This is a genomic window from Sporosarcina sp. So3-204, from assembly GCF_058068165.1.
The window spans coordinates 230,687-346,029 of the sequence record NZ_CM176485.1 but is presented as its reverse complement, the minus strand read 5'-3'; the positions used below and the strand labels follow the sequence as shown (position 1 = coordinate 346,029).

The window sequence follows — 115,343 nt, the reverse complement described above, 5'->3', positions numbered from 1 at the left end:
TGCTTGAACAAGCCGAAAAACTAAAAGGCTTAATGATCCAGCAAGTCCCCGATTTGGAAGTTGAAATTGGTGAACTTAGTTCAGTTCTTGCAGTTCATGCTGGTGAAGGCACAATTGCTGTTCTGTGGTGTGATGAAGCGTAATTTAATTTAAAACGGAGTTCGTTCTGTGGGTCACTCAACTTTGCACTAGTTGATGATGACCTTAAGAGACGAACTCTTTTTATTTGAAGTAATCATTAATTTTAAAGAATATATACCGTGCATCAGGCGTACTTGCATATGAATCCTTATAATCCCACAAGCGTCGTTGCGCACTATAAGTATGTGCATTGACAAGTGGCACTGATCCATCCTTCGCAGTTACAATCGTTGTATGATCAAAACGACCGTCATTTTGAAAATCATAACTGATGACATCACCTATTTCTAACATGTCAGCTCTCGGGACTTGGACAGCAGTCATCCCTTTCGTCGATCCTGCCAAATACCACCTAAGCGAATGAGATGTTGACCAACTCAAACTCCATGTACCCCCGCCGATCCACCAACCCTTTTCTCTATTCGGGTAACCCCACATCGGCGCACCACCCGCGCGAAGACATTGTGAAATATAATTTGTACAATCATTTTCAAATTGTGGATAAGCTGGGTTATAACTATCCCACCACATATTCGCATATCTCACTGCCGCCTCTCTATCGTACATCGTAATCCGCCTCCTCCTTGTAGAATATGAAAAGGAACTCGAACAGATGCATTAATCATTTGCATAGGAAACTGCTGGCTTTACTGAAGTAATTTGACTTTTTCTTTTTACAAGAATAAAAACGTCCACTTCCGTAAACCTCACGACGTCGGGGCGGAACTTCACAACATTTCCTATAAACCTCACAACGTCGAGGCGAAACCTTACAACATTTTCAAAACTTAGCAACATTAATCCGAAATCTCACAACATCAGCGCGGAACTTCACAACATTTCCTATAAACCTCACAACGTCGAGGCGAAACCTTACAACATTTTCAAAACTTAGCAACATTAATCCGAAACCTCACAACATCAGCGCGGAACTTCGCAACAATTTCTATAAACCTAGCAACGTCGAGGCGAAACCTTACAACACCCATCCAAAACATCACAACATTTACTGAACTTATCTAAATTCTCCGGCCAACAAGAACGACCATTGGCACGCCAAAAATAGTCAGCTACACAACTCAAAAAACACTAATCCAAAGGACACTTATTATAAAAAAAATCCTAAACCACTAGTTAGACTAGTAGCTTAGGACTTTAGATAAGAAATCTTTTGCGCGTTCAGAATCCGGATTCGTAAAGAACTTTTCCGGTTCGGATTGTTCTACGATTTTCCCATCTGCCATGAAAATAATTTCATCACAAATCTCTTTCGCAAAACCCATTTCATGCGTAACGACAATCATCGTCATGCCGTCTTGCGCTAACTTACGAATTGCATCGAGTACTTCTTTCACCATTTCCGGGTCGAGCGCGGATGTTGGTTCATCAAAAAGCATAATTTGTGGATCCATTGCAAGAGATCTGGCAATCGCAACACGTTGTTGCTGACCACCTGATAATCTTCCAGGATAAGCATCAAATTTATCGCCGAGGCCAAGTGAAGTTAAAAGCGCCTTCCCTTTTTCATCTGCCGCTTCTTTACTCATATCTTTTACTTTAACAGAAGCAATTGTAACGTTTTGTAAAGCCGTCAAAAATGGATATAAATTAAAACTTTGAAAAACGAAACCGATATTTGCTCGCGCTTTATTAATATTTGTTTTTTTATCGTGAATCGAAACACCATTTACGATAATTTCTCCATTATCTATTGGCTCAAGTGCATTAATTGTTCGAATAAGAGTAGACTTTCCTGCTCCACTCGGTCCAATAACAGCTACTACACGCGACTTTGGAACTTCAAGTGAGACATCTGTCAACACTTGATGCGTTCCAAAGGATTTATTTATATTTTTAACTGAAATCATACATAGCACTCCCTTACTCTTTGCTTATCCGACCAAATAAGATCAACTTCACTGTACACGTTTTAACAATCGCTGCTCAAAATAACGGATAATTAAAGATAAGCTAAAGGTTATGAGGAAATAAAGTAAAGCAACAAAAGTCCATACTTCAATTGAACGCATTGATGTTGCAACAAGGTTTTTCGCGTTCAATGTTAAATCCGCCGCTGATATAACAGAAACTAGTGATGAATCTTTAATTAGAATAATAAGCTGCGAGGCCAGTGGCGGTAAAACCCGCGTGAACGCCTGCGGTAAAATAATATGTCGCATCGCCTGCACATAAGACATCCCCGACGAACGTGCCGCCTCCATTTGACCAGTTGCAACGCCTTGAATTCCAGATCGAACAATTTCCGCAATAAATGCACCTGAGAAAATTGCAAGACCAATAATTGCACCCCAATAAGCACCTAACCTTAAAAACTGCCCAAGGACAAAGTAAATCCATATAAGTAAAACAAGTAGCGGCACACCACGCATTACCTCTACATAAATAGCGGAAATAAATCGAATCACTTTGTTCCTCGAAATACGTCCCATCCCAAATAATATTCCAATTGGTATACTAATTAAGAGCGCTAACGCGGAAATTTCTATCGTTTTAAGAACACCGTCAATAAAGACATCCATGTTCTTTGATATAACGCCCCAATCATATTGATAACCACCCATTTGTTTTGACCTCCTCTGAGACTGAAGAAGTGGTTATTCTTCTAATACTTTATCTAACCAATCACTTGTTTCAAACCAATTATGTCTAGATTCAAGCTCTGTTGGACTACCAATATAGTTTTCTAAAAATGCATTTAACCATAGAATCGTTTCGATATCATTTTTCTTTACTGCAATTCCTAAGTTTTCAGCAGAATCGAATCCTTCAAGTTCGCGAACTTCACCTTCATTGCGCAACTTCCATACAGCAACAGCTGGTGCATCATATAGAACAGCATTCGCTTGACCAATTTGCATAGCAGTCGCACCTGACGCAAAGTCTTCAAAATCTAGTACTTCAGCGTTTTTGAAAATATCTTTAGCCATTAATGCACCAGTTGTTCCAATACCAACAGCTATTTTATTTCCTTTAACATCTAGATCTTCCCAAGTCTTTGTAGCAGTATCAGCGCTTGGTACCATCAAAGCTTGGTCAATCATGTAATAAGGATTAGAAAAACTCATTGCAAGAGCACGGTCACCTCGAATTGTCATACCAGCAATTAGTATATCGACGTCACCAGTTTGTAATGCTGGTCCTAAGCCATCAAATGCAAATTGCTTAAATTCAACTTCTACGTCTAACACCTTACCAATTTCATTTGCAATATCCACATCATAACCTACGAAATCGCCTTCTGAACTTTTCATATCAAACGGGAAATATCCCGGTGCAGTCCCAATAACTAATTTCTTTTTATCTAAAACATTTTGTAGTGTAGATTTTTCAGCAGTTGTACCGCTACCGTCTTTACTACTACATCCCGCAATTAGCAGAACCGTAATCATTAACATTACGCCAAGCAATTTCTTCATCTAATTTCTCCCCTTTTTGTCTAGTAAACTATAATTCCTTTATATCAAATTCAACTCATTGTATAATTATACACTGTTACTTTATTAAAGGCTAGCCTTTTTCCACACAAAAAAGAGTGCCCGGATTAAACCGAAACACCCTTTTTCTTATATGGAGACTAGGGGGATCGAACCCCTGACCTCTTGCATGCCATGCAAGCACTCTCCCAGCTGAGCTAAGCCCCCGAATATTTGATACAATAAGAAGTATAGCAATTATATATATAAAAGACAACGGCAGGAGGTAAGGTTCATGCAGCATGTAGAGAGAGAAATTACAGAACCTATACAACTTTGTGATAAAAAAGGATTATTAAATCCAGATGCGATTGGCTTTGCGAGACATCCAATTATTCAAAGTAATTTATCAAAAAACTTTATGCGCAAGAAAAAGTGGAATTACTGGTGTGTCTACGGAGAAGATCTTCTTTTTTCCGCAACCATTAGTCATCTTGATTATGCCGCTGTCTGCTTTGTTTACGTTCTAAATTATGAAACACAGCGATTTTTTGAAAAACAAATTACAATTCCAATTGGACGAAAAGTAAAAATGCCAGAAAATGTACTTGAAAGTATAAAGTTTACCGATGATAATTTATCTATTCAAATTGTTCATCTTCAATATGAAACACATCTAACTGTTACAATTCCGGATTTCGATAATGAAGTACTTCATGCTGATCTCCATATTTATCATCCGCCTGAAGACGAGTCACTTAACGTTGTTATACCAAAAAGTCGTGATATTTTTCAATTTACGGCGAAGCATCATTCGCTCCCTACAAACGGATTTGTGAAAATTGGAGATACGCGTTTTAACTTTAATTCTGATTATAGCTTTGCTGTTCTCGACTACGGCCGTGGTATATGGCCACGTAATGCTAGTTGGAATTGGGCAATGGCATCACAACGTCTTGGTGGTCGCCGTATCGGTCTAAATTTCGGTGGACAATGGACAGATGGAACAGGTATGACTGAAAATGCAGTTTTTATTGATGGCCGGATGACTAAAATAAGTGAAGACGTGCTATTCACTTATGATAAAGAAAATTATATGGCGCCATGGACAATTAAAACTAGATTTTCCAGCACAGTTAACTTAACCTTTAAACCCTTTTTTCAAAGAGAAGCGAAAACAAATGTTAAATTAGTAAGCTCAGAAGTCCATCAACTCGTAGGTTATTTCAACGGATTCATTCATCTTCCTAACAATTCTGCATTACAAATCCGACAAATGCTCGGCTGTTCCGAAGAACATATTGCCAAATGGTAAAGTTTTAGGTTTAACTTTATAAAATAGAGGCAAAATATGCTTTAGAGGAACATAAATAAAGGAGTGGATGGTTTGAAGAAAAATATTTTATTCACTGTTGTACTAGCAACAGTTTTCTTAATCGCAGGATGTGGGTTTAATTCCAAAAAGGCAATCGAAGAAGAAGGAAAACCTACTATTATTAATAATCAAGAAGTAGAAAATGATTCTGCTCAATTCGGGGATGGATATGGTTTCAGGGAATTTGACTTAGAAATTGAAATCGACAATAAAGATGCCATTGATATTGAATTTGATGTCAACGATGGAGCCAAAGCTAAATATGAAAATGCCATGACCGATACTCGCTTAAAAGACGAAGATGCCATGAACGAAGCGCATGATTTGTTTATGGCCGTTTTATTGGATAAGGAAATGCCTGATGATGTAGCTATAGAAAAGATTAACGAACATCTTCGTGTTGAAAAATATTCCAAATTTGAATTAGAAGTTGAGTTTAACGATGGAACGGAACGTAAAATAACAGATACTAAATAAGGGAAAAGGTTATGAGTGCACGCACTCATAACCTTTTTTTCATTCAAATCCCATCAACATATGATAATAAACACCTTGTCGCTTTACGAGTGCATCTTGGGGACCCGATTCAATGAGTTCCCCTTGCTCCATAACATAAACGCTGTCCGCTTTTCTAACCGTATTTAGTCGATGGGCAATGACAAAACTAGTTCGTCCTTCCATCAGCCGTTCGAGTGCTTCCTGTATTTCAAGTTCAGTTACGGTATCAATACTACTTGTCGCTTCATCCAACAGAAGTAAAACAGGGTCTGCCACAAGTGCTCTGGCAATCGACAGTAGCTGTTTTTGTCCTTGTGAAATTTCGCCACCGTCTGCTGTTAATATTGTATTGTAACCATCTTTCAACTTACTAATAAAGCTATGGGCATTTGCTTTTTTCGCTGCTTCAATTATTTCTTCATCGGTCGCATCAAGTTTGCCGTACCGAATATTTTCGAAGACAGTCGTTTCGAATAAAAATGGATCTTGTAGCACAAAAGCCATCTGGCTCCTAAGTATTTGGCGAGGTAAATCACTAATAGGAATCCCATCGATGTATATTTCACCTTTATCCGTTTCATAAAACCGGGCAAGTAATTGCATAATCGTTGTTTTACCCGCACCCGTTGCACCAACAAAAGCAACAGTTTCTCCAGCTTTTACATGGAATGAAAGATCCTTAATCGTATACCCATCCGTCTTAACTGCGTAACCAAACGACACACGACGAAATTCTACATCGCCTTTTAAAATTGTATCTACATGTTCTGTTGCTTCGTCTTTTTCAATAGGCTCATCCATAATGCCAAAAACTCGTTCAGCACCTGCAATTGCCGATAATACTGTATTAAACTGATTTGCTAGGTCATTTAATGGTCGCGTGAACTGACGAGCCAATTCAGAAAATATGACAATTGTTCCTATTGTGACTACGCCATCCCCTTTTAGCGCCAATAAACCACCTACACCAGCAACTACAGCAAAACTTGCGTTGTTCAACATATTCATAACCTTGGGAATAAAACCGGAATAAGTCATTGCCCAAAAACCTGTGCGTCGTAGTCGACTACTTTTTTCTTCAAACTCTTTTACCATACGCTCTTCTTGGGAATATGCTTTGACGATTCGCTGACCCGAAATCGTCTCTTCAATCATGCCGTTTAATTCACCTATAGCTTTTTGCTGCTCTTTAAAAAGTTTCCCAGTACGTCGTGTAATCCAACGTACCGCAGCGAACATGATGGGAATAATAATCATCGTTAACAGTGTTAATAATGGACTTAAATAAAGCATGACTGCAATTGTTCCAACCAACGTCAGTACACTAGAAAAGACTTGAATAAAAGAAGTATTTAATGTTTGGCTGATATTTTCTACATCATTTGTCAAGCGACTCATCAATTCTCCGTGCTGACGTTTATCAAAAAAAGTTACAGGTAGCTTCTGTAAATGCGCAAATAGATTTGTCCGTAAACGGTAAACCGTTTGCTGCGCAATGCCAATCATCCAATAGTTTTGCAAGTACATCGATACAGATAAACCGATATAAATAAAAACGAGCAAAAAGATTTTATTGCCAAGCCCATTAAATTGACCATTAATAATATGGTCATCCAAAATCTGCCCCACCATGATTGGACCAAGTAGCGCCAAACCGGAACTAATAAAAACAAGTAGTAATACCGCAATGAGAAGGCCGCGTTGTTGATCTACGATTTGCCAAATACGCTGAAAAACAGATTTCCAGTTGCTTGCCCGCTCACCTTTTTTCCGTCCCGCCCCTTTAATATCATCTTTCGTTAATATTGGTTCATAACCAAAAGGTTTACGAGTTGCCCGTAACATCGTTATCCACCACCCCTTCTGATTGTGATTGAGAAATTTTAGCGTAAAGAGGAGACTGCTTCAATAATTCATGATGTGTACCGTAACCGACAACTCTTCCCTCATCCAAAAGAAGAATTTTATCCGCCCCTTGTGCTGTCGATATTTTCTGTGTTACGACAAGCATCGTCGCATCTTCCCCGGCAAGTGCATCCCACAACGCAGTTTCGGTTTTCACATCTAGCGCACTTGTGCTATCGTCGAATATTAAAATAGAAGGCTTGCGGACAAGCGCTCGCGCAATCGAAAGACGCTGCTTTTGCCCACCAGATAAGTTGACTCCTTTTTGCCCAACTCTTGTCTCATATTTTTGCGGAAACGATACAATTGAATGATGAATTTGTGCTTTTTTCGCAGCTAATTCAAGTTCTTCTATAGACGCGCCGGTATTTCCCAAAGACAAGTTTTCTAAAATAGACCCTGTGAAAAGTATAGACTGTTGTGGAACGAGTCCAATTTTACCTCGTAATTCTTTTAACGACCACTCGTCCACTTCTTTTCCACCGACAAAAATTTCACCCTTTGTCTTTTCGAATAAACGCGGAATTAAGTTTAACAATGTGGACTTTCCAGAACCCGTCGCACCCATTATGACAAGTTTTTGACCCGGCGCAACATGAAATGATATATCTCTTAAAACAGGCTCTGACTCGTCTGTATAGTTAAATGAAACATTTTCAAAGCGTAAATCTCCTATTAACGGCTCATGATTCTTTGTTGTCGGCTTGTCCATTTCAAGGTTTTCATTTAATAAAACTTCTTCCATCCTTTCAGCCGATGCTTTTGCTCGAGAATAGGAAATAATTATAAATGAGAAGATTGAAAATGCCGCCGTCATCCTTGTCGCGTAATTAACGACTGCCACGAGTTCACCAACTTTAGCGCCACCACCTTGAACCTCAACCACACCAAACCAAAGAACAGCCATTAAACTGACGTTCATAATTAATAATAATATAGGCATAATCAATTCCATCAGACGCATCGCTTTCACAGTATCCACTTTAAGTAAATCAGCTACTTTTGAAAACCGACTCGCTTCATACGTTCCTCTTAAATAAGCTTTAACAAGCCGCACCGCTTGTAAATTCTCTTGAATTGTTCTGTTAACCCCGTCCAACCTTTTCTGAATGCGAGCAAAATAACCAACACCTAATTTCGCCATAAAAATTAAAAAGAAAAGTAAAACAGGTGCGCCAATGACTAAATAAAGTGCTAACTTGGCGTTGACGATAAAAGCCATGACAAGACTTCCTATGACAAGAAGTGGCGCCCGCAGCATGATTCTTAGTCCCATAAAAAGTACGTTTTGTACCATTGTCACATCACTCGTTAGGCGCGTAACAAGGCCAGCTGTTGGAAACTTAAGAAAAGTAGCCATAGAAAAGGCTTGGACTTGGCGAAATAATGCCTGACGAAGATCGAAGGCAAAACTTTGACCCACATGCGCAGCAAAATAGGAATTAGAAATACCAGAAACGAATGAGATGAATGCGAGTAACATCATCACACTTCCCCAAGTCCAAATAACCTCTTTGTTTCCTACCAATATTCCCTCGTCAATTATTTTAGCGACCAAAAGTGGTTGTATTAACTCCACGAATAGTTCTAGTAACATTAGAAATAAAGCAATTGCGATTGGCCATTTATAAGGCTTCGCATATGAAAATACTGTTTTCAAAAATATAACCTCCAAAAGTATTTCGTTTAACGAATTGATATCAATTGGTTTCATTATGCCACAGCAAGTGTTAGGTGTATAGCGAGTTAAATTGAATAACGGAATTTTCAATTATGTCTTTTTGTTGTATTTATTCCAATAATAGCATATAGTACATTACAACAGTAATGCACTAACTAACAGGAGGTGACGTACGTGCTCGATACAAGTAGCTCAAAACCGATTTATGTACAAATTGCAGAGTGGATTGAAACGGAAATTATAGACGGAACACTACTTTCTGATGATAAAGTACATTCCCAATATCAACTTGCAGAGCTTTTTAATATTAATCCAGCAACTGCTGGGAAGGGGCTGACACTATTGCATGATTCTGGTGTTGTTTACCAAAGACGTGGGCTCGGTACATTTGTCTCTCCAGACGGACGGGAGAAGCTACTTATTAAACGAAAGGAAGAGACGCTACGACGACTAATAATAGAACTGCTGAATGAAGCTAGACTACTCGATGTCGACGAACGTCATCTTATATCCATGATTGAATCGGAACGTAACAACAGGAAGGAGGACAACGCATGACTAGCATTGACTTTAAAAATGTCTCTAAAGCTTACCGTTCACACACTGTGCTAAACTCAATGGATTTTTCAATTAAAGAAGGCACACTCACAGGTATTATTGGCCGAAACGGGGTGGGTAAGACAACACTCATGAAAATAATCGCCGGTTTTATCGAAGAAAGTTCTGGCTCTGTGCAAGTATTTTCAGAAAAACCATTTAACAGTTTAAAAGTATCAGCGAATTCAATTTTCATCGACGACGCAATGGCGTTTCCATTAGCAATGACGCTAAAAGATATTTTAGACGAATGTAAGCGATTTTACGCAAATTGGGATTCAACACTTGCAGATGGACTTATTGAGTATTTTGATTTTCGTTTGAACGCACGGCACAGTTATTTATCCAAAGGTAAAAAAAGTACATTCAATGCAATTATTGGGCTTGCAACACATTGTCCACTCACTATTTTTGACGAGCCGACAACCGGAATGGATTCGGCGGTTCGAAAAGACTTTTACCGAGCGCTATTGAAAGATTATATCGCTCACCCTCGAACTATTTTAATATCGAGTCATCATATAGAAGAAATTGAAGACTTACTAGAAGACGTACTGCTTGTCCATAACGGAAAAGCCAATTTCTTCGGACCAATTACAGACCTCCAAGAAATGTTCATTAAATTAGTAGGTCCAGCCGAAAAACTTTCTTATTATACGGAAGATAAAAATGTTATCGAAATGAGAAAAATCACATCTTACTCAGAATGGATCGTTGAAAATTCATTTCCAGCTGAAGTAATCGTTCGAATGAAGACAGACGGTATCAATATCTCCCCCATTTCTGCAAATGATGCCTACATCGCGTTAACAGAGCGGCCGAGAGGAGGAATCGACGATGTATTTAACCGAACCGAAACTATTTGACGTTGTAAAGAAACAATTCTTATTTAAAATGAACGCAAGTGGCGCAGCTTTTACTACGCTCATCATTTTGCAAATCATAACTTCCTTATCAAGCACTATCGGCATGAGTGGTTATCGACAATTCAGTGAGTTTCCAAACATAGAGTTCATTAATACATCAAATGATGGAGCGGTTGGCCTTACAATACTTTGGGCTATTATTCTCGGTGGAATGATCACATCGAATGCTCGAAAGAACGAGTCATTTACCTTTGTCACTAATAGAATTAGTCTCCATTTGTCTAACCTATTTTTCATGGTTATTGCCTCAATCGTCGGCGGCATTACAGCAACTTTAATAGGATCGGCCATTAAACTATTCGCGTTCCTTAGATACGGAGAAGTTATTTTGAATACGCCCGGTTTACTGGCCTCTCCTGCTGACTTTATCTTAAGAGTTTTGGTCGCAATTGCTTATACTTTACTATTCTTTTTAGTCGGTTATACAATTGGATCTTTTATTGTACGTAAAACTTGGTTTGTATTCGTTGCCGTCTTTATTGGTTGGTTCATTACTTCATTTACTTTAGGTATTTGGAATGGACCACAAGCCTTTGAAGGGGTTACTAACTTCTACGGTAACGAGCAGTCTATCGCTCTTTTCTTAATTAAAATAATCGTAACAGTCATTACCTTATTTGTAGTTTCTGTTGCCACGACAAATAGATTAGAGGTGAAAAGCTAATGAGTTTTGCAATTCTGCCGTTGTTAATTTTGATAATCGTGTTTGTTATTATTTTTAGAACGATGAAGCCTAGTAAGAAGTCGTTTGCGATCCAATTAAATCGACGGATGCATTATTCGTTTGTACTTTTTTACATCGCCTTATTAGTAATAGCAGTAGTTGCAGCAGAATCAATGGAACCAAAAAAATCCGTTCATTTAGCAGCACAAACGCTTACTCAGGAATCTGAGCTAGATATAATAAATGCGATTACTACCGGTATAGAAATTAACCCATCAAGGGTGCTTGTCGAAAGAACGCATAAGATTGGCGAAGAATTAACGATTGAAAATACAAGCGAAGGCACTGAGATTTACATCAAGCGAAAAGAGGTAAATGACGGGATTATAGAAGAAACGATTTATTCACCTACTTTCTTCGTAAATAATTATGACTTCACAAATTTCATTAAAATTATCGAACCTACTTGGACGAATAGTCGTATGACTTTTGAAGATCAGCCATTTCCCGTCATTGAACACGTATCTTATACCGATGCAACGCTTCTAAATCAGTTTTCTAAAAAAGATTTCGATAACTTTATGAGCTATAGTGCATCATCTACATCGGCAATTGTCTACTTGCTTGTTCCGAAAGACCTCGTTATTGAATCTCGATATGAAGAAGTTGTGGAGTATATTGATTGATGACATTTTGATAAATAAAAATCGCTTATGTTCAATCTAATGAAAATAACGGATACTCTAATCACGTTACCCATTCAGTTTGATCCTACAAAAAAAATAATAATGTATCTTGTAACATTTAAATCAACATGTACTAGGTTTTGGACCTCATTTTAAATTAGTCATTTGCATCGCATTTAGCGGTGCTTTTGGTTTATCTTTAAAGTAAAAACAATAAACTGAATAATACATTATTTCAAGAGTTTATCAGGCATATATGCTAAGGTGAAAAGAATTGAACTAAGAAATTAGAAGGGTTTTCTTTAAGTATTTAAAAACGGAAGCATGAAACAAAGTTCCATTTAATTCATAGTATTTAAGAATCAGGTACCTTGTAATTCAGTTAGATATAATAATAGTAATGTCGTTGTTCCCCAAACGGGCCATTTTCTTGACAATTTCTGATTATTATTTAGTCTATCAATCAATTTCATAATTAGGTTTTATTGCTACTCCACCACAATATATAGTTGAGTTGAAGCGTTCTCAAACTATATATTGCGTCGTTGTAGCAGATTAAGGTCATTATGAAATTGATTCAGATGTCTTAATTAAAAGGTAGTTGGGGGGATTTGTATTGAAAAAGTTATTTCTTATTTGGATTGCCTTAAGTACATTTTCATTGGTTGGATGTAGTGAAGAGTCGGTAGGAGAAAATGATAAGGTCTTAATTTTGAAGGATGAAGTAGAGCTTGAGGTCGATACTGATGAAATAGATTTGCGAACAAAAGTCGAATATCTAGACGAACGAAATCAATATTTATTGACGACGATTAACAATTTGACAGATAGCTTGTCAGATGAAGAAATGTTGCAATTCTCTAAAGATCAGATTACTTATGAGTTAAGTATTAATGGAGAACCTATTCCTGAAAATGGACAAATAATTGTCGAAGAAGGAATGGTTGAAATTTTATTGCCTGAGAGGAAATTAGGATTTGATTTCTTACCAGAGGATTGGTTAGAAAAAGGGATTATTAGCGGGGAGGAGTATATTGATCATTTGTTAAACATTGACACTTCGAATTGGACGCTAATTGGAAATGATGGCACTGTTAATACATCAAGGGGTTATCAATCAGCAGATATAAAGTCTGGTCAGCTGGCGTCTTTTGAGATTACCGACGAACTAAGAGAACGATTAGGAATTGACACAAATTCAATACAAATTAAAGTAAAGTGAATTCAACTATATGGTGCAGTTTGTGGAACATGAATTATTTATAAACACTTAGTTGATTGGAGTGCGAAACGGCGACTCCTTGGGGATTATCGTGCATCTTGAGACCCTGGACAGAGCACAGCGAAGGAAGCGGCTCAAGCCACGCGCCCAGGAAATCGTCCGCCTGAAACGGAAATCAACGTTTGTAAAAGTGTATATTCTTTTTTATTTTAAAATCACTGTCCAGCACTCGAATGCTTAGATTGCCGGATAACGTACTGAAATTACTACCCACTAAAACAAAAGGACTGAATCGTTTTCCAGTGTTTTTTTGTTGAATAAGCTTCATCACTACTTCACATCTTCCTGACCTTTCCCCCTACTACCCGCAATTGATATCCAAGTTACACCGGCGAGCATAATAATCGCACCCCATAATTGCCACATGCCAAGCACTTGTCCAAACCATATTACAGACACGATAATTGCTGTTAATGGCTCAAAACTCGACAAGATGCTAGTTTCTATAGGCGTAATATATTTCATACTACTAAGAAATAAGACGAATGCAACTGTACCAATAACAATAACAAGAAATAACATAAAGCTAATCGGCAAATCAGAAAGATACTTCATTTCGGTTATACTTGTGATTGGGTTTAATATTAAAAGTGTACCCCCACCGATAATCATTCCCCACCCTACTGAAAGTAACACGCCCCACTCCCCCATAAGTCGAATAGGGTAAAGTGTATAAAAAGAGAATGTAAAGCCAAGCACAATTCCCCAAAGTACCGCCACTTTACTTAACGCAAATCCTGAAAGCGAACCATTCGTCAGAAGAAGAAATAAACCAATAATTGTAACAGCTATACCGAATATTTGAGTAATAGGCGGCCAACGTCTATTCGACCAGGAAAGAAACGAAATAATATAGATTGGTGCCAGAAACTGGAAAAGCGTTGCTATTACAGCACTGCTCGTTTCAATCGACGTAGCAAATGCAAATTGCACACCGAGCATACCAAACACGCCAAATAATAGAAGCTGCCTTCCCCAAACCTTTTGTTTCCAAGGTTGATATATATTCACGCCTCTAACCTTCAATACACTGAGTAAAAATGCACCTGCCAGTATAAGTCTGACTGTTAGCATAAAAGAAACAGACATATTACTATGTATTAAAATCCATTCCATCATCGGACCACTTGCGCCCCAAAGAATGGCACCTGATATAATCATTACGATGCCTTTTAATCTGTTCATATCCATCCCCCTATTCTAATTATTATTTTTTTGTAATTTATCGTCATTTTAATACTTTAATCAAACTATTTCTAAGTGCATATTTTCTGTATTAATAGTATAATACCACTGGAAGGTGATAAAAATATGAGCACACAATATGAACGCTTCATTCCAGAACTTCCTGCTATTTTAGATAGCCTTGGAGAAATTTTTATGGTGACCCACATGGACGAGTCAGGCGTCATAACTTATACGAATAAAGCTTTTTTAAATACAAGTAAATGGACACCTAAACGAGTTATCGGAAAGACATTATGGCAAATGTTTCCTGAAACTAATAAAGGTCAGGAACAAGCAAAATTAATATGGAGCAGTGTCACTAACGGTAAAAAGTGGTCCGGTGTTGCTGAAAAAGTAAATCGTCTAGGTGAACCCTATTACGTAAGAATGATGGCTATACCGATTAATAGGTTAGATCAAGGTTTAATCTCCATTATTTTCTTCGAGTTAGATGTGACAGAGGATATTGAATTACAAGAAAAACTTCAAAAGATTGCTTTTATTGATTTTGAAACCGGTTTAATGAGTCGGCATCATCTAGAAACAAGTGTTGAAGAGATGATTAAAGAAAACAATAGGTTTACGTTTGTATACATAACAATCGATCAGTTTTACACTCTAAAAAATCTGCAATCTCAGGATACTGAAAAAGAACTGGTTAAAGCATTCACAAATCGCTTGAAACGCTTCTTTCTAGACAATCAAATTGCACGTGTCGGCGTCAATGAGTTTGTCATTTTGACATCATTCGGCGATTGGTATATTCAAGGATTCATTGAATTTCTTGATCAAAATCCGATTTATATTAATAATGCGGCCCTACAGTTATCCATTAGCGGAGGAATTGTTCGCTATCCCGACAACCAAAAAACATATAACAACTTAATGAAAGCTGCCATTACTGCAACAAAAGATGTTATTGAAAACGGCGGCGGAATCATTGCTTCATTATCAGATGATTCTCATAGGGAACTTAGTCGCAAAGTAATCATTGAAGGAAAACTAGTCACAGCACTTGACGAAAATAATTTACAAGTTTTTTATCAACCTCAAATTGATATCCAGACTGAAAAAGTTGTCCTTTATGAAGCTTTGGTACGCTGGAAAGATGATGAACTTGGCTGGATTATGCCAGATGAACTTATTCCCATTGCAGAAGAAAGCGGTATGATTCATAAGATTGGTGAATTCGTTCTAAAAGAATCCGCTAAACTCGCTGCAGAATGGCAATCCAAAGGGCACTCAATCAAAATCGCTGTAAATACTTCTGTTCGTGAGTTTCATAATTTGCAATTAAAAGATAAGATTATGCAAATACTTGAAGCCGCAAATTGTTCGCCTAGTCTAATTCAACTTGAGATTACTGAAAAGTTCGCATTCCAAGCTGAAGAGGAACGATTCATTTCTCGTCAAATGCAAGAGTTGCAAAATGAGGGAATCGAATTCGCACTCGATGATTTTGGAACTGGTTATGCTTCATTCCGCTATATGCAATCCCTGCCTATCTCAAGGATTAAGATTGATAAAATATTCATTCAATCAATGATGTCACACCCAAAAACAAAGAAACTTGTTGAAGGTATGGCTAAATTCGGAGAATCTATGGGTCTCTATGTTATTGCAGAAGGTGTTGAAACGGAAGAACAACTAGAATGGCTAAAATCGATGGGCATTAACGCAGCTCAAGGCTATCATATCGGCGTTCCAGTAACAGCTGACGAGATTATCATATCTGATTAAATCAAGTTTAGGAGTGCATCTACTTTTAGTAGATGCACTCCATTTATTATCAGTATTCAATTAGGTAATCTTTTCTTACGGCTACGGATTGATCGAAAAGCTAGTTGAATAATAACCTCAGCAAAGACAAGACCCATTGCAATCGCACCAGATACCATAAACGCACCGGAAGCGAATGTTATCGCAGTCAAATAATCTTTCTCCACAATATGGCGCATTGCATTATAAGCCATCCCACCAGGTACAAGTGGGATAATTCCAGCCACACTAAATATAATCATCGGCGTCCGGAAGCGTCTGGCAAAAAGATGTGCTAGTATCGCAACAACGAAAGATCCAAGGAAAGACGCCTTCACAGGATCAATTAGTAGTTCATTAGTTGTCGAATAAATTAACCAACCCATCATACCAACAAAACCACAGTATAACAATGTTTTTCGTGGTGCATTAAAAAGAACACCAAAGCTAGTTGCAGCCAGAAAACTGAAGACCCCCTGAACTATCCACGTCAAGATGCAGACCTCTTTTCATTAAAAAGATAATACAAGTGCTACACCTGCGCCAATAGCAAATGAAGTAAGAAATGCCTCGGCTCCCTTTGATAGTCCGGACACGAAATGTCCCGCCATTAAATCGCGTACCGCATTGGTTATGAGTAGCCCTGGAACAAGAGGCATCACAGAGCCTATAATAATCGTATCTAGTTCTGTCCCAATACCAATCTTCAGAAATAAAAAGGCAGTAATACTTACAAATAACGAGCCGATAAATTCCGCAAAAAACTTTACTAACGTAAGCCGGTGAATAATCGTTACTACGATAAAACCAATTCCACCCGCAAAAAGAGCCGCGGGGATATCAGTCCACAGCCCTTTAAAAAGTATTAGAAAACTTGCACTCGCAATGGCTGCTGCAATGATTTGAAGCCATAATGGAAACATGACATTCATTTTTTCGATTTCTTGAAGTTTAGTATAAGCTTTTTCCAAGGTATATTCATTTGTCGCTAATTTTCTAGAAACATCATTAATCAAGGCCACTTTTTCAAGGTCTGTCGTTCGGTCTTTTATCCGAATAAGTTTTGTATGGTGTGGACTGCCGGGCGTGAAAATAATGCCTGTCGGTGTAACAAAGCTATGCGTAGCAGACAACTGTTGAGATGAAGCCATCCGAACCATAGTATCTTCCACACGGTATGTCTCTGCACCTGATTCCATCATTAACCGCCCAGCAAGAAGACAACAATCAATCGCCATTTCTTTATCTTCTAACTCGATTGCGCCCACGCCTTTCACTGCTTTTCCCTAAGCTTATCGAATTCAAACAGAAATAACAATAAAGATAGCTATTAATTTATCAACAATTCGTCAATTGGTGATAATGTATCAATTGTATAGCTTTTAATTTCATTCATAGCAATCGTGTAGACCACTTCATTATTGTACAAAATTCGCTGTACTTCTTTTTCCCACTCTTCATATTGCTGATTAGGTTTTTTGCCTTGTAATAAGTCCCCTTTTAACTGGATACCTTTTTCAGGCGTAATTTCATAGATTAATGCACCTGAACTTTTGAAATCAGTGTACGAGGAATCCTTACCTTCTTCATAAATCATTATAGGAAAACCATATAAATTTTTCATTTTATGTGTAAACAACGCCTTATGATCATATTGAATCTGGGAATATGTGCCCCTACCTCCGATAATCTCCGTGTCTTGTTCTTTTGGATTTTCAAAATCAGACACATCAAAAAGAGATATCTTCATACCAAGCGTTTCAATAATTGGTTCTCCACCTTCTTTATTTACCTTTGACACTGTTTCGTATCCAAAGCCTATTAGATGATTCTCATCAAGGGGATGTAAATAATTAGAAAAACCCGGTATTTTTAATTCGCCTAACACTTTCGGAGATGATGGGTTTGCAACATCTATGACAAATAATGGATCCGTCTCACGGAATGTTACCATATATGCTTTATCCCCCATAAATCTTGCTGAATAAATACGTTCACCCTTTGCAAGACCCTCCACAGAGCCCGTCATACTTAAACTTTCATCAAATATAAAAAGATGGTTTTTAGAAACATTTTTTTCATCCCACATATTTCCCTCTGTCGTAACAACTCTAAAATGTCCTTCATATTCATCCATCGAAAACTGGTTCAGTAGACTACCTTTTAATTCAGCAGAAGCAAGGAATTCAACATTTGCACCGTCCAGTGAAAACTTGAATACCTCTGTATTTGAATTTCCTGATGGCCAAAAAGATGAGCTAACTGAATCATCTATACTCACGGTAGTATCGGTGCTTGCAATTTCCGGACTATATAATGTTGCTGTTAAATAAAGATTTTCTGTAGACATATACAACTGCTCGCTACTGCCAAGATAACCTTTCGTCACGACTTTGTTGTCTGCAGGTGAAGACAATGTGATTGCCGTGATTACCGAATAGGAAGGCTCCATTGCACCTGGGAGTATCGCTATATCCTTATATTCCATGAAAGTAGAATCGTCTCCTTCAGCTGAATCATACACACGCGGCCGAAGTACGCTTCCGTCAATTTCTGCAATTCCCCAGAAGTTGGGATGAACACTCGTGATGACATATAGCATATCACCCGTTTTTCGTGCACCACTCATATACCCTTCTGCTCCAACCTCACGAATTAATGACGGGTTTTCTCTGTTTGCAATATTGTAAAGACGTACTGAAGTCATGCTATTCATTTGTATTATTCGTGCATTCGCTTCTTTATTTGACGCTTCTTCATAAGGTTCATATTTCTCCCCTAGGATAATTAAAGTGTCTCCTTCGAGAAATAACTGCGATGCATAAAAATCATCTTCCATCTTTACTTCAGACGCTTTTTTCATTTTCTTCGGGTCTCGAATGTCGGTAATTATAAGTTTACCGTTATTCGTTAAGCTATAAATGTAGGCATCGTCCATTTTCACAGTGTCCGCTTCGTCTACACCTTCAACTTGATTATTTGTCGTTGAGTGATCTGAATTTCCAGCTGAATCAGCCGAACTGTCTGATTTACTCACTTCCATCTCTTCACTGTAATTACTCGTTTCGTTCCGCAGTGCCAACGTTTGCTCAAAATATGCTTTCAATTCTTCAGCAGATGAAACCGCCTCGACTTTATCTTGAACAACAAACTTTAATTCCTTTTTTTGTAATGTTTTATTTCCTTTTACTGCAGATTTATTCACATGAAATGTATACGTTCCTGCAGTTAACCCTTTAACCAAAATAGTATGCTTATCTGCATCAAGAATCATTTCAGCTTTAACACGTTTTCCTTGTGCATTTGTTATATACAAATCACCTGACTCTATTGACTCTGCTTTTAATTCTGATGAAAAATTAGCGCGCCATCCTTGTTCCGTTAGTGCAGTAGTAGGAGCAGTGACAGTCACTTTTCCGATTGAAAATGTAACGGCCACAACGCCAATTATTAATAACATGCTAATAATGATCCACACCCATCGCTTCTCCACGTTAACGACCCCTTCCATAATTTTCTTCTTATAGAAGTAGACTGTAATTATCAGATTTCGTTTCATTTTTTTGAAATTAATTTTTAAGTAGTCCAGAAAACTACCTCTTGGAACGTTGTTTACTTCCTGATTGATGTTGCATACTTTCACCAGGACGTTGTTTACTTCTCAGGACACGTTGCGTACTTTCTCATTAACGTTGTATACTTCGGGAGATGTTGCATACTTTCGCCAGGACGTTGTTTACTTCTCGGGACACGTTGCGTACTTTCTCATTAACGTTGTATACTTCGGGCGATGTTGCATACTTTCGCCAGGACGTTGTTTACTTCTCGGAACACGTTGCGAACTTTTTCATTAACGTTGTATACTTCGGGCGATGTTGCATACTTTCGCCAGGACGTTGTTTACTTCTCGGGCCATGTTGAATACTTTCTCATTAACGTTGTATACTTCGGGCGATGTTACATACTTTCGCCAGGACGTTGTTTACTTCTCGGGCCATGTTGAATACTTTCTCATTAACGTTGTATACTTCGGGCGATGTTGCATACTTTCGCCAGGACGTTGTTTACTTCTCGGGACACGTTGCGTACTTTCCCATTAACGTTGTATACTTCGGGCGATGTTGCATACTTTCGCCAGGACGTTGTTTACTTCTCGGGACACGTTGCGTACTTTCCCATTAACGTTGTATACTTCGGGCGATGTTGCATACTTTCGCCAGGACGTTGTTTACTTCTCGGGACACGTTGCGTACTTTTTCATTAACGTTGTATACTTCGGGCGATGTTGCATACTTTCGCCAGGACGTTGTTTACTTCTCAGGACACGTTGCATACTTCTCCATTTCCGGTGTAAACTCAAAAAACCCGATGCCAGCAAATTACACTGACATCAGGTTCAATCTTTTATTACGCTTCGACGGTTGTATCCGAATGATTTTTCTTGAATACAAGTGCAAAGTAGCCAAATGTAATGACTAGGAATACCGCCATAAACCCAAGGAGAATACCGTTATTCATCCAAAGGAAAGACATGTCTCCTGTAGAAATCGATGCTTTAAACGCATGAACAGAATAAGTCATCGGTAATAATACGTTGAAAATTTGTAACGGTGCTGGAATTAATTCAAGTGGGAATGTTCCCGCACTTGTTGTTAACTGTAAAATTAGTACCAGGATCGCTACAAACCTACCTGCATCACTTAAAATTGTAACAAGCATTTGAACTAAGGCGATAAATGTATAACTTGTAATAATTGCCGTCAATATGAACATTGGCGTGTTAATTGTTTCCATACCGAGACCATACTTTACGATTCCGACTGCAATCAAAGCCTGTAATAAACCGACGATTGCAAGTACGGATACTTTACTACTAAACCAAGCTAAAGCACCAGTTGGTCGCATCGCTGGTTCAACGAGTGGAAAGACAATTGATAACAAAAGTGCTCCTACGAACAATCCGAGAGATAAAAAGTAAGGTGCAAATCCTGTTCCGTAGTTCGGTACATGATTGATACCCTCTTTTTCTATATCTACAGGAGCTGCTGCCATTTCATACGTTTTATCTGTTGCATGAACTTCATTTGCTGTACTGTTTGCTTCACCTAATTTTTCTTGTAGTGTTCCAGCACCTTCATTGAGTTCAATCGTTCCATCAACAAGTTTACCTGAACCGTCTGCAAGTTCTTTTGATTTCGATGCGAGTGTTCCTGTGCCTGCTTTCAGTGTTTGGCTACCTTCAGTTAATGTTGAAAGACCAGAAGCTAATTCAGATGAACCTTTTTGCGCATCTCCTACGCCATTTGTTAACTGTGAAAGGCCTGATGCAAGCGTGCTATTTCCCGAGGCTAACGCGGCCGATCCTTCACGAAGTTTTGCAGATGAACCATTAAGTTCATTTAAACCAGCAAGTGCTTGACCGTTTGCCGCAGCAAGTTGACCAGCAGCTCCGTTTAATTCAGCAGCCCCTGTTGATAATGCGCCTGTTCCTGTGGATAAACCTTGTAAACCTGTCGATAACTCTTGACTACCAGCTTTTAATTGTCCAAGTGCCGCGTTTAGTGCTTCTTGTTGCTCTGGCGGTAATGAAGCAAGTATCGGGCTAAGTTTCTCCGATAATCCATTAATACCAGCGTTCAAATTTGATGCACCTGTTGCTAGTTGTCCCGTCGCTCCGTTTAGTTGTTGAGACTTTTCACTTAACGTACCGACTGCAGCGTTGAATTCTTTTTCTTTTTGTCCAATTTGTCCGTAACTTTCAGCCAGTTTACTAACACCATTTGTATATTGAGTTATTCCAGTATTTAATTCCCCTGCTCCAGCTGATGCTTTTCCCGCACCTGCCAATAAATCAGATGAACCTGTCGCTAATTTGTTAAGTCCTGTATTCAAGTCTCTTGCGCCTGTAGCTGCTTTCTCTGCGCCTCTCGATAACTTATCAGTACCGTCTGCAAGCGTCACCGTGCTGCCTGCTAACGTCTCTAAGTAACCTTTTAAATCACTAGCCCCTGTGGATAATTTAGAAGCTCCATCTTTTAACTTCCCAGCACCGTCAGCAGCTTCCCCGAACCCATCACCCATTTCAGTTATAGAGTCAAAAAGTTTTTCTGCATAAGTGGCTGCTACTTTTTCATTTACCTCAGCACGGATTCTATCCATTGCCGTTTCACCAATCTGTGCGGATAAAAAGTTGAAACCTTCGTTTGGTTTATAAACAATCGTTAATTTTTCAGGATTGTCATCTAGTAGTGTAGTCGCATGTTCCGAAAAGTTCTCTGGAATCTCAATCACGACGTAATAATCTTGTTCTGCCAATCCATTTTCAGCATCTTTTTTTGATACGTTTGTGAATTTAAAAGTTTGGTCATCTATTAATGTATCCGTCAGTTCTTTCCCAAGGGTTAACTGTTCGCCCTCCATTTCCGCGCCTTCATCAAGATTGACAACGGCAACCGGCAAATCTTCCATGTTCGCATATGGATCCCAAAAAGCCCATAAGAACATACCTGCATATAATACTGGAATAAATAAAATTGCAATCATTGGTACAATCATTTTACGTGTACGAAGTAGCTGTTTCCACTCCGCCCAAGCCATTGTTTTTTTCATCAATAAATCTCCTCCTGAACCAGTTGACCATTACCCTCAACCAGTCACTTTAAATTAAAAAAAGAGTCTCAAACACAGTCAATTTCATAATTTGATTTTATCGCCACACCACTACAATATATAGTTGAGTAAAATCGCTCTCAACTATATATTGTAGTGATGTTACGGATTTATGTAATTATGAATTTGACTCAACTAAGAGACTTTTAAATATCGTCCCACTAAGTAAGTTTACAATACGATTTTCTTCTAACTCCGTATCGTGTGTCTTACTCCAATCCACAACAAGTGACATATACGCTTTAAATAAAAGATAAGCAACAAGTTCTGAGTCGCATGTTTTTAATTCGCCTCTAGCAATTGCATTTTCTATCTTTTCTTTTATAAAATTAACAAGTTTTTTTTCTATCATTTGAAGCACATCGCCTACAGCAGGTGTTCGAAGTTCCTTCTCTTCATCAATTAACTTTGCATATAATTGATGTGTTTGGCGGAATTTTAACATTTGCATCAGTCTCGCATGTGCATTCTCTTCAAAAGATGCACCTTCAGTAGACACACTATCAGCTTCAGTTTTCATTTCATCAATTAACTTTATAATGATGGCATTGAACAACTCTTCTTTATTTTTAAAGAATGTATAAATTGTCCCTTTTCCTACATTTGCAATTTTAGCAACTTGATCCATCGTTGTTGCTTTATAGCCAAATAATGAAAATGATTTTGCTGCTGCTTCTAAAATCTCTTGCCTGCGGTCCATTCTTCCACCTCGCTTTTAACTGTTTCAATAGTTGACCATAAAACAGTTTCAGTCATCTAGTCATTATATTACGCCAGGTAACTATGAAATGCAAGTATTTTATTCAGATATATTTCGTGTTATATACAACTATAATAAATTTTTCAAGCATAAAAAAAGTCCAAAAAGGATTATCCCTTAACGGACTTATTTTTTCCTTATTTAAGTGGGCTCATTTCCAGTCGCTAAACCTTCTTCAAACGGTTGTACAATAACAAATCCTTCTCCCGAAAACTCCATTTGAATGGATTCTCCACTACCCCGTCCAAGGAATGTTCGGAAACTAATGTCAGTTCTAAACTCAGGCGTTAAATTGCCTGACCAAGCAACAGTCGCATTCGGATCTGTTATAACAGATTCACCAGGACGAACGAGTAATGTTAACGGCTCATAGTGTGAAGTAATGGCTACTCTTCCCTTACCTTGCAACTTCACATTAAATAACCCACCTGACATCATACCTGCCATTTTCCTCATCAATTTAATGTCCCATTTAATACTTGGTTCAAAGGCAAGTAAATCGTTACCGTTTACTGTGATTGATTCATTATTCAACTCAAATATTGTGATTTTCTTTCCTTGATCGGCTAAATAAAGTCGACCATTTCCAGTAGCTTTCATTAATGAAGTACCTTCACCCGTAAACGCCTTTTTAAACAATTGACCTACACCATGTTCTAAAATTCTTTCACGTTCAAATTTAATTTGACCTGTGTAAGAAATCATTGAACCCGTCTTCGCCCAAACCAAGTCTTTTAAGTTCACTTCAAGAATACGTGGTGTTTCTAATTCAAAAAAGTCATTTTCACGCTCATCTTGTTGTGTTTGTCTAATAAATTCATCAATTGTATAGTTGCTCATTTAATCAATCCTTTCTCACTTATAAATCTTATTCATACTTACGTATTTAGAGAAGTTAAGTTTCAAAAGTTAATAAAAAGGCTTGGAAAAGTAAATTAATTTTTCAAATCGTTGATTTACGTTCCAAGCGGGCGGTCCGTGTGCCTCCTCGTCGCTTCGCTCCTGCGGGGTCTCAGCTGGACACGCTTTTGAGGGCACTGAAAAAGTCAGGTTTTCCTTCAATCCCGTTGATTTCCGTTCCGAGCGGACACGTCTTCAATCTCCTCGTCGCGAAAAGCGCGCTCCTGCGGGGCTTTCAGATCGTGTTGTTTCCGCTGGAGTCGCCGATTTCCACTTCAATCAACTAGATGCAGTATTATTGATTTCATCTTATATTATATTTTTCACTTCACTGTTGCAGGATCTAATGTTTTCAACAATTCGACTGCTTTATGAATCTTTTCTACCTTCTGAACAAGAGCCAATCTAACAAACCCGGCACCCTCAGAGCCAAATATACTTCCTGGCACCATGACAACACCACATTGTTCAATTACTTTAAAGACAAATGCTTTATCATCCAAATCATATGGGTATTTTGCCCAAACAAACATACCTCCACTTGATGGTGTAGGTGTCCATCCAATCTCCTCTATTCCAGCCATTAATACTTTATGTCTTTCTGAAAACTCTACGCGTAGACGATCCGTGATTTCTTCAGCATTGTCTAAAGCAACTACAGCCGCTTCTTGAATCGGACCAAAAGTTCCATAGTCCAAGTTCGATTTCAACTGTCTAATAATCGCAATCATTTCAGCATTCCCTACAATATAAGCTATACGAGCACCCGCTAAACTAAAGCTTTTTGATAATGAATTAATCTCCATGCCGACTTCCATCGCACCCGGTGTCGACAGGAAGCTAATCGGTGAATCACCTTCAAAATAATACTCTGAGTAGGCTGCATCATGAAGTACAATAACATTGTACTTCCGAGCAAAAGCAACTACTTTCTCAAAAAACGCAGCAGTAGGCATTGCGGGAACTGGATTTCCCGGTAAATTCAAAATGAGTAATTTTGCTTTTGTAGCTACATCTGCAGGTATTTCTTCCAAATCAGGTAAAAAGCCATTTTCTTCAAGAAGTGGCATATAGTAAGGAACTGCGCCAGCAAGCTTAATTCCAGCATCATAAGCCACATATGCTGGATTCGTTGTTAATACAAAATCACCTTCATCGCAAAAAGCAAACGGTAAATGGACGAGCCCTTCTTGTGAACCCATAGTTTGAATTACTTCTGTTTCAGGATTGATTTCAACATTAGAACGCCTTTTATAGTAATTTGCTACGGCTTCATTAAATTGTTTACTACCTCCAAGTGTATAGCCGTAAGAACTGGCTAAAGCACTTTTTTCGGATAAGATATCCCTTACTTTTTCGTCCGGTGGAAGGTCAGGACTTCCAAGGCTCAAATCGATAAGCTCACTACCCGTTGCTTTTTTAACTTCGGCTGCAGCTCTTAAATCCCCGAATATTGCTGGCTCAAATATAGACATTTTTTTAGATGGTTCAATTTTCAATCGTAAGCACTCCTTATGTATGGAAAAGGTATTTTCTATTTTATTTTATCACATGCATGAATCGTACAGTGATAAATCAATAGAATAAACCACGTAAAGATGCTAAGAGAATTATTGCTATCCTCTTAGCATTTATCATTTATAATCCAAAGTTATTTTTGATCACCATTATTAAGTTCACTCGTCTACCCAAGCAGGCAACATTGAACTTAACTCCTTATCCTCCCGATAACCAAGTACAAATTCAGCTTGCATAATTGTATGAATTTCACGGGTTCCTTCATAAATAACAGGCGCTTTTGAATTCCGTAAAAATCTAGCTACAGGATATTCATCTGAATAACCATAAGCACCATGAATTTGAAATGCATCATCCGCTGCTTTATTTGCAAAATCACAAGCTTGCCATTTTGCTAAGGACGTTTCTCGCGTGTTCCGTAACCCTTTGTTTTTCATTTCACCGGCACGATATACGAGAAGTCTACTCATTTGGTAGCCCGCTTCCATATTGGCAATCATTTGTTGGACAAGCTGATGTTTGCCGATTGGTTTACCAAAGGTTTCACGCTCATTGCAATACTTAACACTTTCCTCTAAACAACCCATAATGAGCCCAACAGCACCCGCAGCTACTGTGAATCTACCGTTATCAAGTGCCGACATTGCAATTTTAAAGCCTTCACCCTCTTCACCTAATAAGTTCTCAGCCGGAATACGCATATCATCGAAAAATAATTCACCTGTATTACCGGCACGTATACCGTATTTCCCTTTAATTGCTTTAGATGAAAAGCCCGGAGTTGTCCGTTCAACAATAAACGCACTAATACCGTGGTGCTTCTTTTCTTTATTCGTATACGCGAAAATTAGAAAGTTATCTGCAGAATCACATAAAGAAATCCATGTCTTCTGACCGTTCAAAATATAATCATCTCCGTCACGCACCGCGGTTGTCGTCATTGCAGCAACATCGGAACCCGCTCCCGGTTCAGTCAATCCGAACGCACCAATTTTTTCACCCTTCGCTTGCGGTACAAGGAACTTCTCCTTCTGGTTTTCATTGCCCCACTGCATAAGGGTCATCGAATTCAACCCAATATGAACCGATACCGCCGTACGAAAAGCAGTATCACCACGCTCAAGCTCTTCACATAATATAGCGAGCGAATTGTAATCCATGCCACTACCAGCATACTTTTCCGGTATACAAACACCCATGAATCCCAGATCCGCAAGTTTTTGCCAAATTGCTGGGTCAAAGCCGCCTTCAGCATCCCACTGCTGTATATTCGGCATAATCTCATCATCTACAAAATGTCGTACAGTATGCCTAAGCATCTTTTGTTCCTCTGTAAAACCGAAGTCCATCATTATTCCCTCCTTTCTCCATTAAAAAGGTTTTGGTTTACTCATGTTCCAAAATGCCTAACGTCAGAACTTCTTCAATAATAACGCCACGCTTTTTTAACTCTGAAATATACAATTCACCTGGAATAATTTTTTCTGGTGGATAAACACCACGCTTTGAAATCGCACCGTTTCCAATCAATTGGGCAATGATTGACACCGTATTTGCAGTCGCGCGTGCCATTGCTGTAATATTCACAGACTTATCCTTTTCAGTAATTAAATTATACTCGTAAGTACAAGGTTCTCCTGACTTTTCACCACTAACAATAACACGGAGCAACACAGCATCAGATTTCTTGCCAAGTTTTAGTTGTGAAGAAAGTTGTTCTCTCATGACGTCACGTACTTTTATATATTTCCCATCAATAATTACTTCATTCTCACGAGATAGTAGCCCCAAATCAACAAGTAGTTGGAACTTTTCCGCATGCCCTTTGTATCTAATTGTTTTATATTCCAATGTATTTACCGAATAAAATGATTCCGTCATTGTAGATGTGCCACCCGAAGTATGGAACGCTTCTAACTCCCCATATCCATCAAAATGAATTGATTCAACTTCTGATAAAGAAGGGACTATTTTTAATTCACCGTTGCGAATAACCCTCGAAGGATCTGTATAGTGATCGAACACACCTTCAATCGAAAAGACAACATTGTAATTCAGGGGCGGCTCGGGCTTTACTGGAATTCCACCAACAAAAAGCTTTATAGATTCAACTTTATCGAGTTTTCCCGCGCCGTATCCTGCAAGAATATTTATCATTCCAGGTGCTACACCCAGATCTGGAATAATTGTCACACCTTTTTCTGCAGCTTGCTTATTTAGACGAAGTACTGCTGTAGTAGCCCCGCCAATATGCCCTCCTAAATCAATTGAATGAACGCCCAGTTCAATTGCAATTTTCGCAACCTTTTCATTAAACGTATAAAAAAGTGCATTAACAACAACATCACCCAAGGCCATAACGTCTCCTAGTAATTCATCATTATTCGCATCGAGCCATAAAATATCGAGCTTATCAGACATTAACTCTTCGGCAAATTTTTCCGCATGTTCTACATTTAAATCTGCCAAATATACTTTCTGTACATTATTACTTTTCACGAGATCTCTAGCTGTCTCTTTACCCATTAATCCTGCGCCGAGTACAACTACTTTCATTTAACCATCTCCTTACTTACAAGTTTTCAGTTATCAATTTGCGCACGTTGCAACTTCCCACTGAAATCAATATAAATACTCTTCCATTCCGTAAAGACATCAAGCGCCGCGACACCAGAATCTCGGTGACCATTACCCGTTCCTTTTGTCCCACCAAACGGCAAATGAATTTCTGCCCCGGTTGTACCTGCATTTACATAAACAATACCTGTATCTAAATCACGTTGAGCTTGAAAAACTTTGTTTACATCACGAGAAAATATTGAACTTGAAAGTCCGTAAACTACGCTATTATTAACTTCAATCGCTTCTTCTAAACTACTGACTTCAATTAGAGACACGACTGGCCCAAAAATTTCTTCTTGCGCAAGACGACTATCCCATAAAACATCTGTAAATAATGTCGGCTCAAAGTAATGACCTTTCGCAAGATCACCATCCGTTAATACATTTCCACCTGCGAGTAGTTTTGCTCCTTCTTCTTTTCCAATTTCTACATAACTAGCAATCTTGTCGAGTGCTTTTTTATTAATAACAGGACCAATTTTCACAGATTCATCAAGACCATTACCGATCGTTAGCTGTTTCATCTGTTCCAAAAGTTTTCCCTCAATCTCTCCCTTTACATCTTTATGCACAATGACCCGACTACATGCCGTACAACGCTGTCCAGCTGTTCCAAAGGCACTCCAAAGAATCCCTTCAACGGCTAGATCAAGATCCGCGTCATCCATCACAATAACCGCATTCTTTCCACCCATTTCAAGTGAGACTTTCTTTAGATGACGTCCCCCTGTTTCAGCAACATGTCGTCCAGTTTCAGTCGACCCCGTGAATGATATGACACGTACATCCGGGTGTTCAATCATTGCTGTCCCAACATCAGCACCTGCACCGAATACAATATTTGCTACCCCTTCTGGTAATCCAACTTCGTCAAATATAAGTCCCATTTCATACGCCATCATTGGTGTTTCTGTCGCAGGTTTCCAAATAAATGTATTGCCTGCCACAATAGCCGGAAATGACTTCCACGTTGCAATTGCTATCGGGAAATTCCATGGTGTAATTAATCCCACAACCCCAATCGGTGCACGCACACTCATTGCAAACTTATCTTGCAATTCAGATGGTACCGTTTCGCCAACTAGACGACGTCCTTCTCCTGCCATATAAAAAGCCATATCAATTCCTTCTTGTACCTCACCACGTGCCTCTTCAATTACCTTTCCCATCTCAGTCGTCAATACCTGAGATAGATGTTCTTTTTTCTCAATCATTATACGTCCTATTTCATATAAAAAATCTGCACGTTTTGGTGCCGGAACGAGCGCCCATTTTTTCTGAGCATCCTTCGCAGCTTTCACGGCAAGATTAACATCCTCTTTCTTGGAAAGCCTAACTTGCGCAACTTCTTCACCATTCGCAGGATTCGTAACCGTCGTAAAATGAGCTCCCCCCGCCTCTTGCCACGATCCTCCGATGTAATTATTCAATTGCATAGTAAACATTCCCCTTCCATACGAAATATGTTCATTAATACTCTTTCGACAAACTTACTAGAACTCCTTTGCAGGTCAATTAATTTCATAATAGGGTTTTATTGCTACATCACCACAATATATAGTTGAGTTGAAGCGTTCTCAAACTATATGTTGCGTCGTTGTAGCAGATTAATGTCATTATGAAATTGATTCAGGTCTCGGAATATTCAGAATCACAAAAACCCCAGACATGAATTATATGTCTGGGGTTTTACATAAATGAAGATTAGTTAGCGGCTATTAACTTACTTTGTAATTAGATAATCTTCTACAACAAAGGTATTGATGTTTTTTATGTGACTCGCCATAGAAGCTGGAGATACATCAAACAACTTAGCAGCAGCAGTTTTTGTCATTGGATCTTCTGTTAATAAATCTAGGTCAACAGCTGTTACGAATGCAGCAGCTGCAACTACATTTGCTTTACGAAAATTTGGCTGCGTTTTAATAAAATAAGCAGCACAAATGTTTTTAATTAACTCTTTTTCTTCTTGATCCGTATTTCTTTCTTCTAGGACACTATTGAGTAGCTCTATTGTTTCACTTTGAATAGGTGTTAAATCCTGTTCACTTGGTTCAATTATAGTTTCTTCAACTTGCCCAGTAACTATTGGTCTTCCAAGTAAAATAGCATAAACCTCTAGCATATGTTCTTCTAAAAGATTAGTTTTAGATGCTGCTTTATTTAATTCAGAAAACGACTGAATAGCTAATTCTAAAGCGCCATCTTCATCTTTAACACACATAAGAGATGAAACGATTTTAACACTTTGTTTCTTAATTTGATCTTGAGGTAATACAATCCCCAAAACAAGTACGCCGCAACTTAATGCCATCTTCTCATTTTGTTTCAGATAATACGTTTCCGATCCAATTAATTCTTTAATTTCTAAATAACCATTTTCTTCAGCAACCACTTTACCAAGTAGTATAAGCGGTTTCTTCCAAGTCTCTACTACTTCTTTTACATTACTTCTTAATGTCTCATTTAAGATATCTGATAGATAATTTTCCCACAAATCTCTTCTTGAAATTAGAATATAATATGCACTGACTGCCTCTTCAATACTTTTCATATCCCACAGATTTCCTACTTCTTCTTTCCAAGAATTCGTATATGTTTCGAACTCGTCAAACTTTACTTGTTTCGAGATTACCTCAAATGAATTATAAAGAATTTGATTTAAATCTTGGTCTACCTGCTTGTCCAAAAATACTTCGTTTTTTCCAGCACAACATTTCTTATATTTTTTCCCGCTCCCACATGGGCATGGGTCATTTCGTCCTACCATTTATAATCACAACCTTTTCTTTCGTTGAAGTATAGGCTTAGAAAACCTAACGCATATGTTTATCATAACAGAAAACAAAAAGCTCTGTACAAGTCATCATGACTTACACAAAGCAATCCATTTAATTTTCCGTTTTCGATACTTCTGTATTGAAGTTGTTGCTTTTTGGTGGTTTTGCCCGTTTTATAAACAATGATAAAAGTAATGCTACTACTGCAACAATCGTCGAAATATGGAACGCATAGGTAATTCCTTCTAACAATGCATCTCGCTGAATTCCCAATTCAAAAATCTTTAGATCAGAAGCAGATGTCGGAATCTTACCAGAAGCCTTTGCTTCAGCAAGCATACTTATACCAAAAGAATCACTTCTCTTCGTCATAATTGTTAAGAGTAAAGCTGAACCTATCGCGCCTGATACTTGTTGTAAAGTGTTATTCATCGCCGTGCCATGTGGGTTTGAAATCATGGGTAGTTGATTTAATCCATTAGTCATAACAGGCATCATCACAAGTGCCATTCCTACCATACGAGCAGTATACACTAGCATGATGTGGAAATAACTAATCTCCAAATCAAACTGGCTCATGTAATATGTCGTGACAATTGTAATTGTCAAACCAATAATCGCCATAGCACGCGCGCCGTATTTGTCAAATAATATCCCAGTTATTGGAGACATAATCCCCATAAGAAGTGCACCTGGAAGCATTAGAAGTCCCGAATCAAGTGGCGAAATACCTCGAATTGTCTGCACATATAAAGGCGTTAAAATCATTGCTGAGAACATCGCAATTGATAACACTATTGATATGGCTGAAGATAAGGCAAACATTGGGTGTTTGTAAATTCTAAAATCAAGTAAAGGCTCGTCAATTCGTAGTTGACGGAGAATAAACGAAACGAGTGAAATCGCACCAATTATTATTGTTCCGTAGACAATTGGTGAGTCCCATCCTTTGTCTCCCGCCGAACTAAATCCATATAGTAGTCCTCCAAAGCCAATTGTCGATAGCAATAGGGAAAACACATCTAATTTCACATCTCGATTTTCTGTGATATTACGTAATTTGAAAATAGCATAAACCAATGTCAATAAAGCGATTGGTAAAACAATTTCAAATAATGTACGCCATGTATAATGTTCAATAACCCAACCTGACAACGTAGGCCCAATCGCAGGTGCACTAAACATAACTAAACCGAACATCCCCATCGCTGCACCGCGACGCTCAATGGGAAATGCAGTTAACATAATATTCATCAAAAGCGGCATCATCATTGCAGAACCCGAAGCTTGAATCATTCTTGCGATGACTAGCAAACTAAATGATGGTGCAATAATCGCTATAAATGTTCCGAGTGAAAATAATGTCATTGCAGTAATAAATAACTTTCTGTTCGTAAATTTTTGAATAAAAAAGGCGCTCGCCGGAATTAGTATACCATTTATAAGCATATATCCAGTCGTCAGCCATTGGACTTGAGAAGGCTTAATTGAAAACTCATCCATAATAGCCGGCAGCGCAATGTTTAGCAATGTATTATTCAAAAACGCAATAAATGCGCCAACAAACATAATTGCTATCATGCCATAAGGCGGTTTTTCGTGCATTTTTTTTATGTCCATCTTGTTTCCTCCACTCACTATCTATTATACCTTGGCATAAATATATCCATATCTTCCCCAAGTTTGCTTGAAAAATCCCATAAAGATCCGTGACGTCCGTCAACAGTTTTAATTAGATTTAATTAACACATAAAAGATTGTTTTTTTATCACTTTTTATATACTATACCGATAGTACAATAAATGCAATAAAATTAAACTACTCCTTCGTTATTCATTGATAATACAACGTTTTACAGCTATTATATAAATAGACTTAAAGTATAAGGATGATGATGATGAACAATCGCAAACAACAAGTATTGCAAATCGCGAAGCGTCTTTTTGTGGAAAAAGGTTTTGCTGCCACATCTGTTCAAGATATTTTAGACGAAGCTAAGTTATCTAAAGGTACGTTTTATAATTACTTTTCTACAAAGAACGAATGCCTCATGGCTATATTAGAACAAGGTCGCAATGCTACAATGATTAGAAGGCAAGAATTAATTATAGGACAAGATTTATCCAATAAAAGTATTCTTGCTTCTCAAATCTCAACTAGATTAGAGATAAATCGCGAGCATAATTTGATACCTATATTTGAAGCTGTCTTTTTTTCAATAGACCCAGATTTAAAGAAATTCGTTAAAAATCATCATTTAGGAGAACTTTCTTGGCTTACCAACAGATTCATCGATATTTACGGTGAAGATGCCGCGCCTTATGCTCCTGACTGCGCCGTCTTAACGCTGGGTATGATGCAACATATGATTCATGTTTGGATGGCCAGGACTAATGAGGAGATTCATCCAATAAAACTTGTTACTTATGTATTACGGCGAATTGATTCAATCATGTTTGATATGATAAAAAGTAAAGATAAAATTCTAGCAAGTGATGTTTTTTCAGATTTTGAAACACAACTAGACAGGGATACTCATACAAAAAGTCTACTCTCTAGATTATCTACATTCCAAACTGAATTAAACGAAGACCAATTAGAACTTAAACAATATACTCAGTTTCTAATAGATGAAATTAATTCCACCTCCCCAAGAATTAAACTAATTGAGGCTGTTGTTCGCTCATTTAGGGAGTCTTTAATTAACTCAACTCATGATCGGGAAGCACAAGATTTAGCCGCATGTGTGTGGATTTACTTAGAAACACTTGAAAAATAAGCAAAACCACGCCAATAACGGGCGTGGTTTCTTTAAAAACAATAGTATTTCTTTGCATACATACTTAAAAAGTATAATCTTTCTCCATAAAAGTCAAACCCAAATAGCTAATCCTTATCTTTAAATGAGCGTTCGATAATTGTCGAAACATGTGTTTCAGACTCAGAAATTAGTTCTTCTATAAATCGACCTGTGCTTCCCCATAAATCAAGATTTTTATGAATTAAATTAAAAATCAACTTTTCACAGTTATTTTTTTCTTCTTCTAAATTTGTAAGTCTGTTTAAACAATGAGTTTCAATCTTCCTTAAAACTTCAATTCTTACTTCATAAAGATCCGAGAAAAAAGATGAAAAATCTTCATTCTCAATCAAATCAATTGTAGCACGGACTTTTTGAATTTCTTTATCGTACATTTCCACTTGATCTTCAATAATGAATTGCAAATTCAAATGATTTTCAACTTTTACCAAGTTTTTGCGCATCGTTTTATGTGACTTACAATATTTAATCGCATTTTGCACTTCATGCTGCTTTGAATGCTTCCTAGGATGACAATCAAAAATTAAGTTCAGGTCATCTTTGATAAGGCCGGTGTATGCATTATAATAAATATTATTAAAGCGAGTAAGAACTTTTTTCATTTCTTTTCTCACCTTAGGATCATTTTTTTCTTCAGGATAATAAATATCCAACTGATTATATAAGTTGTTTATTCGCTTTACTTTTTTTCTAATATTAAGAAGATCGGAAAAGTTATTCAAATAAGCCCTCTCCTTTAACTAAACTTTATATTAGTTGATTTTATACACTTCACGCTAAAATATCAATGATTAATTATTCATTTAAGATTAAGAAAATATGCTACAATTGTAGAAAGAAAACGAGCGTTTATATAATATTGGAGGAGTATAATATGAAGGTTATTCAAACAGCAACAATATTCATTTCCAAATACCTTCCAATATGGATAGTACTCCTATCTTTATTGGCATACTTCTTCCCAAACGCATTCACTTCTATTCAAGGGCTAACAGGCGTTGGATTAGGGATGATATTTTTATTAATGGGCTTATCTTTATCCACAAAGAGTTTAGCCTCCATAATTAGAAAGCCCAAACACGCCCTATTAGGCATATTATTAAAATGGACAATCATGGTAGGCGTCAGTATTGCAATTGCGGCGCTTCTTTTCCCAAATGATCCCGAAATTGCAACAGGTGTTATTTTAGCTGGAACTGTTCCAAGTGGTACTTCTGCAAATATTTATACATTTATAGCAGGTGGTGAAGTTGCGCTCAGCATAACGATGGCGACTTTAGATACAGTTATATCACCAATTCTTACGCCGGCACTTGTTCAGGTGTTCGCTGGAAAGTTTATTCCGATAGCGTTTTGGCCAATCTTTTTAAATATTATTTATATCGTCTTTATTCCCTTATTCGCGGGATTACTTTTACAATGGCGTTGGTCTAAGAAAGCGGCTATCGTTAAACCCTATACTGCAGTTCTTTCACAGCTTGCATTATTCGTTGTCGTGTTATCCGTTATTTCTAATGCACAAAGTTCTTTGGAAGAAAATCTTTCGGTCCTCCCATTAATCTTTTTCGCTGTTTTTCTACAAGTTTCAATTCCAATGTTTTTAGGCTATGTCATATCAAAAGCTTTGAAAGTACCTGAGGAAAATGCGCGCGCAATACTATTCCACACTGGAATTTGTAACACTGCGCTTGCTGCAACACTAGCTATGGAGCATGTAAGTTCCCTTGCTGCGGTTCCAGCTGTTGCTAATATGGTCGTTAATTTAACAATAGGAGCAATTGTAGCAAATTTATTTGCAAGCAAATACAAGATTCCCTTACCTAACACTGAACAGAACTTTTAACAGACAGCATCCCCCAACTTTTCTACTGTGGGGGTTCCTATTAAATTAAGTCGAAACTGGGTAACTACCATTCCAAACTATATCCAAATAATGCTGTTTATCCGTGTCACCTTCCGTACTAATCATTAATATATGAGAATCATTCGTTAGGTCGAGCGCATCACATATTTCGTTTTTTCTATTCGCCAATAAATAATAAAACAATCCCATTGGTACAGCCCCGGATTCACCAGAAATAATTCTTGCATCATCTCCAAGTGGATTACCTAAGACCCTCATACCTGTTGCAGCAATGGAATCGTCACATGAAAATGTACCACATGCATATCGACGCAATATGCTGTAGGCTTGCCTATTTGGTTCGCCGCATGCCAATCCAGCCATAATCGTATTTAAATCGCCTGAAACAGATTCCATAGTTCCCTCTTCACTCATAAACGATTTATAATAGCAATCAGCAATGTTCGGTTCAACGATTATTATTTTAGGTGGATTTTCTTTGTAGCGCTTCACAAAATACGCCGCAATTCCTGCTGCAAAGGAACCTACGCCTGCTTGAAGAAATATATGCGTTGGGGCTTCACCATCTAAATTGTTAATTTCATCAACAATTTCTTGTCCCATAGATGCATAACCTTGCATAATCCACTCTGGTATCTCCTCGTAACCTTCCCAGCCTGTATCCTGCACCATAACCCAACCGTTTTCTTCGGCTAACTTTGCACTCATTCGTACTGTCTCATCGTAATTCACTTCTGTAACAGCAGCATATGCCCCTTCGTTTTGAATCGCTACAACTCGTTCTTTCGAGGAGCCTTTAGGCAAATAAATTCTAGACTTTTGTCCAAGTTCCCGCGCTGCCCAGGCAACACCGCGCCCATGATTGCCATCTGTCGCTGATATGAACGTAATTTCCCCTAGTTTCTCCTTAACTTCAGCTGTTTGCAATTCAGTAAACGATAGATCTGCTATATCCCTATCAAGTTGATTGGCAATGTATTTCCCCATCGCATATATTCCACCCAATACTTTAAAAGCATTAAGGCCAAATCGATAAGATTCATCTTTCACCTGTATACTAGCAACACTTAGATGCTTAGCTAAGTTCGTTAATGATCTTAATGGGGTTTTCGTGTAAAGAGGATGCGTTTGCTGAAACCTTAAAATTTTCTCCACTTCTTCTTTAGAAAATAAAGACAGTTCACCCTCTAGGTATTCCTTTGAACAATAATTGTTTTCCGCCCATTTAACTTTATTCATTTTTAATTATCCTCCTACTTTTTAAATAAAAAAATATGCTCTTTTGCTCTTTCGAAACGCATTCTACCGTATAGACCTATATCATCGCCTTTGGCATCTTTAAACAAAGCCCATACGCTCCACAAATAGTCTTGAAAAATCTTATGTAAAAGTACTCTTTCATACTCTATTTTGGTAATGGGGCGCTGAAAATAATATGCAAGAAAACTCTTTTCTTCTTTAGTAGTTAATCCTGATTCTAATGAGTATGCAGCTAAATCCCACAGCGGATCGAACATTCCACTATACTCCCAGTCAATCAAGTAAAGCATGTCCTCGCTATCCTCAATAAAGTTCTTATAAGTTGTATCTATATGGCAAGGACACTCTTTTACATTCAATGTCTCGTAGTACTTTTTTAACAATAAAACCTTTTCTTTCACTCTCTGAAACCCTTCATAAAATTGAGCATTTTCTCCCAAAGCCAACGCTTCGTATTTTTCCATGAGATTAAAAAGTTCAAACTGATTTTTCATAGCAAGATTCGTATCATGAAGCTTTCTTAATAAGCCTGATACTTTCTTCATCATTTCTCCACTTTTTGCAGTCTCAGGGACTATTAACTTTGCGCCTTTTATTTTCTCAGTTATCTTAAAACCACTTCCCGCATCAAAATACACTAATTTGGGGTTTATTCCAAGATTAGAACTAAACTCAAGATTCTCTTTCTCTTCCACTCTGTTTATAAAGTCCTCAGTACCTCTACCTGGAAATCGAACTATATAATTCTTTCCTTTTATAGAAGTTAAGTAATTAAGATTTGTCATGCCATTCATTTTTTCTTTAATTTGAATATCAGATTCATTTATTTGAAGCGCTTTCATTATTAGTAAAGTTAAGTCTTTCATCCAAAGAGCACCCCTTCGTTTATAATCATCACGCTTGCAATTAATTAAGGAATGAAGGATTAAAATTTCGACTTCTTAATTTTTTTCAAGACATAGTAATTTGATATGTTATTATTATACCATTCCCTCTAAAACAATACATTTAATATCGGCTCTAACAATTACACCTCGACTTAATTGCATCCAGATCTTTTCGATTTTGCTCGCAAGGCTCCCATCAATATAATTTAAAATAGCTGACATGATCGTATTTAATATGCAATCACGTTTTTTTAATTGGAATAAAACTAAACAGTTCACCAACACGCAGCGTCCAACTTTAAATTTATTTAACTATAAAGCAAGCCATTTAAAATTTTTAAATAAAAAACTACTTAACAACCAATTACTGGGTTGTTAAGTAGGGTGCATTACTTCTGAAGTTGTTTATTTTCATATGCTGTAATTTGGTCTTCGTACTGAAAAGTTAATTCAATCTCGTCCCAGCCATTTAACAACATTTGTTTATAATAAGGGTCAACTTCAAATGAATACGTCTGACCATCTTGTCCAGTTACGGTTTGTTCATCTAAGTTCACATCAACTGAATATGGTGACTCTTGCCCTTTTGCTAGTAATTCTTCTACTTCACTGACAGATAATGCGATAGTTAGAATTCCATTTTTCATACAATTACTACGGAAAATATCTGCAAAACTAGGTGCAATAACTACATTAAAACCATAATCTAAAATCGCCCAAGGCGCATGCTCTCTCGAAGAACCACAACCAAAGTTTTCATGAGCTACTAAGACCTTTGAATCTTTAAAACGCTCATCATTTAAAACAAAGTCTTTTATTTCGTTATCATTTTCATCAAAGCGCCAGTGGTAAAATAAATACTGCCCAAAGCCAGTTCTTTCAATACGCTTTAAAAACTCTTTTGAAATTATTTGATCCGTATCTACGTTTACCCTATCGAGCGGAGTTATTACACTCGTTACTTTATTAATCGGCTCCAATACCTCAACCTCCCCTTCGTTTCATTCTACATCAGACATGAGCAATTTCGATCTCTCGTACATCTACCATATGGCCTGCTATCGCAGCTGCTGCCGCCATCGCCGGGCTCATTAAGTGCGTACGTGAACCTGCACCTTGTCGTCCTTCAAAGTTTCGGTTGGATGTTGAAGCACATCGTTCGCCCGAGGGTACAACATCATCATTCATTGCTAAACACATACTACAACCTGACTCTCTCCACTCAAAACCAGCATCGAGGAAAATCTTATCCAGACCTTCATCTTCAGCTTGGGCTTTAACTGTTTTAGAACCAGGAACAATAATTGCTGTAACAGATTCATGAACCTTCTTACCTTCTACTATACTCGCCGCTTCACGTAAATCGCTTAGGCGTGCATTTGTACATGAGCCAATAAATACATTTTGAATTTCAATAGATGTAAGTGGAGCACCTTCTTCTAACCCCATGTACACAAGAGCCTTTTTAAGTGCGTCTCTATCAGACTCTGTCTTTTGATCAGCAATAAAAGGTACATGATTTGTAATACCTGACCCCATCGATGGGTTCGTACCCCAAGTTACAAAAGGTTCGATTTCATCAGCATCTATTTCAAGGTTAGTATCATAAACTGCATCTACGTCTGATGCAAGTGCTAACCAAGATGCCGCTGCTTTTTCAAATTCTTCGCCAGCCGGAACATATCTACGACCTTTCAAGTAGGAAATCGTCGTATCATCCGGACTGATTAGACCTGCCTTTGCACCAGCTTCAATCGACATATTACAAACAGTCATGCGCTCTTCCATAGACAAGTTACGAATTGCTTCTCCCGTATATTCAACAATATGGCCATTACCCATATCGATGCCAAATTTCGAGATAATCGCCAAAATAATGTCCTTCGCCGTAACACCAGTACCAAGTTTACCAGTTACACGAATCTCCATTGTTTTCGGTCTTGCTTGCCATAGCGTTTGAGTAGATAATACATGTTCAACTTCACTTGTTCCAATTCCGAATGCAATCGCACCAAAAGCACCGTGTGTTGACGTATGACTATCGCCACAAACAATTGTTTTTCCAGGTTGTGTTATACCAAGTTCAGGTCCTATAATATGCACAATTCCTTGATCTGGATGGTCCATATTCGCTAATGGAACGCCGAATTCATCACAGTTTGTTTGTAATGTAGTAATTTGTTTTTTAGCAATTGGATCAGAAATTACCGGCAAATTACGCGTCGGTACATTATGATCCATAGTAGCAAAGCATAAGTCAGGGCGTCGTACTTTCCGGCCCGCTAGCCGAAGTCCTTCAAACGCTTGTGGTGAAGTTACTTCATGTATTAGATGAAGATCAATATAAAGTAAATCTGGTATACCTTGTTCTTCATAAACTATATGTTGGGCCCAAATCTTTTCAATAATCGTCTTTGCCAATGAAGTCTCCCCCTTTCTTAGTTATAAGTAGACATAATGCTATTTGAGACAAATTGAAGATCTAGTTCATCTACAACCTTACTTGCCCACTCATCTGTAGAAAGTGCACGTTGTCCCCGTCCAGCTAAATCCGCCGTAAAGAATCCTTCTTCAAAGACAGCTTCTACTGCTTCTTCAATTGCTGCTGCTTCAATCTCCATATTAAATGAATACCTGAACATCATAGCAACTGAAAGAATTGTAGCTGCCGGGTTGGCTTTTCCTTGACCTGCAATATCTGGTGCTGATCCGTGAACTGGTTCGTAGATACCAAAGTCCTTAGAATTAATACTCGCAGAAGGAAGCATACCTAATGATCCCGTAATAACCGATGTTTCATCACTCAATATATCTCCAAATAAATTCTCTGTTAAAATAATATCGAACGCGGAAGGATTCGTTACGATTTGCATCGCGGCATTATCCACTAACATATGATTAACTTCAACATCAGGGTAGTACGATTTCTTCTCCTCAACAATTTCACGCCATAATTTACTTGTCGCCAGCACATTTTCCTTGTCGACAGATGTAATTCTACCTTTTCGTAGCCTTGCTAATTCAAAGCCTTTATCTACAATTCGTTCAATTTCTTCTCTTGAATAAACTAGCGTATCTACAGCACCTTCATTCGTACGACGGCTCGGTTCCCCGAAGTATAAGCCTCCCGTTAATTCACGAACGACTAATAGATCTACGTCTCTAACAATTTCTTCTTTAAGAGGAGAAGCTTGGAGTAATGATGGGACAGCTTTTACAGGACGAAGGTTAGCAAACAAATCAAAATGCTTTCGAATTGCTAACAATCCTTTTTCTGGCCGTAATTCTGGTGGATTTTCATTCCACTTAGGCCCTCCTACTGCACCAAGAAGAACAGCATCGCTCTTTTCACAAAGCTCGATTGTTTCACGAGGTAATGGTGAGTTGTAATTATCAATTGCTGTACCGCCAATAGAGCCGTACTCAATTTCGAACGTATGATTAAAACGTCTAGCAATAACTTGTAACACCTTTACTGCCGCTTCTGTTACTTCTGGTCCAATCCCATCACCTGGTAGAACTGCTATTTTCTTTTTCATTTAAGCTCTCCTCCTTATATTTTTTATTCCATTCACTTTTAAATTTACATTGCTAAGTAATATTGTTGATTTCCACTAATGGAAGATACCTTTCGCTTCAATCAACAATACTTTTCAATACTTCAAATTGTCTTTTCTTTTTCTAAACCTCTAGCTGTAACAAGTTGTCTATTTATAGCATTTAAATAAGCTTTTGCTGATGCTTCAAGAACATCTTGTGCAACGTCACGACCTGTAATAATCTCATCATTATATTTAAGGTGAATGACCGCTTCACCTAGCGCATCTCTGCCTTTACCGATTGAAGTAACTCGATAATCAAGAATTTCAATTTTACTTTGGACTAGCTCTTCAAGCGTGTTAAAGATTGCTTCTACTGGACCTGAACCGGTAGCAGTATTACTTGCTTCTTTACCACTTGGTAAAATAACAGCAACCATCGCTTTCGGGCTTCTTCCAGATTCGTATTGAACTTGAACATCTGTTAATTCATAAATCGGCATATCTTTGTAGTCTATTTGCTGATCTGTGAATAATACAAATAAATCTTGTTCAGTAATTTCTTTTTTACGGTCTGCCAAGCGTTTAAACTCAACGAAAGCATCATTTAGCTCCTCATCAGTTAACTCGAAGCCCATTGTAATAGAACGATCTTTGAAAGCATGTCTACCTGAGTGTTTGCCGAGCGCAAGAGGTATATCACTCTCACCAATTAATGCTGGTGTAATAATTTCGTATGTTTCTCTATTTTTCAACATGCCGTCTTGGTGAATTCCTGACTCATGTGCAAAAGCATTTTTACCAACAATTGCTTTATTCGGTTGTATTACAACACCCGTTAATTGACTTACTAACTGGCTTGTACGTTTGATTTCTTTTAAATTAATGTCCGTCGTGAAATTATAGACATCTTTACGAATATGCAAAGCAACTGCAATTTCCTCAAGCGCCACATTTCCTGCACGCTCACCAAGTCCATTAATTGTACCTTCAATTTGATCTGCACCATTTTCAATCGCTGCAATTGTGTTAGCTGTCGCCATCCCTAAATCATCATGACAATGAGCTGATAATTTAACTTTATCAATACCCATAACATTGTCCTTCAAATATTTAAAGAGCGCTCCGTATTCTGCAGGCGTTGCGTAACCAACTGTATCTGGAATATTGATTGTTGTAGCCCCTGCTTGAATAACTTTTCCAACAATTTTAACAAGGAAATCCCAGTCTGAACGAAACGCATCTTCTGCAGACCATTGAACGAGTGGAAACTTTTTACGTGCATGTTTCACTGCCTCAACAGCAATTTCAACAACCTGATCAGGCGTTTTATTTAATTTATATTCCATATGAATAGGAGAAGTTGCTAGAAAAACATGAAGATGAGGCTGTTCAGCACCTTTTAGCGCTTCCCAAGAAGTGTCAATATCACTTTTCATTGCTCTCGCTAAACCTGTAACTGTCGAATTTTTCACTTTATTCGCAATACGCTGAACCGCTTCAAAATCACCAGGGGAAGAAGCAGGAAATCCTGCTTCAATAATTGTTACCCCAAGCTTTTCTAGTTGACGTGCAATTTCAAACTTTTCTGCTGTATTTAAATTAATCCCAGCGGCTTGTTCACCATCGCGTAGTGTTGTGTCGAAAACATCAATTTTTCGCACTCTTCACCACTTCTTTCTCTCCAATCTTCTTGCCTGCATTTACAAAAGGCATCATTTCGCGAAGTTTTTGTCCAACTTCTTCGATTTGGTGTTTTTCTTCTTTTTCAGTGATAGCGTTAAAGTTTGGACGGTTATCTTCGTTCTCTTTGATCCATCCGCGTGCGAATTCTCCTGATTGGATTTCAGAAAGAAGTTCTTTCATTCTATCTTTTGTTCCAGCATCAACAATACGATCTCCAGCTACATAATCGCCCCATTGTGCAGTGTCAGAGATTGAGTAACGCATTCCTGAAAGTCCACCCTCATACATAAGGTCAACGATTAGTTTTAGTTCATGTAATGTTTCAAAGTAAGCAAGTTCTGGCTGATATCCTGCTTCAACAAGCGTTTCAAATCCTGCTTTTACAAGTGCAGTTGTTCCACCACAAAGTACTGCTTGCTCGCCGAATAAATCAGTTTCAGTTTCTTCTTTAAATGTTGTTTCAAGAACGCCTGCACGTGCACTTCCGATACCTTTAGCATAAGCAAGAGCAACATCTTTAGCTTGACCAGATACGTCTTGGTATACAGCGAATAGAGCTGGTACGCCTGCGCCTGCTTCGAATGTTCTACGAACTAGATGTCCCGGTCCCTTTGGTGCAACTAAGAATACGTCAACATCTGCAGGTGGTTTGATTTCGTCAAAGTGAACGTTAAATCCGTGTGCAAATACAAGTGATTTTCCAGCTGTAAGTGCATCTTTTATTTCTTCATTATAAACTTGTTTTTGTCTTTCATCTGGTAACAAGATCATGATTAAATCAGCTTGTTCAGATGCTTCTTTCACTGTTGCAACTTCTAGGCCATCTTCTTTTGCTTGATCAAATGATTTACCTGGTCTAACACCAACGATTACATCAAAACCTGAATCTTTCAAGTTACGAGCGTGTGCGTGTCCTTGTGAACCGTATCCAATAATTGCTACTTTCTTCCCTTGTAGTAAACCTTCGTTGATATCGTCGTTATAATACATTTTAGCCATTTTTAATTTCCTCCTAGTGTGTTTTCATCTTTTTTATTTTAATATGGAAAGCTGTGGTGATTGTACTTTTTGCGTTTCTCTTACAAATGCTGTTGCACCTGTACGAGTTAATTCTTTTATACCATATGGTTTTAGTAAATCAATAAACGCCTCAATTTTGTCAGGATTTCCTGTCACTTGATAAGTAATTACATTTTTACTCATATCAATTACTGTCGCGCGGAAAGGTTCAATAATACTATTTATTTCCGCACGCATATGAGGTGGTGAGATTACTTTAATGAGTGCAAGCTCCCTCATGACGATTGCTTTATCAGTAATATCATCTACTTTAATGACATCAATCTGCTTTTGTAGTTGTTTTGCAAGTTGTTCTATTTTACTTTTGTCTTCTACATGTACGATGAACGTCATTTTCGACATGCCTGCTTGTTCCGTATGACCAACAGTTATACTTTCAATATTAAATTGCCGCTTCATGAGCAGTCCTGTTACACGGTTCAAAACACCGCTTTGGTTAATGACCGTTACAGTTATAACTCTTTTCATTTGCTGCTCACCCCAATCATTTCATGTAATCCTTTGCCTGGTGCAATCATTGGATACACATTTTCAAATTGTTTCACTCGGCAATCAATAAGTACTGGCTCATCTGAAAGCAAGGCTTCTTTAAAAATACGTTCAGCCTCTTCAAGCGTTTCAATCTTATATCCCTTTAAATCATATGCCTCTGCAAGTTTCACAAAGTCTGGTTGTACCGGTATGAGTGATTGAGAGTATCGTTCTTCAAAAAATGCTTCTTGCCATTGGCGTACCATGCCTAAGCCTCTATTGTTTAAAATAATGACTTTGACAGGAATTCTTAATTCTTGTAACAGTGACAATTCTTGTGCAGTCATTTGGAAGCCCGCATCGCCCACAATTGCAATAACTCTTTTGTCAGGCTTAGCAAGCTGTGCACCAATTGCCGCCGGGAAACCAAAACCCATTGTTCCTAACCCACCAGAAGTAACCCAGTGATCCGGATTATTCAGTTTATAGTACTGAGCCGCCCACATTTGGTGTTGACCAACATCAGTCGTCACAATTGCATTACCTTCAGTTATGCGATGGATTATCTCAATAGCTTGTTGAGGTAAAATCCAGTCTTCATCTTCGTTATACCATAATGGGAAATCTGTAGATGCAGCTTTCAAATAGGCATGCCACTCGTCGGTGTTCTGTGATTCGAAATCGTTCTTCAAAAGCTCTTTCAACGCTTCTTTCGCGTCTGCAACAATTGGAATTTCAGTAAGAACGTTTTTCCCAATCTCAGCTGGATCAATATCGATGTGTATAACCTTTGCATTCGTTGCAAATAAATCTAAGTTACCTGTAAGTCTATCGTCAAATCTTGCTCCGATATTAACAAGTACATCACATTCACTTAATGCCATATTCGATGCATAAGTTCCGTGCATTCCTGCCATTCCTAAAAATAACTCGTGTTCCCCGTGAATGCTTCCTAAGCCAAGAAGTGTATTTGTTACAGGGATATTATGTTTTTCAACAAACTCTTTTAATTCATCCATTGCCTGTGCATGAAGAATACCTGCCCCAGCAAGAATAAGTGGCTTTTTCGCTAATGAAATTGCCTGTATTGCTTTTTGTATTTGTAAAAAATTTGGCTTTGTAGTTGGTTGATAACCTGGCAAATTAACTTCTTCAGGCGCTGCATTTTCTGGCGTCGGTATAAATAATTCTACAGCTATATTTTTAGGAATATCTACAAGCACCGGACCTCTTCGTCCAGTAGAAGCGATATGGAAAGCTTCTTTTATAATTCTTTGTAAATCATTGATGTCAGTTACCTGATAGTTATGCTTTGTTATTGGTTGAGTAATACCCATAATATCAGCTTCTTGGAATGCGTCTGTTCCAATAACTGATGTCGCAACTTGCCCAGTAAATACGACTAAAGGCAATGAGTCCATCATCGCATCCGTTATACCTGTTACTAAGTTTGTTGCGCCAGGACCTGAAGTTGCGATGACAACGCCTGGTTTTCCAGAGACGCGAGCATATCCTTCTGCCGCATGGATGGCACCTTGTTCATGACGCGCCAGTATATGCTGAATTGGGTTTTTATATAGCGCATCATAAATGGGTAAGACAGCTCCACCAGGGTATCCGAAAATTATCTCAACCCCTTGATCCTTCAAAGCTTGAATGAGTACTGCAGACCCATCATTCAGTAGTTTAGGCTCTTCAACTTCAGTCGACATTGCAGCTGGCTGTAATTTTACTTGCCCTCCAGTATTCATCAACAAACTCCTCCTTAATTTTTTATGGACATACAAAAAGCCTTTTCATCCCACGCAAAGAAATAATGTTCTTCACATAGGGATGAAAAAGCTTTTCATGGTACCACCCTTGTTCGTAGCAATAATGCTACCTCTTGAATAGATCTAGTCTATTCTTTCGTAACGAGCATAATTTACTATGCCCGGGACTACCTAATCAGTTACCTTTTCAGTAATCCTCTCCGAGGGGATGTCGCAAATAGTTGTATTGCCGGCTTCCACCATGCACGGCTCTCTAAGAATACAAAGTTCTATTTACTTTAACCTCATCAATGATTTTTTTATATAATTTTTTTCACACGGTTTAATTAAGTTAACTATACTATAACACGAATAGCTTTTCCACTAATCTAATAATATTGATGTCGTGAAATAAATCACTAACTCATAATGGATTGTTGCAATCTTACCGCGGATATCTCTATTCGTCAACAGATTCTTTTTAATTGCGTGTTAATTGTTCTATTCGACTAATACTGTATGCGCTTTCAATGTTGCTATATCAATGTTATAATTTTCTTTCACATTTTACACAAATTTTCAATAAGGAGAATATACAGTCTTTTGTGTAGATTCGATACATAAATTAGATTAGTTTTGATATATTAAAGCACACAGAACATATTCAAGATTATTAAACTGGCTATTTATTGTAAGACAACAAAGTTCACCATTGAAAAAAGCATATTCTCCAAACATCGAAGAATATGCTTATTTTCAAACTACTCGACCACCTGGTTCTCGCCCCTCAAGAACATCCGTAATAGCCTGCATGTTTAGGTTCATCATTGCAAATCTAGTTTTTATACTTGCACTCCCTATATGCGGCAACACAGTTACATTGGATAATGTTAGAAGTGGATGATTTAGTGGCACAGGTTCCTGTTCGAAGACGTCAAGACCAGCACCCCATATTGTGCCGTCTTTCAGTGCTTGATAAAGCGCTTGTTCATCAATAATTCCACCCCGTGCAACATTGAGCAGGATTGCTGTTTTTTTCATTTTCGATAATTCTTTTTCCCCGATCATATTTTTCGTTTCCGGCGTAAGTGGCGCGAATATTAAAACAAAATCAGATTCTCTTAGTAATGTACTTAAATCCGCATATTCAAATCCGTGCTTTTCTTCCGTTTCTATCTTTCTTGTGCGATTATGATATATCACGCGCATATCAAAGCCTTTTGCACGACGCGCAGCAGCTTCCCCAATTCGCCCCATTCCAATAACGCCAAGTGTTGCACCGAAAACATCCATACCAGTAAGTTGCATCGCAGACCAGGCTTTCCATTTGCCAGCACGTAGATCTTGTTCCGCCTCAGTCACTCGGCGTGCAGATGCTAGTAGTAAAGCGAACGCCAAATCTGCTGTTGTTTCAGTTAGCACATCTGGTGTGTTCGTTACAATTACCCCATGCTCTTTTGCAGCTTCAACATCAATATTATTAAAACCAACAGCTAAATTAGACACGACTTTAAGTTTTGGCGATGCTTCTATTAATTCACGCGTTATTTTATCTGATATCGTTGTCCAAAGTGCGTCCGCATTCTTTGCTTCTTCAAAAAGCACATCACTTGGCACTTCTACTTCTTCCTCGTGCCACATCCGCACATTAAATTTCTTACGAAGTGGTGCAACCGCTTCATCTGGAAACTTTCTCGTTATATAAATATTAGGTTTCACCTTAAAAACCTCCTGTCATCTGATGAGTTGAGTATATCATATTTTTCAGAATTCAATCATTACTCTTTCTATTTTCTTTAGATTACTGATTCGTCGAACTCTTATTTTACTTAATGCACTTCATAGGTATTTACATAATTCTGACACTGTACTATACTTTGGGTACTATTATAGATCAGTCAATTTCATAATAGGATTTTATCGCCACACCACTACAATATATAGTTGAGTTAAAACGTTCTCAACTATATATTGTAGTGACGTAACGGATTTATGTAATTATGAAATTGACTCAGATAGAAAGAGTGTTTATGTTGATGACTAGAGAAGTTCCGGCAAGGCAAAAAAGCATTGTTTTTATTGGTTTTATGGGCGTTGGAAAAACAACAATCGGTGAGCTTGTTGCAAAGAAATTGTACCGAAGTTTTATAGATATAGACCAAGAGATTGAAAATGAATTCGGAATGTCTACATCGGAGATTTTCGAAAAACATGGTGAAGCTGCTTTCCGTGAATCCGAAAGAAAGATTATCAAATTAATTTGCGGCCAAAAACTAAAAATAATTTCTGTTGGCGGCGGTGCTTTTATGCAGCAAGAAGTTCGGGATGTCTGTCTCGCGAATTGTATTGTCATTCATTTACAACTTTCTTGGGATGAATGGAAAGAACGATTGAATTTATTAATGGATAACCGTCCTAATTTACAAAGTAGAAACGTCGAAGAAATCGAAAAGCTATTCCATGAACGTCAGGATACATATTCGCTTAATAACTCTGAGCTATCAGTAGATGACCGTACTCCAGAGGAAATCGCGGATTCAATTGTCGATTCAATTAAGCTAGGTTGGGAATTATACGATCCAAATTAAAATAAAAAACTGTACTGGAATGAATCATTCATTGGGCTAACCTGAATTAGTGAGACAATATAAAACACCTTCGGCGTGGTACACTTGTAAAAAGTACTTACATCGGAGGTGTTTTTGCATGGGCAAAAACGTATATTCAAGTGAAGTTAAATGGGCTGTTGTAAAAGATAAATTAAGTGGTGAATTGACAAACAAGGAAATTATGGAGAAGCACGGAATCAAAAATGTTTCACAGATTAAGACTTGGATGACATGGTACCGTAGGAATGAAATTTATCGATTTGATCAACCAATTGGTAAACAGTATGCATACGGTCATGGTCCAGTGTTAGCGAGTGAAGACGATAAACGAGAACGTCAATTATCTCACTTGAAAATGGAGAACGAAATACTAAAAAAGTACATGGAGATCGAAAGAGGGTTGAAAAAGAAATAGTTCTACAAACTGTTGAAAAACTTAAAAAGAAGTATACGATTACAGCTATATTGACAGCATTAGAAGTACCAAGGGCAAACTATTATAGATGGCGTATTCAAGGAGTCAATCAGCCACTTTCGGTAGAAGAGGAATCCATTATAGAGCTGTGTAAAATTACTAAGTATCGGAATGGCCACAGAAAAATAAAGGCTTTGCTAAAGAAAAAATATAAAATAGAATTAAATCGGAATACAGTTCAGGACATCATGCAAAAGCATCACTTGCAGTGTCGAATCAAGCCGAAACGGAAGTGGAAATCCCAAGGAGAAAGCATTGTGATTGCTCCTAATATTCTTAAACGTAACTTTACGGCTAGTGAACCAAACAAGAAATGGGTAACGGATATTACATATATTCAGTATGGCAATACTACAAAATACCTTTCGACCATTATGGATTTATTTAATAATGAAATTGTGGCTTACAAATTATACAATCACCAGGAGACACCACTTGTAATTGACACGCTAAAGGAGGCACTGGCTGTACGAAATCACCCGGAGGGTGTAATTGTGCATTCAGATCAAGGAAGTGTTTACACATCGTATGCGTATCAAGCTTGTATTAAAGATAACGACCTCGTCAGTAGTATGTCACGTAGAGGAAACTGTTGGGACAATGCGGTGATTGAATCATTTCATTCGAACTTGAAGTCTGAGGAATTTCAATATGTTAAATTTAATTCATTACATAATCAGGACGTAATTGAGCGAGTAATTACCTATTTAAATTATTATAACGAAGAGCGTATCCAAGAAAAATTAGGCTACCTTACACCAAAAGAATATGGTGTAGAAGCAGCCTAATGAAGGTGTTTTATGTGTGTCTCATATCGCTATGGCAGTCTACATTCCGGTACAGTTTTTTATTCATTACCAATCTCCAAGAACTTCTTGTGTCGATTCAATCAATACTTTTAATTTATCAATCGGAATTTGTCCTGGAGCTGAACTTTGAACGCCCATTCCAAAGGTAACGATTGAGCCGTAAGTCCACCCAATAATTCTACTTAAGCCACCCAACCTACCCATAGACATCGTAATAAGTGGTATGTTCAAAACATTATCAGCTGCGCTAGTAACTTCCAGTAATCTCAATACATCATCCTTATGCTTTGGCATAACTGCAGCTTTTGCAATATCCGCCCCGAAAAACTCAGCTTGTAAGAGCTTTTTCATTATTACATTGTTTTTTGGTGTACTATCAAAGTTATGATAAGATAATATTAGTTTTTTTCCATTCTCTGAAGATACTTTTCGCAAAGTCTTAATATGCGTTGGTTCATTAGATACTTCAAAATCTATAAAATCAACAGTAGTATTTTTACAAATTTGACTAAGTAATTCAACTTTCCCGTCCTCATCTAAAGGGATTTTCTCTCCCCCTTCATTTACCGAACGAATAGTAAACAATACAGGAAGACCACTCTTTAGACAGATTTCTTGTGCAGTAGACAAAACAACGTTCACATTTTCGATATCCTTAAAAAAATCTGCTCTCCATTCAATTAAATCAGGCTCTTCAAGTAAAACAATTTGTAGTTCTTTAATTATTTCTTTCTTGTTTACACCTACTAAAGGGGTACAAATATAAGGTGCTTTTTTCCCCTTAATAATTCCTTCTTTCAAGGTTTTCCAACTCCCCATAAAATACATGTCTCTTATTAAGCTATATTCCCACCTAGCATTATAAATTGCAAGATGAAAATACTTCAAAAGGCAATAAGTACTTTTTATTTCAAAATATCTTTAAATGGAACTTTAGACAAAAAAAGTGCCTAAACTCAAATCAAACATTGAGTTAAGCACTAAAGTAGATTACTATTTCAAATCTACTATTTGTGGATACACTACCCGCCAATATAGCTCATACCTATCTTCTTTCTATTTTTCGCGGTTTGTTCGGTTCGCTCATCAGAATAGCGATCGGCACGTTTTTCCCAAACACGACTAATTGCGTCGAGTAATTCTTCGTCCGTCAATTCTTCACGGATTAATTCTCGTAAATCAAATCCTTCAGATGCAAATAAACAAGTATACAACTTTCCATCCGAAGACAATCTAGCACGTGTGCAAGTAGAACAAAATGATTCAGAAACTGAAGTAATAAAGCCAACTTCTGCACCGTTATCTTTATAGCGATAGCGCTTTGCTACCTCGCCGTAATAATGCTGTTCAGTAGGCTCGATATCAAAAACCGCTTTCAACATCTCGTGTATTTCCTTTTTCGAAACAACCTTTTTAAAACTCCAGCCATTGTCATTACCAACATCCATAAATTCAATATAGCGCAGCATAATGCCGCGGTCTTTGAAATAAGTAGCCATTGGAATGATTTCGCTTTCATTTACACCTTTTTGCACGACCATATTTACTTTTATTTCAAAGCCAATTTTTTGTGCATGTTCAATGTTTGATAGGATAAGATTTGGTTTTATACCACGGCCGTTTATTTCTCCAAAGATTTCAGGGTCAATAGCATCAAGACTCATATTTAACCTACGAAGACCCGCATCATAAAGTGGCTGAGCATATTGTCGCAATAAGACACCATTCGTTGTTAAACCAATATCTTCAATACCCTCAATACGAAACAGTTTATCCACAAGCTTAGGAAGATCCCTTCGCATAAGTGGTTCACCACCTGTTAAACGTAGCTTCTTGACGCCTATTGCAGCGAATACTTTAGCCAAACGTTCAATTTCTTCAAATGATAACAACTCATTTTTTGGTAAAAAGACATAATCATCACCGAAAACTTCCTTAGGCATACAGTAGGTGCATCTAAAATTACATCGATCAGTTACTGAAATACGAAGATCCCGAATTGGTCGTCCAAGTTTATCCATGATTGCTTCCAACTTCTCATCTCCTCTCCATATCGGTAGGCGTATTTACATTCATAAACACTTGTTGTTCATCATTTGTAAATACACTTCCATCAACCCATGCCACATTGAGTGCATCCAATACATCCATGACTTTAAGTTGCTTAGCATGTAGTGCTTTTTTCAACACTGGTTTAGTTGTCTCATCCCAAATAGATACAAGTGGATGATGTCGTCCAGAAGAAATTATTGCCGTGACATCAACGTCTTGTAATGTTTCTAACAGTCCGACTACATCTGTATCAATATAAGGCATGTCGCATGATAAAACGATATACCGATCTGCTTGAATATAAGTCATTCCAGACAATATTCCGGCTAATGGACCCAATCCTGCAAACTCAGGTATATCCGTAATTACTTCTAATTTATTAGGGAAACGATTTACTAGCTCCGATAATGTTACTATAACAACCTTATCACAATGTAGTTTCAATGCATCAACTGCACGCTCATAGAAGTATTGCTTCTCAAAATGTGCAAATGCTTTCGGCGAACCAAAACGTCTAGATAAACCGCCAGCAAGTACAATTCCTACAGTTTTCATCCACCACTCACTGGCGGAATAAATGCACAGTTATCACCAGATTGAATGACATCCTCTTTCAACGCATATTCTTCATTTACAGCTACATTGATTGTATCTTTTTGGAAACCAGGATACTTATTTTCAGCCCAGTCAAGTAGTTCAGCGACAGTCATTGCATCCTGTTCAATTACTTCCTCAGCCAAACCTGTTAATTCGCGTAGTCTCGCAAAATACTGTACTTTTATCAATCTAGCGCGCCTCCTTCCCTGGATACTTCTTCTGTGCACCCATCCACTCTTCGCCGTCTTCCCAAATTTCTTTTTTCCAAATTGGAACGACTTCTTTAATTTGTTCAATAGCATATTCATTCGCTTCGTAAGCCGCTTTCCTATGTGGTGAGGAAACTGCGATTAAAACAGCAATGTCAGAAACTTGCAGCTCACCAATTCTATGAACAATCGCAACCTTTACACCTGGCCATTTCTCTTCCATTTCCGCGCCAATTTCAGCCAACTTCTTTTCTGCCATTGGGATATACGCTTCATACGAGAGGTATAAAGTCCGAACCCCATGTGTCCACTCACGAACATTACCTGTGAAAATTGTGACTGCGCCAGCGCCTGCATGAAGAACGTAATCCGAATACTTTTGAATCTCTATCGGTGTCTCAACAATTTCAAAGGGTTTCATGCTCACTATTCCTCCCCGCCCAATTCATAAACCATTTATCAATTAGTTCAACATCTAATCGCGATGGAATCTGTACGGCACTTAACTCTATATGCCCGCCCCCTATAATAAGTCCAATGTTATTCAAATGTTTTAAACCGTCCCAATCATCTTCCTCGCGTAGTAGGATGACTTTTTCTCCTCTTTCTTCCTTATACCCTTCTATGAGTAGAATAGCAGGGTGATTAATTGTCGCAATTTCTTTCATTCGAATAAAACCTGGTTCTTCATTCATATATAATTGTACGGTTTCACCGCCGGCTACGACTGACACATCTGCACCGCTATTATAAAACTGCATGGCATCAGTATTTGAATCCGGCATGTCCAGTTGACTTTTATGTCCGTGATGTTTTAAAACTGCTACCGAAATCCCTTTTTCTTTCAATAAACGAACCCATCTCGTTATGAGAGTCGTCTTCCCACTATTTTTAAATCCAACAATATGCAGCGTCTTTATAGTACCCAATCATGAACACCTTGCTCGACACCTAATAAAAGGATATCGACTTCCAATCCACTCGTATACCCTCTTGTACCACTTGGTAAAACGATGATGCAATTACCACGCGCAATCGAAGATACTGCACTTGATTTATTAAATCCAGCGGGTACTACTACTGGTCCTTGCTCCGTCATTTCCCATATTGCTCTAATGAAACGAGTAAACGGATTAGCCTTTAAAATGTCTTCGCCAAGTACTGCTTTCATTCGAGGTAAATAGGTGTTTTCTGTACCCATCATTTTTAGTATAGCCGGACGTGCAAACAGTTCGAATCCTGTAAAACAAGCTGACGGGTTACCTGATAGACCAAATAAAAACTTTTCACGTAAGACTGCAACTGTTGTAACACTTCCAGGGCGCATAGCTACTTTATTAAATAAAACCTTCGCTCCTAATCGCTCATAAATAGTTGGTAGATAATCATAATCTCCTACAGAAACCCCGCCAGTCGTAATGAGGACATCCGTTTCTTCTATCGCTTTTTCAACAATCGCTGTACAAGCATCTAAATCATCAATTTGCATACCGTAGGATAGATAAGTAATTCCCATACGGTCAAGTTGTGCATTTATCATCGGGCCGTTAGAGTTTCGTATTTTACCAGGTGTTAGTTCCTCATCTACAGAAAGCAACTCTGTTCCTGTCGATAAAATTCCTACAACTGGACGTTTTGCTACTTTCACTTTTGCATAACCAAAGGTCGCTAAAAGTGCAATTGTTCCAGGGTGAATAATTGCACCCTTTTCAATAAGTTGCTCTCCTTTTTTTGCGTCCTCACCTTGTTCTGAAATATTTTCACCCTTTTTAAAGGGCTTACGCAAAGTGAAACTTCCCGGTTCTTCTACAGCTTGTTCGAACATAACCACGGCGTCTGCGTTTGATGGGATAATTGCGCCTGTCATAATACGATAAGCCTCGCCTTTTTCGATTCCACGTTCGCCTAAATGCCCGGCTCCAATTTCACCAATTACATTAAACTTTACTCTACTTTCACCAGATGCACCTTCTGAATCGTGTGCACGAATTGCAAATCCGTCATAGGGTGATCTATCGAAAGGTGGTACATCATGTTTGGCAATTATAGGTTCTGCTAAGATACGACCATATACTTGTTCGAGTGGAAGTAATTCTGTACCAAGTAAATGTGTATGTTCCATTACTAAATCTATCGCTTGAGCAACCTGAATAGGTTTTCTAATCTCTACCATACTAAATCCCCCATTATCTATAATCTGTTATACTAATCTTAAATTGTATCGAAAGGATGCGTCTTATGTCTAAATTAACACATTTTAATGAACAAGGTCGCGCGAAAATGGTTGATGTGTCAGATAAAGAAGAAACGGTTAGAATCGCTATCGCCAAATCATCCATATTATTAAATAAAGATATTCATGCCCAAATTTCAGAGGGAACGAATAAAAAAGGTGATGTATTTGCTGTCGCACAAGTTGCGGCAATTATGGCTGCTAAAAATACGTCTACTATCATTCCGATGTGTCACCCAATCCCACTAACCGGAGTAAATATTCAATTTGAGTGGGTCATAGATGAGGTTAACCCACATTACGAAGTTATCATTCAAGCTGAGGTTAAAACCAAAGGGGTAACAGGGGTTGAGATGGAAGCACTCACTGCTGCTTCCGCTGCTGCGCTGACGATCTACGATATGTGCAAAGCCTTGGGTAAAGAAATGATTATCGGACCTACAATGTTACTTAAAAAAACTGGTGGGAAAAATGGAGACTATGAACGTACAAACGCTTAATGGTTTGTACGTTTCTTTTTATTAATCTTCTAGATGCTTCGTAATTTCATAGACAATATGATGAAGTTCTGGAATGACTAATTTATCCATTGCCAGCTCTACTGCCTTCACCGAACCAGGAAGCATAAAGACAACTTTTTCTTCTACAATGCCTGCACTCGCTCGACTTAACATCGATTTGGAACCAACATCATCATAACTAATCATCCGAAATAATTCCCCAAAACCTTCAATTTTCTTTGTGAAATAAGGCGCCAACGTTTCCGCTGTAACATCTCTAAACCCTAGCCCTGTCCCACCCGTTGTAATAATTCCTTGAACATTTGGATTCCTCAACCATTCAGCAATAACCGACTCAATTTCTAGCTTATCATCTCGGCAAATCCGCGATTCAAAAACTTTATGACCCGCACTCACAAGTTTTTCACGAATTGTCCCCCCGCCTTTGTCATTTAAACTATTTCTTGTATCACTTGTTGTTAACACACAAAAAACCAATTGCTTTTCCCCATCGTAATCATGCGCTTTCGACAAACTTCCCACTCCCATCTTAACCGAATAATTGGTGGTATAATTTCCTACCTACTTGAATATTTTTTAAGCCATGTATTAATAACCGACCATTCGCAAAAATAATACACCGATGCCCTTCAACATTCATTTCAATAAAGTAAGGTGTTCTTCTATATGAATTTCCAAGATGCTTCGCTACCTCTTCTACCTCAATCAATGTTAACGTCCGATCTTTTTCAGGAATAACTTGTACTGTGTCGCGCCCGCAAAGAACGGCATAATTAGTTCCACTTTCAGGTGACAACGAAGGATATACTGGTTTTTCACCACAAGTCTCACAAGTCTTATTTTTCATTCGGCCAATACCAGCTTCAACATTTGTATTGTTCCAACAATCATACGTAAGCATTTTTTGGCGCATCACTTCTTTATTTCCAGATAACCATTTAAGGACTTCCGCGCTTTGATGTGCTGCCGTAATTTGTACTGCAGGAGCGATAATGCCTGCCGTATCACATGTCTCATTTATAGTTGGGAGGACGGGCAATAAACAGCGGAAACAAGGCGACTTTCCTGGTATAAAAGGGAAAACTGTACTTAAACTACCAACACAAGCACCGTAAATCCAAGGAATGCCAGTCTTCCATGCTATATCATTCATCATTAAGCGCGTTTCAAAATTATCGGTCGCATCTACTATGAGATCGACATCTTTTACAAGCGTTTCAATAAGGGGACCGTCAATATGATTAAGTACAGTTTCAATCTCTACATCGCTTCGTATTAATGTTAGCTGACGCTTTGCTGCTATTACTTTTGGTGTGCCGTCAAAAGCATCTTGTTCAGTAAATAATTGCTGTCTTTGTAAATTTGAAGGTTCAACATAATCACGATCCGCTATAATAAGACGCCCAACTCCTGCCCTTACAAGCGTTTCTGAGACCGCTGTTCCTAGCGCACCACAACCTATGATTAGCACCTTAGATTGTTTGATTAATTGCTGACCATCCACACCAATCGGTTTGAACAATTTCTGTCTTGAATACCGGTTATCCATCAGTTTTCCTCCTTTCTTTTAGCGACTAGTCAGAAATACTTTTTCAATTCTTTAAAAATCCAAGAACTTTTTTCTAAGTGCGTAGTTAACAAGTTCTGGTCTTCCTTTCAGTCCAAGCTTTTCCATAATTTTTGATTTATGCGCTTCTACTGTCTTTACGGATATGTAAAGTCTTTCAGCTATTTCTTTATTCCCATAACCTTTCGCCGCAAGCGGTAAAACTTCAAGTTCCCGCTTTGTTAATAGTTTAAATGGATCAATTTCAAATCCCATATCATCTATATTTTGAATAAGTTCTGTAGCAAGTGATGTTTCCAGTGTTGGGTAGATATAAACGTGTCCCTTGTACACTGTGCGTATCGCTTTTAAAAGTTCTTCATCTGGCGCATTTTTAAGAACATAACCCGAAGCACCACTTTTCAACGCATGGAATACATATTCTTCTTCATCATACATTGTTAAAATAAGGATCTTTGTATTCGGAAAATCAGCATGAATCTTTCCCGTTGCAATCAGACCACTTTCTCCGGGAGGCATGCTTAAGTCCATAAGAAGTACATCCGGACGATGTTTCCCAACTAAATCATAGGCTTCAAGACCATCTGCAGCAGTTGCTACAACTTCCATATCAGATTGAAAATTTAAGATAAGCATAAAACCGCTACGAACGACGGCATGATCATCCGCTATTATGATTTTCATCCCTATCTTTCCTCCTTATCTATTTGAGATACGAGCGGAATTTCCAATTTCACAACCGTACCTTTACCGATACTAGATTGAATAACAAAATTACCTTCAACTAATTCGGCCCTTTCTCTCATACCGTAAAGCCCAAGACCCGTCCCCCCCGGAACTTTAAATTCAATATCAAATCCTTTACCTTCATCCCGAACAATTAGTTTTAGAACGCCTGCATCTTCAAAAAGTCTAACGTAAACGGTATCAGTTTCAGCATACTTTAACGCATTAAATACCGCTTCCTGACAAACTCTATACACAACAGTTTCAATTTCACCTTCATATCTTTTAGCCTTTAATTCTGCCGTGAAATGTACAACTAATCCATAATTCTTTTTCACCCATTTGAAGTGCGTCCTAAAAGCAGCTTCAAGCCCTAGATCATCCAGTGTGGCGGGTCTTAATTCTACAGAAAGATGTCGTATATCATCCAACACCCTCATTAGTCCACCTTCTGTTTGTTCTACTTTGCTTAATACATCATCTTTAATACCCATGTATTTTAGGACGCGTAAATCAACAAGCGAACTTAGTATTTCTTGCGCCACGCTATCATGTAATTCCCTAGAAATGCGCTTGCGTTCATCCTCTTGTGCTTTTATCACACTTTTGATCATGGTTCTCTGATTTAGCGTTTCCATCGTTTTAAACTGTTTTGTTAAGTTTCTAAGCATCAAAACGCGGATACCGTGTTCTCGGTCAATCGTTTGATAACTTGCAGTGTAAGGAATAATTCCCCGTCCTTTTGTATCTAAGTACACTTGAAACGAACTAAAATCGTCATGCGGATTTTTTAAAAAACATGATACACATGTTTTAGGCTCCTGATCATTTGTATACCCATCACAAGATAGGCATAGCGCATCAGACATACCAGCAACCATTTGATCAACTACTGTAATCTCAAGGATAAGCTTGGCGGCATTATTCATCGAAATAACCTTTCTGCTTCTATCAAAAAAGAAGATGGCCTCAGCTGTATTGTCGTACATTTTCATTAACAAGTTTTCCATTTGTAAATTCTCGGTGGCCTTCAATGCTTTTCCATCTCCTTATGATAAAACGGCCCAAATCTCGGACCAACTTCTTCTATGAATTTCGCGAATTTCTCAGCTGTTAATTTTCTGTCGTCACGGTATGCTATCAAAAGGACACCTTGAACACGATTATGTTTGTAAAGCGGAATTGCGCCAAAGCTGGTTAAACCTTCCGCTTGAACAATTGGGTAATTAAATAGATTTGTACTTTCTAAAAAAGACCCTATTTCGGTAACGAGCATTGGTTTACCTGATTTAAAAACATTGCTAGCTACACCCTTCCCCGTTTGTAAAATAATGCGCTTGTAACGGTTGCTTCTATTTCCAACTGTATATTCCCATTTAAATTCGTATCTATAGTTTGCGTTTTGTACAAGTGCTAATGCAATAAAATCAAAATTAAATTGGTCTTTAATTTGTTTTATTCTTGATAGTTGAATAGTTGATGGTTGCTCATACTACTTCTCCCTATAAAAAAGGCAATTCACCTTTTCCTTTTTCATTTAGATAATGTTTTTACACAATATATAAATTGTCCATACATACTTCAATGGTACACTTCATGCGTGAACAAGTCTTGTAAATGGCCCATTGGAAAGACTATTTATCCAAGAAGTTAAGCACTAAGTAATAATTTTCTACTATGACTAAATATATTTTAATTACGTTAGTTATATTTTAGGATATCTGGATAAACTTCATTATATGAATCAATTTCATAATGCGTACTTTTAAAAAATCATATAGAAACAGAATTAAAAATGATTTCTTAAAAAAACGAATGAAGTAGCTGATTATGCTGTTTCAGATAATTGAAGTTGAAGGAGTCGATCAACAGCAAGTTTACTAGCGTTGTACGCGATTTGAACTAAATCAAAATGAACCTTGGCTTTTTCACCAGTACAATGATAAATCTGATCTAATAGAAAATATCCTTTGAGGTATGCATTTACACGTTCAACGGAACTTCGTTCCTTATAAATTTCATCCCATTTTACTGAGCCACGTGCTGGCGCAGTGTAACGTCTCAGGTCATCAGTGATTTTCTTTTTATAAACCTTCTGACATAAAGTATCAGTAGCGAGTGGACAATTCTTACATTCCAATGGACGTGTGTATTTCAGTGTTTGATACTTACTGTCGAAGCTATCATAACGATACGAATGTTCTCGAACACATGTCGGTGTGAAATATTTATCAAAGCCTATAGGCTCAGGTTCATTCTTCTTATTATAAGCAATGATAGATTGCGATCCGTTACGATAAATTTGTTCGTAAATTGGGTTGTAATCGTAACCTGCATCCATTGTTACGTAGTTTATTTTTAATAAAGGTAGACGTTCTTTAGTACCTTTTAATAATGAGATTGCAGCTTTTCCATCATTAAGACTGCCTGAAGAAAATAGAGATTGAAGAATATATTGACTTTTCGTCCCAACCGCTAGATGACATTTAAATCCATACCAAAAGATGTTCTTCCCTTCACTGTTTTTCTTTATTCCCCATTTGGGTTCAATAGGCACAGAGGAACGAAGTTCCAATAGGGATGCATCAAGTTGATTTTCAATTTTCTTTTCATAGAGCGGAAGGTTCGCTTCCTTTTCAGCTTTTTCAACTAGCCATTGTTCATGTTCTTCTTTCTTTTTTCGGCCACGCTTTTTGGGTTCTTTTTTAACTTTATCCGATTTAAATGGAGCACGATCACGCGCTTCAACATGTGTTGCATCAATAGCTATCGTTTCATCTGATACGAAACCTTCTGTTATCGCTTGGAGAAGAAGACGTTCTTGAACGATTTCTAAAGTATCAGATTCGCTAATGGATGCAATCATACGGGAATAGGAAGCTTCCGATGGAATCTCATCAGATACTAAGAATCCACAATCAACCTTAAACCGTAAATCTGTAGTGAGACGCTTTACAAGGTCCTTAATAAATGGAATGCGTTCGGTGATTCGAATAACCAACGAATAGATCATAGCAGAATAATTAAGTGATTGTTTAGGTCCAAAACGAGACTTTTTCATCATCACGTCAAGGATGGGATGTATGTCAATAACCGACAAAATCGAATTAAATCGATGGGTAGGTTCCAAGTCGAATAAAACTTGCATGTCAAACAGGCTTTCTTGTCGTATAATAGGCATAGAGCATTTCTCCAGTCTGTTAATGTGTGTGTGGTAACTCTCATTATACAGGATTTGGGGAGGTGCTCTATTTTTTTGTGATTTAACACCTAGAGCCCCAAGGGCTCAGAAATATGAAATTGATTCATATAATGACGATTAATTTTCCCTGTTCAGCAAGAAATAAAAGGGATTGTTTTATCGTCTCAACTTTTTTTTGCAAAAAGTTCATCAGATCTGAATACACCCTCTTTTCTGATAATATCTTCAAATTAGGATATTTGCAAGGAGCTCAATTTACTAAAAATGCGTTGAAATAAAAAAATACATTATAAAATAATTTTCTATCAACTTATCTAAACCAAACCAAAATAATTACCTTGCAAGCTGGCGTCCTTATATGAAAGCCTTACTGCTCCCCACCAAAATTGGCGTAATTAAGATACTGGGTTTGTAACTTGCTTGAAAAAAAAGCTTATTCAATTTTACTGCTTGCTCATTCAAAATCCGGAAATATTTATTCTTGAAGAAGCTGAAAGTTCAAGATTTTTTATCAAAAAATAAAATGACTGACTTAAAAGAAATGTCGAGACTCAAATAATGTCAGACGGTGACATATTTCCAGGGAAATAACTCTACATATTTCAACAATAAAGGAGTTAATTCGTTCAAAATCGAACGAATTAACTCCTGTTTATTTTTCACCACTCTTAAAATATAAAAAACGTACGTTTTTCAGTGGCCTCATTATAATTAATTGTCTTTTATATTATCTATGGTTACGACAATTTAAATCGTTCTACAACATCTTGCAGTTCGCCTGCTATTTTATTCATTTGATTAGTAGACTCCGCGACTTTTTCTAGTTCAGCTTGTTGTGTTGCTGATGATGCACTTACTTGTTCAGCAGATGCCGCTGTTTCTTCAGAGACTGCGGAGACACTTTGAATCGCTAACATTGCTTGATCCTTTTGCTCCATCATCTCCGATAACTCTGAAGAAAGTTCGGCTATCGATTTTGAAATCTGTTCGGTCAGTTCTGCATTTCTAATAAATGATTCTTCCGTACCTGAAACAGATTCATTTTGACCTTTCATTAATTCCACATTCATATTAATGACAGATACCGTTTCCTTGGATTCGACTAATATTTCTTGAACCGTTTTCTGAATGACTTGTGTCTCTTTGCTTGATTGTTCAGCAAGCTTTCTGACCTCTTCGGCAACAACCGCAAATCCTTTTCCGTGTTCCCCAGCCCTTGCTGCTTCAATACTTGCATTTAATGCAAGTAAATTTGTCTGAGCTGTAATTTCATGAATTGAAGTAATAACGTGATTGATTGACGAAATCTTTCCTGTCAATACATCGATTTGCTGTTGAACGCGTTCATTCATTTCATTTGCCGAGGCATTATGTTCTCGCAATTTATTAATTTCTTTCATACCGGTTTCCGTAGAACTTATTGTACGTGTCGATAAAACATTCATACTTTCAGATAGAGCAGTTAGTTGATCCATTTTGTCCGCCAATACAATGATTCGCTGACTCGTTTCCTCTGTATCCTCAGATTGTTTAGATGCGCCATGTGCGATTTCATCAGTTGCTAATGAAACCTCCTGGCTTGCTGCAACGACCTCTTCAAACACTTGATGTACGTGATTGGAAGATTCGTTTAATCTAGTCGATGAATCCATAACTGTATGAATAACGTCATTCGTTTTTTTAAGCATGTCATTGTAAGCAAAGGCAACGGCCCCAATTTCATCATTGCGAATATACTTCTCATCTACATACATAGTCAGATCTCCCGCAGCTGCTGTCTCAATAGAACCCTTTAACTGGACAAGTGGTTTCATCTGTCTAAAGATGAATACTCCGGTTGCAATTGCCATCAGCACAATAATGACAATACCTGAAATGATCGTAAGTATTAAGATTTTACTAAAAGTCTCTAGTATGACAGACCTAGGCGTTACAGTCTGCACTGTCCATACATCAGCAATTCCTTCTAATATTACGGGAGCAAACGAATTAAAAGAACTTTCACCCAGACTTTTCGAATCTACATACAAGGTAGACGATATACCAGTATCAAGATCCTTCTTCACTGTAGCCCAGTCAATAACATCCTTCATATTCGAACCGTTCATCTCTTCTTTTAAACTATTTGCGGTAAGATTACCTTCATTTGTAATAATAGTTGCATATCCGCCGTCTGGCTTAATTTCATTTACCATTACATTAAGAAAATCAATAGATAAATCAGTCGTTAGGAGCCCAAAAAAATTGCCCGATCCATCTAATAATGGAACTGAAATAGTCGTCATCATAATAGAATTTCCGCCGGCATTATAAAGATAAGGCTCAGTCAATACAGCGCGCTTATCATTTTTCGGTTTTTGATACCAATCACTCTCATCTATTTCCGTAAGTTCTTCTAGCTTTACTTTGCCATCCTCTTTATAAAGATACGGAATAAATCTACTTTGATTGTCAATTAAATTATTTGTAACAGATTCGCTTGATACAAAGGAACCTTTTTCAATTAAAGCAGCCATCCCTGTTGCGTCGTCATTGTTCTCTAAGTTTTTTTCGATAATATTTGTTAGTGCTTCTGTTGTCAATTCCCCTCGTACCTTCATTGTTTCAACAATATGCTTTGTCGTAATTAGCATGTCATTTGTTTTTTCAAATCTTGCACTTAAAATAGAAGCATTTTTCGCCGTATTTTCAACAGAAAACTCTTCCGCATCTTTAATACTTTGCTTATGCAAAATCGTACTTGTTACTGAAGTATAAATTAAAAATAGCACTAAAAAAAGGCCGATTATTAGGCCCGATAACTTCCAAGCAACACTCTTTGTCTTTTTCATTTAATAGACTCCCCACTATCACATTTTTATCCTATAAGACTACTATCGGTTCAAAACTATAAATAATAACTAGTTTTTCATAATTACTTATTATGTAATTAATTTAATGCATTAAAAACGGACACGCTATTGCAACGTGTCCGTTTTTAATTACTATTCTTTATAAATCATCGAATCCATTCAAGTCGCTTGTCTTCACGTATTGTCGTGAAGATTGTTCGAAGAAGTCGGTTTTAGTGTCGTCGAAACTATCGACATAAGCGCGAATCCATTTCATTGGATTTTCTGTGTATTCTGGATAGATTTCACTTAATCCAAGCATTCTAAGCATTTTATTAGCACGATATTTAATATAGCCGTGCATTTCTTCTAATTCAATGCCCTCGATATCAGCAAGTACGTAGTTACTCCACGCCTCTTCTTGTTCAACAGAGTGACGGAATTGATCATAAATCCATTCTGTGAAAGCTTCTGTGTTGTATTCAGGATTCTCTGCTAATGCGGCGCGGAAAATATCGCTCATTGCTTTACCATGTTGTAATTCATCGCGATTAATATAGGATACCATTGTCGAAGTACCAACCATTTTTTGATTGCGCGCTAGATTATAGAAAAACGCAAATCCACTATAGAAAAATAAGCCTTCAAGGAGCGTCGTGTAAACCATTGACTTAAGCGCAGTCTCGATTGTCGGCTGCTCAGCAAATTCATTATAAACATCAACAATACGTTCATTTCTACGCATAAGCACTTCATCTGTTCGTCCCATCTCAAACGACGCAATTTGCTTATCCAATGTCGTAACCGACGATAGTACGTATGCATAACTGTGATTATGCTCACTTTCTTGGTCAGCGATTGTCGCCATAATAGACTTCACAGACGGGTCTGTTGTGTAATCAGAAATTTTTGCAGCGATGTCAGTTTGTGGACCATCTAGTGTCGCGAGTAACCCTATAATTTTCAAGAAAGCGTCTTGTTCGCGATCTGTTAATCTAGGAAACTGCTTAACATCTTGTGTCATGTCTACTTCATTCGCCGTCCAGAAAAGGGAACGAATTTGCTGACGTAATTTATAAAAATGAGGATGTGCAAGGTCATTCCAATTAAGAATCCCGCTTGCTTTGCCTCCGAAAATAGCCGTTGATTTATTTGGATTAACTGGATCTAGTACTTTAACTTTTGTAAGTATTGCCAATGTGTAACTACCCCTTTCGCCCAATTGTTCACTTCAATTTCTTGTTCTCCCCGCGGGCTTTGTTCAATTAGAAGTGGTGGAAGATCTGAACGATAGAACCGCGCGAGCTTAACTGCGGCCAAACAAAACAAATCATCCCCACCAAATTGCGTATCACCCGTTCCGAAAACATAAACGTTTGGCGGCTTATAACCTATCTCCGCCACGAAATCTTTCACTTCATCAGGCGTTGAACCTTTTTCCCATGTAAAAGAACCGAGTAGCATGGCCCCATAATCACGAGGATCTGGAATAGCCATGCCGCCGCCGATTCGATAAGTTGTATATGGTACGTTCATCTTAGTTAATGTTTCTTCTATTATCTCCGCGACTTCCTGTGTATTCCCGCTCCACGACGCATAGACGATTAAGAATGACACCATTCACACTCTTCAATGTCTGTCGCTGTTGACCGTGTATAATAAGTCGTTTTCATGCCTGATTTCCAAGCTTGTACATGTAGATTAAGCAATACTGAAGCGCGGATTGAATTTGGCACATAAATATTAAATGAAATCCCTTGGTCAATATGACGCTGTCTAGCTGCGTTTTGTTTGATTGACCAACGTTGGTCTACAATATATGCAGAGCGACGATAAATATCATACGTATTATGATCTAAATCAGGTGCCACAACCGGTAATTTAAAGTCTTTCTTTTCTTCGTGGAAGAAAGGCTTAAAGATTGGGTCAATTGATGCTGTTGACCCTGCAATAACTGACGTCGAACTATTCGGTGCTACAGCCATCAAATAACCGTTTCTCATACCGTTTGTCGCAACGTCATTACGAAGTTCGTTCCACTCGTTTGAGTCATATCCTTTTAAGTCAAAGTAATCACCTGACTGCCAGTCCGATCCTTCAAACAATGGATATGAACCTTTTTCTTTGGCAAGTTCCATCGATGCTGAAATCGTTAAGTAAGCAATCTTTTCATACAATTTATCTGCAAAATCAACCGCTTCATCTGATTCCCACTGAATATTTTTCAGCGCAAGCAGGTGATGCCAACCGAATGTGCCAAGACCAATTCCGCGGTAACGTGAATTGGTACGTTGTGCTTGAACAACTGGAATCTTATTCAAATCAATAACATTATCCAACATACGTACTTGAACTTTAATCAATCTTTCCAGTACTTCAGCAGGAACAGCTTTTCCTAAATTAATTGAAGATAGATTACAAACAACAAAATCACCTGGTTTTGAACGTGTCACAACAACATCATCTTCAAGTGTCACTGATTCGAACTCAGTCGCACTCATATTTTGTGTGATTTCTGTACAAAGATTACTTGAGTAAATCATACCTTCATGCTTATTAGCATTCGCACGGTTCACTTCATCGCGGTAAAACATAAACGGAACACCCGTCTCAAGCTGACTACGCATAATACGTTTCATCAGGTCGATTGCCGGAACTGTTTCACGACTTAACTCAGGGTTATTGACACACTCTGCGTATTTTTCACGGAATGAACCTTCTCCACGCTTTTCATCGTAAGCATCTTCTAGTGAATAGCCCATCAATTGACGCACTTCATGCGGATCGAACATATGCCAATCTCCACGTGCTTCTACTGCTTCCATATATAAGTCAGGTAAACAAACGCCAGTGAATATATCATGTGCACGCATACGCTCATCACCGTTATTTAATTTCAAGTCTAAGAATGTAAAGATATCTTTATGGAAAACGTCTAGATATACAGCAATCGCGCCTTGGCGTTGTCCAAGCTGATCTACACTTACTGCTGTATTATTTAACTGCTTAATCCAAGGAAGGACACCACTTGATGCACCTTTAAATCCACGGATAGCTGATCCACGGCTACGTACTTTACCCATATAAACGCCAATACCGCCACCGTATTTCGACAAGTTCGCGATATCTGTGTTGCTGTCGTAAATCCCCTGAAGTGAATCATCTACTGTATCAATAAAACAACTAGACAATTGACCATGAGGCTTACCCGCATTCGACAAAGTTGGTGTTGCTACTGTCATATATAAATTACTCATTGCCCAGTAAGATTCGCCGATTTTATCAAGACGATTTTCTGTTTCATCTTGCATAAGCGTCATCGCAATAACAAGCCAGCGTTCTTGTGGAAGTTCAACAGCCTTTTTATTGAAATCAACAGCTACATAACGATCCATAAATGTTTTAAGGCCAATGTATGTGAATAACTTATCACGCTCAGGCACGATAAACTTACCGATTTCCTGTAGCTCTTCGACTGAATACTTTCCTGTTAGAACTGGTGTGTAAAGACCTTTTTCTACAAGGCTTTTCACATGTTCAGCAAAGTTTTCGTATAGTTTTTCATCACGTTGTTTTTTTTCATGGAAATATACTTCATGAAGATGAATTCTAGCTGCGACGAATGTCCAAAACGTCTCATCTTCAGCAACATAGCTGATTGTTTCAAGAACCATTGCTTTTGCCCACTCCGCTATCGATGCATCAGCATGTCTCGAATGCCATTTTTCGCTCGCTTTCAGCAAAGGAGCTACTTTATCTGCTCCAAATTCAATTTGTAAGTCGTTTAGTAGTTTTTCAATGTTTGTTGGTTTAATTTGTGTTGTCATTATTTTTCGTCTCCTTTTGTTTTGCATAAATAAAAGCGATATGTCCGCTACTTCGGCAGAGCAATCGCTCATTAAGTTTATTTGGTGAAAGCAGATTCAGTTAGTTTACATGCTAATATTAGCGTAAACAGAACACCGCATGCTTTTACCTCTTAACCTCCGAAGAAATTATGTATTGTCGATAACAGTCGTTATGCTTTATCCGTCACACCACTTGTCCATTTAAAACTATTTTCTCGGAGTCTGTGATTAAATCTATATGATTTTTCCTTCTTTTACAAACATTTAGCTTTTATCATTCTACCGCCCAACACTATATGTTGTGTTGTTTTACTTCTATATACCCTAACATGTTGTGTTCTAATCGTAAATAGGCAAAAAGTTATCTTAATTATGAACTAACAACTTGTCCACATATCCACAGCCAAATTCTCCACAACTCCGTGGGCGTCCTAGATGTTTTTATGGTAAAAGTTATCAAAGTTATAAACAATCCTTTTAGTGAAATATAAAAAAAAATTTATCATTTTTTGTAAAAATTGAAGATATAATAACGAATAGAATTATAATTAAGAAAAGGTTCATTATGTATTTGATTTATTACAGTGAAGGTTATAAGGCGTATAAAACATAAAGTTAAAACCCACTCGCATCCTGCTGGACGCGAGTGGGTTATTTTATTACGGATAGCATATTTATAACGCAGCTTTCACCGTTTTTCGGTAGTATCCGACCGTTAAGAATGCGAAAACTAAATAAATCAACGCATAAACACCCATCGCTATCGAAGCCGGCACAGTGACATCCGACATGAAGAGGAACGACGCCGCTTTTATGGCAAATATTGAATGGAGTAGACCAATTAAGAGTGGTAACCCAAAGACAAATAGTTGCTTCCGCATAATTCCGCGCATTATGTCTTGCACTGTAAAGCCTAACTGACGAAGCGTCGTATAACTTTTCTTTTCCTGTTCCGCTTCTGTCATTTGTTTAAAATACAAGATACTACCTGTTGAAATCAAAAATACAAGTCCCAGGAATCCACTAATGAAAATTAATAATCCAGTCGTTTGCATTAAATCCTCATACATTGTCTGGTAATCACTTCGTTCCTCACTCGGGTGTCCCTGACCGTACTCATCCTTCATAAAAATAGCTGAAGCTTTTACACGTTGCTCTTTGTCAGACATTTGAAATGCATCGACAACTAAAGGCCAGGCACCTCTGTCATCATTAACGATTTGCTCTTTTATTTCAGCTAACGTTTCTTCATTAACAACCATTTGCCTATAGCCAACATCGTAATTCATAACACTACCATTTTCCATAGAAGTCACTTTTAGCGGTACTTCACGTCCATTTTCCATTATCGTGAAAGTAGCTGGTAATTCATTATGGTTTAATTCCAAATATAAATTGGAATCGTAAAAGACAGCGTTACCTTTTTTCGGTATTATTAAGTCCTGACCTGCTGCAAGTAGTTGTTCGGCAGAGAAAAGCGTTACGGATGGACGACTTCTACTCAAATCAGTCCAATAAGGTATAGAAACATCTAAGGTTCCCCCCGTCTGGATAACATCAATTGTTTTGTGGTTAAACTTAATGCCTTCCTGTTGAAGTTCTTGTGAAAATTCTTCAACTAGCTGTTCGCCATTCGTGAAAATAATGTCAAAGGGCTTTGAAGCTCTCGCAGTTTTTTCCGTCGAATAATACAATGAGTACGCACCTGCGACCATCGCAAGCGTCATTGCAGACAACACCGTAATAATCGTAAGCGAATTGGCATTGCCTTTTAACCGGTGCATTAGCGTTGCGAGCGATAAACTATTACTTAAACCAAGATGTCCTTGTTTCCGCTGTCTAATTTGATAGAACCACCAACTAATTGTGACTCGAAATAACAGATAGGTGCCAAGTATTGTTGTAAAAAGAACGACAAGCATATTTATAAGCAAATAGGCATTCAACATGCGTCCTGACAACCAATAGCCAAAGATGATGAGGCCAATGCTAAGTAACGCTAATACTGCCGACATCAACGTTTTAGGCTTTTTCGGATGTTCACCTGCTTGATCAGCATTGAACAGGCTGAGTAATGTATTGCGCCGAACAACGAACAACATTTGAAGTGATGTCAGCATAATAAGTGCGATAAAAACGATGGCAGTTTGAATGACCGCAACACCCGAAAAGGTCAACGCAACAAAACCTTCGTAACCGACCAATTTCATCAGTAGCAATAAAAACACCCTAGAAACGAGTACGCCTAAGCCTATTCCAATGACGAGTGCACCAATGCCTAACAGGATATTTTCGATAACTAAAAGACGTCCTACCGTTCGCTTAGTCAAACCAATCAACTGATACACTCCAATTTCACGACTTCTCCGTTTCAAGAAAATCGCGTTCGCATACACGATAAAAATGCCTGCAATGACTATCAAAAGAATGCCCGCAGCCATAAACGCTGATCCCATACGCCCCCCAGACCGTGCGATAACTGCCGGATCATGTTGCAAGGTTGCGAACACAAAATAAAGGACAACACTGAAGATCAGTGCAAAAAAGTACAAATAGTAATGCTTAATATTTTTCCGCATGCTTCGAATGACAAGGTCAAATAGTGTCAACGCTATCACCCCCGAGAACGCCTTGAACTTTCAGGATTTCCTGGAAGAAGGCTTGCCTCGTTTTATCCCCGCGATATAATTCTGAATAAACATTTCCGTCTTTCAAGAAAACAACACGACTACAATAACTCGATGCAAGTGGATCGTGCGTTACCATCATAATTGTGACACCACGTTTTTTATTTACATCTTCAAGCGTACCAAGTAACGAAGAAGCCGATTTCGAATCAAGTGCGCCGGTTGGTTCGTCTGCAAAGACCATTGAAGGCATATTAATAAGGGCACGCGCTGCAGATGTCCGTTGTTTTTGTCCGCCTGAAATCTCATGTGGATACTTATGTGCGAGGTCTTTAATTCCAAGAATATCGGCAATCGAATTGAACGCTGCTTCTGCTTCTTTTTTGTGCGTTTTACCAAGCGACACGGGAAGTAAAATATTTTCTTTCACTGTCAATGTATCGAGCAAATTATAATCTTGGAAAATGAAGCCAAGTTTATCTCGTCTAAATGCGGATAGTTCTTTGTCTTTCATCCTCGAAATATCTGAATCTCCAATAAGAATCGAACCTTCAGTTGTATGATCAATTGTAGCCAATACGTTAAGTAGGGTTGTCTTCCCTGCACCTGATGCGCCCATAATCCCAACGAATTCACCTTCAAAGACGCGCAGATCGATTCCTTTTAACACTTGCTGGGCGTTCCCACGTGTTCCAAATGATTTACGGATGTTTTGTGCGTGTAGCACTGTTCTAGTCGATGTATTTATTTCATTCATAAGAAATTGCCTCCTTGTTTCTAACTTATCTCCATCATACTGCGTTGCGGATACGCGGTCGTTTGATTGTCGTGACAAAGAGGCTATGAACATGACATTATTGTCACTTAAAGGGAAAACCTGAGTGTTTTGTGTAGGTCCTAGGTCACGATTTGCCGATATATGATGGCGAAGCGTCGATATCCCATGTAAATGCGTCGATATAATCAACACTGTTATTTTAGCGGACTTTCAAATTCATTTTCTTTTGAAAACGTCATATTTATTGCCGTTCCGTGCGCGATTTTGGATTTCACGCCTAATGTGACGCCTATTTTACTTGCGACCGTCTCTGCCAGATACAAACCAAGTCCTGTCGCAGCATTATGAAGTCTCCCAGTACCACCTGTGAATCCTTTGTCGAAAATACGGGGCAAATCATGGGCAGGAATCCCAGGTCCTGAATCCGTAATGACGAGTTCCGTGTAACTTGAAGCATTTTCATTTATTGATATAGCAATTGCGCTATTAGCTGGACTATATTTCACCGCATTTGTTAAAAGTTGTCGAATGATAAACCGACACCATTTACTATCCGTAACGACTTCTAAGTCCTTTCCTTCAAATTCGACAGCGACATTCTTTTCTATGCACCAAGAAGTAAGTTCTCGTACTTCCGCTGTAACAAGTTGTTGCAGACTTACCTTAACCAGCACATAATCGGCTTCCAAAGTAGGGAGGCGCGCAATGGATAGCTGCTGATCTATGAGTAAATGAATCCGAAGCCAATCTGATTCGATTTTCCTCATAACCGTTTCATTACGATGCGCGTCAATGACTAATTTCATTGCGGTTAACGGTGCTTTCACTTCATGAACCCACGACGCAATATAATCACTGTTAGTCGAAGTTGCTTCTTTCGCATCAGATAATTCACTAGCAAAAGATGCTTCTATATGATGCAGAGACTCATTGACGATTTGATCACGGATAAAAGTCGCTTCTGGTAACGCTTCATGCCAATCAGCCATATGTTCATCAAAGAGTGTAGATAACTTTTTCGTGTAATTCATTTCCACGTGGTAACGCCATACAAGAAATACCGATAAAAACAATAGCAACAAAACATTAAAATACAAAACAGCAACAAACTCCACCGCAATTCCATGATCAAGCCACAAAATAAGATCCGCTAGTCCGAGCATTCCTAAGAAAAAGAATATCCAACTTTTCATATCTTTCAAATAAACCACGAACATTCAAACACCCCCATCATAAAGTGATTGCTGTGTAACCAAGCCCTTTTTTCGTGACAATCGCTTCCTCTAACCCAATTTCAGCAAGCTTATGACGCAAACGGGTTACATTGACAGTCAACGTATTGTCGTTTACAAAACGCTCGTCATCCCATAACTTCCTAATTAAATCATCGCGAGAAACAATTTGATTATTTGATTCGACAAGCACTGCCAAAATAAAAAACTCATTTTTAGTCAAGTCAACTTCAGTGCCTTCTAAACGAATAACTCCGCGTTTCATATCTATCATGGCACCGTTCCACTCCAGTACATCTTGCGCTTCCTCCCCGTATGCATACGTCCGCCGTAAAAGTGCCTGGACTTTCGCCAGCAGCACATCCATATGAAACGGTTTTTGAATATAATCATCCGCCCCCATATTCATTGCCATCACCATATCCATTGGATGATCCCTAGAGGACAGGAAAATAATTGGTACCTTTGATATGGCACGAATTTCTCTACACCAATGAAAGCCGTCATACGCTGGTAGTTGAATATCCAAAATAACGAGATGAGGTTGTTCATTTATAAAGTCTTTCATAATATCTTGAAAATCATTCGGCCCCTTCACATTAAAAGCCCACTGAGTTAATTGCTCTGATAATAAATCAAATATTGCTATATCGTCTTCCACGATGAAAATATTCATATCCATTAATATGCACTTCCTTTACTTCTATCATAATGATAATTTCATGTCGATGGAATAACTAGATGCTTTTATCGAAGTTAATTACTAATAAACTGAAAAACATTTGAATTTATACCATGATAAAAGAGCACCCAAAATCAGGTGCTCTCCGTTTATTTCCAAATAATCTAAGCTAATATGCCATACTTCTTCTTAAAACGCTCTAATATTTTAATCCAACTTGCACCAAAAACAATAATGAAAAAGACGTTTGATAGAGCATGTGCTAGGTCAAAATAAATACTCGCAACGTAAATACCTGCAAAAAATTCCCAAGTGAGGTTCTCTAAATTGCCTACTATAATCCACATATTCATAAACCAACCAAATACATAACCCCAAACAAAACCGAATAAAACTTTTCCCCATAACTTAGACATCCACCACGTATTGCGAAATAGTCCTGCACTCATCCCCATCATACCCCAGGCATACATTTGCCAAGGCGTCCAAGGACCTTGCCCTAGAAAAAAGTTAGAGACTATCGCTGCCACTGCTCCAACAATAAATCCAGACTCGGCACCAAATACAAGACCAGCCATTATAATGACGAATGATGTCGGTTGAACACTAGGCAAGCCCGCAAACGGCACACGACTTATTGCCGCAATCGCTGCTAACATTGCTAAAATCACTATTTCTCGTCCCGCAATATTTCTGATTTCAAAACGCGCAAAAAACGGAAGCATAATACAACCGATCATGACAAAACTCAAAAGTAGATATGCATTGTATTTAAAAAACACAATTGAAACGACTAACATAATGAGCATTGTAATAGAAATAGCTGTTAAATAAATTCGGGGACGCGCCATTTCCCAAGCACCTCCTCTAAGGTCAACGCTTCGCCTATTCGACTTAAACGTGTTGCACGATTAATTGCTGTCGTATAGAAGTAATTGCCCTTAAACAGTTCTTCAGGTGTCCCATCCACCGTTATTTCTCCGTCAAACATCATCGCACATCTTTCAGCATTTTGGGCTGCAAATTCAATATCATGCGTCACCATTACAATTGTCAAACCGGTCTTATGAAGCTTCGACAAAACATCAGAAAAACGTAATTTCGAGACCGGATCCAAGCCCTTCGTCGGTTCATCGATGAACAAGATTTCTGGGTTGCCAATTAACATACAAGCAAGTGCAGCTCTTTGAATTTCACCACCAGAGCAATCATACGGATGGCGCTCCTTTAAATGAGAGATATTAAATAAATTGAGTAAATCATCCACTTTAGTAGATTCACTATCTAGACCATGTCGCTTTGCTGCCTCTAACATTTCTTTTTCAATCGTATCGTACATAAAATACGTTTTCGGATTTTGCGGCAAATAGGCAATTCTTTCAAACAACTCTTTCCCTTTTAACTTACTTGTATCCTTCCCTTTATAGCGAGCATATCCACGTTGCGGTTTAATATTACCAATACAAGCTTTGAGTGCCGTTGTTTTTCCAGACCCATTACCGCCGACTAATGCAAAAAACTCTCCTTCATGCACATTTAAAGAAAAGCTTTTTAATATCATTTCGCCTTTCTTTTCATATTGAAAATACACATCTTTAACAATTAACAAATCAAGTCCTAATTTTGTTGTCTCACTTAACTTATTGCTATGTATTTCTATTAATTCTTCTGGAATTTTTGCAAGCCACTCTTTACATTCTTTCACTGTTAACGGAATGTCTGTTATTTGCTTTGATGTTTCCCTCTTCATATATAATTTTGCAATTGACGGCACATAAGGAATAAACCGTTCGTCTTGCTTGTCATATAGTTGATGAATAATTTGTTGACTCGTTCCACTGTATATCGTTTCCCCACTTTGCATCATAACTACGCGGTCCGCAATACCAAATAACTCTTCCAAACGATGCTCCACTAGAATAATGGTTATGCCCATTTCTTTATTTAATCTTTCAAGCATAATAATTAAATCTTTTGCAGCAATTGGATCGAGTTGTGATGTTGGTTCATCTAGAAGTAATACTTTAGGTTTTAATAAAAGTACTGATAGCAAGTTCAGCATTTGTTTTTGCCCACCGGATAATTCAGATGGTTTTAAACGTAGCAATCCTTCCATCCCAAAAAAGTGAACCATTTCAGCCACTCTTTTTCGCATTTCAAAATTTGAGTAACCTAAGTTCTCTAAGCCAAAAACAATTTCCTGCATCACTTCATCCATAACAACTTGGTTATCAGGATCTTGAGAAACAAGTCCGATTTCTTCTATTAAAGTTCGCTCATCATAAGCATCTAAAAGTTGCCCGTTATAACGTATTTCTCCTATCAGTTCACCCACTGGTGCAAGTTCTTTTTTTAGCAACCTCAATAATGTTGTTTTTCCGCAACCACTCGCCCCACAAAGGACAATAAACTCACCTTCCGCCACGCTAAGATTAATATTCTTAACAACTTCTTCTTGCGCATCAGGGAATTTAAAAGAAAGATTACTTAAATTAAATATTTCCATTTATATTTTTCTCTCCCTTCTATAAATAGTGGAAAGGATATTATAATTCCAGCACTTAAGAGGACAATCCAATCGATTAAATAAAGCTTAAAGGTACCAAGTTCAGGATAAATAATGATTTTCCCATATCCTAAAAAACCACCTACTAGACAAATTGTGAATAGAAAAGCCATTATAGCAAGCCAAACTTTATCGCGTTTGTCCCATCTGTATGGAATATAGGGACTTCTTTTACCTATGCCATATCCCCTTGCTTTCATTGAATCCGCTGTCTCTATCGCCTCTTCTAGTGACCAAGTCAAAAGAATTTGCACCATAACCATACCGTTTTTTGCTCGATCTCTAATTGTCCCTGATGTCATGACCATCCCACGAATGCGTTGTACATCACTAATTTCATCGAATCTTCGCTTTAAAAGTGGCACAAATCGAATTGCTAACATAGTTAAAAATGCAGTTCTCGGTAAAAATCTAGAGAACACGAATAAAAACTTATTACCATTTAGAATTAAATTAAATGAAATGAACATGAGAAGTATAGCAACTAATGACATCGACATAACAACACCATACATAGTCGCTTCAAGCGTAACTTGCTTACCTCTAAAATAAAACAAAATATTTGTTCCTCTTGAGTTTATAAAAGGATTTATCACTATCATAAATGCACTCATTATGATTAGCATTGGAATCCATTTTTTCAAAGCTTTTCCTTTGTCATGTGTGATATTGACGCTTATTAACAATAAAATAATCATTAGTAAAAATACTGGGTGATTAAAGTACATCGCTAAAAACCCAACAAATATATAATAAAAGAAAATAACGAACGGATGGTAACCGCGAAAGCCGTTCTCCATATGTTGTACACCGCTTTCCCATTGGAACAAGTTTTTCTGAATAGGTTAAATGCAAAACCGACCCAGTGAAATTTACACTTAGGTCAGGTTTTCTGTACTTACTTTATCTGCGAAAAGGCTTAAGACTAGCATTTAGATCTACGCCTAAGTTTGTTGTATATAGCCATTCAACACGGTCTCCTGCCATTAAAGGGACAACACCTGCACCACGATCAGGGAATATCCCATTAACCCTGTACATCCATCCACTACCTTGTCCGCGGTCGAATTCATACACATTCCCTATTCCTTCAATATAAGCGGTGGCACCACGACCACCACGATAATCCATTTGGACTTTATGTTTTTTGGTAATATCGATTAAACTTTCTAATACAGTAACACCTTCCTCAATCTCCATTTCAGTTGGAGGCAAAGGAATTTCGTTGGATGCTGATGATATGACTATTGAATAAACAATCTTATTTACTTCTGGCTCCGGCGTTTTTTCTTCTTCAACAGGCTTTTCAGTCGGAGGTTTTACTGGTTGACTTGGCGTTGGTTTCGGTGCCGGTGTTGGTGCTGGGTTTGGCGTTGGCTTCGCTACCGGTGTTGATGCAACTGGTTTTTTACTATTATTAACTACCGGCTCCGTTTTTTTATTGCCATCATTAGATGAAGCCTCAGGTTTTTTCGCAGGATTTTCTGCTTTATTGACTTCTACCGGTGTTTTTTCTTTCGGTTTCGTTTCATTTTCTTTGGACGGTGGATTCGTATCTTTTGGTAAAGCTATAACTTCTTTTTCTTTCTCTACAGGTGATTTATCTGCAAATTCCCCTTTATCCTCTTGCTCTTCTGGCTCTAAAGTCAATAAACCCTGTTCTTCTGTCGTATTATCTATAGGTAATTGATCTGGCTTTTCTAACCCTGTAGGTTTTTGCAATGAAGTGCCGCAAGCACTCAACACAAAAATAAGCAACATAGAAAGTAGAAAAGACGAAATTAATTTCATCTGGCGCATTTATTACAACTCCTTTATTATTTTTCCAGCTCGTTCATAAAGTTTACAAGCATCTTCGCAGCATGCGCACGAGTTGTATCGTTACCAGGCTTATACAATCCATTCGATCCCGTCGCGATTTTTAGTTCATATAGCATCGTTATCGCGTTTACTGTTTCCTCATCATAGTTACCGAAATCACTGTAAGGAGCTTTAGCTGAAATAACGTACTTCTTATTTGTTTTTTGCTCATAAGCCCGTTGCAACATGAGGGCCATTTGCGCCCGCGTCACTTTATTTGATGGTTTAAAATTTCCATCTAATTTCTTCACTAATCCATATTTGTATGCTGCAGCAATTTCTGCTTGTGTTTCTTTTCCATAGCCCCCAATGTCTGTAAAAGGTGCTGGGTCAGTCGTTTTCAGATCCAATCCTCGAACAATAACCGCTACCGCCTGAACACGCGTTAACTTATTGTCGGGTTTAAAAGTCCCGTCTTTATAACCATTTACAATGTTTAATTGTGCTGCTTGTAGAATAAAGTTTTTCCCCCAATGCCCTTCAACATCTGTGAAATCAATAGGATTTGGTGTTGGTGTTGGTTCTGACGGTTCTTTTTGCTTACTGAAGTCGTATAGTGAACCGTTTCCTTTCATATACAACTCGAACGCAACGAGCGCCTGCAATGCTTGCTCTGTCGCTATTGCGTTTGAAGAACTATCCGCTGCTGTATGCTTAAAACCACCAGTTTTATCTTTAAAACTTAATAGGTGATCAATCAAGTTCGTACCATTTTTTGTGAATGCTAGACTCCGTGGATCAATTTTATTCGCAGTCAATCCAATAATTACTTGAGAAGTCGCTTCACTCGAAATTCCGCCAACAAATTCCTCACTAAATCCCCCCGTTGAACCTTGTTCTTTCGACAAAAACTGTATGGATTTATCAATTGCCGCCTTTACTAAAGGTTTGTCGCGATAAGGCGCTAATGAGCTGAGCGCCATCGCCGTAATATCAAAACTAGCAGCATCTGTTGTAGAAGTTGTTAGACTCCAGGAACCATCCTCTTTTTGATAGTTTAATAATTCTGAAATAAGTTTTTCACGTGTCCATTTTGCATTATTCGGTACACTATATTTCTTTGTATCAAGTGCAATAAGAGCAAAAATAATACCGTTATTCCCTTGGAATGTTAGACTGTCAACGCCTGGACTCCATGGCTCTGCATTATAAATTTTCTCGATTAAATTAAAGCCCTTGCCATCTACATTCGTAGGATCCTTACCTATAGCAACCGCAGCCATCGTTAGACGTTCTACATCTGTAACCTTCATTCTTCCTTTTCCAGATTTACTAATAACCTGATCTTGTAGATTTTGCATAAACTTAGCATTATAATCTTGTGGTATTTCTTTATTTGCTCTGAAAAGCCCTATAGCTTCCCAATCGCTATTTACACCTTGTTGTAATATATAGTCGCTTGCTCCTTTAATGGCTTGATTAACGGCAGTAGTGTATTGCTGATCCGTCGTTAAATCCATATTTTGAGTTGTAATGTTTTCTGAAGCTTGGACTGATAAGACAGGCAACAAAAATAACATGGAAGAAAGTAATAAAATAGACAGTTTCATTGTTTGTTTTTTTATATAATTCATTTGTAAACGCTCCTTTTTTATGATTCTATTATTTAATAAGATTGTCCAATAATAGACAGAATGCCTTGCGTTTATATAAAAAAACGCAAGGCTGAATCTTTTTTATTTTACTTGTCCTAAAGAGTTTATAACCATCTTCGCTACATGTGCGCGTGTTGTATAGTTATTTGGTAAATACTTGCCATTTGATCCAGTCGCAATATTTAATTCATGCAACATTGAAATAGCATTAATTGTTTCATCATCATATCTACCGAAATCAGAATAAGGCGCTCTTTTAGCAGCAATATATTTCTTACCAGTTTTGTACTCATGTGCACGGTGTAGCATCAATGCCATTTGAGCACGCGTTACTTGATTCGACGGATTAAATTTACCATCTTGTTTCTTAATCAAACCGTGCTTATACGCTGCTGAAATCTCTGCTTGTGTATCTTCAGCATAACTGCCAATATCTGAAAACGGTGCTGCTTCATCCGTTTTTATATCTAGTGCACGTACGAGTACAGAAACAGCTTGGGCACGTGTTAAATACTTATCTGGTCTAAACGTACCGTCTGTATATCCTTTGAAAATTTCCAATTGAACTGCTTGTTGGATATAATCTTTTGCCCAGTGCTTTGAAATGTCAGTGAATTCTAATGGCTTAACAGGTTTTTCAATTGCTGTTGGTTTATATAGTAGGAACTCTGTAAAGTGATTTGTTTTAATAATCAAATCCTCACCAAGTTGGTACGCATAAACATCTTCTGTACTGTTTCCAGTCTTAGAACGTTTAATTAAAGAGAACTTTCCATCTACATCAATTATGCCAGCATCTAAAGACCCTTTGCCTTTGAATGTCAACGTAACATGTCGGTCGAATTTAACAGACTTCGCACCGCCAACTTTAATACGTAAATCAACATTCTTAATTTCCTCGCCATTAGCTTTTAATAGTTCGTTAATCTTTTCTAGATCTTTTTCGTTGGTACTCACAGCTGTCGGTAATTGAAGCTTACCGTCCCAGTCAGACGTTACATTTGTGCCTTCTGCAATTTCTAATAAAGTATCTTTACGAAGCGCAGTTACTTTAGGGAACTTTTTAGCCTTATCTTCAAATTCTAAAATTATTGGAGAAGTCAAATCATTTTGGAATTTTTCATCTAGAATAAATGGTTTATCGGGTGTAACAGTTACTTCTGATTTTCCAGGTGTTTCTGGTGTCGGAGTTAATCCACCACCTCCTCCACTATCTGGAATATATCCGCCAAGATCTTTACCTAAATCTTTTGTGTACTGCCAGCGAAGTATATCTCCATCTTTCAAGACATAAGTGCCTGCACTATATTCAGGGAATAGTCCATTGACGGAATACATCCAACCGCTTTGTTGTCCCTCATCAAACTCAGCTAACCCTCCGATTGATTCAACATAGACCGCTGGGCCACTTCCGGAAGCTATTATTGTGATGTTTTTTTCTTCCGCAATTCTTTTTAATAGCGTATAAGCAGTATCACCAGCATTTAATGTAACAATAGTCTGCGAGATAATATCACTTGAATCCACGGTTCTTTTCTCAACGGAAAATTTAACAGTCTTTGTGGATGGTTGAGTTATCCCACCATCCCCACCACCTGGTGGAGTCACTACTTTTTTCTCTGTTTCAATGACTAGAAATTCAGTGAAATGTTTTGTTTTTATAATTAGGTCTTGGCCTTGTGTATAAGCATATACATCTTCAATCGTATTACTAGGATCCCTTTTAGGAATTAAGTTAAATACGCCATCACTTCCAATGAAGCCAGACTCTAAATTACCTAATCCTTTAAATTGAAGCGTTACATAGTCATCAAATACAATCCTTGTATCTCCACCGACTTTGATATGTGCTGCAATACTTTTAAGATTTTTTCCTGTAAGCACATTTTCTATCTTACTTTTATCATCAGGTGATGTTGTTTGTTTTGTTGGTGCCTGTAACTCACTGTTCCACTCCGAAGACGTGACGGATGTCCCTCCTGGAATTTCCAGTTTTGCACCCGCACGTTCTGCTGTGATGCTTGGAAGTTTAGAGTTTGTGAAGGTTAGGATGACTGGCGTTGTTACAACATCATTCGCTTCTACTTCTAACTCGAACGGTTTGTCTTTTTCAACTTCAACTTTTTTAGGTTTTTCTGGACCCGGGTCTGTTTCTCCCATATTCCCATTTGCTATTTGTTGCCAGACGGATTTGCCTGATTTAAGTTCTGTTAAAGCAATTAAAGATTGCTCTGTAGCCATTAGATTGACAGATGGCTTTGGTGTTGGACCTAAATTGTAGGTAAATGCTCCGTTATCTAATTGATAAGGTTCTAGTGCATCTAATGGTGTAAGCTTTCCTTTCGTCCAAGTTTCTGAAAGTGGATTTTCACCAATTGCAACAAGACCAGAAATAACAGTTGCTATACTATTGGCATTTTCCTTACCCCAAGATTCCCAACCGGCAGTATCAAGTTGGCTCCTAAGAAGTACTGTTTTAGCCCGCTCAATTGCTTCATTTACAGCACTCTCACTTTGATAATTAGCTAATGTGAGAAGTACCATTCCAGTCATATCAGCATCAGGATTTTCTGTAGTATCTAATGATAGTGCAAAACCACCACTTTTCTTTTCTTGTAAAAGTAGGTGTTCTAAGGCACTCTCCTTTGTCTGTTCATTCCAATTACCGACATTATATCCTAGTTTTCCACCAGCATCTAATGCTAACATTGCCCATGCATGCTTGTTAATGGCACCAAACGAATTATCTGATTTTTTTTGTTGCGCTGCTAATTCAGCAAATAAGTTCCGATTCGTTTCCCAAGCATTTGATGGATCTTTACCTAATGCGAGCAAACCGTATATATAACGGATATGGTCAGTATCACTTTCATTTGCTTTTAGACCTGGATCTTTATCAGACCAAGAAGGCATTTCTAATGAATTACTTTTTAAATTGTTACCTGATGCATTTAAAGCTACTATTTCTGTCCAACTAAGTTCGGGGATACCCCATTTGAAGTTTTTTTGGTCAAATCGTCCACTTTTATAAAAATTGGCTGTATTCGAAAGTAGTTCGTCAACTTTTATTTCCCAATCTGGCTTCTCTACTGGAACTATTATTTCATCATCATTTTCTTTATTATTTAAGTACTCTTTCAATCGAACAAATGTTGATTTCTTCTCCAATGAATCCATTAAAGCAATGAAAACCTGTTCTGTCGACATCAGATTTGACGAATTTTGTGTTGTTTTCCATCGAAAAGAACCATCCGCAAGCTGATAATTATCGACTAAATGTCCAACTATATTAACTTTTTGTCCATCTTTATCATATGTCCACTTCTCAGAAAATAAATCTTCCCCAACAGATGCTAAGCCTGAAATAATTGTACCCATCGTATTTGAATCATCAATAAATCCATTTTCTTGAAAGCTCGTGTGATATACTGCAACCGCTTTTTTAATTGCTGTTTCTACTTCGGGTTTATTGGAATGTGGCGCTAATGCCATTAACATCCAGCCCGTTGCATCTAAAGGGCCAAAACTACCCGTTTCTTTACTCTGCATTTCTAAAAGGGCATCAATATGTTTAATTTGATCATATTCTGCATCTACTAAATCTAATGCGATAAACGCCCAGGACTGCCCCCAAATTGTAGTGCTAAATGAGCCGTCATCTTTTTGCCTTTCTAATAAATCTTTTACTATATTGCGACTACCCAAATTAGTTGGATCCATACCCAATATCGATGCACCAATAATAGTTCCTGCATCTTCATTTGACATAGTTACCGGCTTAGTACGTTCCTTATTCCAATAGGATGATTCATGAGTTGGTTCTTTTCCCGATACCCATGGGTACGATGCTATATCAATCCCAGAACTCCACAATGGTGTTAATGACCAATAACCACTATGTGACGAAGAAACTCGTTCACTAACTTTCGCTTTATCTTGCTTATAATAATGAACTGCTTTTTCAATTGATTGTTTTGTTTTTTCAATCAGTAATTCGGCTTCGTTTATTTCAACAACAATCTCTTTTGTTGTACGAACTGTAAGTGGGTAACTATCTTGTATGTACTTCGATACTTCCAATTCAAAAGTCCCGATTTGTATTTTTTCTTTTGGAATAGTAACTTTTCCATCAGCATTTGTTTTATATTCACTACCGTTAAACTTTACAAGAACATCTTTCAATTCAGTTGTTTTTGTACCTAAAGATGTACCACTCCAATCTAGAAAATGGCGATATTGTCCTGTTAACTGAATTTCAAGTGGTGTATTCTCTATCGCATCCGTTAATAATGTAATAGTCGGAGTAAATGTAATTTCCTCAAGTGTATTACCATACTCAAACGGATATAGGTCACCTTCTCCGCCATAATACCAAACAATTTCTGTAATACCATCTAATGGCGCATCTCCAGCCCATTCCTCTGAATACACTTCTAAATTAGTTGAAAAGTTCCAGCCATCCCAACCACTGTAAGTACCTGTTTCAAAACCTGCAATCGACCCAATATATCCAGCAGCAGCTTTATAAACAACACTATGTTTTTTAAAAACAGCTAAGGTAGCATCATAAACATTGTCTGCTTCTACTACTTCGTCCCTAAAGTCATATAATGGACCTGTTGGGCCTTCAACACGAATAGAAACTGTATTATTTTCAGTGCTTGTTTCTGAATCAGCTGCGAACGCTTGAACCGGAAGCATCGACACCAACATTAACATTACTAATAGTACAGAAAGCAGCTGTTTCACTTTAATCGTCATTGTATTCATTTCAACATTCTCCTTTTATAAATAGATTAGTTTTTTCCTTCCGACTGTTCCTTTCCCAAAATAAAAAACCCCCACCTCAAAAAATTCTGAGATAAGGGCATATGTATGTTCCACTACAAGTTTAATAGACTGTAAGATACACGATGCTGCCCTTATCCTAGAAGGCGTTACGCATTCATATCTTGGCAAGTCTCCTGACTTATGGGTTTACATCGTTCCTTCTACCTTCCCAGTTTTTCAACCAGTGGTTACTACAGAAGTCACTTCCCAATTACAGTGGCCGGACCGTTCAGGATTCTCACCTGATTCCTTATTAATCTTTACCCAAAGGCAAAGAACCAAAATATATATTATGAAGTTGTTATAATCCTAATTTCTATTATAGAGTTGTCTGAAGATAATCACAACGGTAAAAGGGAGTGTCAATATTTATGTGTAAATGACAATCCAACCTTTTCATAGTTACTGTCACTTTTATTTTTTTACAACTTCTAAACCATACGATTTTCTCTTGATGAACAGGATATACTTTCTTGGAAATCACCTTTTATTCTGAAATAAACTATCTATTATTCTTTTGTTTCAAACATATTAGCCAGCTCAGCGCGCGCTTGATCGAAACCGATATGGCATCGTGTGAGGAAGCGTTGGTTGTAATCTTCGAACTGGGAAACGAGGAAACGTTCAAGTGATTCTTCGTTGGGAAACTGTTCTTTTCGCTTTGTATATTTCTTAATTTGCTTGTTAAATGACTCGATTAAATTCGTTGAGTATATGCTGCGCCAAATGGGTTTCGGAAAGCTGTAGAAGGTAAGTAAATGGTCATTTGCAGCGAGTGATTTCGTCACCTTGGGGTACGATTTTTTCCATTTTGAACAGAACTTGTCTAATGCAACTTGACCGGCTTCTTTATTATCAGCCCGATAAACCATTTTGAAATCCTCACAAATTTCAGCTCGATCTTCAACCCGCACTTTATGTGAAATCGTACGTGCTACATGCACTAAACATGTTTGGAATTCAGCTTTAGGAAATGCAGTCGCAATTGTGTCCACCATGCCTGTTAAGCCGTCTGAAAGAAAGAGCAGAACTTCTTCTACGCCACGCTCCTTTATTTCTAGTAGGAGCTCTTTCCAATTGAAAGCTGATTCTGTCGGCGCGATTGTGTAGGCAATCACTTCTTTTGAGCCGTCTTCACGAATGCCCACAGCTATATAAACAGCTTCTTTAGAAACAGTTTCACGTCGAACAGAAATATAAGTTGCATCTAAATAAACACAGGCATAGCGCGCACTTAGCTTCCTTCTATTAAAGGCTTCTACTTGTTCACCTACTACTTGTGTCATATTCGATATTGTTTGACGTGTGTAATGATGACCGTACATTTTCTCAATTAAATCTGCGATTTCTGACATAGTCACGCCTTTTTGAAACATGTGAATGACAAAAGATTCAAGTGTATCGTTTGAGCGTTTATAAGGCGCGACTGTCTGTTGTTTGAACTCGCCGTTACGATCACGAGGAATCTTGACCTGAAGGTCACCATATTCAGTATGGAGCGTTCGGTCATATGATCCATTGCGGGAATTTCCTGAATTGAAGCCGATACGGTCATATTTTTCATAATCTAAAAATGCCGTCAGCTCAGTTGTGAGTAAAGTATTTATCGCTGTTTCTAGATGTGAACGAAAAACCTCGGTAATATCTTGTTTTTGTACTAGTGCTTGAACAATATCTGTTGTAAACTGAGTCATAGGGAAGGCCTCTTTTCTAGGATTGGTTGTGGTGACTTAATTCTACCAAGAAAAGGTCTTCCTTTTTGCATTTATTCATTTACACAAGATATTTTACACTCTCCGGTAAAAACGATTTATATACAAATGTTAGCAAATTAGTATAACTATCATATATATACTATAGTACCTTTAAACTACATGCCTTTCTACAAAGACTGCTGCTTTATGTTATGCTTGATAAGTAAAGCACTTTTTAAAATAACTACAGGAGGTCCTTATGCTAAAGTTTGAAAACGTATCTAAAGTATATGAAGGTGGATTTAAAGCAGTAGATTCCGTAAGTTTTGAAATCGAAGAAGGTGAACTACTTGTCCTAATAGGTCCTAGTGGTTCTGGTAAATCAACAACGATGAAAATGGTGAACCGCGTTATTCCACACACAACCGGAACAATTTCTATTAATGGTAAAGATATCAAAAGCTACAACGCCGCTGAACTCCGCAGAAATATCGGCTATGTCATCCAACAAATTGGTCTCTTCCCACACTATACCATCGAAAAAAACATCTCCATTGTCCCCCAACTTAAAGGTTGGAAAGAACAAGATATTAAATCTCGCGTAAAAGAATTGCTTGAATTGGTCGGACTAGACCCTGGGATTTATGCCACACGTTATCCTAAAGAATTATCAGGTGGACAACAGCAGCGCGTCGGAATCGCAAGAGCATTAGCGGCTAATCCAGACGTAATTTTAATGGATGAACCATTCAGCGCACTCGATCCAATCACACGAGATCAGTTGCAAGGTGAACTCATCGCGCTTCACAAAAAACTAAAAAAGACGATTGTATTCGTTACACATGATATGGATGAAGCGTTAAAAATGGGTGATCGTATTGCAATTATGAAAGATGGCCATCTCCTTCAAATAGATACCCCTGAAAAATTACTACATGAACCTGCTCACGGCTTTGTAGAAGAGTTTATTGGAAAGCATCGTATTATTCAAAACCCTGGACTTATGCCAGTAACTGAAATCATGTCAGAATCTATTGTTACTTCTCTGCCGCAACGGTCTCCGGAAACAGCAATTTCGCTTATCCGCCAACGAAAAATAACAAATCTTGTTATCGCAGATGAAGACAAAAAACTACTTGGAATGGTATCAGCTTATGACCTCATAAAAAAACTAGATAAGATTAAAACAGTTGCTGAGATTATGCATCCAGCTGAACCTTTCTTACTTGATTCAGCTACGGCAAAAGATGCAATTATAATGATGGATGATTCAGATTTCGGCATGATTCCAATTGTCGATAAAAAGCATAGAATCATCGGACTCGTAACACGAGGTTCATTGCTCTCCGCTATGTCTAGTCAATGGACGGAAACGGAGGAAGATCTAAATGAATGATTTAAATATATGGCAACAACTTATTGAACAATCACAATTACGGTGGAGGGAAGTTCTCGAAGCCACTTCAATTCATATTCAACTAGTATTTTTCTCTATGATTATCGCTACTGTTTTAGCAGTAGCACTCGGAATTCTCGTAACCCGTGTACCCAAGCTCAGAACAATTATACTTGGTGGAACAGGTGTCTTACAGACGATACCAAGTTTAGCACTCCTCGGTTTTATGATTCCTATTTTTGGTATTGGTGTAAAAACAGCAATTGCTGCACTATTTCTTTATTCGTTGCTCCCAATTATGCGAAACACCTATACAGGTATTAAAGACGTAGATGCTGCAACAATTGAAGCTGCTCGAGGTATGGGTATGACGAGTATGCAAATTTTATTTAAAGTCGAACTTCCCCTGGCAATTCCAGTTATCATGGCCGGTATTCGTACAGCCGCTGTTATAAACGTCGGTAACGCCACACTCGCAGCATTTATTGGTGCCGGTGGACTTGGTGATTTCATCTTCCTTGGTATCACTCGAGGCATTGATGGATTAATTTTACTAGGTGCAATCCCTGCTACTATTCTTGCGATAATTCTTGAAACATTCTTTAGTGCAGTTGAGCGCTGGACGACTCCGAAAGGGTTGCGATAAGTATGAGGATGAAGAAAAGAATTACTTTATTCTTGCTGACAATTATGGTTGTCGGCACATTATCAGGCTGTATATTTATTGAGAAAGATTCATTGAGACTTGGTTCTCGGAACAATACTGAGAGTATTATTTTGTCACATATAATGGGTCAATTAATTGAAAACAAAACGGATATTGAAGTACTTTATAAAGAAAACCTCGGTGGTTCCTCTGTTGTCTGGAACGCAATGACGAATGGTCATATTGACGTAATTCCTGACTATACTGGAACAATTGTCGTAACTTATTATCATGAAGAGCCAGGTACAGCTGAAGAAACGTTGGAAATGACAAGACGACTTGTTGCGGGTGACGACATTGTCGCTTTTAACACGTTTGGCTTTAATAATACGTATACACTTGCACTTGATGAATCTAAAGCAGAAGAATTAGGTGTTGTCACATTTAGTGATTTCGCTGCCCACTCAAAAGATTTTACTTTAGGTGCGGTTTTTGAATTTATTGATCGACCTGATGGACTACCTGGTTTTGAAAAAGAGTATAATCTTGCTTTTAAAGACGTTAAGGGAATGGATCACGGGATGATGTATCGTTCAATAAATGCGGGTGAAGTTGATGTCATAAACTCTTACACGACAGATGGTCAACTTCAAGTGTACGATTTACGTGTGTTGGAAGACGATAAATCATTCTTCCCACCTTATCATGCACTTCCACTCGTTAGAAAAGAAACACTTGAAGAATATCCTGAGCTCGAGGATGTGCTTTATCAGTTAGATGGCATGATTAATGAGGAAACGATGCAAATTATGAATGGTAAAGTCGATAATGACGGCATGATGGTTGAGGTTGTCGCGAAAGAGTTTTTAGAGGAATCAGGGTTAATTGAAAAAGAGCTTTAAATCTATTGGGGTGATGTGAATTATACATCACCCTTTTTTTGTTATTCAGTTAATGAAAGATGTTGATTTTCGCTAAAAATAGGGTTTCGGTACTTTCGAAATCCCGCTTTGACGGACGTTTTCCTGTGGGTGTTTGGTGAGACTCCTTAGTAATCAATCAAATACTTGGAGTTGGCGCCTCATCCCCCATTAATGAAGGATATATTTGCTGTTCCAAATACAGTTTCGTTTCCGGCCAATCATCCGAAATAATGCTATACATAATCGTGTGACGAAGTTTACCATTTGGTCGAATTGTATGATTTCGCAATATGCCTTCTTTTACAGCGCCTAAGCGTTCAATTGCTTTTTGAGAGCGATAGTTTTCATGTCCTGTTCTTATTTCAGCACGCTGAAATTTCATCTCTTCAAAGCAATACTTCAGCAATAAATACTTGCTTTCTGTATTTATTCCAGTTCCCCGATATTCTTTTTCTAACCAAGTCGAGCCAATTTCCAATCTTTTATGTGAAAGCTCAATCATAAAAAAACGAGTTGAACCAATTACTTTATTTGTTGAACGATGTACAATGACAAATGGATATGCACTTCCAGCCATTTTCAATGCCAAAGCTTCTTGTACGTACTTTTCTGCATCTTCCAAGGTTTCAATCCGGTCTTTTAAATGTTCCCAGATTCCTTCCTCCCCTGCAACTTCAAACAATGAAACGTAATCACTCTCTACCATAGCTCGAAGAACTATCTTTTCTCCAACTAATTCAAAGTTATCCATCTGTAAACTTCTCCTCTCCTTTTCTATACTGGACATTCAACTTTTAGTAATGTATTCCCTCTTTTTATCGTATAATAAACATAGTCTTTTCATACTTTTTTCTGTTGACTCCTTAGAATACTCTAATACTAAAAGAAATAATATAGGTCTAATATCTTCTTATTATTATAGGAATTTAATAATCTTTTTATCTAAAATTAATGCATTTCATAAGCCCCAAAAGGATTATTATACATAAGTATTTACCAAAATAAAAGACACAAAATTTGAGTAGATATATTGTAATATCTACATCGAATTAGTGTGTCTTCCTGATTAAACTATTAACATTTTTCTGGTTCATACCATGCCAATAAACGCTCTGCATCGGATTCATCCATATACCTAACTTGGGCATTAAACTTACCCATTCCTGATTTAACACGTGCAGATACTGTCGCGACATCTTTTTTTCGATGAAAATAATTTTGCTTGATTTCAATTGACTGAATTCTGTTTTTCATTAAATAAGCCGTATTTAAACTAAATCTTCTAAACTGCATCGTAAGTTGATTACCAAACATCCCATAAGCCGCGGAATGATGTCGCCATAAGCCAATGAGAACGATAACAGGAATAATGAGTATTGAAAATAAACCATATGGATTGAAAAAGTATGATAGTGAACCAATAATAGGAAGCATCCAAATAAAGTGAATGCGATAATAATAAAGTTTGCCACGTTTAGGGAGTTTGTTAGTCGGCAACTCAAGAATTAATTCAGGGAAAATTTCCTTCAAAGGACCATTAATCGTTGACTTTTTAATCAAAGGGAATAAATTAATTGTCCCACCTTCTCCTTGACCACCACCCGCATTATCAATCACAACAGTCGCATAGCCAAATAGTTGTCTGAAAGGATTTTCTACAATACGTACACATTGCACACGATTTAACGGCACAGTCGCCCTCTTCTTTTCAATAAATCCCCGCGTAATCACAATATCTTTATTATTTAAAAATACTGAAAACCCAAAGTAAGCTAAGTAGGTCATCGCAACAGAAATTCCCCAAACAACGAGAAATCCAAGAAAAACAGCAATTGCAATGATGAGACCACCATATTTGATAAATCCTGACACCTCAGCATACATCGAATCAAATGGAATGAACTCAGCAAACTGCGATGAGAATGCCACTGCCCCTGAAAGGATTAGACCTATACCACCTGATGTAGTCGCCATAATGAATAAGTCTTTAGTTGTCATCTTGAAAATCGGTTTCACGTCAGGTGTCAATAATTCCTTAGATATCTCCGAAACATCTTTCGCTTCATCAAATGTAGCATGCTTCCGCTTCTTTGCTTCCAATAATTCCGCATCGAGAAGTTTCGCAGCATCCTTTGAAATCGCAGTCAATTCCGCCTCCCCATTTAATGAAGAAGCTCCACCAGCTGTTTCCACATTTACTTTCACCAATTTAAAAGGTCGATGGAAAATCCCCTCAGTATAATCAAGGCTTTGAATACGATCAAATGGAATATACCTTTTCTTTTTGACAAATAATCCTGACTCAATACGTAGCTCTTCCTCTTCAAACCAGTATTCAAAACGTCTCCACTTGATAACACTACTAACAATTAAAAGAAAAATACCTACGCCGATTAATATGGTATTCAAGTTTTCAAAATACCATAATCCGACACCTACTTCTTTTAGGCTCCTTGTACTTGCAAAAACGCCTATAATTAATGGGAAGATCAAGATTTTTATTGTATCCACTGCATCGACAATCATCGTGATCCAGTGTAATTTATAACGTTGTTCAGACATCATCTTCCGCCACCCTTGCTAGCGAAGAAATTCTATTTCTTAACTCATCTGCTTCTTCTAGAATGAGTACGGGAATTTCATGATTCGTTGCAGCTGTAGATACAGTGATTCCCGCTAAATTATACTTCCTTAAAATCGGCCCTTGCGATGTATCTACGTGTTGAACACGTACCATAGGGATTAACGTCCGTTTAACGATGAATAATCCATGTTGTAATTCTATTTCTGATTCACGCACTTCATAGCGCCAGCGTAGCCACTTAATTTTAGGAAATAAAAAGATAAATAAGTACGCATAAAGGAGTACAACGACAGCTGAAGCTAAATAAACCCACCATGGCCAATCATATATACAAGTTAATATTCCAGCACCTATCGCTACTATTAATACTAAAACTGTTTGCATAATTCCATATAGTCTCCAGACACGTAGCCCTTTTTCTGAAATCCTGTTCTCTGGTTGCTTTCTCACAAAAATGCCCCTTTCTAAGTAAACATTAATTCAAATAGTTTTTGATAACCAAAGGGAAGAATAGATGCAAAGATTAAACCAATCATAATTGATGACGTTACTAAAACTATACATTTGCGTGATGATATTTCTTCTCTATTACGTGCAATTACATAAACTTTAATCAACGAAAAAACTGTAATAAATATAATAATAGCTGAAAAAAGACTTGCTAGAATGACTTCCATGTATGCTCTCCTCTTTCATAAGTTAGTTATCTAGTTGATGCTCACTACAACAATTCGACATTCCCACAAAATCACCTTTCACTTTAACCTCTTTCTTCAATATACATTATTCCCTATTCTAAAATGCCCTACTAATTTCTTTAGAAAATAAATATAACCCTATTTTCCCTACTCCTTAAATTTATCACGGAAGAACAATAACATATCTAACTTTATTGTTTCTTTATAATTTTATAAAAAAACACTTATCATCTCCACAAATAATGCAGAAATGATAAGTGTATTATTCGATACAAATTGAATCCATATGATACTTTATTGTTTTTATAACACGTTCACTATCGACGCGTTCAGGTTCTAGTAATGTATGCATGGCGATTCCATTCACTAGCGCATAAAGCCGTTCTGCCTCAAGCTCCATGTCGAGCTCTACTTTCAATAAACCACTTATCTTCAAATAATCAAGAATTTTACTAACTACTTCGTAAACACCATCATCAGGCACATCTAGCGAATCTTTTCGATGCTTCACATATGCGATAAATGCAAACCACACTTCCATTTCAGCAAGCGTTTCCTCATTTACCGGCACAATCTCAAGAAGGACGGCAATCACCATTTCCTTCGGTGGTAAATCTCTCTTAATAACAGTTTCAATTCGGAACGTTGCTCTTTCTTGAACAAGCGTCATCGCATAGACGAGCAAATCATCTTGGGTTTTAAAATAGTAACGGAGCGCTCCAAGGGAAAGCCCCGCTTCTTCCGCAATATTTCGTACAGTCGCCCCTTCCATCCCTTTATCCAAAATGATTCGCCACATCGCCTCTGCAATGCACTTTCGTCTTTCTTCATGTTTTACAATTTTAGGCATACGCTAAGTTTAGCAGAAAAAGACCTATTGGCAATTAAATAATACAGTTGTATTAATTTAACTATTCGTGATACGATGAAATAAGTAATACAATTGTATTAAAAAGGAGTGTGACTATGAATTTCATTGCTTGGACAATTGTTGCCTGTGAAATAGGATTTTGGGTCGTGATTGCTCTTGGACTCATTACGCGCTATTTATTTAACAAAGAAAAACTCGGTTTTTTCTTTCTTGCATTAACACCTGTTGTCGACTTAATCCTTCTTATCGTTACTGGTGCAGATCTTTATAACGGTGCGACCGCTACAGTAGCACATTCTATTGCGGCAGTGTATATCGGAATATCAATCGTATTCGGGAAAAGTATGATTCGCTGGGCTGATGAACGATTTCTTTACTATCTAAAAAGGGAAGGCCCTAAACCTGTTCGGAAAACGGGATGGGATTACGCTCGTCATTCAATGAAGGGCTCTTTACAGCATTTACTTTCCTATATCATTGGTGCTGCCCTACTCTTACTTATGATTTATTTCATCGACGATTCTTCAAGAACTGTCGAACTATCCGCAACGCTAAAATTTTGGTCAATTATTCTTGGCATAGACTTTATCATTTCCATCACTTATTTCTTCTGGCCCCGCCAGGCGAAAGCGAAATAAATGCACACAAAAAGTCGGCCTGATTGGGTCGACTTTTATTTATATACTCCACCGCCCATCCAAATAGCTCAATAAGTTGACGATAAATAGAATTTAATACTAAACCATTTATTCAATATCCTCTTTAGTCAAATAATTTTCTAAGGTTTTATTTGTTATAATATAACAGTCATTAATATGAAGGAAAAAACTATTTTTCTAATATATAACTATTATTAAAAAATAAACTTGCTTTTCAATAAAATCTAATATACTATTTAACTAATAACTTAGTAGGCTAAAAGGTGTTCATAAATCATACGAAGGGTGGTTCTAATGTCATGTTCTCTAAATTCATGAAAAAAAATAAATCTAGTTATTTATCGAATACTGTTAGTTTAATTGAAATGTTAGCAGATACACCTACAGACTCTCTCATCCTTGAAATTAACCGAAGTGGTGAAGTCATGAAAGTTAAAGGAGAAATTAAAGCAGCCCCATCATGGCACTATGAATCACTTATCGGTAAAACCTATGTGGATTTTTTACACACGGATGATTTAGAACGATTTGAAAGTCTTTTTCAATCCGTATTAAACGGAAATATTGAGATTGCTGAAAACTGCAATTTAGTTTACAAAGAAATCCTTCATATCACTTTCTCTATGTTTCCGATAATTTCCAACAAACAAATAGTAGAAGGTATTTTCTGCATACTCAAACAAGTTGTTCATAATGAAAAAACACCAATGATTTCTTTTAATAATCTACATAAATTTCCTAACAATTCACAAGAAATAATAGGCATTGTTAACCAAGATGGATTGATCATTTACGAAAGTTACTCAACTCTTCATTTACTAGGTTATGAACTAGAAGATGTTGTAAATAAAGATTTCACAAATTTTATTCACCCAGATAATAAAACTTATTTTGAAAAAGTGCTTAAAGATTTAATTCGGAAACCAGCTAGTCCAATTACCACTGAAATTTTATTTAAAGACAAATCAGGTGTATGGAATGATTATGAAGTAACCTTTACAAATTTAATCCACAACGAAGATGTCAACGGAATATTGTATACATGTCGAGATATTAGTGAACATAAAAAGTCGCAATCTAAAATATTATACTTGTCGAACCATGATGAATTTACAGGACTTCCTAACAGAAAAGCTTTTGAAGAAAGAGTAAACTTAGAAATAAAATTAGCCATTACCTTTGATAAAAAGTTTGCCGTCCTTTTTCTTAATATAGAGGGCTTTGAGTTTTTGAATCATATGATTGATCATCATCTTGGTGACAAATTCGTAAAAAAAGCGATCACGGATTTAAAAAATACGTTTAGCAGAAATATCGAATTCATCGCAAAAGTGAGTGATAATGGTTTTTTCATCTTAACGAAAAATTTAGAGGGTTCTTCCTCCATTATTAAGCTTTCCGAGAATATCATTTCTTTCTTAAACAAACCCATTTCATTCCAAGAATACAAAATTCAACTCTCTCCTAAAATAGGTATTAGTGTTTTTCCAAATATGGGAGACGAAGCAATTGAGCTCATGATGAATTCCAAATCAGCACTTTATTTATCAAGCAATGCAAGCATAGAGAATTACAGAGTCACTTCATCAACTGATTTAGATTCCATGAACCGTTTATTATCTTTAAAAAATGATTTGAAACATGCTTTAACGAGAGGTCAATTAAAAATGTATTATCAACCTATTTATCATGCAAAATCATCTTTAATTGAAAGTGTGGAAGCATTAATTCGCTGGGAGCATCCTACATATGGTTTAGTTTATCCAGATGAATTCATCTACTTAGCTGAACAGTATGAAATGATGGATTCAATTGGTGGATGGGTTTTAAATACCGTCTTTAGAGATCTCGCTCGTTGGCATAATAACGGACTTTTTGTAAGAGGTGCTCTAAATGTCTCTCCGAAGCAACTCGTCAATCCTCATTTTATAGAAAATATTCATAAAATAATTGAAGAAACAAATATTAAGCCGCATTGGGTGGACATTGAAATTACAGAGAATTATAAACTTGAAGATAAGACCAGTTTACAACAACTAAATGAGTTAAAAGAATTAGGATTTAATATCTCACTAGATGATTTTGGAACTGGTTATAATTCTTTAAAGAATTTGCAATTAATTAAACCGAATAAATTAAAATTAGATAGACTATTTACAAAGGAATTACTTTCAAGTACGAGTGCAGAAAGCATTATTAGTTCAGTTATGCAGCTAGCAAAAGATCTTTCCATGACTGTCGTTGCGGAAGGAGTTGAAACGGAGGAACAGAAAAGCTTACTTATAAGCCATAAATGCGACTATTTACAAGGCTATCTTTTCAGTCGGCCCGTTACGACAGAAAATATTGAAAAATTGCTTGAACGTCAGTGGCATCAAGAGGTAACCAATTCAGAAATCAAAAAAGAAAAAAGAGACTATTTCAGACTTGATTTTTCATTTCCACTCGAAGCTCAAATGACAATTTCAGAATTAAATGGGAAAAAAATTGAAGTAAGTAAAACGAATGTCCTTATTAAAAATATTAGTGCAGGTGGATTACTCTTTGTCTCTGACATTCTGTTGCCCACAAATGCAGATTTTGTTATCCAAATAGAAATGGACTTACTGCAAGAATCATATTTTTTTCATGGGACAATTGTCCATCGTACAACGAATGCTGGTCTTCACTCTTTCGGATTACAATTTATAATGACTGAAACAGAACGAAACAAATACATTAGTCTTTTCAATCAAATACAGCTAATGCTAAACAAGTCCGCTATTCTTCCAGACCATTCATTTGTTCTTGAAAAGACGCATACGTACTTTCATAAGCAATTGAAAGTACAACCAGTTTCAATTTCATAATTACTTACTAATAGTTAATGTCCAAAAGATTACAGTTATATTTGTAAATTCGCTCGTTTTTAAGTATTTCTGTGGTTGAGTAAAGGGGAATCTTCTTTCACTAACGTCATTTATTGTACAACCATTTTTTTGGAGAAAGAACCCCAAAAAAGACCATTTCAAAAAGTTCATCACTTTTGAAATGGTCTTTATATATTGGACTCTTTACTTCAGCGCAATGCCTTTAGCTCGACACCTTTGTCGGTCAGTGACCTTCTGATTTCCTTCACCAACTCCACCGCCTCATAATTATCGCCGTGGACACAAATGCTGTCCGCTTGCACTTGAACTTCTTCGCCTTCCATTGTGTGTACTTTACCGTGTAGAACCATATCTAGTATTTGATCGGCAACGACCCGCTTATCGTGAATTACAGAACCTTCAATACTTCGGTCCATGAGTTTGCCGTCTGCTGTATACCTGCGATCGCCAAACACTTCACTCGCCGTCTGCAGACCCACTTCTTTTCCTGCTTTAATAAGTTCTCCTCCTGCTAGTCCCATAAGGATTAGATCCGGATTAACCGCATATACACCTTCCGCAATACCGCGTGCCAAATCATAATCTAGCGCCGCCATATTGTAAAGAGCGCCGTGGGGTTTAACATGCTGCAATGTTCCGCCGGCTGCTTTTACAAAACCATTTAACGCACTTACTTGATACAACACATACGCCATAGCTTCAACAGGTGTAATGAACATCTGCCTGCGGCCAAAACCTAATAGATCCGGAAATCCGGGATGCGCACCAATGGCAACACCGTTTTCCAGCGCCATTTTCACTGTATGCTGCATAACAATCGGATCGCCCGCATGGAAACCACAGGCTATATTTACGGAAGTGACATATTTCAGAACCTCTTCATCATTTCCTACTTTAAAATTCCCAAAACTTTCTCCGATATCAGAATTTAAATCTACTTTCATCATTCAGTCTTCATCTCCTACATTTTATTTGGAAGCCATAAAATAATCTCTGGAAAGACCGTTATAACTGCCACAATCAGCAAGATGATAAAGAAAGAAGGCAGCGCATATTTAGCAATCGTTAAGATATCTTCTTCAACCATCCCATTAATCACAAACAGGTTAAATCCGACTGGTGGTGTAATCTGTGCGACTTCAATCATAAAGATCATATAAATACCGAACCATAATGGATCAAAACCTGCAGCGATAATTAAAGGCAGCGTCAGCGGCATCGTCATCACAATCATGGAGAAACCGTCCAGTAAGGCACCTAAAATAATATACATGATGGTTAAGATGATAATCAGCATATAACTCGACAATCCTAATTCTGAGATAAATAAAGTCAGCTTGGCAGGCATGTTCAAATAACCAACTACGACTGACAGATACGATGCGCCAGCAACGATGAGCATGATCATCGTACTTGTCTTCACTGTAGCGAGCAATACATCCTTAAAAATACTTATTGTTAAGGTACGTGAGAATAAGGCGAAAAACAAAGAGCCTGCTACACCTACAGAAGCGGCTTCAGTTGGGGTAGCCCACCCAGAGTAGATACTTCCTAAAACAAGTGCAATGAGAACAATTACCGGCAAGATTAAAGGTAATGTCTTGAACCGATAACCCCAAGAATACTTTTCCTCTCCCTGTGCGAGACTTGGATTGATTAAACATCTGATAATGATATAGCCACTCAATGCAGAAGCTAAGATAATTCCAGGCACTATTCCTGCGATAAATAGCTTACCGATACTGACATCTGCCACAATCCCGTATACGATCATCATCATACTAGGGGGAATCAGAAATCCAAGCGTACCAGCTCCAGCAAGTGACCCTAAACTAAGTGAACGGTCGTAGTTACGTTTAGATAACTCAGGCAATGTGATTTTACCTACTGTCGCAGTCGTAGCAGCAGAAGAGCCACTCACTGCAGCAAATAAACTACTCGCTGCAATATTCACGTGAATTAAACGACCTGGCAAGAAGCTAATCCATGGCGTTAATCCTTTGAACAGGTTCTCAGAGATTTTACTGCGGAATAAAATTTCTCCCATTAAAATAAATAGTGGCAACGCAAGCATCGTAGAACTATTGGTATTATTCCAAAGTATATTGTTCATAATGGTCATTGGGGGGCTACTGGTAAATAATGCCAAACCGCCAATTCCTACAAGCAACAGCGAAACGCCCACCCATATGGTACTTCCTAAGAATAGGACTAAGAGGCCTATTAATGTGATTGCTACAACAGCTAAACTCAAGGTTAGTCCTCCTTCATTTCGTAAGAGCGTTAGTTAACGTCCCAGTATATCGATTTCTTCTTCCTCTTCCTCGCCGTAGTCCTTCGTTTTAATCTGCAATATGCATTTTGCAATTTCAGCCATAAATTGAAGTGAAATTAACAAAGAACCTAGGGGCATAGCAAATTGAGGGATGGCAAGCATCGTTTTGGAAATTTGCATAGAACGTTTGTCTGATGCAACGGCATCCAAAAAGAAATTCGTTGTCGTGTACGTAATAATAATAAACAAAATAAGTCCGACAGTTAAAGCGTAAATTTCCAAAATAGCCCGTGATTTCCCTGTCTTCACCACTCTGTATAAAAACTCGAGTCTTATATGACCCCTGTCTTTAAGTGTGTAAGCCAGACCGAAAAAGGTAATTGCTACCATGAAATACGCCGTGTATTCTTGCGTAATATAGAGTGTACCGTTGAATACGTTCCGAATGACAATCTCACCCATTACCAAAACGACGCCAGCCATTACAAATATACCGGCAAGAATCCCAAAGAATTGAGAGGTTGCATCGATGATCCGTATAAATCTTTTCATGCTGTCTGTCCCCTTTCTGAGTTAATAGAAGTATTAAAATTTAATAGAAAGCTCTTGGCATTCTCATGAATATTTCGCCAAGAGCTCTCTATCATATAAGAAGAAGTGACTTAACGTCCTACTTCTTTATTGAATTTTTCTATAATTTCCTGTGCTTCAGGCGGTGCGCTTTCCAACCAATCCTGTCTGATGTGTTCAGTAATTTTAGCTAAGCTATCCTTGAATTCCTGGCTTGGCTCAAGCGTCGTGATGCCATTTTCGTTAACTACCGCTTCTTTTTCTTTATCCAGTTCAGCACCGATTTGCCACATTCTTTCTTGCATTTCTTTACCTGCTTGGATTACTTTTTCCTTTGTCTCTTTATCCAGCTTATTCAGCTCATCTAAGTTAACAGAGACAAAATTTGTTGCCATTGTTACGTTAGCAGGTACGTAGTAATCAAGAACTTCCCAGAACTTTGCATCTACCCCTGTTGGTGTTGAAGTCAATACAGAGTCAATTACACCAGTTGACAATGAAGAATATACTTCACTAAACGGTAGTGGGTGAGGTGTTCCACCAGCAGCTTCTACTACCAATGCGCCGTTCTTATCATATGTACGCATCTTCAAGCCTTTCATATCATCCAAAGACTTTACTTCGTTCTTTGTCCAAAAACCTGCAGCCGGCCAAGGTGCTACATAAAGTATTTTTTGATTCCACTTTTCTTCAGCTATTTGATTAAAATAAGGACGTGCGATATCATTTAGGATTTTTCCTTCTTCAAAGCTTTGTACTAAGAATGGTAGCGTAACGATTTCAAATAAAGGCTCATCGCCTGCCACACCACTTGTTAATATATCTGATACAGGAACTGCATTGTCGCGTACAGCAGATAAAAGCTCAGGTCCTTCATACCCAAGAGCTCCGCCAAGTTGTAATTCTAATTTCACTTTTCCGTCTGTTGCTTCATCAAGTTTTTCAGCAAATTCCTTCAATCCTTCACCATTATGGTTAGTATCAGGGTATACAGAGTTTGCTACCCAACTAACTGACTCAGCCGAGCCTCCTGCGTCTTTTCCTGCATCACTACTTGAGTCGTCTTTACCACAAGCCACCAATACTAAGAATAATGATAATACCAATGCTGCAAATGTCATTTGTTTTTTCATCTTTTGTTCCCCCTTATAATTTTTCGCACTACATTTTAATAAGCTCTACCTCGACCCTCCTTAAAGTTGTGTTAAAATTGCTCACCGATTAACAGCTGACAGTAGATTGAAAACGCTTTCTTGTTGTGCCAATAAGCGATGACTTTCTTCTATTTCAATGGCTGAGAAAGATATACGGTCACCGGGTTTCCCCTGTGCAATTTTGAACAAATCGACAGATACAACTACACCTATTTTTGGGTAACCGCCCGTTGTCTGTCTGTCTGCTAATAAAAGGATTGGTTGGCCGTTGCTTGGTATTTGAACAGCTCCGTTTGGAATAGGGTCGGTAATTTGTTCTTTTGTAAGATTAGTTTCCAAACGCTCGCCCAGTAAACGATATCCCATACGGTCCGAGTGAGCAGTTATTTCATAGCTACTTGATAAGAACTTCTTTTGACTGTCTGGCGTAAAAGCGTTCCATTGAGGTCCTCTGATGACCCGAAGTGTAATTTCTTTGGAGTACTTTGGAATTAACTCACTGTGCAAACTCTTTCGATAAAACTTCTTTTCTTCTTGTGAAGAATCATATGTATACAGCACATCGCCCTTTTGCAGTTTCCTTCCTTTAAAACCGCCGATTTCTGCACGCAAATAAGTAGAGCGACTGTCCATTAGAAGCGGCGCTTCGAATCCGCCGTCAATTGCTAAATATGTTCGACATCCATCCAGAATAGGTCCGAATTCCAAAACCATTCCTTTGGTCAAATTAATCTCTGTCCATAAGGGAATCGGTTTTCCGTTGGCAGAAGGAGATAAATTCGCCCCTGTTATGGCTATCTTGCAATCTTCTAGAATTGTAAACTTCGGTCCTGTCAGTGTAATTTCCAAAACAGCTGCATCTTCTTCATTGCCTGTTAATAGATTTGCCATTCGCATAGCATACTTGTCCATCGCGCCAGACACTACAATTCCATATTGCTGATAGCCCGAACGGCCAAGGTCTTGGATCGTTGTAAGCATTCCTGGTTTCAACACTTCCAGTACTGCCGTGCTTTTCATTTTATTAAGTCGCCTCCCTTTTTCTGCGGAGTGTTTTCATTCATCAATTGAGAATAACGCTCTTCTGTAATAGGTATGAAACGGATTGAATCTCCTGCAGAAATCAACACAGGACGATCTATTTGTTCGGGTCTGAAGAGTGATACAGGCGTTCTTCCTATTATTCTCCAACCGCCTGGTGTACTCAGTGGATATATTCCTGTCTGCTGCCCGGCAATGCCGACTGAACCTGCAGGGGTTTGCAATCTTGGTGTATCCAATCGAGGTGTATGTATTTTTGAATCTAATCCTCCCAAATAAGGGAATCCTGGAACAAATCCGATCATATAAACTCGAAATACTTCTGCAGTATGGATTCGGATTACTTCTTCTTCAGTTTGATTATGATAATCTGCGACGAAAGGCAGGTCGGGACCAGAATCGCCTCCGTACAAAACAGGTATGTCATGAATAATCATTTTCTCTTTAGTCTGACTGATTGCTGTTATATCTATTGAATGGATACAGTTTATTAATTTACTATATGTAATTTGCAATGGATTATAATAGACCATCAAAGATGCAAAGGCTGGAACTAACTCTTCTACTCCATAAATATCTGAATTTTTAATACATTCCGCCAAACGTATGACATATTCATTTATTTCTTCAGAAATTTCCTGTTCAAATACTACTAATACAGCACAATCCCCCGCAGGCAGACAATCAAATCTCATGATTTATTCTCCTAATCAATCTATTAAGTTTCCTTATAAGTAATACATAGAATAATAGTAATTCAGAATAATGTCAATGCTTTATAAATTATAATTTACAGAAAGGTTAGCGCTTACATTAATTGATTTGTAGATATTTTTATTAAAATAGATTAATTTAAATGAAACATGTAGTTCTTTATACAGCACCAATACGATCTAGTATAATGATGCCGCAATCCACTCTCATCAAATGCTAATCTATTGCTCTTACTCCTCTCATAGTTATAATTTACACTTAAATCTTCAAATAAAAACAGAAGGTTCAGATAGATATGGCTATTGAAATTCTCAGCAAAAATAAACAAAAATACATATTTTCTTTAAAATTAGAATGTAGTCATCTTTTATAAAATCAAATACCAATTTGGTTTTCCCTTCAATTTCAGGTGCAACACTGAGTTCAGAATAGTTTCGTGCATATGCACTCGAAAACTAAATTTTACAGAAAAATTTTGCGTGTCCCTAACATATTGAGGGTAGCAATCAATCTAGTTGTGAAAAAGTATTCAATAAACAAGTGCTGACCGCTAAATAAGCTTTTTGCGCTTTGCGATTCATCCTTTGAACGGAAGCAGGTAGATTCTTCAAATGCGTGTCCACGTCTTCGTAGGTTAGTTTAGCGTAGACATTGATTTCACTTTCAACCCAATCTTTATAAGTGTTAAAACACAAATCCAGATTTTTCTCTACTTGAAATTCATCAGGAATTATAAAACCCTCAGACATTGCCAGCTGTTCCAACCAGCTTCGAATTTCCTCGTTACTCATTGTTTTCTGCTTAGCATTTAACACTGCAACCAAATCAGTTTGCAACCATGATGGTACTCCGAGCTCTTTCATCAATGTCTCTACGTTAGCAATTAAATCAAATACTTCTATTACTTTTTCTTTCTTTTTTGAAAAAAATCTCATCGTTTTATCTCCCCCTTATTTTACTATCCACTGCTATATTAACTATGCCAAGTTGTCATACAATTGATTTTAACACATATACAACAATCAAACGAAAGATCCCATGATACCATAAAGGATGGAAAGAATTTCATGAAAGAAAAAATGGATCCCTGTGCACTAAACTATTCAGACACTACAATTGCATAAACTGAAATACGAATCCAACTAAATCAATTCTTGGTTAGAATTCTTTTGTATTTTTATTTGAAAATTGAATTGTCATAATCGTGCTGTGCACAGCACCCAAAAAAATTTTCTGTACTTTAATAAGAAAAACGGCGGCACTTTCTTCAAGTATTGCACAATTTTCTTAAACAAATTTATGCTTACTTTTCAGGCATAACGAAAGTTAAAGAAACACCAGTACTTTTTCAATATCACCCCTCATTCCCTCAAAAAAGACCAAAGTTAAAAGGACATATGTTTATTCAATTAATGCACCCTAATCCTTAACATTTTAGAACATAACCTATCCACCCCATTTTTTTATTGCCAAAGAAGAAGCGCTCCCTCCTAAAATTAAGCCACCAATTGCGGCAGTAATACTACCAATCAAAACGCCTAATTGTGTTGTTGAAAATACTGCTGTACCTGAAACTATTAGAGCAATTGACAGTCCAAGCTGATTTTTACTCATATTTGATTTCTTTGTAACCTCTATAAAGAATGTAATAAGACCATAAAGCACTGCACATACAAAAATGAATTGTAATATCATTGAATTCAATGAAACTCCCCCTATTATTTCATTTCGGGTGCCGTGCAACATTGAATTCAGAATATTGTCATGCACAGACACTTGAAAACTCGTAAGCAGTTGTATTATATTTTATACCTTTAAACACGACTGCTATCAGAATAACTATTTAACAAGCTCCATATTTATCGTCCAGTCAACGACTTGTTCAAAAGTCAAATCGGGATCATTAATAATGAGTGAATAACTTAATCCGTCTTCTTTCCAAAAAATTGCACGGAAGCTCTCCATCTTAATCATCGTTCCTTCTGTTCCACGAATTTCAACTATCTCTTCTCCCGGAAATCCTGGGGTATCATCTTCCAAATCGACAGGTGTTTTAAACATCGAAAGTGTAAATAGTGGCAATCCGTCTTTCTCATACTCTATATTCACTTCAACTCGAGCAAGTTCTCCTTTTAATTCATCCGTTTCAATCTTTGAAATTTCACGATCCTCTTTTTCCAAAAAGTAAAGAAGGGGGTGACCAACTTTTTCTGTTGCTTCTTCAATTGTTACTTCAATCGTTTCATTTAATTCATCCAAGTTTTGAATGTCAACATCTTTCGGAAGATCCACAACGAATATATCGTCAGTCATTTCCTGATTAAAGTCTATTTGTGTATAAACGACTTCAGAATAACTATCGCCAGAGCTTGAAATCATCTTTAAAACAAACCAATTTTCTTTATCTATCCACAATTCTTGATCACCTAATAACGTACCTTTTTCATTTGCTTTTGCAACAAGGTGATACGTATCACGGCCTGCTATTTTTACTTCACCTTCAATTGAAATTTTATGGGAATCTCCGACCATTTTCAGTAGTTGATTCGCTTGCTCTTTTGGTGACGGGGCCATAGTAGCTAGTAATTCACCATCTTCACTTACAAGTGCTTGGTTCAAACTTTCTTGATAAATTGTGAAGGTCATCCCGTCATTCACTGAAAGTGCTTTATCCTCTTCTTTTTCACCTGATGTTTCAACTCGCACTCTTCCATCTGCACTTCGCCACTCTTTAATCTTAATCTCTTCTTTTTCCTCTATATTGCCTCCGCCCATTTTCATCGACGACTCACCATAATACGACAGGCGTTCATCTGTTTCTTTCATCGCATTATTAATCACCTGTTCCGGAGAATATTGATTATCCTGAAATGAACAACCAAATAACCCCATTGCCGCTGCTACTATTAAAATTCTACCTATCGGTTTCTTAACTATACTCATTAATCTCACCTTCTCCTTAATATTTTTCAATCTATTCAATGCGCCCTTCGCTTTTAGGAATCCGACAAATCACGCATGTTCCGAGGTCTTCCTCTGAGAAGAATTGGACATCGCCACCATGTTTTTCAATGATTTGTCTTGTAATACTTAATCCCAAACCTGTTCCGTTTGCGTCTTTTTTACTTCTTGCTTCGTCGGCTTGGTAAAGTGGATCAAAAATTCGTTCCATTTTCTCTGTCGCAATTCCTTGTCCTTCATTTTGAACAATGACATACATATTTTCCTGAAAATTAAATACGTATGCTCGCTTAACAAAAGCAAATAGCCAATTGACTTCTTTTTCAGATTCCGTGGCCAGCCATATTTGCCCACCTAAGCTCGTATGTTGAATCGCGTTACTCATAAGATTGTCCACGATACGCATCATTTGATTCGGATTCACTTCATAAAAACCAGTCACACGAGATGAAACCTGGAGTTGTATGCCCTTTTCCTCACATAATGGTTCATAATCCGAAACTAGCATTTCGAAAAATTCATTCCCATCGACTTCGACCAATTTTATTTCATATGTTGGTGATTGAAGCAATGTATACGTTAAAAGGTCATCTAACATTTGTTTCATAAAGTTTGATTTTTCAACAATGACTTGTCGATATTCACTTTGTTCCTCATTAGATAAATTCGTGTTTAATTCCAGTGATTCAGCATAAGCCCGAATCGAAGTGAGTGGCGTTTTTAAATCATGTGAAATGGTCGCAATCATATATTCTTTCGCTTGTTGTTCTTCTTCAATTATTTTCTTCGCTTCATTTACTTTCCTTTGCATATCATAAAAATGTTTTTGTAATTCCCCGATTTCATCTTGATTCGTAGGCATTTCTTTTACCAGTTTTCCACTTGCAAAAGCTGTCATTTCATCTTTCAAGCCGATAAGTCTTCGATTCACTTTTTGATTGACAAAGAGGATAGCACCTATATAAATCAATATAAATAACACGAAGAAAATACCGATTGTTAATTTCATTTTTTCTGAAACACCACTGACCCAATCGTCACGAGCTATCTCAATTTGATAAAACCCAACAAGTTGGTTGCCATCAAAAACGGGTTGTTTATATTGTTGTGTCCGAAATCCTTGCTTTAAAGCATACAAATCTTCATATAATAATTCCCGATTGACCGTATGTTGGGTACTATATATCGGATTTGAAGCGTAAAGAATGAATCCATCTTTATTATAAAGAATAATTGAATGCTTCTTCGTGACAAGTTCATCGATTTCTGAATGATTCGTTTTCGGTTTATACAAAGCTGGTTCTTTCAAGACAGATTGAATTTTTTTCACTTCCATCGTTGTACTAAAAAACTCTTTTACTTTTTGATTCTTGTTATAATCGTTAATCCACGCAAACAACAAATACGCAATTAAAAGAGGAAGAATCATAACAATTAAATAAGAAGATAGTAACCATGTTTTTAACTTCATAACTGTTCACCAATAAAGCGGTATCCTTTTCCCCACACCGTTTGAATAAATAACGGTTCTTTTACCGGATCTGCTATCTTTCCACGTAACGACTTAATATGAACAGTGACCGTATGAAGGCCTTCCGTGTCAACTTGATTCCATACATGCTCATATAGCTCACTTTTAGAAAAGACACGCGAAGGATTTTGCGCCAATACTTTTAGCAAATCAAATTCCATTCCTGTCAATGACACTTCATTTTCATTTAAGACGATTTTATGTTGATCCCAATAAACGACTAAGCCGTTCGTATACATAATCTGGTTTTCACGAACTGCTTCACCTTTATAACGCCGCCACCTTCTAAGTTGTGACTCAACGCGCGCTTTCAGTTCGACTAGACTAAATGGTTTCGCCAAATAATCATCGGCACCTAGATGAAGCCCTTCCACTTTGTCTTCGTCTTCTTTTCGCGCGCTAATAATAATTATTGGTATATCACTTTTCCAACGAATGTTTTGGCAAAGTGTGAAACCATCCATTTCAGGTAGCATTAAGTCTACAAGTGCAAGGTCATAATAATTTTCTTGAAAGTCTTCCCATCCTTCCAAACCCGTTGTCGCCCACGTCACTTCATAACCTTCTCTGCGAAACATATCACAAACGATGCGCGCAATTTCAGGATCATCTTCTACTAGTAAAAGTCGAGATTGCATTAGTAATTCCTCCCGTATATTCAATCTAACATGGTAAATTAATTTCCAAGGTTATTTTATAGTTTCTTTATAATTAACCTTATCACAATATTCTTACATACTTCACCAAAAATAAAAAAGGCCTTCCTCGTTCGTAGTGAACAAAGGAAAGACCTTAAATGTTTTATATTTTATTCAGCAGAAATCGGTAAAAACTTCCCACTGTAATATCCTAAAGCATCGCCATCTTTATATTCAAAGTTTACTACTTTCCCTACATATAACACATGATCCCCACCATCATATGCCGCCCAAGGTTCACATTCCACATAAGCAAGTGAGTTATTCAAACGATGACAGTTTTCACCTTTTTGCCATTCAAACGGTAAATCTTCAAGCGGTCTTCCAGCGAAATGCATTGCTGTACTCTCTTGATCAGCTGTTAACACATTGACTGTGAAGTGATTATCTTTTAAGTTTTCAAAAGCCTTTATATTACGACCAACGGAAACAAGCACAAGTGGTGGATCAAGCGAAACTGACGTAAATGAATTCGCAGTAAAACCGTGCTTTTCTCCATTCGTACCACATGTTACAACAGTTACACCTGTCGCAAATTTCCCCATACAATTTCTAAACTCACGTTCATCCATCTTATTTCCTCCTTTACTGGGAAGATTTCTTTATCCCACTAATTTTATTCAATCATATCAATATATTAAGTAACTCGCTTTGAACAAGTTATGTTTAACAAGACAGCTTATTCTACAACGAGTTATAATCGAAAAGTACAATTCCATGTTATCATACCCCTTACTTGATTAGCATTAAAAACTACTATTCCACTTAAACACACTAATATTAAGGAACATTTTATCATAATTAGTCAATGACTTTCAAAATAAAATCCTTAGAATACCTACTATTATTTTTTCAAATCCTTATTCCTGTCTAATTATTTCGAATTGACGAAAATTAATTAGAATGTTAAGATAATACTATTCATATAGTTTTAATAGGTATTAAATTTATGAAGTCCAATAACACAAAAGGAAAGGTGAGATTTATTGAAAAATTTCTTATTTACTTTGTTGACTATTGTTTTGTTAGTCACTGTCGTAGCTGCTTGTGGAAATAAAAAAGTAGAATCCTCAGATGATAACAAAAAGGAATTTACAATTGGCTTTGGTCCAAGTACGTATGAAGATCAGTTTCGCTATGGTATTTTACCAATATTAGAGGAAAAAGGTTATAAAGTGAACATTAAAACCTTTACACAAAATATGCAAATCAATCCCGCACTGGGAGAAGGGTCATTAGATGCGAGCGTTTTTCAGAGTACCGCTTATATGGAAGGTATAAATACGCAACTTAATTTGAAGATGACCGATATCGCATTCGCACCGAGCGCACCGCAAGGTTTGTATTCTGTTAACCATAGTTCTCTTGATGAAGTAAAAGACGGCGCTACAGTTGCTTTTCCAAATGATCCCGTTAACCAGGAACGCGCCGCACGAATTCTTGAAGAACTCGGATGGATTGCGGTTGATAAAGACGCTGGTACAACTGATTTTAATATAACTAGTATTAAACCTGGAGACTATGACATTAATATTAAAGTACTTGATTCTCCGCAAATACTTGTCTCTCTACAAGATGTTGATTATGGTGTTGTAAATGGGAATTACATTTCCGCAGCTAATCAAAAGATTTCAGACGCACTTAAAATTGAAGACACACCAAAAGAGCACCGCGTTATCGTTTCTATTGATGAAGCATCTATAAATGCTGGTTGGGCAAAAGATTTAAAAGAAGCATATGAATCCAAAGCATTTGAAGATTATATATTAAATCAAGAGAACTACGAAGGTTTTATCCTACCAGAAATATGGAAAAGTAATTAACGGTGACTAATTAACGAAATTTATCATACATTATCTTATTCGACTAAATTCAAGATGACGAAATCCTCCCCTTATTGAGAAAGAACTTCATTAGCGGGATCGAAAGGAACGATTAATTTTGACTTCATTTATTAAAACAGTTGAACAACAAAAATTGATGAATCAAATAGGCATTTTAAAACCTATTTTCCAAACACGTGAGCCTGAATTAGATGCACTCAACTCTTTTCCTTTCAAAAATATTGAAGACCTAAAAAGTATTAACTACCATAACTTAACGCTCCCACAAGAAAATGGCGGACAGGGTTTTGGCTTGTATGAATACATTCTCGCACAAGAAGCCATTTCAGAAGGTTGTGGCTCTACGGGACTATCAATCGGTTGGCATAACGGAATTATTCTTGAATACGCAGAAAATAGACATTGGAATTCCTTCGCAGGAAAATTTCTATTAGAGGAAATTAGCAAAGGTGCGCTCATAAACTCAGCAGGTACTGAAAATAATTCGGGTAGTCCAACACGCGGAGGTCTACCCCAAACTAAAGCAGTGGCTGATGGAGACAATTTAATCATTAACGGTGAAAAAACGTATACATCAATGTCCCCATTACTAGACTATTTCCTCGTTTCTGCAACGACTGACAATAATGAAGTCGAACTTATTATGGTTCCCCGTGAATCTCCAGGACTTTCAATAGATGAGTCGTGGGATAGTCTAGCGATGAGAGGTACTGCAAGTCATACACTTGTTTTTGAAAATGTTCGTGTTCCAGCTTCCAATATCCTTAAAAAGAATAAACCTATCTCCCCTGTATCAAAAGGATGGTTACTTCATATTCCCGCCTGCTATATCGGAATTGCTGCAGCTGCAAGAACTTATGCAATTGAATTTGCTACATCTTATATTCCAGTATCACTAGGAAAACCAATCGCTGAAGTTCCTTCTATTAAACAAACGATTGGTGAAATGGAACTCGAATTATCAACTGCGAGACATCTATTATACGGAACTGTTGAACGCTATGAAGCTGCAGCTGACAAAACTACTTTTGAAGAAGCGCTAAGCGTCACAAAAATTGCTGTAACCAATGCGGCAATCTCTATCGTTGATAAAGCAATGAAAATTGTTGGTTCACGGGCATTATCAGCGACAAATCCGATGCACCGTTATTACTTAAATGTTAGGGCAGGCCTCTATAACCCACCAATGGACGATGTTGTAAAATCTAAACTCGCCAATCAGGCAATTCAAGACGTTCTTGGACGCAAATAGTTGATTATATCGATCCCCACGGCATAATTAATAGATAATTCTTCAGCTTAAACGTGATTTACGTGATAACTTTATATATCGGGCTGAATCCTTGATATATCGGACGAAAAGGTGTTTATATCGGACAGAATAGCACTTTTATCGACGCTTATTACACATATATCGACGCATTCCAAACTTATATCAGCAAAATGGGACTTTCGATGCACTTTCTAAAAGTAATAAGCTGCTAAATTTAAAATTCCGAGAAATAAAGCGCTCTATGTTCAAATTCTGAACATAGAGCGCTTTATCTTTAACCATTGACTAAATAAACTTTAAGTATAATTCTCTATTAATCAATCGTTGTCGTTGTCGTTGTCGTTGTCGCTGTCATCTTCGTCATCATCTTCGTCTAAATCTAAATCAAGAATTTTCCCAGTCACTGCATCAATTTCAACTGTTGTTTCTGACTTTTTGTCCTTAATTTCAACTTCATATTGCAAGCGACCATCTTCATCATCTAAGCTAACTTCTGTAACTGTTCCAGTTGCATGTTCTCTTGCAATTGCAATAACTTCTTCAAACTTCATCACATTTTTATTAGACAAGTTAAGATTATCGTCATTGTCGTCAATATCTTCAACGAAATCATCATCTTTTTCTGTGCTTAATATCTCTCCAGTTTTCGCGGAAATTTCTAGTTCCAGTTCGACACCTTTTGTGATGACTTCAACGTCATAAGTATAACCAGTTTTCTTTTGTTCTAATTCAATATCTGACACAATTCCACCAACAGATTCTATCGCTATCGCTGCTGCCTCTTCAATAGTAATAAGCGCTTCTTTTGCTCCCTTTGTTGTAACTGTCTCACTCTTCTCAGCGTTTGCAACGATTCCTACTCCACCTAATATAACTGCTCCAGCCAATGCCGGTATAATAAACCACTTTTTCATTTGTATCTCCTCCTCGTTATCTTAGTTTCATCTTACTCGCTCAAGATGAGAATAGAATGAGAGGATTATTAGAATTTGATGAGAACCTATTTATCCCAAGTGACACTCATAATTTTCCCGGAAATAGCATGAATTTGAAAAATGGCTTCTACGTCATCTATATCTTCATTGTCTTGGTCAATTTCAATAAGATAAAACCCACCGTCGCTCGTGCTTTCAAATTCGACTTTATCTACATCCCCTTTTAATTGCCCAAGCGCAATTTTAATCGCTTGGTCTTTTGTTATGATCACATTTTTAATCGGTTCTTTTTTAACAGGCTCACTTTTCACAGTTTCAGAAAGGACTTCTCCAGTGAACGCATTTATAATAAGCATGACAAGTGATTTATCTTTTGTTACTTCTACTTCGTATATAGAAGACTTGCCATCCTTTTTAAAATTAAAACGGTTAATTTCACCTGTGTATTTATTAGCAATAATATTCTTAACTTCTTTTTCAGTAAGAATTTCAGGATTTCCTACAATTAGATCAGACGTTTGTGTAAGTGACAAAACTGCTCCTGTAATAGCATCGACTTCCGCTAAATAAACTCCACCGCTGCGTGTAATTTCTGCAGAATAGATTTCGCTTTCTAGGGACAAATTTCCAACCATTCCCCCATAAACACTTTCCAGTTGTGTTGTTATTGCATCACTCGACATTTCCTCTTCCTTAATTCCTAAAAATGAGAAGTACAAACCACCAACTATAATAGTTACGACAACTAAAAGGATTATCATGAGCAATGGCTTGTTTTTAAACTTCAATAAGAGCGCCTCCTTTCAATTACTATACCTTCCTATTAGCTCAGCAAAAACTTTTTTTTCGTTCTGAGTATAATTTGAAAAGTTGTCCCTTCGCCTATGGTGCTTTCCACATTCAGTTCAGCATCAAGACCTGCCGCGAGATCCTTTGCAATTGCAAGTCCAAGTCCTGTACCTCCTGTTTTACGATTCCGTGCTTCATCCACTCTATAAAAACGATCAAACAAGTGAGGGATAGCTTCTTCTGATATGCCGTCACCATTGTCTATGATTGAGATAGATATACCTTTTTCAACTTTACGAATCACAGTCTTAATATCACCCTGGCTATATTTCCGAGCATTATCGAGCAAAATATAAAGTAGTTGTTTTAGCTTCTCCTCATCTGATATACCAATTAACGGGTTTTCTCCTTCTAGAATAAAGTTTCTAGTATAAGCAAAACTCATCGGCTGTAACGTCTGTTCAACTAATGCATAAATGTTGAGTTCTTCTAATTTAAACGACATGTTATTATTTTTTGCAAGCTGAAGAAGTTGCTCAATCATTTCTTTCATACGAACCGATTCACTTAATACTGCTTCTACCGCTTCTTCCGCTATATCACGATCATCAAAACCACGTCTCGTTAGTAGTCTGGCATAGCTTTCAATTACAGTTAGCGGTGTTTTTAATTCATGAGAGGCATTAGAAACAAATATCTCTTGTTGTTTGAAGTTTAGTTCAAGTTGCCCCATCATCTCATTAAATGTTCTACCCATCTGTGCAAGTTCATCTTTACCCTCTGTTGCAACAGCGATTCTTTCGTATGTCCCCGCATTTCTACTTTTATCCATTGCATTGATAAGCTTTTCAATCGGCTGCGTTACGATGCGTCCAAGCGCGATGCTCGAAAACGTAATTGGGATCATCGCAATTAGTGTAACCGCAGTCAAAATAAGAATAAGCGTTGCTAAGTTTTTCTCCACATCATCTAATCGTTCAATAATTTGAAGCGTAGCAACTTCGCCGTTCGTCCAAATGATTGGAGTGTTTACCACCAGGACGGTGATTCCCTCAAACTCATGTTTTGAATAGCGCTTATTTTCTTTTATTTCAGGTGTAAATTTTTCCATTCCTAAAACGTTTTGAACTGTTGGATTAACTTCACCCGATGCTCGAACAATGCGAATAGCACCATGTGTAGGCATATAAGCACGAAGTACGACGGTGGGATCATTCTGTTCAGTTATTTTACTAAGTGATGTAATGAGTTCATTCGATCTTACACGTAGCTGGTTATGCTCTGTATCATATGCCATTTTTTCAAACAAAAAATAAATACCAATATTCGTCAAAGCCAGGATAATGATCATCAATAACGTCGAGAACAGATGTATTTTAGTTTTAAGCTTCATGTGCTGCTTCTTTCAATACATAGCCAACACCGCGTACAGTTTGAATCAGTGTAATTTCTTCACCTAAATCAACTTTCTTTCGGACATACCGAATGTATACGTCAACAATATTCGTATCCCCGTAATAATCATATCCCCAAACAGCATTCAGCAATTGGTCGCGTGATAATACTTGATTGGGATGCTTCAACAAATGGAGCATCAAATCAAACTCACGTGGCGTCAATTCAATAGCGCGTTCAGCTCGCTTAACTTCACGTGTCTCTTCATTCATTGATAAGCCAGAGAATTCGTGGATATGATTCACTTTTGTAACATCTGTCTTGTAGGTTTTTGAAAGTCTAAGCGCTGAGCGAATTCTAGCAAGCAGTTCATCAATTTCAAATGGTTTCGTTACATAATCATTTGCACCCAGGTCGAGTCCCGCCACTTTATCTGCTACATCATTTTTCGCTGTTAATAAAATAACAGGCGTGTTCTCTTCAGTTGAACGAATTCTTCGAAGTACATCAAGGCCGTTAATTCCTGGTAGCATGAGGTCCAGTAAGACGAGATCCCATTTCTGCTCGCGATACTTAATTAAACCATCAGTACCTGTATGAGAAATTCCTGTTTGATAGCCTTCGAATTCAAGCTCTAACTGAATGACACGGGCTATTTTTTCTTCATCTTCTATAATTAATATCTTTTCCTGCATAAGAATCACCCGCTACTTTTTTATTTTCATCTTAACAGATTTTGGTCAAATTCACTGTTCGTTTACTCAATAATAAAACTCCGTGCCGGAAACTTGTATCCAACACGGAGTAATCTTTATTTTGTATACATACTTCGAATTAAACTTTCAATGATTTGTGGCATTTCAACAAACGCACTGTCAACTTGGAGCCGTTCTGTACGTTGATGTGCATCTTTCCCAAATGGACCTACATTTAAAACTGGCACCTTTAACTTTCTCATGTCAGTAAATGGAATGTTATACGTATCTCCCCAAACTGGTGTATTACGCTCAAATGCTTTCCAACCCTCACCATCATCTTCATAATTTACATAGCTTAAATCACATATGCCATTAAAGTAATGGATCTGCTCTAATGTGAGGTCAAACTTACTTGCTTCCTTTTTCATTAGTTCAACAGAATCCTTAATGAGGCGATTGTCAGATGTATTAACTGCTGGATAATAAGGAGGCG

General features: G+C 37.6%; 101 protein-coding genes, 1 tRNA gene, 1 riboswitch and 1 other annotated feature (2 of these 104 running past the window's edge). Of the genes, 21 read left to right on the top strand and 81 right to left on the bottom strand.

Features of this window, described 5'->3' with window-relative positions; translation table 11 throughout:
- Positions 1 to 143, top strand: the end of a protein-coding gene (locus AC3RV6_RS01660) for a DegV family protein (RefSeq protein ID WP_489747744.1). It extends 709 nt beyond the left edge of the window; the window shows 143 of its 852 coding nt (coding positions 710–852); the start codon falls outside the window, past its left edge; the stop codon is at positions 141 to 143.
- Between the two features lie 79 nt (positions 144 to 222).
- Here AC3RV6_RS01660 and AC3RV6_RS01655 read toward each other — a convergent pair whose 3' ends face one another.
- The 5 genes from AC3RV6_RS01655 to AC3RV6_RS01635 all read right to left on the bottom strand — a co-directional run bounded on the left by AC3RV6_RS01655 (position 223) and on the right by AC3RV6_RS01635 (position 3,803).
- Complete coding sequence (locus AC3RV6_RS01655) at positions 223 to 708, bottom strand: amidase domain-containing protein (RefSeq protein ID WP_489747743.1); 486 nt, start codon at positions 706 to 708, stop codon at positions 223 to 225.
- A gap of 572 nt (positions 709 to 1,280) precedes the next feature.
- Positions 1,281 to 2,009, bottom strand: coding sequence for an amino acid ABC transporter ATP-binding protein (locus tag AC3RV6_RS01650; protein ID WP_489747742.1), 729 nt, complete (start codon positions 2,007 to 2,009; stop codon positions 1,281 to 1,283).
- A gap of 48 nt (positions 2,010 to 2,057) precedes the next feature.
- Complete coding sequence (locus AC3RV6_RS01645; protein ID WP_489747741.1) at positions 2,058 to 2,723, bottom strand: amino acid ABC transporter permease; 666 nt, start codon at positions 2,721 to 2,723, stop codon at positions 2,058 to 2,060.
- 33 nt (positions 2,724 to 2,756) lie between these two features.
- Positions 2,757 to 3,578 (bottom strand): transporter substrate-binding domain-containing protein, encoded by an 822-nt coding sequence (locus AC3RV6_RS01640; protein WP_489747740.1) that lies wholly within the window; start codon positions 3,576 to 3,578, stop codon positions 2,757 to 2,759.
- Positions 3,579 to 3,730: 152 nt separating this feature from the next.
- A tRNA-Ala gene (locus AC3RV6_RS01635) sits at positions 3,731 to 3,803 on the bottom strand.
- Positions 3,804 to 3,870: 67 nt separating this feature from the next.
- On the opposite strand from AC3RV6_RS01635, the gene AC3RV6_RS01630 reads away from it, so the two are divergent.
- Entirely contained in the window at positions 3,871 to 4,890 is a 1,020-nt protein-coding gene (locus tag AC3RV6_RS01630; RefSeq protein WP_489747739.1) for a DUF2804 domain-containing protein, read from the top strand.
- Positions 4,891 to 4,962: 72 nt separating this feature from the next.
- Entirely contained in the window at positions 4,963 to 5,427 is a 465-nt protein-coding gene (locus tag AC3RV6_RS01625) for a YusW family protein (RefSeq protein WP_489747738.1), read from the top strand.
- 39 nt (positions 5,428 to 5,466) lie between these two features.
- Here the strand turns inward: AC3RV6_RS01625 and AC3RV6_RS01620 are convergent, their stop codons facing one another.
- Positions 5,467 to 7,293 (bottom strand): ABC transporter ATP-binding protein, encoded by a 1,827-nt coding sequence (locus tag AC3RV6_RS01620; protein ID WP_489747737.1) that lies wholly within the window; start codon positions 7,291 to 7,293, stop codon positions 5,467 to 5,469.
- Positions 7,274 to 9,013 (bottom strand): ABC transporter ATP-binding protein, encoded by a 1,740-nt coding sequence (locus AC3RV6_RS01615; RefSeq protein WP_489747736.1) that lies wholly within the window; start codon positions 9,011 to 9,013, stop codon positions 7,274 to 7,276. Before AC3RV6_RS01615 ends, AC3RV6_RS01620 begins: the two co-directional genes overlap by 20 nt.
- Positions 9,014 to 9,208: 195 nt before the next feature.
- On the opposite strand from AC3RV6_RS01615, the gene AC3RV6_RS01610 reads away from it, so the two are divergent.
- The 5 genes from AC3RV6_RS01610 (at position 9,209) to AC3RV6_RS01590 (ending at position 13,129) form a co-directional block, all read left to right on the top strand.
- Positions 9,209 to 9,592 (top strand): GntR family transcriptional regulator, encoded by a 384-nt coding sequence (locus tag AC3RV6_RS01610; protein WP_489747735.1) that lies wholly within the window; start codon positions 9,209 to 9,211, stop codon positions 9,590 to 9,592.
- The gene (locus AC3RV6_RS01605) at positions 9,589 to 10,497 is read left to right on the top strand and encodes an ATP-binding cassette domain-containing protein (RefSeq protein ID WP_489747734.1); all 909 of its coding nucleotides are present in this window, start codon (positions 9,589 to 9,591) and stop codon (positions 10,495 to 10,497) included. The genes AC3RV6_RS01610 and AC3RV6_RS01605 overlap by 4 nt, the downstream gene beginning before the upstream one ends.
- Positions 10,469 to 11,221, top strand: coding sequence for a hypothetical protein (locus AC3RV6_RS01600; RefSeq protein WP_489747733.1), 753 nt, complete (start codon positions 10,469 to 10,471; stop codon positions 11,219 to 11,221). Before AC3RV6_RS01605 ends, AC3RV6_RS01600 begins: the two co-directional genes overlap by 29 nt.
- Positions 11,221 to 11,907 carry a hypothetical protein gene (locus tag AC3RV6_RS01595; protein ID WP_489747732.1) on the top strand — a complete coding sequence of 229 codons (687 nt, stop codon included), beginning with the start codon at positions 11,221 to 11,223 and terminating at the stop codon, positions 11,905 to 11,907. Before AC3RV6_RS01600 ends, AC3RV6_RS01595 begins: the two co-directional genes overlap by 1 nt.
- A gap of 616 nt (positions 11,908 to 12,523) precedes the next feature.
- Positions 12,524 to 13,129 (top strand): hypothetical protein, encoded by a 606-nt coding sequence (locus AC3RV6_RS01590; RefSeq protein WP_489747731.1) that lies wholly within the window; start codon positions 12,524 to 12,526, stop codon positions 13,127 to 13,129.
- Positions 13,130 to 13,459: 330 nt separating this feature from the next.
- On the opposite strand, the gene AC3RV6_RS01585 is transcribed toward AC3RV6_RS01590, so the two are convergent.
- On the bottom strand, positions 13,460 to 14,374 hold the full coding sequence (locus AC3RV6_RS01585; RefSeq protein ID WP_489747730.1) for a DMT family transporter: 915 nt from the start codon (positions 14,372 to 14,374) through the stop codon (positions 13,460 to 13,462).
- Positions 14,375 to 14,500: 126 nt separating this feature from the next.
- Here AC3RV6_RS01585 and AC3RV6_RS01580 point away from each other — a divergent pair, with 126 nt between their 5' ends.
- A complete protein-coding gene (locus AC3RV6_RS01580; RefSeq protein ID WP_489747729.1) occupies positions 14,501 to 16,156 on the top strand; it encodes a putative bifunctional diguanylate cyclase/phosphodiesterase in 1,656 nt (551 codons plus the stop codon).
- 56 nt (positions 16,157 to 16,212) lie between these two features.
- On the opposite strand, the gene AC3RV6_RS01575 is transcribed toward AC3RV6_RS01580, so the two are convergent.
- The 12 genes from AC3RV6_RS01575 to AC3RV6_RS01520 form a co-directional block, all read right to left on the bottom strand.
- A complete protein-coding gene (locus tag AC3RV6_RS01575; protein WP_489747728.1) occupies positions 16,213 to 16,668 on the bottom strand; it encodes a threonine/serine exporter family protein in 456 nt (151 codons plus the stop codon).
- Positions 16,669 to 16,686: 18 nt separating this feature from the next.
- Positions 16,687 to 17,412 (bottom strand): threonine/serine exporter family protein, encoded by a 726-nt coding sequence (locus AC3RV6_RS01570; protein WP_489749158.1) that lies wholly within the window; start codon positions 17,410 to 17,412, stop codon positions 16,687 to 16,689.
- A 92-nt stretch (positions 17,413 to 17,504) separates the two neighbouring features.
- Positions 17,505 to 19,667, bottom strand: coding sequence for a beta-propeller domain-containing protein (locus AC3RV6_RS01565; RefSeq protein WP_489747727.1), 2,163 nt, complete (start codon positions 19,665 to 19,667; stop codon positions 17,505 to 17,507).
- A gap of 914 nt (positions 19,668 to 20,581) precedes the next feature.
- The gene (locus AC3RV6_RS01560; protein ID WP_489749157.1) at positions 20,582 to 22,783 is read right to left on the bottom strand and encodes a YhgE/Pip family protein; all 2,202 of its coding nucleotides are present in this window, start codon (positions 22,781 to 22,783) and stop codon (positions 20,582 to 20,584) included.
- 178 nt (positions 22,784 to 22,961) lie between these two features.
- A complete protein-coding gene (locus AC3RV6_RS01555) occupies positions 22,962 to 23,543 on the bottom strand; it encodes a TetR/AcrR family transcriptional regulator (RefSeq protein WP_489747726.1) in 582 nt (193 codons plus the stop codon).
- 201 nt (positions 23,544 to 23,744) lie between these two features.
- Positions 23,745 to 24,443 (bottom strand): AIM24 family protein, encoded by a 699-nt coding sequence (locus AC3RV6_RS01550; protein WP_489747725.1) that lies wholly within the window; start codon positions 24,441 to 24,443, stop codon positions 23,745 to 23,747.
- Between the two features lie 383 nt (positions 24,444 to 24,826).
- Complete coding sequence (locus tag AC3RV6_RS01545; protein ID WP_489747724.1) at positions 24,827 to 26,002, bottom strand: aminotransferase class I/II-fold pyridoxal phosphate-dependent enzyme; 1,176 nt, start codon at positions 26,000 to 26,002, stop codon at positions 24,827 to 24,829.
- A gap of 177 nt (positions 26,003 to 26,179) precedes the next feature.
- Positions 26,180 to 27,370 (bottom strand): acyl-CoA dehydrogenase family protein, encoded by a 1,191-nt coding sequence (locus AC3RV6_RS01540; protein WP_489749156.1) that lies wholly within the window; start codon positions 27,368 to 27,370, stop codon positions 26,180 to 26,182.
- 37 nt (positions 27,371 to 27,407) lie between these two features.
- Entirely contained in the window at positions 27,408 to 28,577 is a 1,170-nt protein-coding gene (locus AC3RV6_RS01535) for a saccharopine dehydrogenase family protein (RefSeq protein WP_489747723.1), read from the bottom strand.
- A 26-nt stretch (positions 28,578 to 28,603) separates the two neighbouring features.
- Positions 28,604 to 30,079, bottom strand: a complete 1,476-nt coding sequence (locus AC3RV6_RS01530) for an aldehyde dehydrogenase family protein (protein WP_489747722.1) — start codon at positions 30,077 to 30,079, stop codon at positions 28,604 to 28,606.
- A gap of 287 nt (positions 30,080 to 30,366) precedes the next feature.
- Positions 30,367 to 31,413 carry a YecA family protein gene (locus AC3RV6_RS01525; RefSeq protein ID WP_489747721.1) on the bottom strand — a complete coding sequence of 349 codons (1,047 nt, stop codon included), beginning with the start codon at positions 31,411 to 31,413 and terminating at the stop codon, positions 30,367 to 30,369.
- 121 nt (positions 31,414 to 31,534) lie between these two features.
- Positions 31,535 to 33,043, bottom strand: a complete 1,509-nt coding sequence (locus tag AC3RV6_RS01520) for a DHA2 family efflux MFS transporter permease subunit (RefSeq protein ID WP_489747720.1) — start codon at positions 33,041 to 33,043, stop codon at positions 31,535 to 31,537.
- Positions 33,044 to 33,320: 277 nt separating this feature from the next.
- On the opposite strand from AC3RV6_RS01520, the gene AC3RV6_RS01515 reads away from it, so the two are divergent.
- Positions 33,321 to 34,202: a TetR/AcrR family transcriptional regulator gene (locus tag AC3RV6_RS01515; protein ID WP_489747719.1), complete on the top strand. Its 882-nt coding sequence runs from the start codon at positions 33,321 to 33,323 to the stop codon at positions 34,200 to 34,202.
- Between the two features lie 107 nt (positions 34,203 to 34,309).
- Here AC3RV6_RS01515 and AC3RV6_RS01510 read toward each other — a convergent pair whose 3' ends face one another.
- Entirely contained in the window at positions 34,310 to 34,966 is a 657-nt protein-coding gene (locus tag AC3RV6_RS01510; protein ID WP_489747718.1) for a hypothetical protein, read from the bottom strand.
- 152 nt (positions 34,967 to 35,118) lie between these two features.
- Here AC3RV6_RS01510 and AC3RV6_RS01505 point away from each other — a divergent pair, with 152 nt between their 5' ends.
- The gene (locus tag AC3RV6_RS01505) at positions 35,119 to 36,087 is read left to right on the top strand and encodes a bile acid:sodium symporter family protein (RefSeq protein WP_489747717.1); all 969 of its coding nucleotides are present in this window, start codon (positions 35,119 to 35,121) and stop codon (positions 36,085 to 36,087) included.
- A 45-nt stretch (positions 36,088 to 36,132) separates the two neighbouring features.
- Here the strand turns inward: AC3RV6_RS01505 and dpaL are convergent, their stop codons facing one another.
- The 10 genes from dpaL to AC3RV6_RS01455 form a co-directional block, all read right to left on the bottom strand.
- Positions 36,133 to 37,347 (bottom strand): diaminopropionate ammonia-lyase, encoded by a 1,215-nt coding sequence (dpaL, locus tag AC3RV6_RS01500; protein WP_489747716.1) that lies wholly within the window; start codon positions 37,345 to 37,347, stop codon positions 36,133 to 36,135.
- Positions 37,348 to 37,361: 14 nt separating this feature from the next.
- Complete coding sequence (locus AC3RV6_RS01495) at positions 37,362 to 38,234, bottom strand: phosphotransferase (protein ID WP_489747715.1); 873 nt, start codon at positions 38,232 to 38,234, stop codon at positions 37,362 to 37,364.
- Positions 38,235 to 38,644: 410 nt separating this feature from the next.
- Entirely contained in the window at positions 38,645 to 39,235 is a 591-nt protein-coding gene (gene leuD, locus AC3RV6_RS01490) for a 3-isopropylmalate dehydratase small subunit (protein ID WP_489747714.1), read from the bottom strand.
- Positions 39,236 to 39,266: 31 nt separating this feature from the next.
- Complete coding sequence (gene leuC / locus AC3RV6_RS01485; protein WP_489747713.1) at positions 39,267 to 40,676, bottom strand: 3-isopropylmalate dehydratase large subunit; 1,410 nt, start codon at positions 40,674 to 40,676, stop codon at positions 39,267 to 39,269.
- Positions 40,677 to 40,693: 17 nt separating this feature from the next.
- The gene (gene leuB / locus AC3RV6_RS01480) at positions 40,694 to 41,794 is read right to left on the bottom strand and encodes a 3-isopropylmalate dehydrogenase (protein ID WP_489747712.1); all 1,101 of its coding nucleotides are present in this window, start codon (positions 41,792 to 41,794) and stop codon (positions 40,694 to 40,696) included.
- Positions 41,795 to 41,916: 122 nt separating this feature from the next.
- A complete protein-coding gene (locus tag AC3RV6_RS01475) occupies positions 41,917 to 43,458 on the bottom strand; it encodes a 2-isopropylmalate synthase (RefSeq protein ID WP_489747711.1) in 1,542 nt (513 codons plus the stop codon).
- Positions 43,445 to 44,479, bottom strand: a complete 1,035-nt coding sequence (gene ilvC, locus AC3RV6_RS01470) for a ketol-acid reductoisomerase (RefSeq protein WP_489747710.1) — start codon at positions 44,477 to 44,479, stop codon at positions 43,445 to 43,447. The genes AC3RV6_RS01475 and ilvC overlap by 14 nt, the downstream gene beginning before the upstream one ends.
- A gap of 33 nt (positions 44,480 to 44,512) precedes the next feature.
- Positions 44,513 to 45,028, bottom strand: coding sequence for an acetolactate synthase small subunit (ilvN, locus tag AC3RV6_RS01465; RefSeq protein ID WP_489747709.1), 516 nt, complete (start codon positions 45,026 to 45,028; stop codon positions 44,513 to 44,515).
- On the bottom strand, positions 45,025 to 46,743 hold the full coding sequence (gene ilvB / locus AC3RV6_RS01460) for an acetolactate synthase large subunit (RefSeq protein WP_489749155.1): 1,719 nt from the start codon (positions 46,741 to 46,743) through the stop codon (positions 45,025 to 45,027). The genes ilvN and ilvB overlap by 4 nt, the downstream gene beginning before the upstream one ends.
- 114 nt (positions 46,744 to 46,857) lie before the next feature.
- Positions 46,858 to 47,103, bottom strand: a binding site (T-box leader).
- Positions 47,104 to 47,538: 435 nt separating this feature from the next.
- Entirely contained in the window at positions 47,539 to 48,501 is a 963-nt protein-coding gene (locus tag AC3RV6_RS01455) for a 2-hydroxyacid dehydrogenase (RefSeq protein ID WP_489747708.1), read from the bottom strand.
- A gap of 311 nt (positions 48,502 to 48,812) precedes the next feature.
- Between AC3RV6_RS01455 and AC3RV6_RS01450 the strand changes: the two genes are divergently transcribed.
- Both AC3RV6_RS01450 and AC3RV6_RS01445 read left to right on the top strand, forming a co-directional pair.
- Positions 48,813 to 49,370 (top strand): shikimate kinase, encoded by a 558-nt coding sequence (locus AC3RV6_RS01450; RefSeq protein WP_489749154.1) that lies wholly within the window; start codon positions 48,813 to 48,815, stop codon positions 49,368 to 49,370.
- Positions 49,371 to 49,488: 118 nt separating this feature from the next.
- Positions 49,489 to 50,654, top strand: a protein-coding gene (locus AC3RV6_RS01445) for an IS3 family transposase (protein ID WP_489747707.1) whose coding sequence is annotated in 2 segments (ribosomal slippage) — positions 49,489 to 49,765 and positions 49,765 to 50,654 — 1,167 coding nt in all. Because the reading frame shifts where the segments join, the coding sequence is not laid out codon by codon here.
- Positions 50,655 to 50,720: 66 nt separating this feature from the next.
- On the opposite strand, the gene aroD is transcribed toward AC3RV6_RS01445, so the two are convergent.
- The 7 genes from aroD to AC3RV6_RS01410 form a co-directional block, all read right to left on the bottom strand.
- Positions 50,721 to 51,494 carry a type I 3-dehydroquinate dehydratase gene (gene aroD / locus AC3RV6_RS01440; RefSeq protein WP_489747706.1) on the bottom strand — a complete coding sequence of 258 codons (774 nt, stop codon included), beginning with the start codon at positions 51,492 to 51,494 and terminating at the stop codon, positions 50,721 to 50,723.
- A 203-nt stretch (positions 51,495 to 51,697) separates the two neighbouring features.
- Complete coding sequence (gene moaA, locus AC3RV6_RS01435) at positions 51,698 to 52,696, bottom strand: GTP 3',8-cyclase MoaA (protein ID WP_489749153.1); 999 nt, start codon at positions 52,694 to 52,696, stop codon at positions 51,698 to 51,700.
- A 16-nt stretch (positions 52,697 to 52,712) separates the two neighbouring features.
- Positions 52,713 to 53,282 (bottom strand): molybdenum cofactor guanylyltransferase, encoded by a 570-nt coding sequence (mobA, locus tag AC3RV6_RS01430; RefSeq protein ID WP_489747705.1) that lies wholly within the window; start codon positions 53,280 to 53,282, stop codon positions 52,713 to 52,715.
- A complete protein-coding gene (moaD, locus tag AC3RV6_RS01425; RefSeq protein WP_489747704.1) occupies positions 53,279 to 53,512 on the bottom strand; it encodes a molybdopterin converting factor subunit 1 in 234 nt (77 codons plus the stop codon). Before moaD ends, mobA begins: the two co-directional genes overlap by 4 nt.
- Position 53,513: 1 nt before the next feature.
- Entirely contained in the window at positions 53,514 to 53,954 is a 441-nt protein-coding gene (locus AC3RV6_RS01420) for a molybdenum cofactor biosynthesis protein MoaE (protein ID WP_489747703.1), read from the bottom strand.
- Positions 53,941 to 54,462 (bottom strand): molybdopterin-guanine dinucleotide biosynthesis protein B, encoded by a 522-nt coding sequence (gene mobB, locus AC3RV6_RS01415; protein WP_489747702.1) that lies wholly within the window; start codon positions 54,460 to 54,462, stop codon positions 53,941 to 53,943. Before mobB ends, AC3RV6_RS01420 begins: the two co-directional genes overlap by 14 nt.
- The gene (locus AC3RV6_RS01410) at positions 54,450 to 55,706 is read right to left on the bottom strand and encodes a molybdopterin molybdotransferase MoeA (protein ID WP_489747701.1); all 1,257 of its coding nucleotides are present in this window, start codon (positions 55,704 to 55,706) and stop codon (positions 54,450 to 54,452) included. Before AC3RV6_RS01410 ends, mobB begins: the two co-directional genes overlap by 13 nt.
- 65 nt (positions 55,707 to 55,771) lie before the next feature.
- Between AC3RV6_RS01410 and moaC the strand changes: the two genes are divergently transcribed.
- Positions 55,772 to 56,266 (top strand): cyclic pyranopterin monophosphate synthase MoaC, encoded by a 495-nt coding sequence (gene moaC, locus AC3RV6_RS01405; protein ID WP_489747700.1) that lies wholly within the window; start codon positions 55,772 to 55,774, stop codon positions 56,264 to 56,266.
- Positions 56,267 to 56,287: 21 nt separating this feature from the next.
- Here moaC and AC3RV6_RS01400 read toward each other — a convergent pair whose 3' ends face one another.
- From AC3RV6_RS01400 to AC3RV6_RS01300, 21 genes are all read right to left on the bottom strand, one after another.
- A complete protein-coding gene (locus tag AC3RV6_RS01400; protein WP_489747699.1) occupies positions 56,288 to 56,800 on the bottom strand; it encodes a MogA/MoaB family molybdenum cofactor biosynthesis protein in 513 nt (170 codons plus the stop codon).
- Between the two features lie 16 nt (positions 56,801 to 56,816).
- Positions 56,817 to 57,836 (bottom strand): ThiF family adenylyltransferase, encoded by a 1,020-nt coding sequence (locus tag AC3RV6_RS01395; protein ID WP_489747698.1) that lies wholly within the window; start codon positions 57,834 to 57,836, stop codon positions 56,817 to 56,819.
- Between the two features lie 51 nt (positions 57,837 to 57,887).
- Positions 57,888 to 58,538: a response regulator gene (locus tag AC3RV6_RS01390; protein WP_489747697.1), complete on the bottom strand. Its 651-nt coding sequence runs from the start codon at positions 58,536 to 58,538 to the stop codon at positions 57,888 to 57,890.
- 2 nt (positions 58,539 to 58,540) lie between these two features.
- Positions 58,541 to 59,614, bottom strand: coding sequence for a sensor histidine kinase (locus AC3RV6_RS01385; RefSeq protein ID WP_489747696.1), 1,074 nt, complete (start codon positions 59,612 to 59,614; stop codon positions 58,541 to 58,543).
- Positions 59,611 to 60,030 (bottom strand): GAF domain-containing protein, encoded by a 420-nt coding sequence (locus AC3RV6_RS01380; RefSeq protein WP_489749152.1) that lies wholly within the window; start codon positions 60,028 to 60,030, stop codon positions 59,611 to 59,613. The genes AC3RV6_RS01385 and AC3RV6_RS01380 overlap by 4 nt, the downstream gene beginning before the upstream one ends.
- Before the next feature lie 378 nt (positions 60,031 to 60,408).
- Complete coding sequence (locus tag AC3RV6_RS01375) at positions 60,409 to 61,761, bottom strand: transposase (RefSeq protein ID WP_489746479.1); 1,353 nt, start codon at positions 61,759 to 61,761, stop codon at positions 60,409 to 60,411.
- Between the two features lie 758 nt (positions 61,762 to 62,519).
- Positions 62,520 to 64,613 (bottom strand): methyl-accepting chemotaxis protein, encoded by a 2,094-nt coding sequence (locus tag AC3RV6_RS01370; protein WP_489747695.1) that lies wholly within the window; start codon positions 64,611 to 64,613, stop codon positions 62,520 to 62,522.
- A 160-nt stretch (positions 64,614 to 64,773) separates the two neighbouring features.
- Complete coding sequence (locus AC3RV6_RS01365) at positions 64,774 to 65,811, bottom strand: ribonucleotide-diphosphate reductase subunit beta (protein WP_489747694.1); 1,038 nt, start codon at positions 65,809 to 65,811, stop codon at positions 64,774 to 64,776.
- Positions 65,781 to 66,233 carry a flavodoxin gene (locus tag AC3RV6_RS01360; protein ID WP_489747693.1) on the bottom strand — a complete coding sequence of 151 codons (453 nt, stop codon included), beginning with the start codon at positions 66,231 to 66,233 and terminating at the stop codon, positions 65,781 to 65,783. Before AC3RV6_RS01360 ends, AC3RV6_RS01365 begins: the two co-directional genes overlap by 31 nt.
- Entirely contained in the window at positions 66,218 to 68,440 is a 2,223-nt protein-coding gene (locus tag AC3RV6_RS01355) for a ribonucleoside-diphosphate reductase subunit alpha (RefSeq protein WP_489747692.1), read from the bottom strand. The genes AC3RV6_RS01360 and AC3RV6_RS01355 overlap by 16 nt, the downstream gene beginning before the upstream one ends.
- A 695-nt stretch (positions 68,441 to 69,135) precedes the next feature.
- Complete coding sequence (locus AC3RV6_RS01350) at positions 69,136 to 71,070, bottom strand: FtsX-like permease family protein (protein ID WP_489747691.1); 1,935 nt, start codon at positions 71,068 to 71,070, stop codon at positions 69,136 to 69,138.
- A complete protein-coding gene (locus AC3RV6_RS01345) occupies positions 71,057 to 71,845 on the bottom strand; it encodes an ABC transporter ATP-binding protein (protein WP_489747690.1) in 789 nt (262 codons plus the stop codon). Before AC3RV6_RS01345 ends, AC3RV6_RS01350 begins: the two co-directional genes overlap by 14 nt.
- Positions 71,846 to 72,060: 215 nt before the next feature.
- The gene (locus AC3RV6_RS01340) at positions 72,061 to 73,083 is read right to left on the bottom strand and encodes a sensor histidine kinase (protein ID WP_489747689.1); all 1,023 of its coding nucleotides are present in this window, start codon (positions 73,081 to 73,083) and stop codon (positions 72,061 to 72,063) included.
- A 13-nt stretch (positions 73,084 to 73,096) separates the two neighbouring features.
- Positions 73,097 to 73,780, bottom strand: coding sequence for a response regulator transcription factor (locus tag AC3RV6_RS01335; RefSeq protein ID WP_489747688.1), 684 nt, complete (start codon positions 73,778 to 73,780; stop codon positions 73,097 to 73,099).
- A gap of 164 nt (positions 73,781 to 73,944) precedes the next feature.
- Positions 73,945 to 74,631, bottom strand: coding sequence for an ECF transporter S component (locus AC3RV6_RS01330; protein WP_489747687.1), 687 nt, complete (start codon positions 74,629 to 74,631; stop codon positions 73,945 to 73,947).
- Positions 74,607 to 76,286, bottom strand: a complete 1,680-nt coding sequence (locus AC3RV6_RS01325) for an ABC transporter ATP-binding protein (protein ID WP_489747686.1) — start codon at positions 76,284 to 76,286, stop codon at positions 74,607 to 74,609. Before AC3RV6_RS01325 ends, AC3RV6_RS01330 begins: the two co-directional genes overlap by 25 nt.
- Positions 76,268 to 77,146, bottom strand: coding sequence for an energy-coupling factor transporter transmembrane component T (locus AC3RV6_RS01320; RefSeq protein WP_489747685.1), 879 nt, complete (start codon positions 77,144 to 77,146; stop codon positions 76,268 to 76,270). Before AC3RV6_RS01320 ends, AC3RV6_RS01325 begins: the two co-directional genes overlap by 19 nt.
- Positions 77,147 to 77,249: 103 nt before the next feature.
- A complete protein-coding gene (locus AC3RV6_RS01315; RefSeq protein WP_489747684.1) occupies positions 77,250 to 78,146 on the bottom strand; it encodes a DUF4430 domain-containing protein in 897 nt (298 codons plus the stop codon).
- 17 nt (positions 78,147 to 78,163) lie between these two features.
- The gene (locus tag AC3RV6_RS01310) at positions 78,164 to 79,780 is read right to left on the bottom strand and encodes an S-layer homology domain-containing protein (protein WP_489747683.1); all 1,617 of its coding nucleotides are present in this window, start codon (positions 79,778 to 79,780) and stop codon (positions 78,164 to 78,166) included.
- 102 nt (positions 79,781 to 79,882) lie between these two features.
- Positions 79,883 to 84,571 carry an S-layer homology domain-containing protein gene (locus AC3RV6_RS01305; protein ID WP_489747682.1) on the bottom strand — a complete coding sequence of 1,563 codons (4,689 nt, stop codon included), beginning with the start codon at positions 84,569 to 84,571 and terminating at the stop codon, positions 79,883 to 79,885.
- A 167-nt stretch (positions 84,572 to 84,738) separates the two neighbouring features.
- Positions 84,739 to 84,929, bottom strand: a riboswitch (cobalamin riboswitch).
- A gap of 211 nt (positions 84,930 to 85,140) precedes the next feature.
- Entirely contained in the window at positions 85,141 to 86,325 is a 1,185-nt protein-coding gene (locus tag AC3RV6_RS01300; RefSeq protein WP_489746041.1) for an IS256 family transposase, read from the bottom strand.
- 259 nt (positions 86,326 to 86,584) lie between these two features.
- Between AC3RV6_RS01300 and AC3RV6_RS01295 the strand changes: the two genes are divergently transcribed.
- Genes AC3RV6_RS01295 through AC3RV6_RS01285 form a run of 3 tightly spaced genes read left to right on the top strand, consistent with a single transcriptional unit; the run spans position 86,585 to position 89,269 of the window.
- Positions 86,585 to 87,721 carry a betaine/proline/choline family ABC transporter ATP-binding protein gene (locus AC3RV6_RS01295; RefSeq protein ID WP_489747681.1) on the top strand — a complete coding sequence of 379 codons (1,137 nt, stop codon included), beginning with the start codon at positions 86,585 to 86,587 and terminating at the stop codon, positions 87,719 to 87,721.
- A complete protein-coding gene (locus tag AC3RV6_RS01290; protein ID WP_489747680.1) occupies positions 87,714 to 88,367 on the top strand; it encodes an ABC transporter permease in 654 nt (217 codons plus the stop codon). The genes AC3RV6_RS01295 and AC3RV6_RS01290 overlap by 8 nt, the downstream gene beginning before the upstream one ends.
- Before the next feature lie 2 nt (positions 88,368 to 88,369).
- A complete protein-coding gene (locus tag AC3RV6_RS01285) occupies positions 88,370 to 89,269 on the top strand; it encodes a glycine betaine ABC transporter substrate-binding protein (protein WP_489747679.1) in 900 nt (299 codons plus the stop codon).
- Between the two features lie 157 nt (positions 89,270 to 89,426).
- On the opposite strand, the gene AC3RV6_RS01280 is transcribed toward AC3RV6_RS01285, so the two are convergent.
- The 5 genes from AC3RV6_RS01280 to AC3RV6_RS01260 all read right to left on the bottom strand — a co-directional run bounded on the left by AC3RV6_RS01280 (position 89,427) and on the right by AC3RV6_RS01260 (position 93,422).
- Complete coding sequence (locus AC3RV6_RS01280) at positions 89,427 to 90,041, bottom strand: GNAT family N-acetyltransferase (protein ID WP_489747678.1); 615 nt, start codon at positions 90,039 to 90,041, stop codon at positions 89,427 to 89,429.
- A 323-nt stretch (positions 90,042 to 90,364) separates the two neighbouring features.
- Entirely contained in the window at positions 90,365 to 91,855 is a 1,491-nt protein-coding gene (locus AC3RV6_RS01275; protein WP_489747677.1) for a PH domain-containing protein, read from the bottom strand.
- Positions 91,845 to 92,324, bottom strand: a complete 480-nt coding sequence (locus AC3RV6_RS01270; protein WP_489747676.1) for a PH domain-containing protein — start codon at positions 92,322 to 92,324, stop codon at positions 91,845 to 91,847. Before AC3RV6_RS01270 ends, AC3RV6_RS01275 begins: the two co-directional genes overlap by 11 nt.
- Before the next feature lie 14 nt (positions 92,325 to 92,338).
- Positions 92,339 to 92,551, bottom strand: coding sequence for a hypothetical protein (locus AC3RV6_RS01265; protein WP_489747675.1), 213 nt, complete (start codon positions 92,549 to 92,551; stop codon positions 92,339 to 92,341).
- A gap of 283 nt (positions 92,552 to 92,834) precedes the next feature.
- A complete protein-coding gene (locus AC3RV6_RS01260) occupies positions 92,835 to 93,422 on the bottom strand; it encodes a TetR/AcrR family transcriptional regulator (protein ID WP_489747674.1) in 588 nt (195 codons plus the stop codon).
- Between the two features lie 116 nt (positions 93,423 to 93,538).
- Between AC3RV6_RS01260 and AC3RV6_RS01255 the strand changes: the two genes are divergently transcribed.
- Positions 93,539 to 94,081, top strand: coding sequence for a hypothetical protein (locus AC3RV6_RS01255; protein ID WP_489747673.1), 543 nt, complete (start codon positions 93,539 to 93,541; stop codon positions 94,079 to 94,081).
- Between the two features lie 284 nt (positions 94,082 to 94,365).
- The gene (locus tag AC3RV6_RS01250) at positions 94,366 to 96,951 is read left to right on the top strand and encodes an EAL domain-containing protein (RefSeq protein ID WP_489747672.1); all 2,586 of its coding nucleotides are present in this window, start codon (positions 94,366 to 94,368) and stop codon (positions 96,949 to 96,951) included.
- Between the two features lie 209 nt (positions 96,952 to 97,160).
- Here AC3RV6_RS01250 and AC3RV6_RS01245 read toward each other — a convergent pair whose 3' ends face one another.
- The 12 genes from AC3RV6_RS01245 to AC3RV6_RS01190 all read right to left on the bottom strand — a co-directional run bounded on the left by AC3RV6_RS01245 (position 97,161) and on the right by AC3RV6_RS01190 (position 108,488).
- On the bottom strand, positions 97,161 to 97,919 hold the full coding sequence (locus AC3RV6_RS01245; RefSeq protein ID WP_489747671.1) for a LamB/YcsF family protein: 759 nt from the start codon (positions 97,917 to 97,919) through the stop codon (positions 97,161 to 97,163).
- Between the two features lie 14 nt (positions 97,920 to 97,933).
- Positions 97,934 to 99,226 (bottom strand): TRAP transporter large permease, encoded by a 1,293-nt coding sequence (locus AC3RV6_RS01240; RefSeq protein ID WP_489747670.1) that lies wholly within the window; start codon positions 99,224 to 99,226, stop codon positions 97,934 to 97,936.
- A 33-nt stretch (positions 99,227 to 99,259) separates the two neighbouring features.
- Positions 99,260 to 99,799, bottom strand: a complete 540-nt coding sequence (locus tag AC3RV6_RS01235; protein WP_489747669.1) for a TRAP transporter small permease subunit — start codon at positions 99,797 to 99,799, stop codon at positions 99,260 to 99,262.
- A gap of 110 nt (positions 99,800 to 99,909) precedes the next feature.
- Positions 99,910 to 100,950, bottom strand: a complete 1,041-nt coding sequence (locus AC3RV6_RS01230; protein WP_489747668.1) for a TRAP transporter substrate-binding protein — start codon at positions 100,948 to 100,950, stop codon at positions 99,910 to 99,912.
- A gap of 81 nt (positions 100,951 to 101,031) precedes the next feature.
- On the bottom strand, positions 101,032 to 101,991 hold the full coding sequence (locus AC3RV6_RS01225) for a 5-oxoprolinase subunit C family protein (RefSeq protein WP_489747667.1): 960 nt from the start codon (positions 101,989 to 101,991) through the stop codon (positions 101,032 to 101,034).
- Complete coding sequence (pxpB, locus tag AC3RV6_RS01220; protein ID WP_489747666.1) at positions 101,988 to 102,707, bottom strand: 5-oxoprolinase subunit PxpB; 720 nt, start codon at positions 102,705 to 102,707, stop codon at positions 101,988 to 101,990. The genes AC3RV6_RS01225 and pxpB overlap by 4 nt, the downstream gene beginning before the upstream one ends.
- A 525-nt stretch (positions 102,708 to 103,232) precedes the next feature.
- The gene (locus tag AC3RV6_RS01215; RefSeq protein WP_489747665.1) at positions 103,233 to 103,661 is read right to left on the bottom strand and encodes a hypothetical protein; all 429 of its coding nucleotides are present in this window, start codon (positions 103,659 to 103,661) and stop codon (positions 103,233 to 103,235) included.
- Between the two features lie 511 nt (positions 103,662 to 104,172).
- Positions 104,173 to 104,430, bottom strand: coding sequence for a hypothetical protein (locus tag AC3RV6_RS01210; protein WP_489747664.1), 258 nt, complete (start codon positions 104,428 to 104,430; stop codon positions 104,173 to 104,175).
- A gap of 135 nt (positions 104,431 to 104,565) precedes the next feature.
- Positions 104,566 to 105,669, bottom strand: a complete 1,104-nt coding sequence (locus tag AC3RV6_RS01205; RefSeq protein WP_489747663.1) for a LolA family protein — start codon at positions 105,667 to 105,669, stop codon at positions 104,566 to 104,568.
- Between the two features lie 31 nt (positions 105,670 to 105,700).
- Positions 105,701 to 107,158, bottom strand: a complete 1,458-nt coding sequence (locus AC3RV6_RS01200) for a sensor histidine kinase (RefSeq protein ID WP_489747662.1) — start codon at positions 107,156 to 107,158, stop codon at positions 105,701 to 105,703.
- Positions 107,155 to 107,856: a response regulator transcription factor gene (locus AC3RV6_RS01195; protein ID WP_489747661.1), complete on the bottom strand. Its 702-nt coding sequence runs from the start codon at positions 107,854 to 107,856 to the stop codon at positions 107,155 to 107,157. Before AC3RV6_RS01195 ends, AC3RV6_RS01200 begins: the two co-directional genes overlap by 4 nt.
- 170 nt (positions 107,857 to 108,026) lie before the next feature.
- Positions 108,027 to 108,488, bottom strand: a complete 462-nt coding sequence (locus AC3RV6_RS01190; protein ID WP_489747660.1) for a flavin reductase family protein — start codon at positions 108,486 to 108,488, stop codon at positions 108,027 to 108,029.
- A gap of 414 nt (positions 108,489 to 108,902) precedes the next feature.
- On the opposite strand from AC3RV6_RS01190, the gene AC3RV6_RS01185 reads away from it, so the two are divergent.
- Together AC3RV6_RS01185 and AC3RV6_RS01180 are read left to right on the top strand one after the other, a co-directional pair.
- Positions 108,903 to 109,739: a MetQ/NlpA family ABC transporter substrate-binding protein gene (locus AC3RV6_RS01185; protein ID WP_489747659.1), complete on the top strand. Its 837-nt coding sequence runs from the start codon at positions 108,903 to 108,905 to the stop codon at positions 109,737 to 109,739.
- Positions 109,740 to 109,854: 115 nt separating this feature from the next.
- On the top strand, positions 109,855 to 111,012 hold the full coding sequence (locus tag AC3RV6_RS01180; protein ID WP_489749151.1) for an acyl-CoA dehydrogenase family protein: 1,158 nt from the start codon (positions 109,855 to 109,857) through the stop codon (positions 111,010 to 111,012).
- Positions 111,013 to 111,350: 338 nt separating this feature from the next.
- On the opposite strand, the gene AC3RV6_RS01175 is transcribed toward AC3RV6_RS01180, so the two are convergent.
- The 5 genes from AC3RV6_RS01175 to AC3RV6_RS01155 all read right to left on the bottom strand — a co-directional run.
- The gene (locus AC3RV6_RS01175) at positions 111,351 to 111,947 is read right to left on the bottom strand and encodes a PepSY domain-containing protein (protein ID WP_489747658.1); all 597 of its coding nucleotides are present in this window, start codon (positions 111,945 to 111,947) and stop codon (positions 111,351 to 111,353) included.
- An 86-nt stretch (positions 111,948 to 112,033) separates the two neighbouring features.
- Positions 112,034 to 112,756, bottom strand: a complete 723-nt coding sequence (locus tag AC3RV6_RS01170; protein WP_489747657.1) for a PepSY domain-containing protein — start codon at positions 112,754 to 112,756, stop codon at positions 112,034 to 112,036.
- A 35-nt stretch (positions 112,757 to 112,791) separates the two neighbouring features.
- Positions 112,792 to 114,150 (bottom strand): HAMP domain-containing sensor histidine kinase, encoded by a 1,359-nt coding sequence (locus tag AC3RV6_RS01165; RefSeq protein ID WP_489747656.1) that lies wholly within the window; start codon positions 114,148 to 114,150, stop codon positions 112,792 to 112,794.
- Positions 114,140 to 114,847 (bottom strand): response regulator transcription factor, encoded by a 708-nt coding sequence (locus tag AC3RV6_RS01160; protein ID WP_489747655.1) that lies wholly within the window; start codon positions 114,845 to 114,847, stop codon positions 114,140 to 114,142. The genes AC3RV6_RS01165 and AC3RV6_RS01160 overlap by 11 nt, the downstream gene beginning before the upstream one ends.
- Before the next feature lie 116 nt (positions 114,848 to 114,963).
- On the bottom strand, positions 114,964 to 115,343 hold the end of the coding sequence (locus AC3RV6_RS01155; RefSeq protein WP_489747654.1) for a M20/M25/M40 family metallo-hydrolase. Its footprint extends 1,225 nt past the window's final position; the window shows 380 of its 1,605 coding nt (coding positions 1,226–1,605); its start codon lies beyond the right edge, outside the window; its stop codon occupies positions 114,964 to 114,966.

Bases quoted from the DNA above. Each gene is read 5' to 3' on its own strand.
- AC3RV6_RS01655 (WP_489747743.1), bottom strand. From the start codon at position 708: ATGTACGATAGAGAGGCGGCAGTGAGATATGCGAATATGTGGTGGGAT.
- AC3RV6_RS01650 (WP_489747742.1), bottom strand. From the start codon at position 2,009: ATGATTTCAGTTAAAAATATAAATAAATCCTTTGGAACGCATCAAGTG.
- AC3RV6_RS01645 (WP_489747741.1), bottom strand. From the start codon at position 2,723: ATGGGTGGTTATCAATATGATTGGGGCGTTATATCAAAGAACATGGAT.
- AC3RV6_RS01640 (WP_489747740.1), bottom strand. From the start codon at position 3,578: ATGAAGAAATTGCTTGGCGTAATGTTAATGATTACGGTTCTGCTAATT.
- AC3RV6_RS01630 (WP_489747739.1), top strand. From the start codon at position 3,871: ATGCAGCATGTAGAGAGAGAAATTACAGAACCTATACAACTTTGTGAT.
- AC3RV6_RS01620 (WP_489747737.1), bottom strand. From the start codon at position 7,293: ATGTTACGGGCAACTCGTAAACCTTTTGGTTATGAACCAATATTAACG.
- AC3RV6_RS01605 (WP_489747734.1), top strand. From the start codon at position 9,589: ATGACTAGCATTGACTTTAAAAATGTCTCTAAAGCTTACCGTTCACAC.
- AC3RV6_RS01600 (WP_489747733.1), top strand. From the start codon at position 10,469: ATGTATTTAACCGAACCGAAACTATTTGACGTTGTAAAGAAACAATTC.
- AC3RV6_RS01595 (WP_489747732.1), top strand. From the start codon at position 11,221: ATGAGTTTTGCAATTCTGCCGTTGTTAATTTTGATAATCGTGTTTGTT.
- AC3RV6_RS01585 (WP_489747730.1), bottom strand. From the start codon at position 14,374: ATGAACAGATTAAAAGGCATCGTAATGATTATATCAGGTGCCATTCTT.
- AC3RV6_RS01580 (WP_489747729.1), top strand. From the start codon at position 14,501: ATGAGCACACAATATGAACGCTTCATTCCAGAACTTCCTGCTATTTTA.
- AC3RV6_RS01570 (WP_489749158.1), bottom strand. From the start codon at position 17,412: ATGGCGATTGATTGTTGTCTTCTTGCTGGGCGGTTAATGATGGAATCA.
- AC3RV6_RS01560 (WP_489749157.1), bottom strand. From the start codon at position 22,783: ATGAAAAAAACAATGGCTTGGGCGGAGTGGAAACAGCTACTTCGTACA.
- AC3RV6_RS01555 (WP_489747726.1), bottom strand. From the start codon at position 23,543: ATGGACCGCAGGCAAGAGATTTTAGAAGCAGCAGCAAAATCATTTTCA.
- AC3RV6_RS01550 (WP_489747725.1), bottom strand. From the start codon at position 24,443: ATGAGCAACTATACAATTGATGAATTTATTAGACAAACACAACAAGAT.
- AC3RV6_RS01540 (WP_489749156.1), bottom strand. From the start codon at position 27,370: ATGGACTTCGGTTTTACAGAGGAACAAAAGATGCTTAGGCATACTGTA.
- AC3RV6_RS01535 (WP_489747723.1), bottom strand. From the start codon at position 28,577: ATGAAAGTAGTTGTACTCGGCGCAGGATTAATGGGTAAAGAGACAGCT.
- AC3RV6_RS01530 (WP_489747722.1), bottom strand. From the start codon at position 30,079: ATGCAATTGAATAATTACATCGGAGGATCGTGGCAAGAGGCGGGGGGA.
- AC3RV6_RS01525 (WP_489747721.1), bottom strand. From the start codon at position 31,413: ATGGTAGGACGAAATGACCCATGCCCATGTGGGAGCGGGAAAAAATAT.
- AC3RV6_RS01520 (WP_489747720.1), bottom strand. From the start codon at position 33,043: ATGGACATAAAAAAAATGCACGAAAAACCGCCTTATGGCATGATAGCA.
- AC3RV6_RS01515 (WP_489747719.1), top strand. From the start codon at position 33,321: ATGAACAATCGCAAACAACAAGTATTGCAAATCGCGAAGCGTCTTTTT.
- AC3RV6_RS01505 (WP_489747717.1), top strand. From the start codon at position 35,119: ATGAAGGTTATTCAAACAGCAACAATATTCATTTCCAAATACCTTCCA.
- dpaL (WP_489747716.1), bottom strand. From the start codon at position 37,347: ATGAATAAAGTTAAATGGGCGGAAAACAATTATTGTTCAAAGGAATAC.
- AC3RV6_RS01495 (WP_489747715.1), bottom strand. From the start codon at position 38,234: ATGAAAGACTTAACTTTACTAATAATGAAAGCGCTTCAAATAAATGAA.
- leuB (WP_489747712.1), bottom strand. From the start codon at position 41,794: ATGAAAAAGAAAATAGCAGTTCTACCAGGTGATGGGATTGGACCAGAA.
- ilvC (WP_489747710.1), bottom strand. From the start codon at position 44,479: ATGGCTAAAATGTATTATAACGACGATATCAACGAAGGTTTACTACAA.
- ilvN (WP_489747709.1), bottom strand. From the start codon at position 45,028: ATGAAAAGAGTTATAACTGTAACGGTCATTAACCAAAGCGGTGTTTTG.
- ilvB (WP_489749155.1), bottom strand. From the start codon at position 46,743: ATGTCGACTGAAGTTGAAGAGCCTAAACTACTGAATGATGGGTCTGCA.
- AC3RV6_RS01450 (WP_489749154.1), top strand. From the start codon at position 48,813: ATGTTGATGACTAGAGAAGTTCCGGCAAGGCAAAAAAGCATTGTTTTT.
- aroD (WP_489747706.1), bottom strand. From the start codon at position 51,494: ATGGGGAGTTGGAAAACCTTGAAAGAAGGAATTATTAAGGGGAAAAAA.
- moaA (WP_489749153.1), bottom strand. From the start codon at position 52,696: ATGGATAAACTTGGACGACCAATTCGGGATCTTCGTATTTCAGTAACT.
- mobA (WP_489747705.1), bottom strand. From the start codon at position 53,282: ATGAAAACTGTAGGAATTGTACTTGCTGGCGGTTTATCTAGACGTTTT.
- AC3RV6_RS01420 (WP_489747703.1), bottom strand. From the start codon at position 53,954: ATGAAACCCTTTGAAATTGTTGAGACACCGATAGAGATTCAAAAGTAT.
- AC3RV6_RS01410 (WP_489747701.1), bottom strand. From the start codon at position 55,706: ATGGTAGAGATTAGAAAACCTATTCAGGTTGCTCAAGCGATAGATTTA.
- moaC (WP_489747700.1), top strand. From the start codon at position 55,772: ATGTCTAAATTAACACATTTTAATGAACAAGGTCGCGCGAAAATGGTT.
- AC3RV6_RS01395 (WP_489747698.1), bottom strand. From the start codon at position 57,836: ATGGATAACCGGTATTCAAGACAGAAATTGTTCAAACCGATTGGTGTG.
- AC3RV6_RS01390 (WP_489747697.1), bottom strand. From the start codon at position 58,538: ATGAAAATCATAATAGCGGATGATCATGCCGTCGTTCGTAGCGGTTTT.
- AC3RV6_RS01375 (WP_489746479.1), bottom strand. From the start codon at position 61,761: ATGCCTATTATACGACAAGAAAGCCTGTTTGACATGCAAGTTTTATTC.
- AC3RV6_RS01370 (WP_489747695.1), bottom strand. From the start codon at position 64,613: ATGAAAAAGACAAAGAGTGTTGCTTGGAAGTTATCGGGCCTAATAATC.
- AC3RV6_RS01360 (WP_489747693.1), bottom strand. From the start codon at position 66,233: ATGGTGTCATTCTTAATCGTCTATGCGTCGTGGAGCGGGAATACACAG.
- AC3RV6_RS01355 (WP_489747692.1), bottom strand. From the start codon at position 68,440: ATGACAACACAAATTAAACCAACAAACATTGAAAAACTACTAAACGAC.
- AC3RV6_RS01345 (WP_489747690.1), bottom strand. From the start codon at position 71,845: ATGAATGAAATAAATACATCGACTAGAACAGTGCTACACGCACAAAAC.
- AC3RV6_RS01340 (WP_489747689.1), bottom strand. From the start codon at position 73,083: ATGTTCGTGGTTTATTTGAAAGATATGAAAAGTTGGATATTCTTTTTC.
- AC3RV6_RS01335 (WP_489747688.1), bottom strand. From the start codon at position 73,780: ATGGATATGAATATTTTCATCGTGGAAGACGATATAGCAATATTTGAT.
- AC3RV6_RS01330 (WP_489747687.1), bottom strand. From the start codon at position 74,631: ATGGCGCGTCCCCGAATTTATTTAACAGCTATTTCTATTACAATGCTC.
- AC3RV6_RS01325 (WP_489747686.1), bottom strand. From the start codon at position 76,286: ATGGAAATATTTAATTTAAGTAATCTTTCTTTTAAATTCCCTGATGCG.
- AC3RV6_RS01320 (WP_489747685.1), bottom strand. From the start codon at position 77,146: ATGGAGAACGGCTTTCGCGGTTACCATCCGTTCGTTATTTTCTTTTAT.
- AC3RV6_RS01315 (WP_489747684.1), bottom strand. From the start codon at position 78,146: ATGCGCCAGATGAAATTAATTTCGTCTTTTCTACTTTCTATGTTGCTT.
- AC3RV6_RS01310 (WP_489747683.1), bottom strand. From the start codon at position 79,780: ATGAATTATATAAAAAAACAAACAATGAAACTGTCTATTTTATTACTT.
- AC3RV6_RS01305 (WP_489747682.1), bottom strand. From the start codon at position 84,571: ATGAATACAATGACGATTAAAGTGAAACAGCTGCTTTCTGTACTATTA.
- AC3RV6_RS01300 (WP_489746041.1), bottom strand. From the start codon at position 86,325: ATGACTCAGTTTACAACAGATATTGTTCAAGCACTAGTACAAAAACAA.
- AC3RV6_RS01295 (WP_489747681.1), top strand. From the start codon at position 86,585: ATGCTAAAGTTTGAAAACGTATCTAAAGTATATGAAGGTGGATTTAAA.
- AC3RV6_RS01290 (WP_489747680.1), top strand. From the start codon at position 87,714: ATGAATGATTTAAATATATGGCAACAACTTATTGAACAATCACAATTA.
- AC3RV6_RS01285 (WP_489747679.1), top strand. From the start codon at position 88,370: ATGAGGATGAAGAAAAGAATTACTTTATTCTTGCTGACAATTATGGTT.
- AC3RV6_RS01280 (WP_489747678.1), bottom strand. From the start codon at position 90,041: ATGGATAACTTTGAATTAGTTGGAGAAAAGATAGTTCTTCGAGCTATG.
- AC3RV6_RS01275 (WP_489747677.1), bottom strand. From the start codon at position 91,855: ATGATGTCTGAACAACGTTATAAATTACACTGGATCACGATGATTGTC.
- AC3RV6_RS01265 (WP_489747675.1), bottom strand. From the start codon at position 92,551: ATGGAAGTCATTCTAGCAAGTCTTTTTTCAGCTATTATTATATTTATT.
- AC3RV6_RS01260 (WP_489747674.1), bottom strand. From the start codon at position 93,422: ATGCCTAAAATTGTAAAACATGAAGAAAGACGAAAGTGCATTGCAGAG.
- AC3RV6_RS01255 (WP_489747673.1), top strand. From the start codon at position 93,539: ATGAATTTCATTGCTTGGACAATTGTTGCCTGTGAAATAGGATTTTGG.
- AC3RV6_RS01245 (WP_489747671.1), bottom strand. From the start codon at position 97,919: ATGATGAAAGTAGATTTAAATTCTGATATCGGAGAAAGTTTTGGGAAT.
- AC3RV6_RS01235 (WP_489747669.1), bottom strand. From the start codon at position 99,799: ATGAAAAGATTTATACGGATCATCGATGCAACCTCTCAATTCTTTGGG.
- AC3RV6_RS01230 (WP_489747668.1), bottom strand. From the start codon at position 100,950: ATGAAAAAACAAATGACATTTGCAGCATTGGTATTATCATTATTCTTA.
- AC3RV6_RS01225 (WP_489747667.1), bottom strand. From the start codon at position 101,991: ATGAAAAGCACGGCAGTACTGGAAGTGTTGAAACCAGGAATGCTTACA.
- pxpB (WP_489747666.1), bottom strand. From the start codon at position 102,707: ATGAGATTTGATTGTCTGCCTGCGGGGGATTGTGCTGTATTAGTAGTA.
- AC3RV6_RS01215 (WP_489747665.1), bottom strand. From the start codon at position 103,661: ATGAGATTTTTTTCAAAAAAGAAAGAAAAAGTAATAGAAGTATTTGAT.
- AC3RV6_RS01205 (WP_489747663.1), bottom strand. From the start codon at position 105,669: ATGAGTATAGTTAAGAAACCGATAGGTAGAATTTTAATAGTAGCAGCG.
- AC3RV6_RS01200 (WP_489747662.1), bottom strand. From the start codon at position 107,158: ATGAAGTTAAAAACATGGTTACTATCTTCTTATTTAATTGTTATGATT.
- AC3RV6_RS01195 (WP_489747661.1), bottom strand. From the start codon at position 107,856: ATGCAATCTCGACTTTTACTAGTAGAAGATGATCCTGAAATTGCGCGC.
- AC3RV6_RS01190 (WP_489747660.1), bottom strand. From the start codon at position 108,488: ATGGATGAACGTGAGTTTAGAAATTGTATGGGGAAATTTGCGACAGGT.
- AC3RV6_RS01175 (WP_489747658.1), bottom strand. From the start codon at position 111,947: ATGAAAAAGTGGTTTATTATACCGGCATTGGCTGGAGCAGTTATATTA.
- AC3RV6_RS01165 (WP_489747656.1), bottom strand. From the start codon at position 114,150: ATGAAGCTTAAAACTAAAATACATCTGTTCTCGACGTTATTGATGATC.
- AC3RV6_RS01160 (WP_489747655.1), bottom strand. From the start codon at position 114,847: ATGCAGGAAAAGATATTAATTATAGAAGATGAAGAAAAAATAGCCCGT.